At 66.8% G+C, this 115,343-nt stretch carries 96 protein-coding genes, 1 other RNA gene and 1 pseudogene (1 of these 98 running past the window's edge); 70 read left to right on the forward strand and 28 right to left on the reverse strand.

The window, feature by feature from the left end:
* The 5 genes and pseudogenes from M8A51_RS15305 to M8A51_RS15325 form a co-directional block, all read left to right on the forward strand.
* Positions 1-127: pseudogene (locus tag M8A51_RS15305) on the forward strand (ABC transporter ATP-binding protein); the annotation flags it as partial.
* Positions 127-1,890 (forward strand): acyl-CoA dehydrogenase family protein, encoded by a 1,764-nt coding sequence (locus tag M8A51_RS15310; RefSeq protein ID WP_251779344.1) that lies wholly within the window; start codon positions 127-129, stop codon positions 1,888-1,890. The pseudogene M8A51_RS15305 and the gene M8A51_RS15310, both read left to right, overlap by 1 nt.
* Positions 1,887-2,423 carry a MarR family winged helix-turn-helix transcriptional regulator gene (locus M8A51_RS15315; protein ID WP_251779345.1) on the forward strand — a complete coding sequence of 179 codons (537 nt, stop codon included), beginning with the start codon at positions 1,887-1,889 and terminating at the stop codon, positions 2,421-2,423. Before M8A51_RS15310 ends, M8A51_RS15315 begins: the two co-directional genes overlap by 4 nt.
* Positions 2,424-2,689: 266 nt before the next feature.
* Complete coding sequence (locus M8A51_RS15320; RefSeq protein WP_251779346.1) at positions 2,690-3,820, forward strand: ABC transporter substrate-binding protein; 1,131 nt, start codon at positions 2,690-2,692, stop codon at positions 3,818-3,820.
* Between the two features lie 402 nt (positions 3,821-4,222).
* The gene (locus M8A51_RS15325; RefSeq protein ID WP_251779347.1) at positions 4,223-4,429 is read left to right on the forward strand and encodes a hypothetical protein; all 207 of its coding nucleotides are present in this window, start codon (positions 4,223-4,225) and stop codon (positions 4,427-4,429) included.
* A gap of 8 nt (positions 4,430-4,437) precedes the next feature.
* Here the strand turns inward: M8A51_RS15325 and tagF are convergent, their stop codons facing one another.
* The 5 genes from tagF to tssJ form a co-directional block, all read right to left on the reverse strand.
* A complete protein-coding gene (tagF, locus tag M8A51_RS15330; protein ID WP_251779348.1) occupies positions 4,438-5,163 on the reverse strand; it encodes a type VI secretion system-associated protein TagF in 726 nt (241 codons plus the stop codon).
* A complete protein-coding gene (tssM, locus tag M8A51_RS15335; RefSeq protein ID WP_251779349.1) occupies positions 5,160-8,780 on the reverse strand; it encodes a type VI secretion system membrane subunit TssM in 3,621 nt (1,206 codons plus the stop codon). The genes tagF and tssM overlap by 4 nt, the downstream gene beginning before the upstream one ends.
* Before the next feature lie 23 nt (positions 8,781-8,803).
* Complete coding sequence (locus M8A51_RS15340) at positions 8,804-10,096, reverse strand: DotU family type VI secretion system protein (RefSeq protein ID WP_251779350.1); 1,293 nt, start codon at positions 10,094-10,096, stop codon at positions 8,804-8,806.
* A gap of 62 nt (positions 10,097-10,158) precedes the next feature.
* The gene (tssK, locus tag M8A51_RS15345) at positions 10,159-11,499 is read right to left on the reverse strand and encodes a type VI secretion system baseplate subunit TssK (RefSeq protein WP_259372020.1); all 1,341 of its coding nucleotides are present in this window, start codon (positions 11,497-11,499) and stop codon (positions 10,159-10,161) included.
* Between the two features lie 47 nt (positions 11,500-11,546).
* The gene (gene tssJ / locus M8A51_RS15350; protein WP_251779352.1) at positions 11,547-11,999 is read right to left on the reverse strand and encodes a type VI secretion system lipoprotein TssJ; all 453 of its coding nucleotides are present in this window, start codon (positions 11,997-11,999) and stop codon (positions 11,547-11,549) included.
* A 389-nt stretch (positions 12,000-12,388) separates the two neighbouring features.
* Here tssJ and tssA point away from each other — a divergent pair, with 389 nt between their 5' ends.
* The 21 genes from tssA (at position 12,389) to M8A51_RS15455 (ending at position 37,584) form a co-directional block, all read left to right on the forward strand.
* The gene (tssA, locus tag M8A51_RS15355; RefSeq protein WP_251779353.1) at positions 12,389-13,399 is read left to right on the forward strand and encodes a type VI secretion system protein TssA; all 1,011 of its coding nucleotides are present in this window, start codon (positions 12,389-12,391) and stop codon (positions 13,397-13,399) included.
* A gap of 81 nt (positions 13,400-13,480) precedes the next feature.
* Entirely contained in the window at positions 13,481-13,990 is a 510-nt protein-coding gene (gene tssB, locus M8A51_RS15360) for a type VI secretion system contractile sheath small subunit (protein ID WP_251779354.1), read from the forward strand.
* A gap of 30 nt (positions 13,991-14,020) precedes the next feature.
* Complete coding sequence (tssC, locus tag M8A51_RS15365; RefSeq protein WP_251779355.1) at positions 14,021-15,511, forward strand: type VI secretion system contractile sheath large subunit; 1,491 nt, start codon at positions 14,021-14,023, stop codon at positions 15,509-15,511.
* Positions 15,512-15,617: 106 nt separating this feature from the next.
* A complete protein-coding gene (locus M8A51_RS15370; protein ID WP_251779356.1) occupies positions 15,618-16,100 on the forward strand; it encodes an Hcp family type VI secretion system effector in 483 nt (160 codons plus the stop codon).
* Positions 16,101-16,259: 159 nt separating this feature from the next.
* A complete protein-coding gene (locus tag M8A51_RS15375) occupies positions 16,260-16,742 on the forward strand; it encodes an Hcp family type VI secretion system effector (protein WP_251779357.1) in 483 nt (160 codons plus the stop codon).
* Between the two features lie 147 nt (positions 16,743-16,889).
* A complete protein-coding gene (locus M8A51_RS15380; RefSeq protein WP_251779358.1) occupies positions 16,890-17,735 on the forward strand; it encodes a type VI secretion system accessory protein TagJ in 846 nt (281 codons plus the stop codon).
* A gap of 3 nt (positions 17,736-17,738) precedes the next feature.
* Positions 17,739-18,245, forward strand: coding sequence for a type VI secretion system baseplate subunit TssE (gene tssE, locus M8A51_RS15385; RefSeq protein WP_251779359.1), 507 nt, complete (start codon positions 17,739-17,741; stop codon positions 18,243-18,245).
* An 8-nt stretch (positions 18,246-18,253) separates the two neighbouring features.
* On the forward strand, positions 18,254-20,128 hold the full coding sequence (gene tssF, locus M8A51_RS15390; protein WP_251779360.1) for a type VI secretion system baseplate subunit TssF: 1,875 nt from the start codon (positions 18,254-18,256) through the stop codon (positions 20,126-20,128).
* Entirely contained in the window at positions 20,125-21,195 is a 1,071-nt protein-coding gene (gene tssG / locus M8A51_RS15395) for a type VI secretion system baseplate subunit TssG (RefSeq protein ID WP_251779361.1), read from the forward strand. Before tssF ends, tssG begins: the two co-directional genes overlap by 4 nt.
* Positions 21,196-21,215: 20 nt before the next feature.
* Complete coding sequence (gene tssH, locus M8A51_RS15400; RefSeq protein WP_251779362.1) at positions 21,216-23,930, forward strand: type VI secretion system ATPase TssH; 2,715 nt, start codon at positions 21,216-21,218, stop codon at positions 23,928-23,930.
* Between the two features lie 90 nt (positions 23,931-24,020).
* Complete coding sequence (locus M8A51_RS15405) at positions 24,021-25,031, forward strand: hypothetical protein (protein WP_251779363.1); 1,011 nt, start codon at positions 24,021-24,023, stop codon at positions 25,029-25,031.
* 12 nt (positions 25,032-25,043) lie between these two features.
* A complete protein-coding gene (locus M8A51_RS15410) occupies positions 25,044-26,375 on the forward strand; it encodes a tetratricopeptide repeat protein (RefSeq protein WP_251779364.1) in 1,332 nt (443 codons plus the stop codon).
* A gap of 71 nt (positions 26,376-26,446) precedes the next feature.
* Positions 26,447-28,690 (forward strand): type VI secretion system Vgr family protein, encoded by a 2,244-nt coding sequence (locus tag M8A51_RS15415; RefSeq protein ID WP_251779365.1) that lies wholly within the window; start codon positions 26,447-26,449, stop codon positions 28,688-28,690.
* Between the two features lie 10 nt (positions 28,691-28,700).
* On the forward strand, positions 28,701-29,060 hold the full coding sequence (locus M8A51_RS15420; protein ID WP_251779366.1) for a hypothetical protein: 360 nt from the start codon (positions 28,701-28,703) through the stop codon (positions 29,058-29,060).
* A gap of 4 nt (positions 29,061-29,064) precedes the next feature.
* Positions 29,065-31,746, forward strand: a complete 2,682-nt coding sequence (locus tag M8A51_RS15425) for a DUF2169 domain-containing protein (RefSeq protein ID WP_251779367.1) — start codon at positions 29,065-29,067, stop codon at positions 31,744-31,746.
* Positions 31,743-32,792, forward strand: coding sequence for a pentapeptide repeat-containing protein (locus tag M8A51_RS15430; RefSeq protein WP_251779368.1), 1,050 nt, complete (start codon positions 31,743-31,745; stop codon positions 32,790-32,792). Before M8A51_RS15425 ends, M8A51_RS15430 begins: the two co-directional genes overlap by 4 nt.
* A gap of 29 nt (positions 32,793-32,821) precedes the next feature.
* Complete coding sequence (locus tag M8A51_RS15435; RefSeq protein ID WP_251779369.1) at positions 32,822-33,454, forward strand: DUF3540 domain-containing protein; 633 nt, start codon at positions 32,822-32,824, stop codon at positions 33,452-33,454.
* 6 nt (positions 33,455-33,460) lie between these two features.
* Positions 33,461-33,856 carry a DUF4150 domain-containing protein gene (locus tag M8A51_RS15440; protein WP_251779370.1) on the forward strand — a complete coding sequence of 132 codons (396 nt, stop codon included), beginning with the start codon at positions 33,461-33,463 and terminating at the stop codon, positions 33,854-33,856.
* 155 nt (positions 33,857-34,011) lie between these two features.
* On the forward strand, positions 34,012-35,799 hold the full coding sequence (gene tagH / locus M8A51_RS15445) for a type VI secretion system-associated FHA domain protein TagH (protein ID WP_251779371.1): 1,788 nt from the start codon (positions 34,012-34,014) through the stop codon (positions 35,797-35,799).
* Positions 35,799-36,620: a PP2C family protein-serine/threonine phosphatase gene (locus tag M8A51_RS15450; RefSeq protein ID WP_251779372.1), complete on the forward strand. Its 822-nt coding sequence runs from the start codon at positions 35,799-35,801 to the stop codon at positions 36,618-36,620. Before tagH ends, M8A51_RS15450 begins: the two co-directional genes overlap by 1 nt.
* Before the next feature lie 52 nt (positions 36,621-36,672).
* Positions 36,673-37,584 carry an OmpA family protein gene (locus tag M8A51_RS15455; RefSeq protein WP_251779373.1) on the forward strand — a complete coding sequence of 304 codons (912 nt, stop codon included), beginning with the start codon at positions 36,673-36,675 and terminating at the stop codon, positions 37,582-37,584.
* A gap of 47 nt (positions 37,585-37,631) precedes the next feature.
* Here M8A51_RS15455 and M8A51_RS15460 read toward each other — a convergent pair whose 3' ends face one another.
* From M8A51_RS15460 to M8A51_RS15470, 3 genes are all read right to left on the reverse strand, one after another.
* Positions 37,632-39,914: a sensor histidine kinase gene (locus tag M8A51_RS15460; protein WP_251779374.1), complete on the reverse strand. Its 2,283-nt coding sequence runs from the start codon at positions 39,912-39,914 to the stop codon at positions 37,632-37,634.
* Positions 39,915-39,971: 57 nt separating this feature from the next.
* Positions 39,972-40,721, reverse strand: a complete 750-nt coding sequence (locus M8A51_RS15465) for a LuxR C-terminal-related transcriptional regulator (protein ID WP_251779375.1) — start codon at positions 40,719-40,721, stop codon at positions 39,972-39,974.
* 102 nt (positions 40,722-40,823) lie between these two features.
* A complete protein-coding gene (locus M8A51_RS15470) occupies positions 40,824-41,798 on the reverse strand; it encodes an NADPH:quinone oxidoreductase family protein (RefSeq protein WP_251779376.1) in 975 nt (324 codons plus the stop codon).
* Positions 41,799-41,882: 84 nt separating this feature from the next.
* Here M8A51_RS15470 and surE point away from each other — a divergent pair, with 84 nt between their 5' ends.
* The 5 genes from surE to rlmD are packed head-to-tail and all read left to right on the forward strand — an operon-like array spanning position 41,883 to position 46,887.
* Positions 41,883-42,641, forward strand: a complete 759-nt coding sequence (surE, locus tag M8A51_RS15475) for a 5'/3'-nucleotidase SurE (RefSeq protein ID WP_251779377.1) — start codon at positions 41,883-41,885, stop codon at positions 42,639-42,641.
* Positions 42,638-43,513, forward strand: a complete 876-nt coding sequence (locus M8A51_RS15480; protein ID WP_407062240.1) for a protein-L-isoaspartate(D-aspartate) O-methyltransferase — start codon at positions 42,638-42,640, stop codon at positions 43,511-43,513. The genes surE and M8A51_RS15480 overlap by 4 nt, the downstream gene beginning before the upstream one ends.
* Before the next feature lie 18 nt (positions 43,514-43,531).
* Positions 43,532-44,443: a peptidoglycan DD-metalloendopeptidase family protein gene (locus M8A51_RS15485; RefSeq protein ID WP_407062241.1), complete on the forward strand. Its 912-nt coding sequence runs from the start codon at positions 43,532-43,534 to the stop codon at positions 44,441-44,443.
* Positions 44,444-44,470: 27 nt separating this feature from the next.
* Complete coding sequence (gene rpoS, locus M8A51_RS15490) at positions 44,471-45,493, forward strand: RNA polymerase sigma factor RpoS (RefSeq protein WP_251779379.1); 1,023 nt, start codon at positions 44,471-44,473, stop codon at positions 45,491-45,493.
* A gap of 41 nt (positions 45,494-45,534) precedes the next feature.
* Positions 45,535-46,887 (forward strand): 23S rRNA (uracil(1939)-C(5))-methyltransferase RlmD, encoded by a 1,353-nt coding sequence (rlmD, locus tag M8A51_RS15495; RefSeq protein ID WP_251779380.1) that lies wholly within the window; start codon positions 45,535-45,537, stop codon positions 46,885-46,887.
* A gap of 84 nt (positions 46,888-46,971) precedes the next feature.
* On the opposite strand, the gene M8A51_RS15500 is transcribed toward rlmD, so the two are convergent.
* The gene (locus M8A51_RS15500; RefSeq protein WP_251779381.1) at positions 46,972-47,661 is read right to left on the reverse strand and encodes a Bax inhibitor-1/YccA family protein; all 690 of its coding nucleotides are present in this window, start codon (positions 47,659-47,661) and stop codon (positions 46,972-46,974) included.
* Between the two features lie 178 nt (positions 47,662-47,839).
* On the opposite strand from M8A51_RS15500, the gene M8A51_RS15505 reads away from it, so the two are divergent.
* Positions 47,840-48,247, forward strand: coding sequence for a GlcG/HbpS family heme-binding protein (locus M8A51_RS15505; RefSeq protein WP_251779382.1), 408 nt, complete (start codon positions 47,840-47,842; stop codon positions 48,245-48,247).
* A 106-nt stretch (positions 48,248-48,353) separates the two neighbouring features.
* On the opposite strand, the gene hemP is transcribed toward M8A51_RS15505, so the two are convergent.
* Positions 48,354-48,578, reverse strand: a complete 225-nt coding sequence (hemP, locus tag M8A51_RS15510; protein ID WP_251779383.1) for a hemin uptake protein HemP — start codon at positions 48,576-48,578, stop codon at positions 48,354-48,356.
* Between the two features lie 127 nt (positions 48,579-48,705).
* Positions 48,706-48,942, reverse strand: coding sequence for a (2Fe-2S)-binding protein (locus M8A51_RS26710; protein WP_407062242.1), 237 nt, complete (start codon positions 48,940-48,942; stop codon positions 48,706-48,708).
* A 283-nt stretch (positions 48,943-49,225) separates the two neighbouring features.
* Here M8A51_RS26710 and M8A51_RS15520 point away from each other — a divergent pair, with 283 nt between their 5' ends.
* Positions 49,226-49,939 carry a protein-S-isoprenylcysteine O-methyltransferase gene (locus tag M8A51_RS15520; protein ID WP_251779384.1) on the forward strand — a complete coding sequence of 238 codons (714 nt, stop codon included), beginning with the start codon at positions 49,226-49,228 and terminating at the stop codon, positions 49,937-49,939.
* Between the two features lie 20 nt (positions 49,940-49,959).
* Here the strand turns inward: M8A51_RS15520 and bfr are convergent, their stop codons facing one another.
* A complete protein-coding gene (bfr, locus tag M8A51_RS15525) occupies positions 49,960-50,439 on the reverse strand; it encodes a bacterioferritin (RefSeq protein ID WP_251779385.1) in 480 nt (159 codons plus the stop codon).
* Between the two features lie 302 nt (positions 50,440-50,741).
* On the opposite strand from bfr, the gene carA reads away from it, so the two are divergent.
* The 4 genes from carA (at position 50,742) to M8A51_RS15545 (ending at position 56,164) form a co-directional block, all read left to right on the forward strand.
* Entirely contained in the window at positions 50,742-51,899 is a 1,158-nt protein-coding gene (gene carA / locus M8A51_RS15530) for a glutamine-hydrolyzing carbamoyl-phosphate synthase small subunit (RefSeq protein WP_251779386.1), read from the forward strand.
* Positions 51,892-55,146, forward strand: coding sequence for a carbamoyl-phosphate synthase large subunit (gene carB, locus M8A51_RS15535; RefSeq protein ID WP_251779387.1), 3,255 nt, complete (start codon positions 51,892-51,894; stop codon positions 55,144-55,146). The genes carA and carB overlap by 8 nt, the downstream gene beginning before the upstream one ends.
* 85 nt (positions 55,147-55,231) lie before the next feature.
* Positions 55,232-55,708: a transcription elongation factor GreA gene (gene greA / locus M8A51_RS15540; protein ID WP_251779388.1), complete on the forward strand. Its 477-nt coding sequence runs from the start codon at positions 55,232-55,234 to the stop codon at positions 55,706-55,708.
* 15 nt (positions 55,709-55,723) lie between these two features.
* A complete protein-coding gene (locus M8A51_RS15545) occupies positions 55,724-56,164 on the forward strand; it encodes a DUF4149 domain-containing protein (RefSeq protein ID WP_251779389.1) in 441 nt (146 codons plus the stop codon).
* Between the two features lie 2 nt (positions 56,165-56,166).
* Here M8A51_RS15545 and yhbY read toward each other — a convergent pair whose 3' ends face one another.
* Positions 56,167-56,643, reverse strand: coding sequence for a ribosome assembly RNA-binding protein YhbY (yhbY, locus tag M8A51_RS15550; protein WP_251779390.1), 477 nt, complete (start codon positions 56,641-56,643; stop codon positions 56,167-56,169).
* 20 nt (positions 56,644-56,663) lie between these two features.
* Between yhbY and M8A51_RS15555 the strand changes: the two genes are divergently transcribed.
* The 4 genes from M8A51_RS15555 to glmM all read left to right on the forward strand — a co-directional run bounded on the left by M8A51_RS15555 (position 56,664) and on the right by glmM (position 61,720).
* Positions 56,664-57,341, forward strand: coding sequence for an RlmE family RNA methyltransferase (locus M8A51_RS15555; RefSeq protein WP_251779391.1), 678 nt, complete (start codon positions 56,664-56,666; stop codon positions 57,339-57,341).
* Between the two features lie 181 nt (positions 57,342-57,522).
* Entirely contained in the window at positions 57,523-59,430 is a 1,908-nt protein-coding gene (gene ftsH / locus M8A51_RS15560; protein WP_251779392.1) for an ATP-dependent zinc metalloprotease FtsH, read from the forward strand.
* Positions 59,431-59,494: 64 nt separating this feature from the next.
* A complete protein-coding gene (gene folP / locus M8A51_RS15565; RefSeq protein ID WP_251779393.1) occupies positions 59,495-60,334 on the forward strand; it encodes a dihydropteroate synthase in 840 nt (279 codons plus the stop codon).
* A gap of 51 nt (positions 60,335-60,385) precedes the next feature.
* Entirely contained in the window at positions 60,386-61,720 is a 1,335-nt protein-coding gene (gene glmM / locus M8A51_RS15570; RefSeq protein ID WP_251779394.1) for a phosphoglucosamine mutase, read from the forward strand.
* 18 nt (positions 61,721-61,738) lie between these two features.
* On the opposite strand, the gene M8A51_RS15575 is transcribed toward glmM, so the two are convergent.
* The gene (locus tag M8A51_RS15575) at positions 61,739-62,902 is read right to left on the reverse strand and encodes an ABC transporter substrate-binding protein (RefSeq protein ID WP_251779395.1); all 1,164 of its coding nucleotides are present in this window, start codon (positions 62,900-62,902) and stop codon (positions 61,739-61,741) included.
* Positions 62,903-63,050: 148 nt separating this feature from the next.
* A complete protein-coding gene (locus M8A51_RS15580) occupies positions 63,051-63,539 on the reverse strand; it encodes a fasciclin domain-containing protein (RefSeq protein ID WP_251779396.1) in 489 nt (162 codons plus the stop codon).
* A 266-nt stretch (positions 63,540-63,805) separates the two neighbouring features.
* On the opposite strand from M8A51_RS15580, the gene pstS reads away from it, so the two are divergent.
* The 7 genes from pstS (at position 63,806) to phoR (ending at position 70,370) form a co-directional block, all read left to right on the forward strand.
* Positions 63,806-64,843: a phosphate ABC transporter substrate-binding protein PstS gene (pstS, locus tag M8A51_RS15585; protein WP_251779397.1), complete on the forward strand. Its 1,038-nt coding sequence runs from the start codon at positions 63,806-63,808 to the stop codon at positions 64,841-64,843.
* 110 nt (positions 64,844-64,953) lie between these two features.
* Positions 64,954-65,931, forward strand: a complete 978-nt coding sequence (pstC, locus tag M8A51_RS15590) for a phosphate ABC transporter permease PstC (protein ID WP_251779398.1) — start codon at positions 64,954-64,956, stop codon at positions 65,929-65,931.
* Entirely contained in the window at positions 65,928-66,794 is an 867-nt protein-coding gene (gene pstA / locus M8A51_RS15595; RefSeq protein ID WP_251779399.1) for a phosphate ABC transporter permease PstA, read from the forward strand. Before pstC ends, pstA begins: the two co-directional genes overlap by 4 nt.
* Before the next feature lie 15 nt (positions 66,795-66,809).
* Positions 66,810-67,595, forward strand: a complete 786-nt coding sequence (gene pstB / locus M8A51_RS15600) for a phosphate ABC transporter ATP-binding protein PstB (RefSeq protein WP_251779400.1) — start codon at positions 66,810-66,812, stop codon at positions 67,593-67,595.
* A 25-nt stretch (positions 67,596-67,620) separates the two neighbouring features.
* Positions 67,621-68,328, forward strand: a complete 708-nt coding sequence (gene phoU, locus M8A51_RS15605; RefSeq protein WP_251779401.1) for a phosphate signaling complex protein PhoU — start codon at positions 67,621-67,623, stop codon at positions 68,326-68,328.
* 15 nt (positions 68,329-68,343) lie between these two features.
* On the forward strand, positions 68,344-69,042 hold the full coding sequence (phoB, locus tag M8A51_RS15610; protein ID WP_251779402.1) for a phosphate regulon transcriptional regulator PhoB: 699 nt from the start codon (positions 68,344-68,346) through the stop codon (positions 69,040-69,042).
* Positions 69,042-70,370: a phosphate regulon sensor histidine kinase PhoR gene (phoR, locus tag M8A51_RS15615; RefSeq protein ID WP_251779403.1), complete on the forward strand. Its 1,329-nt coding sequence runs from the start codon at positions 69,042-69,044 to the stop codon at positions 70,368-70,370. The genes phoB and phoR overlap by 1 nt, the downstream gene beginning before the upstream one ends.
* On the opposite strand, the gene M8A51_RS15620 is transcribed toward phoR, so the two are convergent.
* The 5 genes from M8A51_RS15620 to trxA form a co-directional block, all read right to left on the reverse strand.
* Positions 70,352-71,707, reverse strand: coding sequence for an MATE family efflux transporter (locus M8A51_RS15620; RefSeq protein ID WP_251779404.1), 1,356 nt, complete (start codon positions 71,705-71,707; stop codon positions 70,352-70,354). The two genes, phoR and M8A51_RS15620, sit on opposite strands and share 19 nt — an antisense overlap.
* Positions 71,707-73,356 carry a hypothetical protein gene (locus M8A51_RS15625; protein WP_251779405.1) on the reverse strand — a complete coding sequence of 550 codons (1,650 nt, stop codon included), beginning with the start codon at positions 73,354-73,356 and terminating at the stop codon, positions 71,707-71,709. The genes M8A51_RS15620 and M8A51_RS15625 overlap by 1 nt, the downstream gene beginning before the upstream one ends.
* 113 nt (positions 73,357-73,469) lie before the next feature.
* Complete coding sequence (locus M8A51_RS15630) at positions 73,470-73,730, reverse strand: type B 50S ribosomal protein L31 (protein WP_251779406.1); 261 nt, start codon at positions 73,728-73,730, stop codon at positions 73,470-73,472.
* Positions 73,731-73,892: 162 nt separating this feature from the next.
* Positions 73,893-75,155 carry a transcription termination factor Rho gene (gene rho / locus M8A51_RS15635; RefSeq protein ID WP_251779407.1) on the reverse strand — a complete coding sequence of 421 codons (1,263 nt, stop codon included), beginning with the start codon at positions 75,153-75,155 and terminating at the stop codon, positions 73,893-73,895.
* 251 nt (positions 75,156-75,406) lie between these two features.
* On the reverse strand, positions 75,407-75,736 hold the full coding sequence (gene trxA, locus M8A51_RS15640) for a thioredoxin TrxA (RefSeq protein WP_251779408.1): 330 nt from the start codon (positions 75,734-75,736) through the stop codon (positions 75,407-75,409).
* Positions 75,737-75,868: 132 nt separating this feature from the next.
* Here trxA and M8A51_RS15645 point away from each other — a divergent pair, with 132 nt between their 5' ends.
* From M8A51_RS15645 to M8A51_RS15665, 5 genes are all read left to right on the forward strand, one after another.
* Positions 75,869-78,520 (forward strand): PD-(D/E)XK nuclease family protein, encoded by a 2,652-nt coding sequence (locus M8A51_RS15645; RefSeq protein ID WP_251779409.1) that lies wholly within the window; start codon positions 75,869-75,871, stop codon positions 78,518-78,520.
* A complete protein-coding gene (locus M8A51_RS26570; RefSeq protein ID WP_251779410.1) occupies positions 78,517-81,807 on the forward strand; it encodes a UvrD-helicase domain-containing protein in 3,291 nt (1,096 codons plus the stop codon). The genes M8A51_RS15645 and M8A51_RS26570 overlap by 4 nt, the downstream gene beginning before the upstream one ends.
* A gap of 126 nt (positions 81,808-81,933) precedes the next feature.
* Complete coding sequence (locus tag M8A51_RS15655) at positions 81,934-84,348, forward strand: serine/threonine protein kinase (RefSeq protein WP_251779411.1); 2,415 nt, start codon at positions 81,934-81,936, stop codon at positions 84,346-84,348.
* Between the two features lie 165 nt (positions 84,349-84,513).
* On the forward strand, positions 84,514-86,796 hold the full coding sequence (locus tag M8A51_RS15660) for an HDOD domain-containing protein (RefSeq protein WP_251779412.1): 2,283 nt from the start codon (positions 84,514-84,516) through the stop codon (positions 86,794-86,796).
* A 145-nt stretch (positions 86,797-86,941) separates the two neighbouring features.
* Positions 86,942-87,772, forward strand: coding sequence for a PEP-CTERM sorting domain-containing protein (locus tag M8A51_RS15665; RefSeq protein WP_251779413.1), 831 nt, complete (start codon positions 86,942-86,944; stop codon positions 87,770-87,772).
* Between the two features lie 5 nt (positions 87,773-87,777).
* Here M8A51_RS15665 and ffs read toward each other — a convergent pair.
* An RNA gene (gene ffs, locus M8A51_RS15670) (signal recognition particle sRNA small type) lies at positions 87,778-87,875 on the reverse strand.
* Positions 87,876-87,992: 117 nt separating this feature from the next.
* Here ffs and dnaX point away from each other — a divergent pair.
* The 4 genes from dnaX (at position 87,993) to M8A51_RS15690 (ending at position 92,018) form a co-directional block, all read left to right on the forward strand.
* The gene (gene dnaX, locus M8A51_RS15675) at positions 87,993-89,795 is read left to right on the forward strand and encodes a DNA polymerase III subunit gamma/tau (protein ID WP_251779414.1); all 1,803 of its coding nucleotides are present in this window, start codon (positions 87,993-87,995) and stop codon (positions 89,793-89,795) included.
* Positions 89,796-89,867: 72 nt separating this feature from the next.
* Entirely contained in the window at positions 89,868-90,194 is a 327-nt protein-coding gene (locus M8A51_RS15680; RefSeq protein WP_251779415.1) for a YbaB/EbfC family nucleoid-associated protein, read from the forward strand.
* A 24-nt stretch (positions 90,195-90,218) separates the two neighbouring features.
* Entirely contained in the window at positions 90,219-90,806 is a 588-nt protein-coding gene (gene recR, locus M8A51_RS15685) for a recombination mediator RecR (RefSeq protein WP_251779416.1), read from the forward strand.
* A 141-nt stretch (positions 90,807-90,947) separates the two neighbouring features.
* The gene (locus M8A51_RS15690; protein ID WP_251779417.1) at positions 90,948-92,018 is read left to right on the forward strand and encodes an ABC transporter substrate-binding protein; all 1,071 of its coding nucleotides are present in this window, start codon (positions 90,948-90,950) and stop codon (positions 92,016-92,018) included.
* 15 nt (positions 92,019-92,033) lie between these two features.
* On the opposite strand, the gene M8A51_RS15695 is transcribed toward M8A51_RS15690, so the two are convergent.
* A complete protein-coding gene (locus M8A51_RS15695) occupies positions 92,034-93,701 on the reverse strand; it encodes a transglycosylase SLT domain-containing protein (RefSeq protein ID WP_407062245.1) in 1,668 nt (555 codons plus the stop codon).
* An 11-nt stretch (positions 93,702-93,712) separates the two neighbouring features.
* A complete protein-coding gene (gene gloB / locus M8A51_RS15700; protein WP_251779419.1) occupies positions 93,713-94,483 on the reverse strand; it encodes a hydroxyacylglutathione hydrolase in 771 nt (256 codons plus the stop codon).
* On the opposite strand from gloB, the gene M8A51_RS15705 reads away from it, so the two are divergent.
* From M8A51_RS15705 to M8A51_RS15725, 5 genes are all read left to right on the forward strand, one after another.
* Complete coding sequence (locus tag M8A51_RS15705) at positions 94,482-95,312, forward strand: class I SAM-dependent methyltransferase (protein ID WP_251779420.1); 831 nt, start codon at positions 94,482-94,484, stop codon at positions 95,310-95,312. The genes gloB and M8A51_RS15705 overlap by 2 nt on opposite strands.
* A 51-nt stretch (positions 95,313-95,363) precedes the next feature.
* Positions 95,364-95,816: a ribonuclease HI gene (gene rnhA / locus M8A51_RS15710; protein ID WP_251779421.1), complete on the forward strand. Its 453-nt coding sequence runs from the start codon at positions 95,364-95,366 to the stop codon at positions 95,814-95,816.
* Between the two features lie 105 nt (positions 95,817-95,921).
* A complete protein-coding gene (locus M8A51_RS15715) occupies positions 95,922-97,166 on the forward strand; it encodes an efflux RND transporter periplasmic adaptor subunit (RefSeq protein ID WP_251779422.1) in 1,245 nt (414 codons plus the stop codon).
* Positions 97,167-97,189: 23 nt separating this feature from the next.
* Positions 97,190-100,279: an efflux RND transporter permease subunit gene (locus M8A51_RS15720; protein WP_251779423.1), complete on the forward strand. Its 3,090-nt coding sequence runs from the start codon at positions 97,190-97,192 to the stop codon at positions 100,277-100,279.
* A 175-nt stretch (positions 100,280-100,454) separates the two neighbouring features.
* Entirely contained in the window at positions 100,455-101,363 is a 909-nt protein-coding gene (locus M8A51_RS15725) for a 2OG-Fe(II) oxygenase (RefSeq protein WP_251779424.1), read from the forward strand.
* A 3-nt stretch (positions 101,364-101,366) separates the two neighbouring features.
* Here the strand turns inward: M8A51_RS15725 and moeA are convergent, their stop codons facing one another.
* The 5 genes from moeA to M8A51_RS15750 form a co-directional block, all read right to left on the reverse strand.
* Positions 101,367-102,668 (reverse strand): molybdopterin molybdotransferase MoeA, encoded by a 1,302-nt coding sequence (gene moeA / locus M8A51_RS15730; protein ID WP_251779425.1) that lies wholly within the window; start codon positions 102,666-102,668, stop codon positions 101,367-101,369.
* Positions 102,665-103,204 (reverse strand): GNAT family N-acetyltransferase, encoded by a 540-nt coding sequence (locus M8A51_RS15735; protein ID WP_251779426.1) that lies wholly within the window; start codon positions 103,202-103,204, stop codon positions 102,665-102,667. The genes moeA and M8A51_RS15735 overlap by 4 nt, the downstream gene beginning before the upstream one ends.
* A complete protein-coding gene (gene mobA, locus M8A51_RS15740) occupies positions 103,197-103,790 on the reverse strand; it encodes a molybdenum cofactor guanylyltransferase MobA (protein ID WP_251779427.1) in 594 nt (197 codons plus the stop codon). Before mobA ends, M8A51_RS15735 begins: the two co-directional genes overlap by 8 nt.
* Positions 103,791-103,823: 33 nt before the next feature.
* Entirely contained in the window at positions 103,824-104,939 is a 1,116-nt protein-coding gene (gene moaA / locus M8A51_RS15745) for a GTP 3',8-cyclase MoaA (RefSeq protein WP_251779428.1), read from the reverse strand.
* A gap of 89 nt (positions 104,940-105,028) precedes the next feature.
* Positions 105,029-105,673 (reverse strand): C40 family peptidase, encoded by a 645-nt coding sequence (locus M8A51_RS15750; RefSeq protein WP_251779429.1) that lies wholly within the window; start codon positions 105,671-105,673, stop codon positions 105,029-105,031.
* Positions 105,674-105,947: 274 nt separating this feature from the next.
* Here M8A51_RS15750 and M8A51_RS15755 point away from each other — a divergent pair, with 274 nt between their 5' ends.
* The 8 genes from M8A51_RS15755 to soxZ form a co-directional block, all read left to right on the forward strand.
* On the forward strand, positions 105,948-107,843 hold the full coding sequence (locus M8A51_RS15755; RefSeq protein ID WP_251779430.1) for a propionate--CoA ligase: 1,896 nt from the start codon (positions 105,948-105,950) through the stop codon (positions 107,841-107,843).
* A gap of 115 nt (positions 107,844-107,958) precedes the next feature.
* A complete protein-coding gene (locus tag M8A51_RS15760) occupies positions 107,959-109,245 on the forward strand; it encodes an HD-GYP domain-containing protein (protein ID WP_251779431.1) in 1,287 nt (428 codons plus the stop codon).
* Entirely contained in the window at positions 109,242-111,686 is a 2,445-nt protein-coding gene (locus M8A51_RS15765; protein WP_251779432.1) for a sensor domain-containing protein, read from the forward strand. Before M8A51_RS15760 ends, M8A51_RS15765 begins: the two co-directional genes overlap by 4 nt.
* Before the next feature lie 119 nt (positions 111,687-111,805).
* Complete coding sequence (locus M8A51_RS15770) at positions 111,806-112,177, forward strand: ArsR/SmtB family transcription factor (RefSeq protein ID WP_251779433.1); 372 nt, start codon at positions 111,806-111,808, stop codon at positions 112,175-112,177.
* Complete coding sequence (gene soxC / locus M8A51_RS15775) at positions 112,177-113,511, forward strand: sulfite dehydrogenase (protein WP_251779434.1); 1,335 nt, start codon at positions 112,177-112,179, stop codon at positions 113,509-113,511. The genes M8A51_RS15770 and soxC overlap by 1 nt, the downstream gene beginning before the upstream one ends.
* Positions 113,495-114,535 (forward strand): c-type cytochrome, encoded by a 1,041-nt coding sequence (locus M8A51_RS15780; protein ID WP_251779435.1) that lies wholly within the window; start codon positions 113,495-113,497, stop codon positions 114,533-114,535. The genes soxC and M8A51_RS15780 overlap by 17 nt, the downstream gene beginning before the upstream one ends.
* 84 nt (positions 114,536-114,619) lie before the next feature.
* Positions 114,620-115,081, forward strand: a complete 462-nt coding sequence (gene soxY, locus M8A51_RS15785) for a thiosulfate oxidation carrier protein SoxY (protein WP_251779436.1) — start codon at positions 114,620-114,622, stop codon at positions 115,079-115,081.
* Between the two features lie 49 nt (positions 115,082-115,130).
* Positions 115,131-115,343: the 5' portion of a thiosulfate oxidation carrier complex protein SoxZ gene (soxZ, locus tag M8A51_RS15790; RefSeq protein WP_251779437.1), read on the forward strand. The gene runs 99 nt beyond the window's last position; the window shows 213 of its 312 coding nt (coding positions 1-213); its start codon is at positions 115,131-115,133; its stop codon lies off the right edge, out of view.

Consider the following 115,343-nt stretch of genomic DNA (forward strand, 5'->3'; position numbering starts at 1 on the left):
TGCAGCGCTGCAGGTGGCCGACCACGCCTATGTGCTGGAAACCGGCCAGATCGCCCTGCACGGGCCCGCCGCCCAACTCGCCACCGACCCTCGCGTCGTCGAGACGTATCTGGGAGCCAGGCGCTGATGGGCTTGTCCTACCGTGCGCCGCTGCGCGACATGCGCTTCGTGATCGACGAAGTGCTGCAGGCCCCGGCGGGCTGGAGCCAACTGCCCGGGCTGACCGACCTCGATGCCAACACGGCTGCCCAGGTGCTCGAACAGGCCGCGGTGTTTGCGAGCGAGGTGCTGGCACCGACCAATGCCGACGGCGACCTGCACGGCTGCACCTGGAGCGACGGCCAGGTCGACACGCCGCCGGGATTTCGCGCCGCGTGGCGCGCCTTCGTCGACGCCGGATGGCCGGCGCTCGGCTGCGACCCGGACTGGGGCGGGCAGGGCCTGCCGCAGTTGCTCAACGTGGCGCTGTACGAGATGCTCAACGCCGCCAATCACGCATGGACGATGTACCCTGGCCTGGCGCACGGTGCCTACGAATGCCTGAAAGCCCATGCCAACGCCGAGCTGCAGCAGCGCTACCTGCCGAAGATCGTCAGCGGCGAGTGGCTGGCGACGATGTGCCTGACCGAATCGCATGCCGGCAGTGACCTCGGCCTGTTGCGCACGCGTGCACTGCCGCAGGCCGACGGCACGCTGCAGGTGAGCGGTACCAAGATCTTCATCTCCGGCGGCGCGCACGACCTGACCGACAACATCGTGCACCTGGTGCTGTGCCGCTTGCCCGATGCGCCCGCCGGCACCAAGGGGCTGTCGCTGGTGCTGGTACCCAGACTTCTGCCCGACGGCACGCCGAACAGGGTGCGCTGCAACGGCATCGAAAAGAAGATGGGCATCAAGGGCAGCGCGACCTGCACGATGAGCTTCGATGCCGCGACCGGCTGGTTGATCGGCGAACCGCACCGCGGCTTGGCGGCGATGTTCGTGATGATGAACGCTGCCAGGCTGCAGGTGGCCCTGCAAGGCCTGGGGCACCTGGAGATCGCCACGCAGAATGCGTTGCTGTACGCTCGCGAGCGGCGCCAGATGCGTGCGCCGCAACGCGCAAGCAGCGCGCACAACGAGCCGGCCGACCCGATCGCTGCGCATCCCGCGATGCGCCGCACGCTGTGGACGCTGCAAGCCTGGACCGAAGGCCAGCGCGTGCTGGCGTACTGGACGGCGCAATTGCTCGACGAGAGCGAGCGCCAGCCCGACCTTGCGCGCCGCGAGCGCGCCGCTGCGCTGCTGCCGTTGCTGACCCCCATCGTCAAGGCGATGTTCACCGAGCACGGCCACACCGGCGCCAGCATGGCGCTGCAAGTCTGGGGCGGGCACGGCTACATCCACGAGGTAGGCATCGAGCAACACGTGCGCGATGCGCGCATCGCCATGGTCTACGAGGGCACCAACGAGATCCAGGCGATCGACCTGCTGGTGCGCAAGCTGCTCCCGGCCGGCGGGCGGCCGCTCGACCTGCTGTGCGAGGCGCTCGACAGCGAAGCGGAGGCATCGGAGCAGGTGCCGGGCCTTGCCGCAGCTGCTGCCGTGCTGCAGACCGCCAGCGCGGGGTTGCGCGACGCCACCCGGGCGTTGGCCGTCGATGCGGCCGTCGAACCTGAACTGCCGTGGCGTCTGGCGGACGACTACCTGCGGGCGGCCGGCCTGGTGCTGCTCGGCTGGGCCTGGCTGCGCAGTGCCCGCGTCGCGACACCGCACCAGGACGACCCGTGGTACGCCCGCAAGCTGCAGTGCGCTCTCTTCGGTCTCGAATGGCTGCTGCCCGATGTCGACGCGCTGTTGCGGCGCATCATCTCGCGCCGTGCGGCATTGCCGCCGCTGCCGGACGCATGAGCATGCATGCGTATCCAGCGGTCTCGCTGCCGCCGGCAGACGCCGACTACACTGGCGACGCCATGTCGAACGCCAAACCCGACCCTGCCGCCCACGGGCTCGACCAGTCCAGCCTCAGCCACGTGCTGGGCTACCAGCTGGCCCAGGCCGATGTGCCGGTCAAGAAGATTTTTTTCAAGTACATCGGCCAGCCACTGCAGTTGCGCCCCGTCGAGTTCACGATCCTGATGCTGATCGCGAACAACGAGAACGTCACGCAGAAGCAGCTTTCACAGGCCTTGGCGGTGTCCGCTCCCAACATCACGATCCTGCTCGACCGGCTGGCCGAACGCGAACTCGTGACACGCGTGCGCAACGAAACCGATCGCCGCTCGCAACACGTGCTGCTGACCCGCAAGGGCGCGACGCTGGCACGCAAGGCACACGAAGTGTCGCTGACGATGGAGCAGGAGGTGCTCAAGCACCTGAGCGACGCAGAGCGCGGGATGCTGATCGAGCTGCTGCAGAAGGTGGCGCGTCACCGGCGCATCTGAAGCGACCAACGCCTGCTTGAGGGTGTGCGGTTTGCCCCCGCTTCCTTCGCGTATGCGTCCTGATAATGTTTTGATCAATAACTGATTTGGCCGCACGCCTCTTCGGTCCGGTCTTCTCGCGTCCGTGCCGGAAGTCGAAAAAGTACGGCTCCTATCGGGGAAAAATACCTCGCCACAGGGTCCCGGCACGGGTTAATCCGGAAGCCAGGCCTTGCTCCTCTGTTTGACACTTGATTAGTTGAAAGCACTAAATGAGTGAGACAAAGATGCAGCGACGTGTTTTTCTGGCGGGGGCCGCCGCCGCGGCGGTCGCGGCGTCGGCGGTTCGAGCGGCCGAGCCGGGTGTCACCGACGGCGAGATCCGCCTTGGTCACACGGGCGTTCTGAGTGGGCCGCTCGGCGTGCCGGTCAAGGTTTTCCTGTCAGGGGCGCAACTGGCCTTCGACGAGTTGAACGACCAGGGTGGCGTGGCCGGGCGCAAACTGCGCGTCATGTCGCTCGATGACGAACTGAAACCCGACAAGGCCGTCGCGAACTACCGCGCCCTGCTCGACGAACACCAGGTGTTTGCCTTCTTCGGCTGTGTCGGCTCGGGCACCACCGCGGCGGCGTCGACCGTGCTGCGCGAGAGCGGCGCGCCGCTGGTGTCGCCGTATGCCGTGGCCGACTCGGCGCGCGCGAAGACCGAGGGCGCGGCGTACTACACGCGCGCCACGCTGCGCCGGGAGGCCGAGGTGCTGGTGCAGCATCTGACGACGATCGGTTTGACGCGCATCGCAGTGGCCCACCTCGACAACCCGGGGGGTGCCGAGGTGCTGGCGTTGGTCAATGAAGCGCTGGGCCAGCACGGGCTGCGTACGCGCGCGTCTGCGGCCATTGCCGGCGATGGTCGCAATGCGGCCACCGCCGCCCGCACGCTGCTGGACGGCCAGCCGCAGGCGGTGATCATGTATCTCGGCGGCGCGCTCGGCGCTGAACTGATGAAGGCGGTCTGGACTGCCGGTGGCGTGACAAGCTTCTACGGCATGTCGATCGTGCCGGGCGAGGTGACCGCCAAGGTGCTCGGCGACAAGACCCGTGGCCTGGCGATTTCGCAGGTCACGCCGTACCCGTGGGGCGAGGTAGAGCCGCTGCTGCGCCGCTACCAGCGCACCGCGGCTGCATCGAAGGTGCCGGTCGGCTACCTGAGCCTCGAGGGCTATCTGGGAGGACAGGTGATGGTCGAAGCACTGAAGCGTTGCGGGCGCGACCTGACGCGCACGCGTCTGCATGGCGTGCTACGCAACCTCAAGTTGCGGCTGGCCGGGATGGACGTCGATTTCACGAGCGGACAAAGCAATGGCTCGCGCTTCGTCGAACTGGTGCAGGTGAGTTACGACGGGCGTTTCGTACGCTGATCTCGCCGGCCGCGGCGGCCTGACGTAGGAAATGCGCTGACAACCGGTCGGCTCGGGCGCTGACAGGATCGAACAGCCGATCCCCGTACGATGAGGATGTATCGCGCCGAACGCGAACAACGCGGAGGGCCACCGATACGCAACGCAGCAAAGCCGATCTTGCACCCGTGTTCCGGCCGCCGCATGCAGTTCAGCCCGTCACGGGCGGCCGCGGCCGGATACCGCAAGCTCATGGCATCTGATGTCTTTGCGTGTCGCGTGCTCCGCCTTCCTCCGGGGGACCCACCCACGGCTGCGCACTGTCGCTTCACGGCAGCGGTGCTCCGTGAAATCAACCGGTCTCCCGCGCCCCGCGGCGGCGTTCGGCGCGGTGCGCCTTTCATCGAGCCCGCAGGCCACATCATGTTCGATTCCGCACAAGACCGCATCCTCTACAGCCAGGCCGTCGACTACATCGAGCAAGGGCGCAGCGAGCTGGTGCCCCGAGAGTCGTTGGACGCCTATCTGCAATGCGGGCTGCTGCAACGCAGCGGCACGAAGCTGGAGCTGACCGAGACGGGCCGGCGCGAATACATGGTAGCCAAGAACGAGCGTTCGACCGACGGCTGATACCGGGCTCAGGTGCCCGCGGTCAGCAGCTCGGTGTAGACCTCGGCGCCGGGCATGCCTTTGAACGCCCGCAGCACGGTACCGCCAGAAGGCAGCGGCGCCCACCACAGGGCGGCGCCTCGCAGGTAATGCGACATCAGGTCGAGCGACAGCGTGTCGATGGCCGCACCGAGACTGGGCAACGCCAGCGCGCGGCTCTGCTGAAAGACATCGTTCCATTGCACGCTCAGCGTGTCGTCGAGCGATTGGCTCATGCCGGGCGCCGCCGGGGCTGCGGCGAGCAGCGATTCGAACTGCTCGTGCGTGAATTGCGTGTTGAGCACCTGCGGCAGGGCCTGCTGCACGTAGCCGTACCACGGCGCACCGGTCTGAAGTTCGCGCAGCAGGCCGCGGGCGTAGGGCACCTGCGTGTAGACGGTGAGCGGGAAGTAGCGGCCGACGCGGTCGACGCTCGACATCAGCACGCCGGCATAGGGTTCCTCGCCGCACACGCCTGGGAAAAAGGCGAAGTTCCACAACGGTGCACCGAGGTAGGCGTGCGCCCAGCCGTCCTGCAGCTGCGCCCGGCTGGCGGTCAGCGCGCGCTGCAGCCAGGCGTCGAGCATGCCGTTGAAGCGGTCGTTGCCGCGTCGGTGGGCAAAGTCACCGAAGGCCGGCAGCTTGCCGAACCAGGCGGGCGACGTGGCGCTTCCTGCGGTACCGCCGGGCGCCAGCCAATCGTCGAGGCCGCTCATAGCTTGCCGGGGCAGTTGAAGTTGGCCAGCTCGCCCATGCGGAACGGGTTCAGCACGCTGCTGGTTGTGACGTCGAACACCGCGCGGCGGCCGTCGACGCTGAAAATTGCGCGGAAGCGTTCGGGCTGTCCCGTGCTTTCGATCTGCACCTTGTCGAACATGCGGAACAGGGCCCAGGGCCCCTCGAACACGGCCCCGGAGCTGCCGGAGGCCGAAGGCGGCGACAGCTGGATGCGCACCTGACCGCGCCCGCCGGTGCCGGGCCACTGCACGGTCATCGGCACCGAGGGCCCATGGCCGTAGCGAACGATCTGGCCGTCGACGTCGAGAATGAACTGCGTGATGGTGGCATCCATCTCGACCGGTTTGAACTCCAGCCTCAGCCCGGCTGCATTGCCGCCCGCGCGGAAGAAGGTGTCGCGGATCGCCTGTGCGCGCTGGAACTGCACCAGCGCGGCCGAGTCGCGCGAACTGCCCATCTGGCCGCCGCCGACCTCGCGGAAGGACCACGGCCGCGTGGTCGTGTCGACGAAGGCGAGCAGATTGCGCTGGAAGAAGTCGTCCATCAGCCCGCCCGGCGAGAACAGGCGAGCGAAGTCGTCCTGTGTCACGTCGCGTCCGCTGGTGCGCGAGAACGGGTAGCGACCGTCGATGGCCTGACGGCAGAAGTCGGCGATGCCGACCTGCAGCTGGCTGCTGAGGTTGTCACGTGTCGCGCCCAGCGCCTGGCTGACGCCGGCGGTGACGACCTGGCTCATCAGTCCACGCGCCGGTTCCGGCACGCGGCCGGCCTCGGCACGCACCTTGTTCGGCACGTCGCTCTGCGGTGGAGCCCCACCGCCGCGCACCGCGGTCTCGGTCGCGGTCATCAGCGTGTAGAGTTCGTTGAGCAGTTGCAGCGAACCGTCGATCGGCGCTGGCTGGCCCTGCGCCGGGGCCAGCACGTAGCGGCGCAGCGGCTCGAAGCGGTCGTCGACGATGCTCTCGATCTTCTGCGGCTGCGCCGACGCACCGGGCTCGGGCCGATCGTTGCCGAGCAGGCGGGCCAGGCTTTCGCGGGTGTCCGAGACGCGGTCGCGCACCGTGCCGCCGGCCCGCTCGAGCGTGTTGCCGTCGATCTTTTCGCCCAGCGTCGTTTCCTTGACGATGCCACGCAGCAGCGGCGGCAGTGGCGAGTCGGGCGCCGACAGTGTGCGCACGAGCTGGATGGTGTCCTGCAGCGTGCCGCGATTGACCAGCTTGATGTCGTTGATGAAGAACTCCCAGACACGGGCGTAGTCCTCCAGGTACAGCCGGCGCACGTCGTTGATCAGGCGCGCAAGGCTCTGCTGGTCGCGCAGGTTGAACGTGCGTTGCTGTTCGGCAAGGCCCAGTACCCAGCCTTCTTCGTCGAACAACTGCCGCGCCACCTTGTCGGCCTGGCCCAGGAAGGCCTTGTGGTAGCCGTCGTAGGTGTACAGCCCAGGCACACCCTTGGTCAGCGGTGCGCCGCTGGCGCGCGTGAACACCAGGCCCGCCGCCGGCCCGGCGGCCTTGGTGATCTTGAACTCCTGGATGTCGGCGCCGACGCCGACGCGCTTCAGGCGGCTGTAGACGCGCTGGGCCAGCGACATGCGTTGCAGCGCCGCGCGCGACTGCTCGACCAGCGCCTTGTCCTGCGGCACGGGGGAGAGCACAACGCCGCGGTCGAGCAGCACATTGAGGTGCTGCTCCAGTTCGGCGCGCTGCTCGTTGTTGACCTCGCGCGGCAGGTTGGCCTCCCAGTCGGCCAGCACCAGGTCCTTCAGGTCGCCGGCAGAGTAGTGCTCGCTGTCGTAGAGCATCACGTAGGCCTTCAGCGCCTCGTACATCAGCTCGGGGTTGCGGCTTTGCGCGGAGCGCAGCAGGTCCTCGATGCGCCGGGCCACCTTGGGCAGCATGGCGTCGTCGAGCAGCCGCTGGTAGGCTGCGCGCGCCGCTGCGTCGATCTTCTCGCCCTGGAACAGGCCGAACTGCCAGCTGGTCGGTGCATCGAGTTCGGCAGTGACCGGATCGACCACTGCCAAGCGGCGCAGCTCGTTGAGCGCAGGCAGCAGTTGCACGACGTCGGCGCCCGTGCCGGGGTCGATCGCCTGCACGGTCTGCGCTGCAGGGGGGATGCGTTCCTCGACCTTGGCCAGGTATTGGCGATTGTTGATGTAGCTGAGACTCCAGGCGGCCAGCAGACCGACGCCGAGCAGCGCGATGGCGGCATATGCGGCGCGGTGCGCCCACGCGCGGCGGCGTTCCCATTTCAGGTTGGTGCCGGCGAGCTCGGACTCCTGGAAGATCACGTCTTTCAGCGTGCGCGTCAGGAAATAGCTGCGGCCGGTGGACTTCTGCGCGGGCAGCGCGCGCCGCTCGACCTTGAAGCTGCGCGCCAGGACGCCCATGATGCGGTCGATCGGCGAGTCTTCCTGAGTGCCGCTGGTGAAGTAGACGCCGCGCAGGATCATCGCCTCGTCGAACTTCGAGCCGGCGAAGGCGTTGACGAGGAACTCGCCGAGCACTTCGCGCACCGCCGTGAACTGTTGCGGGAAGCTGTAGACCAGGGCGCGGCGCTGCGGGTCGCGCTCGGCCTCGAGCCGTTCGAGCGAGCCTTCGAACAGGCGCTTGGACAGCGCCTCGAACTCGGTGCCGAAGGTCTTCGCCAGGCTTTCCTTCTCCAGTGCGGGTGCGTTGTCCAGGTAGGGCAGGGTGAAGCCCAGCACCTGCTCGCGCTCCTCCTTGCTCAGGTGATCGAAGTATTCGGTGAAGCCGGGCAGCAGGTCGGTCTTGGTCACCAGCAGGTAGATCGGAATGCGCACGCCGAGCTGCTTGTACAGTTCCTGGACGCGCTGGCGCACCGTTTGCGCATAGCGCTCGCGCTCGGGTGCGGGGTGCGACAGCATGTCCGAGACGCTGACGGTCACCAGCACGCCGTTGATCGGGCGGCGCGGGCGGTTGCGGCGCAGCAATTGCAGGAAGCCGCTCCAGGCGGTGGCATCATCTTGCTGGTTGCTGTCTTGGGTCGTGTAGCGGCCGGCGGTGTCGAGCAGGATGGCCTCGTTGGTGAACCACCAGTCGCAGTTGCGCGTGCCGCCGACGCCGCGGATGGCTTCCTTGCCGAATTTCTCGGCCAATGGGAACTCGAGCCCCGAATTGATCAACGCCGTGGTCTTGCCGGAGCCCGGGGCACCGATGATGATGTACCACGGCAGGTGGTAGAGGTAGCCGCGACCGAGCTTGTGGCCCAGGCCGGCCTTGCCGCCGAGCTGGGATTTCTTCAGCGTGTCGAGCGCTTCCTTGAACCTGCCTTCGATGACGGCCACTTCCTGCGCCCCGGCATTCGGTGCGGGAGTTTCGGCGGCCTGTTGCGCGAAGCCTTGCACCAGCTTCTCGCTGGCCTTGCGGGCGCGCCATGCCGACCAGATCTGCCTGCCGATCACGATCAAAGCGATGGCGAGGATCAGCCCCCCACGTGCCAGCGCACTGTCGAGCGGATGCCACTCGCCGATCGCGATCAGCGGGCCGACGATCCAGATGACGATGGCGAGCGCCATCAGGCCCAACGCCAGCATCACCCAGCGGTTGAAGATCAAGCCGAACAGCTTCTTCATGGTCTTTCCTCGACAGGCCAGTCTCAGCTGGCCTGGCTGACGAACACGGTGATCTCGACGCGCCGGTTCTTCGCGCGATTGGCGGGGGTGTCGTTCGGCGCGACCGGTTCGCTCTCGGCGCGGCCTTCGGCCAGCAGCCGATTGGTCTGCGTGACCTTGCGGGCCAACAGCGCGGCGACCGACTTGGCACGGTCCTGCGACAGGTGCCAGTTCGACGGGAAGCGCGGCGACCGGATCGGGACGTTGTCGGTGTGCCCGGTGATCAGCACGCGGCCCTGCACCGAGTTGACGGCATCGGCGATGCGCAGCATCAGCGGCTCACGCGCAGCGGCCAGGGCCGCGCTGCCCGGGTCGAACAGGCCGTCGCCGCGGATCGTCACGATGCTGCGATCGTCGAAATCGCGCACCTCGACCAGCCCTTGCTGGATCTCGGGGGCGAGGAACTGCGCCAGGCGTGGGCGTTGCGCCGGCGCCGGAGCGGGGACCTGGATCGGGCGGGCCTTGATGCCGGTGATCGCCGAGAAGAGCGGGTCGGAGTCGCGGTTCAGCGCGTAGCTGAAACCGGTGTAGCCGCCCACCAGCACGACAGCGACCACCGCGGTGAAGATCCACAGCGGCATCGCGGTCGACCATCTGCGCTTGGGCAGCACCGCAGGTGCCCAATGCTTGGCCAGCGCCGGCTCGAACACGCCGCGCTGACGGCGGATCAATTGCGCCAGGCGCTCGCGCAACACCTGCAGTTCGGTGCGGCCGTTCTCGACGACGCGATAGCGGCCTTCGAAACCGAGCGCGATGCACGTGTAGAGCAGTTCCAGCAGGTCGATGTTGTCGGCCGGGTTCTGTGCCAGGCGGGTCAGCAGCTGGAAGACCTTTTCGCCGCCCCATGCTTCGTTGTGGAACATCACCAGCAGGCTGTGACGGCCCCAGACACCTGAGCCGCCCCACGGCGTGCTGGCCGCGGTTTCGTCGAGCACCGTGCACAGGATGTAGCGTGCAGCGATGACCTTCTCGTTGGCGATACCGGCGCCGCGCGCGGTGTTCTCGAACTGGCGGATGCCCTGCGCGAGGTTGTCGCGCAGCCCGGCCACGTCGTGGTGGACGGTGATCGAGCGCATCTGCGCGATCATGTTCAACAGCGGGTTGGCGGCCGCAATCAGCGGGTTGAAGCCGCTCGGGTGATAGGCGATGTCCTGTGCTGCGTCGCGCGTGAAGCCGGTACCGGCCTGCGGCGCAGCCGCGGGCCGCGCGCCGGGCGTCGGCATCACGAAGGTCTGGCCGGAGTCAAAGCCTGCAAAGGGGTCGTTGGATGGGCTCATGTCGAGGCACCTCGGGTGGCAGCGGGCGGGGGCGGGAGGGCGGTGCGTTCAGCCGGGCGGCGTCAGCGCTCCCGGATGGCCCAGAACTCAAGTTGCAGACCGGGGAACTCGCCGCCGATGTGCATCGCCATCGCGCCGGACTTCTTCAGCTGTTCCCACAGGTCGCCGTGGCGTTCAAGTTCGAAGTAGTGGAAGCCCGCGTGATAGGGAATCTCGCGCGGCGCCACCGGCAGCCCGCGCAGGCTGATGCCGGGCAGTTGCAGATTAACGAGGTCGCGGATCTTGTCGACCGGGCCGAGCTTGACCTGGGTCGGGAAGCGCGTGCGCAACTGCTCCCCCGGCAACTGCGCGTTGACGGCGAGCACCAGGTTCGCCGTGGCCAGCAGGTCGAGATCGGCGAAGGCCGCCGTGCGCACGCCGTACTTGCGGTCGATCAGCTCGATGGGGATCGCGCGCTGCTCGAGCACGGTGCCGAGCAGCGCGCGCAACTCGGCGACGACTTCGCCGAAGCAGCGTTCGAGGTCCTCGTGCACGTAGTCGGGCATCGGTCGGGGGCGACGCGTCGGGCTGCCGAACACCGCCAGGTCGCCGGCGGCCTCGAGGCAGGTTCGGTACAGCAGTTCCGGATGCACCAGATACAGGCGCGACAGGTGTGCGAACAGCGGCTCGTAGCGGTTGACGCTCTGCAGCATCAGGAAGTCGGCGATCTCGGCGACGCCGCCTGCGCCGGGCTTGCCCATGCGCGATGCGAGTGCTTCGCTGCGCTGTGACATCAGCGCCAGGATCTCGCGGGCATAGCCGGCCAGCTTGGGCTGCCCCGCGATCGACAGCATCGGCGGGATGTAGTTGCGGTCGACCATCAACTGGTGGTCGGCCTTGCGTTCGACGATGCGCACCACGCCGGCGGCCTGATAGGCTTGTGTCGCGTCGCGCTGCAGCATCAACCGCGCGTTGAGGTCGCCGACCTGGATGTCGGCCGGGCTGTCGGCATCGCTGGAGCTGTCGGGCGCCTGCAGGTCGCGCGCGTGATAGCGCAGCAGCGCTGCGTCGCCTTCGCTGTCGTAGCCGGATTCCTGCACGCCCGGGCGGCGGCTCGGCACCGCGAGTACGATCACCGCGTCCTTGGCGTCGGCGGGGACGTCGAAGGCGGGGGGCAGGGGGTCGAGCGCCGGTGCATCGATAGGGGTGCCGTCAGGCAGCACGCCGCGCACCTTGAGCAATTGCACCCGACCGAGCATCAGGCTCGCGTCGTCGAGTTCCAGTTCGACCCAGCCCCAGCGGTAGGCGGCGCTGCTGGACACGCGCTGCTCGACCCAGCGTTCGATGTGGCGGTCCTGCTGTTGAAAGTGCTGGGGCTGGAGGAACATGCCCTCCGTCCACACGACACGACGAAAGCTCGACATGTATCCGGTCCCGGTGTTGGTTGAACTGCGGTGTAGACCCGTGGCCTTTACTTCGGGGTCGTCGAGGCCTCGACGGCGCGTGCCCCGGCGGTGATCTTCACGACCTGGGACTTACCCGGACTCAGGGCGGTGACCGCACGCCAGCGCGAGCGTTCGAGGTCGCGGTACGCGGCCAGCACGGCGATGAAGCGCGTATCGGGTTTCGCTTCTCGTTTCAGCGACAGCGTCTGGCCCGGCTGCAGCACGAACTCGTCGCGCGTGTTCATGTCGGCGGCCAGTGTCTCGCGGTCCTTGTCGAACAGCGAGAAGAAGTCGGCTGACTCGAAGGTTGCCGGCGTCTTCAATTCATAAATGCGCACCATCACCGGCGACGGGCGGTTGCGGCTGTCAGGGTTCACAGTGGCGTCGCCGGTCAACTGGATATCCACTGACGTGGGTTTCGGGCCGCTTGCGCAGCCCCACAGCACGGCGGCGCACGCCACGAAAAGGATCCAGTTCAAAGGGCCCGGTCGTTGTCGCATGTTGAGGTGTCCCGTTCAGGCAGCTGGTGGTTGTGTATCGGCATCGGGCGGCTGGAAGTCATCGGGTCGACCCGGGCACCGCTCTTGGCCGCACGATTATGGGTCGCGCAGGAGGCGGAAGAAAGCTTTGGGTGGAGCGAACACCAAGAACTAGGGGGACGCGCGCCGCGCAGTGCCGTGCCATGGGGCGCCATGACGTGGCAGGGTGCAGGGGCGTCTGCAACGCGGGAGGCTTCCGTGCTGCGGGCACTTCGACATAGGGGCAGACCCCGATCCCTAACCCTTGGGGTGGCGGCATCATCAGCGCGCTCCTAGACTGCCCGCAATTCAACGAATGGCGCGTCCATGCGCCTTGCCGAGGTTTCTTCGTGATCGATGTCGATGCCCTGCTGGCTCCCGTGTCCGAGACCGCACCCTGCGGTGAAGATCTCGAATACGACGCCCAATTCATGGCGCTGGAGCAAGCTGCGCGCGGCAAGGCCGAGCAGCAGTTCGGCGACACCGTGGTGGCCGCCGAAGAGCCCGACTGGGGCCGCGTGGTCGATGCGGCGACCGAGTTGATGGGTCGCACCAAGGATTTGCGCGTCGCCACCTACCTGGCGCGCGGCCTGGCCCGCACTGCGGGGCCCGCAGGTCTCGGGCGCGGCCTTCAGTTGCTGCTCGGCCTGTGCGAAGCCTACTGGGACTCGGTCTATCCGCAACTCGATCCCGACGACAACTTCGATCCCGTGATGCGCATGAACGCGCTGGCGCCGCTGGCCCACCCTGAGGCAGGGTTGAGGGAGCTGCGCGAGGCGCCCTGCGTGCGCACCCGCGGCGGCAGCATCGCCGTCAAGCAGATCGAATACGCGTTGTCGATGGCCGAGGCGCCGGCCGGACAGACCGTGCCGTCCGAAACCGAAATCCTGGCAGCCTTCCGCGAGGCGGCCGACACCGACCCGGGCTTCGTCGAGGGCATCCGCCTGGCGAGCCAGCAGGCCAACGCGCTGCAGAGCTGGCTGAACGAACGTGTCGGCTCTGACCAGGCGGTCGACCTGCGCCCCTTGCGCGTCATCCTGACGGCGATCACCAAGCTGGTCGACCAGGTGGCGGCCGTGGCCGACGCGGCCGTCGCGTCGGGCGAAGGTGAGGCTGTCGAAGGCGGGGGGGCAGGCGCGGTGCGCGTCGTCACGGCCGGCGAGCTGCGCTCGCGTGAAGACGTGGTGCGTGCGCTCGACCGCATGATCGAGTTCCTCGAGCGCAACGAGCCGACCAATCCTGCGCCTTTGCTGTTGCGCCGCGCGCAGCGGCTGATGACGATGAGCTTCCTCGAGATCATCGAGGACATGACGCCCGACGGCGTCGGCACGGTGCGCAACCTGGCCGGCATCCGCGAGTAACCCTCAACCGACCCTAAGCGATTTCCAGAAACGGACCGCGCGGCTGCGCTCGGTACCGCCCGCCAACCCAAGGAGAACACCATGGCCACCAGCAGCCAGAAATTCATTGCCAGGAACCGTGCGCCGCGCGTCCAGATTGAGTACGACGTGGAGCTGTATGGCGCCGAAAAGAAGGTGCAACTGCCTTTCGTGATGGGCGTGCTGTCCGACCTGACCGGCAAGCCGAGCGAGCCGCTGCCGCCGGTGGCCGATCGCAAGTTCCTCGAGGTCGACGTCGACAACTTCGACTCGCGCATGAAGTCGATGAAGCCGCGCGTGGCTTTCCAGGTGCCGAACACGCTGACGGGCGAGGGCAACATCAGCGTCGACATCACCTTCGAGAGCATGGACGACTTCTCCCCGGCGGCTGTCGCCAAGAAGGTCGACGCGCTGAGCAAGCTGCTCGAAGCGCGCCAGCAGCTCGCCAACCTGGTGACCTACATGGACGGCAAGACCGGTGCCGAAGAGCTGATCGCCAAGGTGCTGAACGACCCGGCCCTGCTGCAGTCGCTCGCGGCGAACAAGAAACCCGAAGAAGGCGGCGCTGCCTGAAGCGGCGGCTGATTGACTCAGGAGAACTCCATGGCCGAGACCCAACAGCAAACCCAACTCGAGGGCGTCACCCTCGAAGGCAACGAACTCGCGTCGCTGCTGCAAAAGGAATTCAAGCCCAAGACCGATGAAGCGAAGTCCGCCGTCGAGCAGGCGGTGCAGACGCTGGCCGCACAGGCGCTGTCGCAGACCAAGCTGATCGGCAGTGATGTCGTCAAGTCGATCGAAGCGATGGTCGCCGAGATCGACAAGAAGCTGTCCGAGCAGATCAACCTGATCCTGCACAACGAAGACTTCCAGAAGCTGGAAGGTGCGTGGCGTGGCCTGCACTACATGGTCAACAACACCGAGACTGACGAGCACCTGAAGATCCGGGTGATGAACATCTCCAAGCAGGATCTCGGCAAGACGCTCAAGCGCTACAAGGGCACTTCCTGGGACCAGAGCCCGGTGTTCAAGCGCGTCTATGAAGAGGAATACGGCCAGTTCGGCGGCGAGCCGTTCGGCTGCATGGTCGGCGACTACTACTTCGACCACAGCCCGCCCGACGTGGAGCTGCTCGGCGAGATGGCGAAGGTCTGCGCTGCCGCGCACATGCCGTTCATCAGCGGCGCGTCACCGACGACGATGCAGATGGGCACCTGGCAGGAACTGGCCAACCCGCGCGACCTGACCAAGATCTTCACGACGCCCGAGTACGCCGCCTGGCGTTCGCTGCGCGAGTCCGACGACGCGCGCTACATCGGGCTGGCGATGCCGCGCTTCCTGTCGCGCCTGCCGTATGGTTCGCGTACCAACCCGGTCGAGGAGTTCGACTTCGAGGAAGACACCGGGTCGGCCGACCACAACAAGTACACCTGGGCCAACGCGGCGTATGCGATGGCCACGAACATCAATCGCTCGTTCAAGGAATTCGGCTGGTGCTCGCGCATCCGCGGCATCGAGTCCGGCGGCGCGGTCGAGGGCCTGCCTGCGCACACCTTCCCGACCGACGACGGCGGCGTGGACATGAAGTGCCCGACCGAGATCGCGATCTCCGACCGGCGCGAAGCCGAGCTCGCCAAGAACGGCTTCATGCCGCTGGTGCACCGCAAGAACAGCGACTTCGCGGCCTTCATCGGCGCGCAATCGCTGCAGAAGCCGGCCGAGTACGACGACCCGGACGCAACCGCGAACGCCAACCTGGCCGCGCGGCTGCCCTATCTGTTCGCCACCTGCCGTTTCGCGCACTACCTGAAGTGCATCGTGCGCGACAAGATCGGCTCCTTCAAGGAGCGCGACGACATGCAGGTCTGGCTGCAGAACTGGATCATGCAATACGTGGATGGTGACCCGGCGCACTCGTCCGAGTCGACCAAGGCCCGCAAGCCGCTCGCAGCGGCCGAGGTGGTGGTCGAAGAGGTCGAGGGCAACCCGGGTTACTACACCTCGAAGTTCTTCCTGCGACCGCACTACCAGCTTGAAGGCCTGACCGTGTCCCTGCGGCTGGTGTCCAAGCTGCCGTCAGTCAAGGGGGCGTAAGCCCGAACCGCGGCTTATCAACGAAACGGCCGGCTCTTCATCATCTTCATGAGCCGGCCGAGGCGCAGTAGTAGTTTTTTCAACGTCAACGCAAAAGGAGCGCGACATGGCTGTAGATATGTTTCTGAAACTGGACGACGTCAAGGGCGAGTCCGTCGATTCCAAGCACAAGGGCGAGGTCGACGTGCTGGCCTGGAGCTGGGGCATGTCCCAGTCCGGCACCACGCACGTGGGCGGTGGGGGCGGCGCCGGCAAGGTGTCGGTGCAGGACATCTCCCTGACCAAGTACGTCGACAAGTCGTCGCCGGTGCTGATGCTGTCGTGCTGCAACGGCAAGCACTTCAAGGAAGCGGTGCTGGTCGTGCGCAAGGCCGGCGAGAAGCCGCTGGAATACATCAAGATCACGATGAAGGAAGTGATCGTCTCCAACATCAGCACGGGCGGCTCGGGTGGCGAAGACCGTCTGACCGAAAACGTGACGCTGAACTTCGCCGAGTTCAAGATCGAGTACGTGCCGCAGAAGCCGGACGGCTCGGGCGACGCGGCCGTCGAAGCGGCCTGGAACATCGCCGAGAACGTCAAGGTCTGACGTTTCATCCGCGAATGGCGCTGTGGGCCCTGCGGGGCCTGTAGCGCTTTCGGCCCTCACCGCTCCTTGGCCCGGTGGTCCCGTGCGGGACCACCGAGTCGGTGAGGCACTCCACGTCCGGGGCATTGCGCTCCGAACCTTCCTGACGGAAAGCCAGCCATGTCTCACGGTGACATGTTTCTCAAGGTCGAGGGCACACGCTCCGGCAGCATCAAGGGCGAGGCCAACGACCAGTCGCACCGCGAAGAAATCGACGTCGCCGGCTGGTCCTGGGGCATGCGGTCGGCCAGCGCGATGGGCGGCGCCGGGGCGGCTGCGAAAACGACGGTCGAGTCACTGCTGCTGACCAAGGAAGTGGATTCCGCGTCCACCGCGCTGATGTCGGTGATGCGGAACAACGAACTGCTCAAAAAGGCCGTTTTGTCGGTGCGCAAGGCCGGCGGCCTGCCGATCGACTTTCTCATCATCACGCTCGAGAACGCCCGCATCACGTCCTATGACGTCGGCACGCAGGCGGACGGCAGCGAGAAGCTGCTCGAAAGACTCACGTTCTCGTTCCAGAAGATCAACGTCGAATACGTCGCCCAGGACGAGAAGGGCCTGAAGAAGGGCGGCATGAACTTCGCTGCCGAGGTGAATTGATGACGGTCGGCTCACCCCGTACCGCCTTCGGCGGTGCCCTTCAAAGGGGCCACACCGGTGGCCCGGCGAAGCCGGTTCCACGGTGTTCACTTGGTTCTGTACGTTGCCTGCATGGCGGGTTGCGCATCTTTCGCAGGAGCCTTTGACATGTCTGCCGCTTTGCCCTCCGAAGACCATCTGCGCATGGGCGATCCCGTGCAGGCGCTGAAAGCCCTGCAGGACGAAGTGCGCGCCAAGCCCGCCGATGCCAAGAAGCGCATCTTCCTGTTCCAGCTGCTGTGCGTGCTGGGGCAATGGGAGCGGGCCCTCAACCAATTGAATGTGGCCGCGACGCTCGACGTTGCGGCGCTGGCGATGGCGCAGACCTATCGCGAGGCGATCCAGTGCGAACTGTTGCGCGCCGAGGTATTTGCCGGGCGCAAGGTGCCGATGCTGTTCGGCCAGCCCGAGCCGTGGATCGCGCTGCTGATCGAGGCCCTGCTGCGCGAAGGCCAGGGTGCGGCTTCGGAAGCGCGCAGCTTGCGCGACCAGGCGTTCGAGCAGGCGCCGGCCGGCACCGGCCGACTCGGCGGCCAGCCTTTCGAATGGATCGCCGATGCCGACATGCGCCTGGGGCCGGTGCTCGAGGTCATCATCAACGGCAAGTATTACTGGGTGCCGTTCGCACGCCTGGCCAAGCTGACCGTCGAGGAACCGGAAGACCTGCGTGACGCCGTGTGGATGCCGGCGCACCTGCAGTTCGAGAACGGCGGTGAAACCGTCGGCCTGATCCCGACGCGTTATCCCGGCAGCGAGGCCAGCGGCGACGGCCTGGTGGCCCTGTCGCGCAAGACCACGTGGAGCGAGCCTTCACAAGGTTTTTATGTCGGCCTGGGTCAGCGGGTGCTGACCATCGACACCGGTGACGTCTCGCTGATGGATGTGCGCACCATCGAATGGGACCCCGCGCCGCCGTCGGAAGACGACGCCGGCGACGATGCGAGCGCCGGGTAAAGCGTGGCCGAACTGACGCCCCAGGAGCGCCTGCAGCCGGCCCTGCTCGACCGGCTGATGGACGACGACCCGTCGAAGACCGCCGAGACGCGCGAGCAGCGCGTGCTCAGCAAGAACAAGCTGCGCGAGGCGGTGCTGCGTGACCTGGCCTGGCTGTTCAACACCACCAAGCTGTCCGGCCACGTCGAATGGGACAGCCTGCCGTACGCGAGCCGGTCCGTCATTAACTTCGGCCTGCCAGCGCTGTCCGGGGAGACCGCCTCCACGCTCGACGTCGTCAATCTCGAGGCTGAGGTCAAGCGTGCGATTCTCGACTTCGAGCCGCGCATCATGGCCTCGACGCTGAAGGTCGAGGCGATCGTCTCCGAACTGCAGATGGACCACCACAACGTCGTGAGCCTGCGCATCTCGGGCAACCTGTGGGCACAACCGGTGCCGTTCGAGCTGCTGCTGCGCACCGAGGTCGATCTGGAAACCGGGCAGGTCGAGATCCAGGAACTGAAGGGCTGAGCTCACCGATGGATCCCCGCCTGCTTCGCTACTACAACCAGGAACTCCAGCATCTGCGCGAAATGGGCGCCGAGTTCGGGAAGTCCTTCCCGAAGATCGCTGCGCGACTCGGCATCGACGGCATCGAGGTCGCCGACCCCTATGTCGAGCGCCTGCTCGAAGGCTTCGCCTTCCTCGCGTCGCGGGTGCAGTTGAAGATCGACGCCGAGTTTCCGCGCTTCACGCAGCGCTTGCTCGAGATCGTCTACCCGAATTACCTGGCGCCGATGCCGGCCATGCTGATGGCGCAGTTCCGGCCCGACCTGAACGACGGCAACCTGGCGCGCGGCTTCAAGATCGCACGCAGCAGCATGATGCGCAGCCAGCTCGGCAAGGGCGACGAAACGCCGTGCCAGTTCCGTACCGCGCAGGACGTCACGCTGTGGCCCATCGAGGTCGTCTCGGCGTCGTACTTCTCGTACGCGCCCGACCTGCCGCTCAACCAGCTGCCGATCGGCCGCCGCGTGAAAGGCGGCGTGCGGTTGAAGCTGCGCTCCACGGCCGGACTCAACTTCCACCAGCTCGCACTCGACAAGCTGCGCGTCCACCTTGCAGGCGGCGACGAGGTGGCCTACAAGCTCTACGAGCTGTTGCTCGGCAGTGCGCTCGGTGTGCTGGTGGTGCCGCCGCAGCGACCGATTCCGTGGCAGCAGTTCCTGGGGCCCGACAGCGTCGCACCCGTGGGCTTCAGCGACGAAGAGGCCCTGCTGCCGGTCGGCCTGCGCAACTTCCAGGGCTATCGGCTGCTGCAGGAGTACTACGCTTTCCCGCAGCGCTTCCTGATGTTCGATGTCGACGGGCTGCGCCCCGCGCTACAGCGCCACACGGGCAACGAGATCGAGATCGTGGTGCTGCTGGAACGCGGTGACGCGACGCTGGAGAACGTCGTCGACGCCGGCAACTTCGCGTTGAACTGCTCACCGGCCATCAACCTGTTCGAGCGCCGCTGCGACCGCATTCACATCAGCGACAACCATCACGACTATCACGTGGTGCCCGACCGCACCAAGCCGATGGATTTCGAGGTCTACGACGTCACGGCGGTCACCGGCTACGGTGTGGGCGCCGACAGCGAGCACCGCTTCCTGCCGTTTTATGCCGCCTTCCATCAGGAAGGGCACGGCCATGGGGCCTACTACAGCCTGCAGCGCGAGCCGCGGCTGCTGTCGGCCGAGCAGAAGCGCCGCGGCGCACGTTCCAGCTACGTCGGCAGCGAGGTCTACGTCTCACTGGTCGACCCCAAGGAGGCGCCTTTCAGCGAAGACCTGCGCCAGCTCGCCGTGACCGCGTTGTGCACCAACCGCGACCTGCCGCTGCACATGCCGCTGGGCCTGGGCAAGACCGACTTCGTGCTCGATATGGCGGCGCCGGTCGAATCGGTGCGTGTGGTCAAGGGGCCCTCGAGGCCGTACTCGGCGATCCGCGACGGCTCGGCCAGCTGGAAGTTCATCAACCAGCTGTCGCTGAACTACCTCTCGCTGCTGGACACCGACGAGCGTGAGGGCGCCGCTGCCTTGCGCGACCTGCTGGTGCTGTACGCGCAAAGCGCCGACGCCAGCCTCGTGAAGCAGATCGACGGGCTGCGCTCGGTGCGCACCCAACCGACCGTGCGCCGCTTTCCGGTGCCGGGGCCGATAGCGTTCGCCCGCGGCATCGAAATCGAACTCGAAGTCGACGAGTTCGCCTTCCAGGGCGCCAGTGCCTTCCTGTTCGGTGCGGTGCTCGCGAGCTTCTTCTCGCGCTACGTGTCGATCAATTCCTTCGTCGAAACCTCGTTGCGCTCCAGTGGTCGCGGCGAGTTGATGCGCTGGGTGCCGAGATGCGGAAGCCGGGCGATCCTGTGAAGCTCTGGCAGTCGCTCGCGCACGAGCCGTATCGCCACGACTTCTTCTGGGCGATGCGGCGCATCGAGTGCCACTTCCGCGACAAGCCGCGACTCGGCACGGCATTGCGGCCGATCGACGAGCCACTGCGCCTGGGCCAGGAACCGGCACTCGATTTCGCCCCGGCGTCGCTGTCCGGCTTCAAGCTGCCGACGGCCCAATCGCCGGCACGCATGGAAGTGCGCTTTTTCGGGCTGTTCGGGCCCAACGGGCCGCTACCGCTGCACCTGACCGACCATGCGCGCGAACGCATCCTGCACCATGGCGACCGCAGCTTCGCGCGCTTTGCCGACGTGTTTCATCACCGCTTGCTGCTGCTGTTCTACCGGGCGTGGGCCCAGGCGCAGCCGACCGTGGGGCTGGACCGCCCGGAAGACGATCGTTTCTCCAGCTACGTCGGCTCGCTGTTCGGCCTGGGCACGTCCCCGTTGCGCCGTCGCGATGCGCTGCCTGACAACGCCAAGCTGCACCATGCCGGTCTGCTGGTGCGGCAGACGCGCAATGCGGATGGCCTGGAGGCGCTGCTGCAGGGCTACTTCGGCATCCGCGCCCGCGTTGAACCCTTCGTCGGCCACTGGATGGCATTGCCGACCCGACAGCGCACGCGGTTGCAACGCGAACCCCATGCCGGCAAACAGCTCGGCGTGGGCGCCGTGTTGGGCAAGCGCGTGTGGGACCGCCAGCACAAGTTCCGCATCCACTTCGGCCCGCTGACGTTCGAGCAGTATCTCGACTTTCTGCCGCAGGGCCGCGCCCTCGAGCCGCTGACCGCGGCGGTGCGCCAGTACATCGGCTTCGAACTCGACTGGGACGTGCGCCTCGTGTTGCGCGCCGTCGAGGTGCCTCGCGCGCGGCTCGGTCGCCACAGTCGCCTGGGCTGGACGTCCTGGGCCGGCAAGCGGCGCGACGACAGCGACGCGCAAGCGCTGACGATCAACCCTGAACACATGCGGCGCATGTGCCGCACGGCGGCCCCCGCGGCCGCCGCAAACGACGTGGGTGCCGCGGCTGCCGCCGTGGCGGCCTGAAAGACCGCAAGGAGAGAACCATGAGTGAAATCAGCCGCGTGGCTTTGTTCGGCAAGCTCAACAGCGTGGCCTACAAGGCCGTCGAGGGTGCCACTGTCTTCTGCAAACTGCGGGGCAACCCGTACGTCGAGCTGGAGCATTGGGTCGCGCAGATCGTGCAGGCGCAGGACAGCGACTGGCACCGCATCATCCAGCACTACGCACTCGACGTGTCGGTGCTGGCCAAGGACATCACCGCGGCGCTCGATCGCCTGCCGCGCGGCGCGACGTCCATCTCAGACCTGTCGGACCACATCACGAACGCGGTGGAGCGCGGCTGGGTATACGGCTCGCTCAAATACGGCGAGTCCCAGGTGCGCACCGGCCACATCCTGGTCGGCCTGCTGAAGACCTCCTTCCTGCGCAACGCGTTGCTGGCGATCTCGCGCCAGTTCGAGCGCATCCGCCCGGACGACCTGACCGAGGACTTCGAGAAGATCGTCGCCGGCTCGCCGGAAGACGGCCTCGCGCCGACCGACGGATCGTCGATGGCCGGCGCGACGCCGGGTGAGGCCAGCGGTGCGATGCCCGCTGCGCAGATGGGCAAGCAGGAGGCCCTGAAACGCTACACGGTCGACCTGACCGAGCAGGCCCGCTCGGGCAAGATGGACCCGATCGTCGGCCGCGACGACGAGATCCGCCAGGTGGTCGACATCCTGATGCGTCGCCGCCAGAACAATCCCATCCTGGTCGGCGAGGCCGGCGTCGGCAAGACGGCCGTGGTCGAGGGCTTTGCGCAGCGCATCGTGCGCGGTGACGTGCCGCCGGCCCTGAAGGACGTGGAGCTGCGCGCGCTCGACGTCGGCCTGCTGCAGGCCGGTGCCAGCATGAAGGGCGAGTTCGAGCAGCGCCTGCGCTCGGTGATCGAGGAGGTGCAGGCCAGCCCCAAGCCCATCATCCTGTTCGTCGACGAAACCCATACGCTGGTCGGTGCTGGCGGCCAGGCCGGCACCGGCGACGCAGCCAACCTGCTGAAGCCGGCACTCGCGCGCGGCACGCTGCGCACCGTGGGTGCCACCACCTGGGCCGAATACAAGAAGTACATCGAGAAAGACCCGGCGCTGACCCGTCGTTTCCAGAACGTGCAAGTCGACGAGCCGGACGAGCGGCGCGCGATCCTGATGATGCGCGGTGTCGCCTCGACCATGGAAAAGCACCACAAGGTGCAGATCCTCGACGAAGCGCTCGAAGCTTCGGTGAAGCTGTCGCACCGCTACATCCCAGCGCGTCAGTTGCCGGACAAGTCGGTCAGCCTGCTGGACACCGCCTGTGCCCGCGTCGCCGTCAGCCTGCACGCGACGCCGGCCGAGGTGGACGACAGCCAACGGCGCATCGAGTCGCTGGAAACCGAGCTCGGCATCATCTCGCGTGAACAGACCATCGGCATCGACACCGCAGCGCGCCAGGCCGAATGCCAGGCCGCGCTGGCGGCGGAGCGCGAGCGCCTCGCGGGCCTGACGCAGCGCTGGGAAGCCGAGAAAGGGCTGGTCGATCGGCTGCTGTCGCTGCGTGCCAAGCTGCGTGCCGGTGCCCAGCCGGTCGAAGGCACCGGCAGTGCACTCGAAGCCTCGGCCGAACCCGCCGCCGTCTCGCCGCTGAGCGACGCCGAGCGGGCCGGCCTGCTCGAGGAGCTGAAGTCGGTGCAGACGCAGCTGACCGAGCTGCAGGGCGAGAGCCCGCTGATCCTGCCCACGGTGGACTACCAGGCGGTCGCGAGCGTCGTCGCCGACTGGACCGGCATCCCGGTCGGCCGCATGGCGCGCAACGAAATCGAGACGGTGCTGAACCTGCCGAAGATGCTCGGCCAGCGCGTGATCGGGCAGGACCACGCGATGGAGATGATCGCCAAGCGCATCCAGACCACCCGCGCCGGCCTCGACAATCCGAACAAGCCGATCGGCGTGTTCATGCTGGCCGGCACGTCCGGCGTCGGCAAGACCGAGACCGCGCTGGCGTTGGCCGAGGCGCTGTATGGCGGTGAGCAGAACCTGGTCACGATCAACATGAGCGAGTTCCAGGAGGCGCACACCGTCTCGACGCTGAAGGGCGCCCCTCCGGGCTACGTCGGCTACGGCGAGGGCGGCGTGCTGACCGAAGCGGTGCGGCGCAAGCCCTACAGCGTGGTGTTGCTCGACGAGGTCGAGAAGGCCCACCCTGATGTGCACGAGATGTTCTTCCAGGTGTTCGACAAGGGCTTCATGGAAGACGGTGAAGGCCGCTTCATCGACTTCAAGAACACGCTGATCCTGCTGACCACCAATGCCGGCACCGACCTGATTGCGGGCATGTGCAAGGACCCTGACCTGATGCCTGAACCCGAAGGGCTGGCGAAGGCGTTGCGCGAGCCGTTGCTGAAGATCTTCCCACCTGCGTTGCTGGGCCGGCTGGTGACGATTCCGTACTACCCGTTGTCCGACGAGATGCTGGGCCGCATCGTCAAGCTGCAGCTCGGGCGCATCAAGAAGCGCATCGAGGAACGCCACAAGGTGCCGTTCGACTACAGCGACGACGTGATCGAGCTGGTGGTCTCGCGTTGCACCGAAAGCGAATCCGGCGGCCGCATGATCGACGCCATTCTGACCAACACCATGCTGCCCGACCTGTCGCGCGAGTTCCTGAACGCGATGATGGAAGGCCGGCAGATGTCGCAGGTCAAGGTGTCGGTCCAAGACGGCCAGTTCGCCTACAGCTTCTGAGGGGAGCCAATGATCGTCGGCGACAGGGGCACACCCTGTTCGCCTGACGTCGCAGGTCCGCGCTAGAGACCAACGTACCGAGGAGGGGCGATGCCCGCATTGAGCCGAGAGGAATTCATCGCTTTGGGTGAGATCGCCAAGGCGCGCAGGTCGTTGCTGGTGAACATGTTCACCGGCACGCAGCTGAAGTTCGGCGTGGTGTCGTCGCTGGAATCGGGCAAGAGCCTGCTGTCGACCGGCAAGAAGCTGCGCAGCAATGCCGGCAAGCTGGCGTCCGGCGGCAAGGAGGCAGCCAAAGGGCTGCCGTCGCTGCCGGGCATGCACAAGCTGGTCGAGGACTTTATCCTCGAGTGCGCGGACGTCAACAACATCAGCGATATCGTCGCCGCGGTCACCTCCGAGGCGCTCAAGGACCTGATCGCCGAGGTGACACCGGTGCTGGGCGTGGTCGCCAGCGGCGTCAAGCTGGCGAAGGCGAGCAAGGCGGTGGCGGAAGACGGCTACCACCTCTACAAGTGCAATGACTACAAGAAGGGTTTCCTGCGCGGTGACCCGCTGGCAGCCGCCGAGGCGGTGCAGAGCATCATCCGGCGCGACCTCGGCAAACACTCGGTGCAACTGGCACAGCAGGCGACTGCGACCGGTGCGAAGATCGCCGGGCTGTTCGCCGACCTGGGCACGGGAACGACGGCCGGCATCGGCATCGCGAACGCGCTTGCGAGCCTGGGCCTGCAACTCTACGGCCTGGGCCTGGACATCAAGGACATGCGTGCCGGCAACAAGCGCTTGCTGACTCCCGACACGCTCGACCTCACCGTGTTCGAGGAGTCGCCCATCCTCGGTTGCTACCTCATCACCTGCGCAGACACGTCGTCGGTTGCCAATTTCTTTGTCGCCGACATCGGCCTGCCGGGCTGGATGGACAAGGTCGAGCAACTGAAGAAAAAGCAGATGGACCCGCTGCTGAAGATCGCGACGAAGGACATCAACGCATCGCGCCTGCAGCTCGAAGGGCTGTCGTCGAACAAGGGCACCCATGCGAAGAAGGACTTCTTCGCACGTATCAAGAGCAAGGCCGTGAAGCGGCTCGGCCTGGCCTGAAGGTGGATGCAGATGGGCAAGCGCAGTTCGCCGGCCACGTCGGCGCATCTCAGCCTCCATGACGCCCTGCGGCTGGCGGTCGAACTGCACCGCCGCGGTGCACTCGACGACGCACACACGCTGTACCGCCGGGTGCTGAAGCTTGCGCCGCGCAATGCGGACGCCAATCACTTTCTCGGTGTGCTGCTGCACCAGAAGGGCCGCAGCGAAGAGGCCTGGCCGCTGATCGAGCGCTCGCTGGCGCTCAACGGCAAGCTGGCCGACTGGCACAGCAACGCCGGCAACGTGCTGCTCGAGATGGGGCGGCTCGACGATGCCGCGCGGGCCTACGAGCACAGTGCCGAACTCGCACCGGAGCGGGCCGACATCCACAACAACATCGGCGTGCTGCAGCGTGCCCGCAAGTGCAGCGGCGAGGCCGAGGCCGCCTACCGGCGTGCGATCGAGCTGAATCCGCAGTTCGCCGACGCTTACAACAACCTCGGCAACCTGCTGTCCGACCGGGGCCAGGTGCCCGAGGCGCTGGACCTCTACCGCGAAGCACTGAAGCTCAAGCCCGGCCACCCGGGCGCGCGCAAGATGCTCGGCATCGGCTACTACGCGCAAGGGCTGATCGACAAGGCCGCCGAGGTCTATCGCGAATGGCTCGAAGAGGAGCCCGACAACCCGGTCGCGCAACACTACCTGGCTGCCTGTTCGGGCGAGCAGGTGCCCGAGCGGGCGTCCGACGCGTATGTGGAGGACACCTTCGACCGCTTTGCCAACAGCTTCGACGCCAAGCTGGCGCGCCTGAGCTACCGCGCGCCGCAACTGATCGGCGAGGCGGTCGCACGCGTCTGTGGCGAGCCTGCGAAGTCGCTGGCTGTGCTCGATGCCGGCTGCGGCACCGGCCTGTGCGGGCCGCTGCTGGCGCCCTATGCCTCACGGCTCGAAGGCGTCGACCTGTCGGCTCAAATGCTCGCCAAGGCCGAGCCACGCGGTGTCTACGACCGCTTGGTGAAAGCGGAACTGACCGCCTTCATCGAGCAGGCGCCGTCAGCCTACGACCTGATCGTCTCGGCCGACACCCTGTGCTATTTCGGCGACCTGGCGGCCGTGAGCGCCGCGGCGCACGCGGCGCTGCGTCCTCACGGCACGCTGGTGTTCACCGTCGAGGCGCTCGCCGGCGAAAAAGTCAGCGAGGGCTTTCACCTGAACCCGCACGGCCGCTACAGTCATGCGCGGGATTACGTGCGCCGGGTGCTGCAGCAGGCCGGCTTCGAGGTGCTGGCGATCGAGGCCGAGCCGCTGCGCAATGAGAACGGCAAGCCGGTCGACGGCTGGGTGGTGGCCGCTCGTAGTTAGGGATGGAGGCGCGCAGCCCGGATCGGGACAATGCAGCGCACCAAGGTTGCCGCAAGATGGAGAGGTAGGCTATGGCCCGCGTCATGGAGATCAGCACGCCCCTGGGCGACGACGTGCTCCTGTTTCGCTCGATGAGCGCAAACGAGGAACTCGGCCGGTTGTTCGAGTACCGCATCGAAGTGCTGTCCGAGCGCGACGATGTCGATCCGGACGACGTCCTCGGCAAGAATGTCACTGTCAAGCTCGAACTGCCCGAAGGCGACCCGCGTGCCTTCGACGGCTTCGTGACGCGGTTTGCCAGCGCCGGCGTGGTCGGCCGCTACCACCGCTACCTGATCACCGCGCGCCCCTGGCTCTGGCTGCTGACGCGCGCGAGCGACTGCCGCATCTTCCAGCAGAAGAGCGTGCCGGACATCATCAAGGAAATCTTCGACAAGTACCCGGTCGCGGCCTTCGAGAACCGGCTCACCGGCAGCTACGGTCCGCAGGAGTATTGCGTCCAGTACCGCGAGACGGACTTCAACTTTGTCAGCCGCCTGATGGAGCAGGAGGGCATCTACTACTTCTTCGAGCACGAGGACGGCAAGCACACGCTGGTGCTGGCCGACGGGCCGAGCGCTCATACGCCCTACGACGGTTACGCCAGCCTGCCCTTCGTTCCGCACGACCGCGGCGGCCGGCTCGAACAGGAGTACGTGGCGGAGTGGTCGTTCTCGCGCGAGATCCAGCCGGGCGCCTATGTGCTCGACGACTTCGACTTCACGAAGCCGAGCACCGAGCTGCGGGTCACGACCAAGCGCGAGCGCCAGCACGCCGAGGCGGCCCACGAGGTCTACGACTACCCCGGCAGGTACGAGCAGTCGGGCGACGGCGAGCACTACGTGCGCACGCGGCTCGAAGAACAGCAGGCGCGCCACGAACTCGTGCATGCCGCCGGCAATGCACGCGGTGTCGCGGCGGGCAGTCTGCTCAAGCTGACCGGCCACACGCGAGCCGACCAGAACCGTGAATACCTGATCGTGTCGACGCACATCGTGCTCGAGTACACCGAGTACGAGGCGATGGAGTCGAGCGGCTCGCGCTTTCACTGCAGCTTCGGTGCCTTGCCCAGCGCCGAGGTCTTCCGCAGCGAGCGCCTGACCCGCAAGCCGTTTGTCCAGGGCCCTCAGACCGCCATCGTCGTGGGGCCTGGCGGCGACGAGATCTACACCGACAAGTACGGTCGCGTGAAGGTGCAGTTCCACTGGGACCGCCTCGGTGCACAGGACGAGAACAGCTCGTGCTGGGTGCGCGTGTCGCAGCCCTGGGCAGGCAAGAACTTCGGCATGATCGCGATCCCGCGCATCGGCCAGGAAGTGGTGGTTGACTTCCTCGAAGGCGACCCCGACCGGCCGATGATCACCGGCCGCGTCTACAACGCCGAGCAGATGCCGCCGTGGGAGCTGCCGGGGAACATGACGCGCACCGGCATCGTCACGCGCAGTTCCAAAGGCGGCTCGGCGAGCAACGCCAACGAGCTGCGGTTCGAGGACAAGAAGGGCGAAGAAGAGGTTTTCCTGCACGCCGAGCGCAATCTGCGCACGACGGTCGAAGTCGACGAGCTGCGCGATGTCGGCAACGACCGCACGACCGACATCCACGGCATCGACCGGCTCACCGTGGACAAGAGCCGCTACGAGCACGTCAAGGGCGACTTCCGCGACCTGCTGATCGACAACCTCAGCCTGCGCCGCATCGGCGCCGGCGAGATCGAGGAAATCACCGACGGCCTGCAGACCACGATCAAGACCGGTGGTCATCAACACACGGTGAGCTCCGGCGGGCAGACCATCAACATCACCGGAGGCATCGAGGAAACGGTCACCGGTGCGGTGACGCAGAACGTCAACGGGGGGGACTACTCGCAGACCGTGTCGACCGGGTCGTCCACACAGACCATCTCGGTCGGCAGCTGGACCGTGAACGCGACAGCCGGTCTGGAGATGATCACGACGCAAAAGCTCAACATCACGGCGCCGATGGGCGTGTTCCTGCTGGGCGGCACCAAACTGAACGGCTATGCGACCGAGGAATCCTGGTTCAGCGCGTTCAAGTACGGCGTGACCGGCATGTCGACCGAATCCAAGGGCGTGAACATGGAAACCAAGGGCGTGGACATCGGCTCGGTGGGCTTCAAGGGCGAAAGCGTCGCGTTCAAGAACTCCGAGGCGGCGCTCAACAAGGTTGCCAACGTGCTGCAGATCGCCAACCCCGTGACGCTGATCGCGCAGGGCGCGATCGCGTTGCACAAGAAGGCCATGACCATCATCGGCTGAAAGCGAGCGCATGACATCCCAATCCTGGTGGTGGGTCGCGGTGGCCCTGGTCGTGGTGCTCGGCGTCGCGTTCTATAGCGCGCACGTCGGGTATCGCGACGAACAGCTGCGACGCAACGGTGTTGCCGCGACCGCGCGGGTGGTGGCGATCAAGCAGACCGGGACCTGGAGCGGCAACAACCCGGAAGTGGAGCTTGCGCTCGAGATCACCCGCCCCGGCGAGCCGGCGTATGCCCACACGCTGCGACGCGTGGTGCCGGTCGTCAATGCACCTGCGGTGCAGCCCGGCGCGGTGATCCGGCTCAAGATCGACCCGCAGCGGCCCGACCGCATCGTGATCGACGAGCCCTGGGCGAGCGAGGGGGCCTGAAGCGATGCGCGTCATCAAGCCCCAGCACCTGTCCGTTCTGCATCGCTGCTTCGAGCGGCAGCAACGGGCGTACCTTGGCATCGCGGTGCTCGGCTATGTGCCGTTGCAGATGGAGCCGGCCCTGCTGCCCGAGCAGGAGCTGTGGCAGGAAGTCCCGCCGCTGCTCGATCCGCAGGTGCCGCTGGATGCCGCATTGCCGAAGACCGGCGGCGAGTTCGTGCTGGTCGGTGAAGCCTGCGCGCCACAGGGGCAACCCGTGCCGGGCCTGAAGGTCGAGGCACGGGTGGGCGGGCTGCACAAGGCGCTGCACGTTTTCGGGCCGCGCTACTGGGTGTCGGGCCGGGCCACCGCACCGATGCCTTTCGAGTCGTTGCCCCTCGGCTGGGGACTAGCCTACGGTGGCGCCGAAGTGCCCGAGAATCCCTTGGGCAAGGGCACGCAGCTCGAGGAAACGGCACATGGCCGGCTGCAGCCGCTGCCGCAGGTGGAGTACCCGCATGCACCGAGCCAGGGGCCGGGCAAGGCGGTGCCGCCCGCCAGCTTTGCCCCCATTCCGGGGCAGTGGCCGCAACGAAAGCGCTTTGACGGCACCTACGACGACGCCTGGCTGAAGACGCAGTACCCGGCGCCGCCGCAGGATTTCAATTGGCGCTACCACGGCATCGCGAGCGAAGACCAGTGGCAGCCCGAGCCCTTTCAGGGCGACGAACGCATCGAGCTGATCCACATGCACCCGGATCATCCGCGCATCGAAGGCCGGCTGCCCGGCATCAAGCCGGTGATCGCGGTGCGCACACGCACGCAGGGGGCAGGGCAGGCGCGTTTCGTCGACGGCCGGCTCACGACGTTGTGGCTGTTTCCGCGGCTGCAGCGCATGGTGATGATCTGGCACGCGCTGCTCGAAGTGGACAACGAGTTCGCTGACGAAGTCGACCTGCTGATGGCCGCCGCCGAGTGGAGCGATCGGCCTCGTCCGCGTGAGGCCTACGTGCAGGCGATCGATGCGCGGCTCGACGAGAACACCGGCGCCCTGAAGATGCTCGATGACCACGAGCTGCTCCCCGAAGGGCTGGCGACGCCGAACGAAGCGATCCTGCGTCACAAGCGATTGCTCGGACCGAGCGGCGCCGCGCTCGACGAGCTCGGGTCCCGGCTGCAGGCGGCGCAGAACGAACTCCAGGCGCAGCTCGCCAAGGCCGTACCGGCGCAGTCGCTGGCACACGCCGGCACGAAGGCGGCAGAGGTGCGCAAGGCCATGGGCGTTCCCGAGCTTCCGGCCCGGCTGCCGCAGGACCCCAAAGGCCTGATCGACGCCATGCAGGCCATCGAGAAGCAACTGCTGCCCAAAGCGCAGTGGAAGGCGGCGATCGAAGCCCGTACGCAGGCGGCTGTGCAAGCTGCTCAACGCGAGATGGCCGCCCAAGGCACGCCGCTCGCCAGTCTCGAAGCGATGCTCAAGCCCAAGCCGTCGCTCGCTAGCTTTTCCCCGACGCAGGCAATCGCGCAGCTGGAGCAGGCGCTGGCCAGGTCCGGTGGTGGGGCGCCCGTCGACCCGCGGCTCAAGGCGCTGGCCGCGCAGGCAGAGAAGGTGCAGGGGCCGATGCTGCGAGCCTCCGCACATCTCCAACCTGCGCCGGCCATGCTGGAAGGTGAGACCGCATTGCGCTGGCGCGAAGGTGCCGCGCGGGCACAGGCTCAGGGACGCAGTTTCGCCGGCATGAAGTTGAAGGGGGCCGACTTCTCCGGCCTCGATCTCGCTCACGCTGATTTTTCGGGGGCCGAACTCGAAGGCGTGAACTTCAAGGGCGCCACGCTGACGGGCGCCAACTTCGGCCAGGCCAGTCTGGCGCACGCCGTGCTGGAAGAAGCGAAGCTCGATGGCGCCAACTTCGCGCAGGCGAACCTGGGTCGGGCCAAGCTCAACAAGGCCTCCTGCGTCGGCTGCAACTTCGAAGGCGCAACGCTCCAGCACACCGTGCTCGAGGACACGATCCTGTTCGGCAGCAAGCTGGCGGGCGCCACGGTGCTGGAAGTACGCGCGTCGCGCTCGCATTGGGTGCAGGTCGATCTGACGCAAGCGGTGATCCTCAAGTCGATGTTCATCGACGCCGTGTTCTCGCAAGCGACGTTGACGCGCGCCTCGTTCATCGAGGTGCAGCTGCGCGGCTGCGACTTCACCGGGGCGCGACTCGAGTCCGCCGACTTCGTGACTTGCCCGGCGGACGGCAGCCGCTTCGATGCCTGTCATGCGCACAACGCTCGCTTCGTGCACGGCACGTCACTGCGCCGCACATCGTTCAAGGACGCGCAGGTCGATCAGGCGTGCTTGCGAGGCATGCCGCTGGACGCGGCCAATTTCATGAACGCGCAGATGGCCGGCAGCGATCTCAGCGAGGCTCAGTGCCCGGGCGCCAACTTCTACCGCAGCCACCTGAAGGGTGCGCTGCTGATGAAGGGAAACTTCCAGAAGGCGGTGCTGCGGGGCGCCAATCTGATGCAGGCGGTGATGCAGCATGCGCAATTGCAGGGGGCCGACCTGCAGGGAGCCAACCTGTTCGCCGCCGACCTGATGCGCATCGATGTCGATGAGCACACGCGATTCGACGCCGCCTTCATGGCCAAGGCGCGCATGCATCCGCAGCGCAAGGCCGGCCGCGGAGCGGGCAACACCGGAGGGGCCGCGTGAACCTGCAAGACATCCAGGCCCGCGTGCGTGCGGGCGAACCCCTCCATGAGGTGCAACTGGCGGGGCACAGCTTCGCCGGTGGGGCCTTGCGTAAGGCCGTTTTCTACCGTGCCGACCTCACCGGCTGCGATTTCACCGGGGCCATGCTGGAGGAGAGTTCCTTCGTGGAGTGCCGCCTCGACCATGCCCGGTTCGGCGGCGCCGCATTGCGGCTGGCGGCCTTCCACCGCTGCGCGATGACCTCGGCCTCGCTGGTGCAGGCCGGGGCCGTGAGCGCGACCTTCAACGAGTGCAAGCTCAAGTCGGCCGACCTGGCTCGATGCGACCTCGAGTTCGCCACGCTGGCCAAATGTCTGCTGACAGAAGCATCGCTGCGCGACGCCCGGCTGGTGCAGGCGAACTTCATGGAGTGCGAGTTCGGCGTCGTCGAGCTGGCCGGCGCAGAGTGGTTCAAGACGGTGTTCTACAAGGCTGATCTGCGCCAGGCCAGGTTCGGGGTGCCGCGCGGCGAGCAATGCGTGTTCACCGAGTGCAATCTGGCCGGGCAGCAGTTCGCGCAAGCGCGGTGGCTGCGCACCCAGTTCATGGAGGCGGACCTGCGTGGTGCCGATCTGACGCAGGCCTTGCTCACCGGCAGCAACTTCAAGGGGGCCCGGTTGCAGCAGGCACGCATTGCCGGTGCCCAGGCGATGCACACGCTGTGGATGGACGCATGCCTGGACGGCGCCTGGCTCGACGCGGCGGAACTGACGCAATCCATCTGGCTGGGAGCAAAAGCGCGTGGCGCCAGCTTCCGGCAAGCACGGCTGCCCGAGGCGGTGCTGCAGCAGGCCCAGCTGGCCGAATGCGATTTCGAAGGCGCCGCGTTGACATACGCCGATCTTTCGAACAGCGATCTGCAAGGCAGCCGATTCAACGGCGCAGATGTGTTCCGCGCCAACCTGCGAGGCGTGCGCATGCAGCAAGTACAGATGCCCCAACGCGCCCAGGCGGCGCCCGACGACGCCGACCAACTGGCTGCCGAGCAATGGCAGCCGCAAGTATGAGCAGCCACGAGATGAAGCAGGAGATCGACATGCTGAAGCCAAGCGTAGGCCCCGCAGCGGGCGTGCAGCGCGAACCCGAATCGGTCGTGACGCAGGCGATCGTCCAGGCCATGGGCGAAGTCGAGCGCAACCGCGAGGGGCACGTCGCCGTGTCCACCGGGCAAGGATTGCTGCAGGCCCGTCTTGCGGTGTCGTGCCTGGTCCAGCCGGAGTGCGGCGACACGGTGCTGGTGGCTCTGCGGGGGCGGCAGGCGTTCGTGCTGGCGGTACTCGAGCGCGCGAGTGATGTACCGATCGCGATGCAACTGCCTCGCAGCGCCAGCCTGTCGGTGCAGGGAGACCTGCGCCTGGAGGCCACCGGCACGGTTTCGTTGCATGGCGAAGCCGTGGAAGCCGTGGCGCAGCGCATCAGCCTTGTTGGCAAGGCGGTGCACTGGCTGGCCGATACGCTGGAGAGCACGGCCTGTCGCATGAAGCAGATCGCAGAACTGTGGACGGTGCAGACGAAGTCGCACCATCGGCATGTGGAAGACATGGAAATGGTGCGTGCGGGGCACATCGACATGCGGGCCGAACAGGTGATGCACCTGAACGCCGAGCACACCGTGATGAAGTCGCGCGAGCTGGTCAAGATCGACGGCAAGCAGATCCAGGTGGGGTGACGAGCGATGTTTGCGAACACACAGATGGGCGGCGTGGACTTCGCCTTTCCCGACGTCTGCCTGACACCTACGCCCGCCGGTCCGGTGCCAATTCCTTACCCCAACATCGCGGCCGGGCCCATGGGCGTGCCGCCCGCGGTGAACGTCCTGTTCAGCTGCGCGCCTGCGCACAACATGGGCACCGTGGTGCCGCTGACCAACGGCGACAACGCGGGCGTGGCGACGGGGGTGGCCTCGGGCATGGTAATGGGGCCCGGGCGGCACCTGACCGCTGCTTTCACCGTGTTGGTGGGCGGCATGCCGGCCACCCGGATGACCAGCATGTCGCTGCAGAACAGCACCAACGCACCGGGCATGCGTATCGCACCCAGCCAGGTGCAGGTGCTGCTGCTCGCACCCTGAATCAGCGGCCGGCAGACCGCGAACGGATCGACCTCAAATTAGGGGGGCCGCCTTGCGCCTGTCTGAGGGCTTCGCTAGCCTCGGTTCGACCGGCGCCTGATCCAGGGCCCCGGACGAACACGCGGCGAGCCGCTCCAGAACCTACCCATCTCAAGATGCTTCAGATCCGAGTCGTGAGCGTAGCGGGGCAAGCGCCCGCAACACCCATTGCCGCCCAGTTCGGGCCGGCGGGTGGCACCATCGGCCGCAACGAGGGCAACACGCTCGTGCTGCCCGACGATGCGAAGACCATCTCGCGGCAACATGCAGCGATCCAGATGCAGGGCCAACGCTACGTGCTGATGGACAAGGGCGCCAACCCCACCATACGCAACAACGCGCCGGTGGGGGCGGGGCAGGTGGCGATCCTCGCAGCAGGAGACGAGTTGCGGATAGGCCCCTACGTGCTGACGGTCGAGTTGCCGGCTGCTGCGCGGGCGTTCGACCCCAACAGCACCCAGGTGAGTGCGCCGGCGGCACCACCGGGCCCGGCTTTCGATCCGTTTGCGTTGCCGCCCGCCCCCGCACCTGCGGCGGCACAACCGGCTGCGTCCTCGCACGACCCTTTCGCAGACCTGTTCGGCGGGTCGCCGGCGGCACCGGCAGGGGCGGCTCCGGTCGATCCATTCGCCGGGCTCGGTGCGCCGGTTCCGCCGGCGCCCGCTCGCCCGTCGGCGGCGGCCATCCCGGACGACTTCGATCCGTTCGCAAGCCTTGCGAAGCCGGCTGCGCCCACCCCGGCGCAGGCCCCGGGCTTCAACCCGCTGGCATCGGCTGCGCGCCGTGTGCCGCCGCCGATCTCGTTCGACCCGAAGGCCGGGCATGACGACCTGATATCCCCGGTCGGAGAGAAATCCGCGTCCATCGACGAGTTGTTCGGCCTTGGCAATGCACCGGCCAATCCGCTGGACGTGCTGGGTGCGGTCGAACCCGTCCAGCCCGGCGGGCGACAACCGGTCGACGACCCCCTGGCGTTGTTCGGTGGCCCCCCCGCCACACAGGGGGCCGGTGCGGCGCAAGCCGACCACACGCCGGCGGAGAAAGCCGTGATCCCGCTGCCCGCCGCCGTCGCACCTGTCTCCCCACCGGCCCGTCCGGCGCCGTTGCCGCCGGCTGCCGCCCAGCCGGCTCCCGCGCCGGCCCGAGGCGTGAGCGCTCAACAGATCGACGACCTGCTCGCCTCGGTGGGCCCGATCGACCCGAACAAGGCCACCACCGGGTCGTTCAAGGCCGCGAAGCCCGTCCAAGTGGCACCCACGCCGCCTCCTGCGGCCCCTGCTGCGCCGGCTGACGCGGCCTCGGTCGATGCGCTGATGGCCGCGTTCTGCGAAGGTCTCGGCAGCCCCTTGAATTTGCCCGACGGCGTGACCGAGGAGTTCATGTACCGCATGGGTGGTCTCGTGCGCGAGGCGGTGCAGGGCACGGTCGACCTGCTCAACGCACGTGCCGTGACCAAGCGCGAGGTGAAGGCGAGCGCCACCATGATCATGGAGCGCAACAACAACCCGCTGAAGTTTTCGCCCGATGCGAAAACGGCGATGCTCTATCTCGTCTCCGGCCGGCTCAACCCCGCGTTCATGCCGCCGATCACCGCAATGCGTGACGCCTACTACGACCTGCGTTCGCACCAGTTCGGCTTCATGGCCGGCACCAAGGCTGCGCTCGAAGGTGTGCTCGAGCGCTTCGAGCCGCAGCGCCTCGAGGGCCGGCTTGCGGGCAAAGGGCTGGTCGAGTCGCTGATTCCCGCCGCTCGCAAGGCGCGCCTGTGGGACTTGTTCAACGAGCTTTACAAGGAGATCGCCCGCGAGGCGGAGGACGACTTCCATGCGCTGTTCGGCCAGGCCTTCCTGAAGGCCTACGAAGAGCACGTCGAGGCCCTGCGGCGCGACATGCCGGAAGAGTGATGCTCGCACTGACCGCGCACCTGTTGCACAGCCAAGGCGGCCGTTCCTACCAGGAAGACGCCTACGGCTACCGCGTGATGCAGGACATCGCCTGCCTGGTCGTTGCCGACGGTGCCGGTGGGCATGGCGGCGGCGATCTCGCGTCGAAGCTGGTGGTGCGCGCCATCCTCGAGCAGCACGCGATCCAGCCGCATTGCTCGATCGAGGCCGCTGCAGCACTGATGCAGCACGCCCAGCAGGTGGTGCTGGCGGGCCAGCGCAAATTTTCGCAGTACCCCGACATGCGTTCGACCGTCGTGATGGCGCTCATCGACCTGCAGTCGGGCCGTGCAGTGTTCGGCAATGTCGGCGACTCGCGTGCCTATTGGTTCCACGACGCTGCCTTGCTGCTGCAGACGCGCGACCACAGCCTGGTGCAACAGATGGTCGAGGCGGGCATGATCGCGCGCGAACAGATGCGTACCCGCAAGGAGCGCAGCGTGCTGACCAGCTCGCTCGGCAGCCCCGGCGAACTCGAGCCCTACGTCTATGAACTGGAGAACGCCGCAGCGCATGGCGATGTGCTGCTGCTGTGCACCGACGGTCTGTGGGAGTACGTGCAGGAGGATGAAATGCAAGACGTGCTGCGCCTGAACCAGGACGGCGACCGCTATCTCGCGTACTTCGAGCACTGGGTGCAGCAGCGCGCGCCACAGAACTGCGACAACTTCACGGGGCTGATGGCCGTCTTCGGCCGCGGAGCATCCGAACCCGACAGCACCATCGACCCCGAAACCACCGTCATCGCCCGGTTGGACCCGTTCGGCGGCAGCCCCGCGTGAGTGCGGCACCGGCTCCAACGCACGTTATCTCGAACACAGAGGAGAGAACACCATGAACGCACGCGTACCCTTCGTCCTTCGAGCCGTCGCCGCCGCCTGCCTGTTCGGCAGCCTGGCCGCCTGCGGTGACAAGCCGTCCGAGGCGCCGACGTCTCAGCAGGTCGGCGCCGATGCGGCGGCGCCGGCCGGCAACGCCGTGCTGTTCGAGGCCAACCAGACCGTCGCGGTCACCGGGCCCGCCTTCGTCGAATGGCGCGACCAGATGATCGCGCAAGGTGGCGACGGCAAGCTGCTGGAGGTGACCGGCCGCGTCTACGCGAACGAGAAGAGCGAGACTGGCGAAGACCTCGGCCAGGCACGCGCCGAGGCCGCGAGCATTCTTTTCATGGAAAAGCTGGATCCAGGGCGCATCGTGTTGAAGTCTGTACCTGCCGGGACCGAGGCGCCCACGGGCCGCTTCGAGGCGGTCAGTTTCCAATGGGTCGACGCCCCGGCGGCTGCCGTGGCCGCTGCGCCTGCACCGGCCGAAGCCAGCGCTGCGGCAACCACCACGGTCGCCGCCGCCCCGGTTGCGGCCCCCGCGGCAGAGCCCGCACCCGCTCCCGCGCCGGCTCCGGCGCCCGCGGCGGCCGACTTGGTGCGCTCGCTGGTGCTCTACTTCAACACCGGCAGCACCAGCCCCCGCCTGAGCGCCGCCGAACGCAAGCAATTGCAGGCGCTGGTCGCGACGGCCGGCAGCGGCAACATCGTCGTGGTGGGTCACGCCGACAATCGCGGTGTGCCCGAACTCAACCAATCGCTGAGCGCTGCCCGCGCCGATGCCGTCAAACGCCTGCTCGTGGGCCTGGGTGCGAAGACCGATGTCGTGCAGGCCAGTGCGCAAGGCGACGGGCAACCGGCCGCCAGCAACGACGACGCCGAAGGGCGGGCAAAGAACCGCCGGGTCGAAGTGTCGGTGATGTAAGTCGAAGCGGAGAGCCGGCGCGATGCCGGCCGCACGGCACATGCGCTTCAGTCGATCGGCTTGAAATGCTGGATCAGCACACGGCATTCGATGCCCTGCGGCGCCACTTCCTTCCACTCCACGTCGCCGCCCAGCTGCTTCACGCGTTTGCGGATGCCGCCGAGCCCGAGGCCGTGCGACCAGGACGCGGGGTTCTTGCCGACGCCGTTGTCGCGCACCACCAGTTCCAGCCGGTCCTGCTGTAGCGTGAGAGTCACGTCGACCCGGGTAGCGCGCGAATGGGCGATCGCGTTGTTGGCCAGCTCGCGCAGTACGCGCGTCAGCGCCGACCATTGCACGACGCCGAGCGGCACGTTGCGGTCGAAGCTGGCGTTCCAGCCCAGCTCGCATTCGGCCATGTCCAGCCGGTGCACGAGGTCGGTCTTCCACTCGGCAGCGGCGTCGGCGAGGTGATGGTTCTGCGCCGCCAGCCCGCGCGTCAGCGTCTTCAGGTCCTGCAAGGTGTGGCGGATGTAGTCTTCCATCTCGGGCGAGGGCGACTTGTACATCAGCGTCAACAGCCGGGCGCCGATGTCGTCGTGCAGGTCCTGCGCGAGCCGGGTTCGCTCCTCGGTCCGACCTTGCTCGACGGCCTTGTCGAATGCGACGGCGCGGCGCAGTTGCTCGAAGATCCTGTCGGTCAACCGCGCGTCTTCCGCCGTGAAGACCTTGCGGCCCCGGTGCGCGAAACGGATCACGATGGATCCCATGGTCGGTGCCGCTGCGTGCGGGTTCACCATGTTGGGGATCGGCACGACCAGCGTCGAGCCGTCGGTGACCACGCGCGAACTCGTGGTGAGCTTGTCGACGACGTGTATCTCGAGCGGCTCGAACAACTCGCGCAGCAGACGTGTCAGCAACGGCGCCGTGCGCTCAGGCCGGGCTTCGACCTCGCGCGCAATCTTGTACAGCTGCTCGAACATCCGTTCCGTCGTGACGACGCTGCTGCCCATCAAACGGTCGAGCAGCCACTGTCGCGCACCGACATACAGGCCCAGCGAGACGAACAGCGCCAGCGTCACCGAGGTGACCTGCCCGAGCGAGAAGGCCGCCACGAACAGCAGGTCCAGCGAGGTCGCGACCGTCGTGATCGCTGCGAGCAGCGAGAACTCGCGCATCACCTGCTGCGACTTGGACAGGAAGGGAATCAGCAGCAGCAGGGATGCGAAGAACACGTACCAGATCATCGAGCCGATGATCGAGATGTTCTGCTGGATGCCGGGTTGCCCGTCGGCCACGGCGACCGCCACGCTCAACAGCACCCAGGTGGCGACCGCAATCGAGCCGAAGCGGCGCAGCACCAGCGCGAACGGGTTCGGCTCCAAACGGTGCGACCAGGTCAGTACGACCATCGACGATGCCCCGAGCAGCGCGCCCACCGATTGCACCCACCACCACACTCCAGGCAGCCAGCCGGCCGCAGCGAGCGCGATCAGCAGCGTCACGAGGGTCCAGACGGTCACGATCGCTGCCGCCGCATGCGGAATCCGCCGCGGATAGACCGAGGTCGCGTGGACAATGGCCGCGCCGGTGATCAGATCGAAAGCCAGCCGGCAATAGAGGTCCCAACCCACGAGGCTCGACGACCAGGCCAGGTTCAGTGTCGATTCGATCGCGATGAAGATCAGGTTGCCCGCCTGGCACAGCGCCATGGCGGCGTAGACACCGTTGCGGCGCCCTGGACGCGACAGCACGACCGCCATCGCAACGCTGTACACCACCAGCGCCAGCGCGCACAGCAGCCAGAACAGCAGGCCGAGCCCCGCCAGGCCACGGGGCTTGGGGCGCAACTCCAGCATCGTGCCGTCGTCGAAATGCAGGTGCAATGCAGGTTCGCCCAGCAGTCGCGCGAGCTGCTTCTGGGTTGCGAGGTACTCGCGGCTGCTCTCATCGTCGATGATCCAGCGTGCGGAGCGCTGCAGCGTCAATGCATCGACCGGCACCATGGGCCGATCCTCGGTCGACAAGCCGACGAGCGTCTTGCCCTGTGCGGACTTCAGCAGGCTGTCATGCGCGAGATGCAATTCCACCTTGCCGTTGCCGGTGGTGCGCCAGGTGGCGCCCATCTGCGCCTGACCCGCCAGCCAGTAGGCCAGCGTGAAAACGCCCAGGCATCCGAGCAGGGCCGCACCGACCAGCAGGCGCAGCCGCCAGCCGAGCCAGCGGCTGGGCGGCGAGCGGTGGCCCAGGCTGCGGTCGAAGGCATTCCATTGCCCGGTACTCAGCAGCGCGTCCTGACCCGGCAGGGGCGAAGCGTCTGTGTCGGGCGGCAAAGTGGAGGGCGAGGTCATCGAAGCCTTCGGCGGGGACCGGTTGCGCCGAACCTCAGCGCGCGACCGTCGGAGCGGTTACACCAGCCCCTGCTTGCTCGCCAGCACGGCTGCTTCGGCGCGGCTGGACACGTTCAGCTTCTTGTAGATCGACTTGATGTGGTCGTTGACGGTGAACCACTTGATGCCCATCAGGCTCGCGATCTCCTTGATCGTGAAGCCCTTGCTGAGGTACGTGAGCACCTCGTTCTCGCGTGGCGTCAGCCGCTCATAGTCGAGCTTGTCGGCCGGGTCCATCGGTATCGGCGGGTGCGCCGCCTGCGCGGGCGGGGTTTCGGGGTTGAAGCCGGAGTCGCCGTAGCGCCCGCCGCCGTAGTCGCCGTGCCGGAAGTGCGACAGCAGCCGGCGCGCAATGGCCGGGGACAGCGGAGGCTGTCCACGCACGATCTTCTGCAACTCCTCCACCAGCACCTCGAAGCGATCTTCCTTCAGCAGGTAACCGTCGGCGCCGCACTGCAGCGCCGGGAACAGGTGATCGTCGTCGGAATAGAGCGTCGTGATGACCTTGGTGGCGGGGTACTGTGTCAGTTGCGCCAACAACTCCAGCCCGTTGCCGTCGGGCAGTTCCAGGTCGAGCAGCATCAGCTTGAACGGGTCCGGCCCAGGATGGGCCGCGCGGCCCGGCTGCAGGCCGATATGACGGCGCGCGGTTTCCAGGTCACCGGCTTCGGTGATGGCAATGGCGTCGCTGAAGCTGTCCCGCACGACGCGGCACAGAAAGGCCCGGGCCACCGGGTTGTCTTCGACGATCAGTACCTTGACGGCCATGGTGTGTGCGCGCTTCCCTTGATTCATGCAATGGTAGCGCAGGCCTCCATGCCGCCGACGGCGCGTCACCTGTTTGGGGGACCGGGGCCCCCCGAAGCGAGGTCAGGTGGTCAGGACGACCTTGCCGCGCACCTGACGTGCGGCCATCAGGTCGAAGGCATGTTTCAGTTCGCTCATCGGCAACTGGTGTTCGATGACCGGCTTGATCTTGCCCTGCGCATACCAGCCCGCCAGCTGCGCCAGCGCCGCCGAATTCTTCTTCGGCTCGCGTCTGGCGAACTCGCCCCAGAACACCCCGACCAGCGAGGCGCCCTTGAGCAGCGGCAAGTTCAGCGGCAGCGCGGGGATGCTGCCTTGCGCGAAGCCGATCACCAGGTAGCGGCCTCGCCAGGCGATGGACCGGAACACCGGCTCGGCCAGGTCGCCGCCCACCGGGTCGTAGACCACGTCCGGACCTTTGCCGTCGGTCAGCGTCTTGATCTGTTCGCGCAGGTCGCCGTGGCTGTAGTTGATCGTCGCATCGGCACCCAGCTCGCGGCACAGCGCGCATTTTTCGTCGGTCGATGCCGCAGCGATCACGCGTGCGCCCGCGGCCTTGGCAATCTGGATGGCTGCCGTGCCGACACCGCCCGCAGCACCCAGCACCAGCACCGTCTCGCCCGGCTGCAGCGCCGCGCGGTCGATCAGACCGTGGTACGTGGTGCCATAGGTGCAAAGGAAGGCCGCCGCGTCGGGAAACGAGAACCCGCCCGGCAGCGGCATCAGCAGCGCTGCCGACACCACTGCGTGCGTACCGAAGCCGCCGAGCCCGGCGAAAGCCGCCACCGCGTCGCCCGGCTGGAGATGGGTCACGCCTTCACCGACCACCTCGACGACGCCTGCGAATTCGGCGCCGGGCACGAAGGGCGTCGGCGGCTTCATCTGGTACTTGTTCTGCACGATCAGCAGGTCGGGAAAGTTCAGGCTTGCCGCCTTGATCGCCACCAGCACCTCGCCCGCCTTCGGCGTCGGCGTGGGGGCGTCTTTCCAGCTGAGGGCTTGCGGCCCGACAGGGTTGTCGCAGATCCAGGCTTGCATACGGGTCTCCTGAGTGTTGATCGATGATAGGCAGCCGGCGCGCCACCGGGCGTCACCGAGGTGACGAGTCAATACAATCGCCCCATGCGGATTCTTGTTGCCAATGACGACGGCTACCTCGCCCCCGGGTTGCAGGCGCTGGTGGAAGCATGCGCGGGCCTGGGCGACCTCGACGTCGTGGCGCCGGAACAGAACGCCAGCGGCACCTCCAACTCCCTGACGCTGCACCGGCCGCTGAGTGCATTCCGTGCACCAAACGGCTACACCTTCGTCAACGGCACGCCATCGGATTGCGTGCACGTCGCACTGACCGGGTTGCTGGAGCATCGGCCCGATCTGGTCGTCTCAGGCATCAACAACGGCGCCAACATGGGCGAGGACACGTTGTACTCCGGCACCGTCGCCGCCGCCATGGAAGGCTACCTGTTCGGCATCCCCGCGATCGCTTTCTCGCTGGTCGACAAGGGGTGGACGCATCTCGACAGCGCGGCCCGGGTGGCGCGCGACATCATCGAGCGTACGCTCGCGCAGCCGCCTTCACTCGGAGCCTACCTGCTCAACGTCAACATTCCGAACCTGCCACAGGCAGAACTGCACGAGCCGCTGCTCACGCGCCTGGGTCGGCGCCACGCCAGCGAAGGGGTGATCCGTCAGCTCAATCCACGTGGTGAACCGATCTACTGGATCGGCCCGTCCGGAGGGGCCCGGGAGGCCGGGCCCGGCACTGACTTCCACGCCGCGATGCAGGGCCACGTCTCCATCACGCCGCTGCAGGTCGACCTGACCGACCACGCGCGCATGCCGGCCTGGCAGACCTGGCTGGACGAAGGGGCGGTACGGTGAGCGACGCCGGCAAGCCGCGTGCAGGCCGCAATTTTCCGTTGAGCCTCGACCAACTGACGCCGGTCGCGAAGACGATCGCCAGTCGCAAAACCGACGTCGCGGCAAGTGCCGCCGCGAATCTGTCGCGCGCGGCGGTGCCGGAGCGCAAGCCGGTCGTGCTCCGGCCCCAGCGCCCGTTGCACCAGGCCGCGCAGGACCGAGAGCGCCGCGTGAGCCCGGCGGGACTGGGCCTCGACTCCGAGCTCGTACGCTCGCGCATGGTCGGCAAGCTGCGCACGCAAGGTGTGCGGGATGAAAAGGTGCTGGCCGCCATGCTTGCGGTGCCGCGCCATCTGTTCGTAGACACCGCGCTTGCAAACCAGGCCTACGAGGATACGAGTCTGCCGATCGGCCTGCAGCAGACGATCTCGAAGCCGTCTGTGGTCGCGCGTATGATCGAGTTGATGCGCGGCGGGCGGGGTGACGCCCTGTTGCCGCGTGTGCTCGAGATCGGCACCGGGTGCGGCTACCAGGCTGCGGTGCTGGCGCATGTGGCGCGGCTGGTGATTTCGGTCGAGCGGCTGAAACCGCTGCACGACAAGGCGCGCGACCTGCTCGCGCCCTGGCGCATGGGCAACGTTCGGCTGGTCTATGGCGACGGCATGCGCGGTCACCCGCCCAACGCGCCGTACGACGGCATCATCGCGGCCGCAGGAGGTGGGGCGATACCCCCTGCGTGGCTCGAGCAACTCGCTGTCGGTGGGCGTCTGGTCGCGCCGGTGGCACGCGGCACAGGACAGGTGCTGGTGCTCGTCGAGCGGAACGAACGAGGCTTCGTGCATTCAGAGCATGAGGCCGTTCATTTTGTCCCCTTAAAATCCGGCACGACCTGAGTTCGTGCGTAGTTGCTCATGGTGTCCACTTCAGGAGTTTTGATGAGTTTCAAGACGGGCGCTTGCATTGCAGCCGCCTTGCTGCTGGCAGCTTGCGCGTCCCCGACGCACCGCGCTCCGGTCGAAGACCGCAACGTGGCAGGTGGGCGCGTGCCTGCCGCAGTCGCCAATGGCGTGACGGCGCCGGCCGATCCGGCCAAGCCGCCGCCGCCCGGCATCGAGAACGCCGGCAAGCCCGGCTACTACTCGGTGAAGCCCGGCGATACGCTGATCCGCGTAGGCCTCGAAACGGGCCAGAACTGGCGCGACATCATGCGCTGGAACAATCTCGACAACCCGAACGTGCTTGAAGTCGGTCAGGTGCTGCGCGTGGTGCCGCTTGCAGCCGATCCGGCCGGCGTGTCGACGCGCCCCGTGGCGGTAGCGCGTGTCGAATCCCGGCCGCTGGACATCAAACCCGGCACGGCGGCGAGTGCACCGGCCGCCGCTGCGTCCGAGCCCGCTGTCACGCCGACCCCGGCGGCTCCTCCGCCGCCACCCGTGCAAGGCAAGGAAAGCGACGAGGACGTCAACTGGATGTGGCCGGCCGCCGGCAGCGTCATTGCCGGTTTCGACGAAGCGCGTAACAAGGGTTTGGGCATCAGTGGCAAGGCGGGCGATCCGGTGTACGCTGCGGCTGATGGGCGCGTGGTGTACGCTGGTTCCGGGCTGCGGGGTTACGGCAACCTGGTGATTGTCAAGCACAACAACAACTATCTGACGGCCTACGCGCACAACCAGACTCTCTTGGTCAAGGAGGATCAAACCGTGCGTCGCGGGCAAAAGATCGCCGAAATGGGCTCCACCGACACCGATCGGGTGAAGCTGCACTTCGAGATCCGTCGGCAAGGCAAGCCGGTCGACCCGGCCAAGTACCTGCCGCCGCGCTGAGGCGCGCAACCGCGGGAGTCGATCGTGATGACCAGGAAGCACGCTGAACCCAACGGGCATGCGCTTCCTGAGTCGGCGCTTGAGCCACTGCTCGATTCGGACGCGGTGGTTGCCTCCGAGCCGGCTGCTCTGCCGGACGGGGCCGAAGCAGTGGCCCCGGCGAACGGCCGAAACGGCATCGAATTCGAGGCCGGCGAGTCGGACATCGGCAACACGCTGCAGACTTATCTGCGAGAAATCCGCCGCACGCCGCTGCTGACACCCGAACAGGAATACGCCACCGCCACGCTTGCACGCGGGGGTGACTTCGGCGCGCGTCAGGCGATGATCGAGCACAACCTGCGGCTCGTCGTCAGCATCGCAAAGAACTACCTCGGGCGTGGCTTGCCGCTGACCGACCTGATCGAAGAGGGCAATCTCGGCCTGATGCATGCGATCGGCAAGTTCGAGCCCGAGCGCGGCTTCCGCTTCTCGACCTACGCGTCATGGTGGATCCGTCAGAGCATCGAGCGGGCGATCATGCACCAGGCGCGTCTGGTGCGGCTGCCGGTGCACGTGGTACGCGAACTCAATCAGGTGCTGAAGGCTCGCCGCCAGCTCGAAGCCGAAGTAGCGCGACGGCAGGACGGCGAGAGGGCGGTGCGTGTCGAGGACGTGGCTGCCGTGCTAGGACGCCCCGTGCAGGAGGTGGCGGAACTGCTGAAGTTCGCGGAGACGCCGACGTCGCTCGATGCGCCGCTGGAGCGCGACAACTCCGAATCGATGATCGACATGGTGGCCGACGAGCAGGCGACTGACCCGATGGGCACGACGTTGTCGCACGAGGTCGAGCAGTTGCTCAACACCTGGCTCGGTGAACTGAGCGACCGTGAACGCGAGGTGCTGTCGGGCCGCTACGGACTGCACGATCGCGAGCCCGAAACGCTGGAAGTGCTCGCCGAGCGGCTGGGGCTCACGCGTGAGCGCATCCGGCAGATCCAGCAAGAGGCGCTGCTCAAGCTCAAGCGCCGCATGATCCGTCACGGGGTCGACCGCGATTCGATCTTCTGACCCACCGACCGTCCCTTGTCCCCGACGGATAATCCGTCCCCATGACTCAAGCGAATGAATGGCTCCGGATCGAGTCGCTCGATCTGGAGGCGCAAGGCGTGGCTCACAACGCCGAGGGAAAAGTGGTGTTCGTCGACGGCGCGCTGCCCGGCGAGGAAGTGCAGGTTGCGACGACGCGGCGCAAGAACAACTGGGAGCAGGCTCACGTGACCGCGCTGCGGCGTGAAAGCTCTCAGCGCGTCACGCCCCGCTGTGCCCACTTCGGCACCTGTGGCGGTTGCAAGATGCAGCACTTTCACGTGGCGGCGCAACTGGCGGTCAAGCAACGGGTCCTGGAAGACAACCTGTGGCATCTGGGCAAGGTGCGCCCGGAAACCGTGCTGCGTCCGATCGAGGGCCCCACCTGGGGCTACCGCTACCGTGCACGACTGTCGGTGCGCTACGTGCCCAAGAAGGGCGGCGTGCTCGTGGGCTTTCACGAGCGAAAGTCCAGCTATGTTGCCGACATGACGCGCTGCGAGGTGCTGCCGCCGCATGTCAGTGCGATGCTGCTGCCGTTGCGAGAGTTGATCGGGGGCATGGACGCGCGCGACCGCTTGCCGCAGATCGAAGTCGCGATCGGTGACCGCGACGGGCGACCCGTCACAGCGTTGGTGCTGCGTCACCTAGAACCGCTCAGCGCGGCGGATCTCGGACGGCTGCGCGGTTTTGCTGGGGAACACGACGTGCAGTGGTGGCTGCAGCCCAAGGGGCCCGACACCGCGCATCTGTTGGATCCGGTCGATACGCCGCTGGCCTATACGCTGCCGGAATTCGGCATCACGATGCCGTTCAAGCCGACTGACTTCACCCAGGTCAACCACCAGATCAATCGCACACTTGTCAGTCGTGCACTGCGCCTGCTGGCGCCCCAACCGGCCGACACGGTCATCGACTGGTTCTGCGGCCTCGGCAATTTCACGCTGCCGATCGCGCGTGGGGCGCGCAAGGTGCGGGGTGTAGAGGGGAGCGAGGCACTGGTCAGCCGTTCGCGCGAGAACGCCGCATGCAACGGCATCACCAACGCCTGCTTCGACGCGCGCAACCTGTTCGAACTGGAGCCCGCCGATCTGGTTGCCTACGGTGCCGCGGACAAGTGGCTCGTGGATCCGCCGCGCGAAGGCGCATTCGCGCTGGTGAAGGCGCTGGCCGACGTTCGGCAGCAGGCTGACGCTGTGCCCGGCTGGGCGCCGCCGCGGCGTATTGTCTACGTCTCCTGCAACCCGGCGACACTGGCGCGCGATGCGGGCTTGCTGGTGCACCAGGCCGGGTACCGGTGTGTGGCGGCTGGCGCCGTGAACATGTTTCCGCACACGGCGCACGTCGAGAGCATGGCGGTGTTCGAACTCGATTGACGGCTGCTGCCGCAACCGCGCGAAGTCCCGCGCAAAACAAAGGCCCGCCGAAGCGGGCCTTTTTCATGGAGCGCGGGTGTTCGCTTATTCGTCGCCGCCGAAGATGCCGAGCAGGGCGAGCAGGTTCTGGAACACGAGGTAGACGTCCAGGTAGATCGCCAGCGTGGCAGTAACGTAGTTGGTTTCACCGCCGTCGATCACCCGCTTGATGTCGTACAACATGTAGGCCGAGAAGATCACGATCGCCAGCGAGGAGATCGTCAGCATCAGCGCCGGCATCTGCAGCCAGATGTTGGCCAACGAGGCCACGATCAGCATGATCACGCCGACCATCAACCACTTGCCCATGCCGGACAGATCGCGCTTGATCGTGGTGGCCATCGTCGCCATGCCGAAGAACACCAGCGCGGTGCCGCCGAAGGCCATCATGATGAGCTGCGCACCGTTCGAGAAGCCGAGCACCGCCCCGATCAGGCGCGAGAGCATCAGGCCCATGAAGAAGGTGAAGCCGAGCAGCAGTGCAACGCCGATGCCGGAATTCTTGAACTTCTCGATCGCGAAGAAGAAGCCGAAGGCAATGCCCATGAAAGCCACGAAGCCGATCAATGGGCTGCCGGCAAAGAAGGTGAAGCCCATCGCCACGCCGATCCAGGCGCCGAGGACGGTGGGTACGAGCGACAGCGCCAGCAGCCAGTAAGTGTTACGCAGCACCCGGTTGCGCTGCTGCGTCAGAATGCCGGAACCGGAGTAGGCTGCCTGCAAGCTTTCGTTCATCGTTGCTCTCCTCTGTCAAAAAGTGGCCGAGGTTCGACCTTTGCGGCGGATTCTAGTTCCCGGCGCACACGGCGTTCGATTTTCCTGAGCTTCAGCCGGGTTTGCGGTGCTTTACCCCCGCAAGCGGGGTTCCTGGCACCATCTGCTTTCTCGAACCCTGATCCGAAAGGAGTTACCGATGAAGAACAAGCCGCAGCTGACGCTGGAAGACGTCAAGAAGATTGCGGTGGGCGCCGAAGCCGAGGCGCTGCGCAATGGCTGGGCGGTGGCGATTGCCATCGTCGACGACGGCGGGCATCTGCTGTGGTTCCAGCGCCTGGACGGGGCTTCGCCCGCTTCGGCGCAGATCGCACCGGCCAAGGCGCACACGGCCGCCCTGGGGCGCCGCGAAAGCAAGATCTATGAAGACATGATCAACCAGGGGCGGGCTTCCTTTCTCAGCGCGCCCGGGTTGCAGGGGTTGCTGGAGGGCGGCGTGCCGATCATGGTTGAGGGGCAGTGTGTCGGGGCCGTCGGCGTCAGCGGCGTGAAGTCCGTCGAGGACGCCCAGATCGCCAAGGCCGGCATTGCCGCGCTAGGCTTGTAGCCCAAGGGGGAAAAAAGCGCTTGGCTGGGGGCCGGCAAGCCGGCTCGTGGCTGAGCTCAAACACGACCCGGCGGCCCCTTGGCCGTCCGTGTCGCCCCACGATGAACTATTTGGTCAGGATCAGCTTGCCGAACTTGGTGGCGCGCAACTGGTAAAGCGCGCCGTTGTGCTCGATGTGGATCGACTTGCGGCCGCGCAGCAGGGCGCTGCTTGCGACTGCAGGTTCCGCTTCCACGGCGGGCAAACCGCTGCCGGGGGCACCGGAAGGCAGACGTGCCGATGCCGGGATGGACGATGGCACGAGGCCGGCGACGAGAGCGGAAGATTTCATCTGTCGGTTCCTGTGTCTTGAGAGAGGCGGAAGAACGAGTCGGCGGGGCTGCTTCAGGGGCGGGACAACGCCCACCAGGCACCCAGCAACACCACGAGCAGGCTCAGCAGCCAGAAGATGGCGCCCATCACGCCAGGGCCATCTCAACCGACTCCATGTGGTGGGCGGTAGAGGGTTCGTGCCGCAGGGACGCGGTCAGCGTCTTACGTGCGCAATCAGCGCACTGCCCGCAGCAGGTGGCCACGCCCAGTTCCATCTGGAGTTCGTCGAAAGACGCGCATCCCGAGCGCGCCAGGCGCTCGATGTCCCGGTCGGAAACCCTTCGGCACACGCAGACGATCATTTGGCGAATCCCTTCTTCCATCGACGCCGCGAGTATAAATGAGAATGATTCGTAATAGAAGGGCCCGATTGGCGTAGGGTCAAGAAGGGCACCGCGAGCTTTGTTACCGAGACCCCACCTTTGGGGGGAGCCCGCGGCGGTCTTGCCACCCCGATACTCGCCTGGACCGCATTCAGTATTTATGGCAAGCCAAGTGCCTTGCCCGGTCGGCCGCGAAAGGACGAGACATGCCCCGACAAGACCCGCTCCTTGCGCACGCTAGCATCCGGCAAAGCCCTTCGTGCAGCTTTGGGATGCGGCGCTCATGAAACCGCTGCACGCCTCTTCCGACAGCAGCCGTGCCAATGCGACCGCGGGCGTCTACGGCGCGCGGCTCAGGTTGTGGTTCCCGGTGTTGCTGTTCATGCTCGCGCTCGGCGCCTACGTTTGGCGCCGCGGCGATGGGGTGCTCTGGTACGAGCTGTGCTGGGCTTTAGGCGCGTTCGCGCAGGCAGCGATACGCTGGCCCCATGTCGAGGCCAACCGCGCCAATCAGGTGCAACGCAGCCGCGTCGGCCGGCTGGAGCAATGGTTGATGTTCGTTGTCTTCATGACCTTGCTGTGCCTGCCGATGCTGTTCGTCGCAACGCCGTGGCTCGACCGCTTCAACTACGTGCTGCCTGGTCAGGCCACCTGGGCGGGGGCTGCACTGATGGTGGCTTCGTTGTGGCTGTTCCACCGCTCGCATGCCGATCTCGGCCGGCAATGGTCACCCTCGCTGGAAGTGCACAGTGAGCACGCATTGATCACGCATGGGGTCTATCGTCGCTTGCGCCACCCGATGTATGCGTCGATCTGGCTGTTTGCGTTGGCGCAGCCGCTGCTCGTGCACAACTGGGCAGCCGGGGCTCTGGCGATTCCCGGCTTTGCGCTGTTGTATTTCCTGCGCGTGCCGCAGGAGGAAAGGCTGATGCTCGAGACTTTCGGCGACGCCTATCGCGAGTACATGGGGCGCAGCGGTCGCATCTGGCCGCGCTGAAGGCGAGGGCTTCCCGAGCGTCAGGAGGAGGCTGCGCCCATCTGCGACTGCAAATAGTTCTGCAACCCCACCCTGTCGACGAGGTCGAGTTGCGTTTCGAGGAAGTCGATGTGCTCCTCGGTGTCGTCCAGGATGTCCTGCAGCAAGTCGCGAGAGACGTAGTCGCGCACCGATTCGCAGTAGGCGATGCCGTCCTTGATCGTGGTCTGCGCGCCTTGCTCCAGCTGCAGGTCGCAGCGCAGGATCTCCACCGTGTCTTCGCCGACCAGCAGCTTGCCGAGGTCCTGCAGATTCGGCAGGCCGTCGAGCATCAGGACGCGCTCCATCAGCTTGTCCGCATGTTTCATCTCGCCGATCGATTCTTCGTATTCCTTGCGGGCCAGCTTGTCGAGGCCCCAGTGCTTCAGGATGCGATAGTGCAGGAAGTACTGGTTCGTGGCGGTCAACTCGTTCTTGAGCTGCGCATTCAAATGCTCGATGACCTTTGGGTCGCCCTTCATCGCTGTTCCTTCTCTTTGCTGGCAGTTTCAGGGCGATTGTGTCTCCGTTGGACGGCTTCTCCAAACAGGTGCATCGATGACCTTCGGTCGCGTTTCATGTTGTGCCCGAGACGCAGAAGCGTTCTCGTTTGCCGCCGCTGGCCAGACCTTGCGCGGCTGCCTCGCGAAACGGTGCGGCGCCCCAGGCTATAATCCCGCGGTTTACCCGCAACCACCCCCGCCTAGCGAAACTCCCTGGCCGTTTCCTCCGGACTCATGCTGTCGAGCAGAGCTGGGCGCGCACACCCAACGGAGAGTTTCCCGTGCTGCCGCAACTGCCCCAAGCACTCCTCGCACTCGCAGACGGCACGGTCTTTCGTGGCACCTCGATCGGCGCTGCCGGTCATACAGTCGGTGAAGTCGTCTTCAACACGGCGCTCACCGGTTACCAGGAAATCCTCACCGACCCGAGCTACTGCCAGCAGATCGTGACGCTCACGTATCCGCACATCGGCAACGTCGGCGTGAATCCTGAAGACATCGAGGCGACGAAAGTCCATGCCGCCGGCTTGATCATCAAGGACCTGCCGGTTCTCGAGTCCAACTTCCGCATGACCCAGACGCTGCCCGAGTACCTGCGCGAGCAGGGCACGGTGGCGATCGCCGGCATCGACACGCGCCGCCTCACCCGCATCCTGCGCACCAGCGGGGCGCAGAACGGTTGCATCCTCGCGTTGCCCGCTGGCGAGGGTGTCACCCAGCGCCACATCGACGATGCCGTCGCAAAGGCGAAGGCCGCGCCCAACATGGCGGGGCAGGACCTTGCCAGGGTCGTCACGACCGGCCAGTGCTACGACTGGACCGAAAGCGAATGGAAGCTCGGTGAGGGCTACGGCCACGTCGAGTCGCCGCGCTTCCACGTGGTGGCCTACGATTTCGGTGTCAAGCGCAACATTCTTCGCATGCTGGCCGAGCGCGGCTGCAAGGTGACCGTATTGCCGGCAACGACGCCAGCAGCCGAGGCGCTGCAATACCACCCCGACGGCATCTTCCTGAGCAATGGCCCCGGCGACCCGGAGCCGTGCGATTACGCCATACAGGCGTCGCGCGAGCTGATCGAGCAGGGCATCCCGACTTTCGGCATCTGCCTGGGCCACCAGATCATGGCACTGGCCTCCGGTGCCAAGACCTTCAAGATGAAGTTCGGCCATCACGGCGCCAACCACCCGGTGAAGGACCTCGATTCCGGCCGCGTCAGCATCACAAGTCAGAACCACGGCTTTGCGGTCGACGAAAAGACGCTGCCTGCCAACCTGCGGCCCACACACGTGAGCCTGTTCGACGGCACGCTGCAGGGACTAGCCCGCACCGACAAGCCTGCCTTCTGCTTCCAGGGGCACCCTGAGGCGTCGCCCGGCCCCGGCGACATCGGCTATCTCTTCGACCGCTTCGTGGCGCTGATGGAGAACAAGAATGCCTAAGCGGCAAGACCTGAAATCGATCCTCATCATCGGCGCCGGCCCCATCATCATCGGCCAGGCGTGCGAATTCGACTACTCCGGTGCGCAGGCCTGCAAGGCGCTGCGGCAGGAGGGCTACAAGGTCGTTTTGGTCAACAGCAACCCGGCGACCATCATGACCGACCCGGAGATGGCTGACGTCACCTACATCGAGCCCATCACCTGGCAGGTGGTCGAGCGCATCATCGCCAAGGAGCGCCCGGACGCGATCCTGCCGACGATGGGTGGCCAGACTGCACTGAACTGCGCACTGGACCTGCACCGCAACGGCGTGCTCGACAAGTACGGCGTCGAGATGATCGGCGCCAACGAGCGCGCCATCGAGAAGGCCGAGGACCGGCTGAAGTTCAAGGAGGCGATGACCAAGATCGGTCTCGACTCCGCAAAGTCCGGCATCGCACATTCGATGGACGAAGCCTGGAGCGTGCAAAAGCGCATCGCTGCCGATACCGGCGGCACCGGGTTCCCGACCGTGATCCGCCCCAGCTTCACGCTCGGCGGGACCGGCGGCGGCATCGCCTACAACCCGGAAGAGTTCGAAGAGATCTGCAAGCGCGGCCTCGACCTGTCGCCGACCAAGGAACTGCTGATCGAGGAGTCGCTGATCGGTTGGAAGGAGTTCGAGATGGAGGTGGTCCGCGACAGGGCGGACAACTGCATCATCGTCTGCTCGATCGAGAACCTCGACCCGATGGGTATCCACACCGGCGACTCCATCACCGTGGCGCCGGCGCAGACGCTGACCGACAAGGAATACCAGCTGATGCGCAACGCCTCGGTGGCGATCCTGCGCGAGATCGGCGTGGACACCGGCGGCTCCAACGTGCAGTTCTCGATCAACCCCGACAACGGCCGCATGATCGTCATCGAGATGAACCCGCGCGTGTCGCGTTCGTCGGCACTGGCGTCCAAGGCCACAGGCTTCCCGATCGCGAAGGTGGCCGCGAAGCTGGCGGTCGGCTACACGCTGGACGAACTGCGCAACGAGATCACGGGCGGTGCCACGCCAGCCAGCTTCGAGCCGAGCATCGACTACGTTGTCACGAAGATCCCGCGCTTCGCGTTCGAGAAATTCCGCGAAGCCGACCCGCACCTGACGACGCAGATGAAGTCCGTCGGCGAGGTGATGGCGATGGGCCGCACCTTCCAGGAGAGTTTCCAGAAGGCGCTGCGCGGGCTGGAGACGGGCATCGACGGCCTGACCGAACGCAGCACCGATCGCGAAGAGATCGTGCAGGAGATCGGCGAACCTGGCCCCGAGCGCATCCTGTTCGTCGGCGACGCCTTCCGCATCGGCATGAGCCTCGAGGAGGTGTTCGAGGAAACGGCGATCGACCCGTGGTTCCTCGCGCAGATCCAGCAGATCGTGCGGACCGAGCAGCAGCTGGCCGGCCGTGCGCTGACCAGCCTGTCGACCGATGAGCTGCGCTATCTCAAGCAAAAGGGCTTCTCGGACAAGCGCCTCGCGAAACTGCTGGGAACCAACCAGCACGACGTCCGCCGCGCCCGCCACGCGCAGGGCATTCGCCCGGTCTACAAGCGCGTGGACACGTGTGCGGCCGAGTTTGCGACCCAGACGGCCTACATGTACTCCAGCTACGACGAGGAGTGCGAAGCCGATCCGACCTCGGCCAAGAAGATCATGGTGCTGGGCGGCGGTCCGAACCGCATCGGGCAGGGCATCGAGTTCGACTACTGCTGTGTCCATGCGGCGCTCGCGATGCGGGAAGACGGCTACGAGACCATCATGGTCAACTGCAACCCCGAAACCGTCTCGACCGACTACGACACTTCGGACCGTCTGTACTTCGAGCCGGTGACGCTCGAGGACGTGCTGGAGATTGTCGACAAGGAAAAACCGGTTGGCGTGATCGTGCAATATGGCGGACAGACGCCGCTGAAGCTCGCACTTGATCTCGAGGCCAACGGCGTGCCCATCATCGGCACCACGCCCGACAGCATCGACATCGCCGAGGACCGCGAGCGGTTCCAGAAGCTGCTGCATGAACTGGGCCTGAGGCAGCCGCCCAACCGCACGGCGCGCACCGAAGAGGCCGCGCTGCAGTTGGCCCAGGAGATCGGCTATCCGCTGGTGGTACGCCCGAGCTATGTGCTCGGCGGACGCGCGATGGAGATCGTGCACGGCGACAAGGACCTGGAGCGCTACATGCGCGAAGCCGTGAAGGTGTCCGAGAAGTCGCCGGTGCTGCTGGACCGCTTCCTCGACGACGCGATCGAGGTCGACGTCGACTGCATCAGTGACGGCGAAGAGGTCATGATCGGCGGCATCATGGAGCACATCGAGCAGGCCGGCGTTCATTCCGGCGACTCGGCGTGCTCGCTGCCGCCCTATACGCTGCCGAAGTCGTTGCAGGACGAATTGCGCCGTCAGACCACCGCGATGGCGAAAGCCTTGAAGGTCGTCGGTCTGATGAATGTCCAGTTCGCGATCCAGGGCGAAGGCGAGCAGGCGGTCGTCTACGTGCTCGAAGTGAACCCGCGTGCCTCGCGTACCGTGCCGTTCGTTTCCAAGGCCACCGGCCAGCCGCTGGCCAAGATCGCGGCGCGCTGCATGGCTGGGCAGAGGCTCAAGGACCAGAAGGGCTTCAGAGGCCGCACCCCGGGTGAAGTGATCCCGCCGTACTTCAGCGTCAAGGAAGCGGTGTTCCCGTTCAACAAGTTTCCCGGTGTCGACCCGATCCTGGGCCCCGAGATGCGCTCTACCGGCGAGGTGATGGGCGTCGGCAAGACCTTCGGCGAAGCCATGCTGAAGAGCCAGCTCGCTGCCGGCTCGCGGCTGCCCACCAAGGGCACCGTCTGCATCACCGTCAAGGACAACGACAAGCACCGCGCGGTGGCCGTCGCACGCGAGCTGCACCAACTGGGCTTCCAACTCGTCGCCACCCGGGGCACGGCGGCGGCCATCACCGAAGCCGGCGTGCCGGTGCGTACCGTCAACAAGATCAAGGACGGCCGTCCGCACATCGCGGACATGGTCAAGGCGGGTGACATCCAGCTGGTGTTCACGACGGTGGACGAAACCCGTACTGCGATCGCCGACTCCCGCTATATCCGCACGGCTGCGTTGGCCAACCGCATCACGTATTACACGACGATGGCCGGTTGCGAAGCGACGGTCGAAGCGCTGAAGCACCAGGACGACCTGGTGGTCTATTCGGTGCAAGAGCTGCACAAAGAGCTAAACTAACCTCAAATCGAACCTAAGCGGCCGCCGCCGCCCTCCTGCAAGGGAGTGTGGCGGCGGCTGATTTTTTGCTGGCGGAGAGAAACTGATGGCCACCATCCCATTGACCAAGCGCGGTGCCGAAAAGCTCAAGGAAGAGCTGCACCGCCTGAAGACGATCGAGCGCCCGGCCGTGATCAACGCGATTGCCGAGGCTCGCGCCCAGGGCGACCTGTCCGAGAACGCCGAATACGACGCCGCCAAGGACAAGCAGGGCTTCATCGAAGGCCGCATCCTCGAGATCGAAGGCAAGCTCGCTGCCGCGCAGGTGATCGATCCTTCGGCACTGGATGCCGGCGGTCGGGCGGTCTTCGGCGCCACGGTCGACCTGGAGGAGGAGGAGTCGGGCGATGCCGTGACGTACCAGATCGTCGGCGACGACGAGGCCGACCTGAAGCACGGGCTGATCTCGGTCAGTTCACCGATTGCGCGTGCACTGATCGGCAAGGAAGCGGGAGATGTGGCCGAAGTGCAGGCGCCGGGCGGCGTCAAGCGCTACGAGATCGTCGAGGTCCGTTACGTCTGATCGTTTTCGCCACGCATGTCATTGATCCGCTTGCGCAGCTGGCTGTCGGGCCTGTGGGCCGGCACCGTGTTGTGCATCGGTGGCATTGCGGCACCCTCGTTGTTCGCGGTGCTGGAGCGTGCCCAGGCCGGCCTGGCGGCGGGGCGGCTGTTCCGCGTCGACGCGTCGCTGAGCCTGGTGCTGTCCGTCCTGCTGCTGCTCGTCGAGCGCCGGGTGGCCGGCGCTCGGGCAGAGCAAGGGCAGGGCGGTTCCCGCATGAGTACCGAACTGGTGCTCGTGCTGACCGCGCTGTTCTGCACAGTGGCCGGGTATTTCGCGATCCAGCCGCTGATGGAGCAGGCGCGTGCCGGCCACGGCAACTGGTCGTTCGGGGTGCTGCACGGTACTTCGAGCGCCTTCTTCGCCGCCAAGGCGGTCGTGCTGACCGTCCTGGCGTGGCGCTGCACCGCGCGTTGACTTCAGTCGGCCGACTGCTTTTTCTTGACGCTGGTGGTATGGGCCTTGGCGCGCTTGACGCTGCCGCCCGGAGTGAGGCGCTGGTTGCCCAGCACTGTCAGTTTCTTGACCTGCGGGCGCTGACCGCCTCGCTTCGAATACTTGATGACCTTCACCGTCTTCGGGCCCGGCTTGCGGTCTTCGTCTTCCGCCCTTTCCTTCAGCGGAATCGGCCGCCACAGCACCAGCAGCTTGCCGATATGCTGAATCGGCGCCGCACCCAGCGCGTCGCTCAAGGCCTCAAGCATGTTCTCGCGTTCCTCTCGATCGTCCGAGAAGACGCGGACCTTGATCAGGCCATGAGCCTTCAGTGCGGCGTCGGCTTCCTTCACGACGGCGGGCGTCAGGCCGTCACCGCCGACGTGGACGACGGGATCAAGGTGGTGGGCCGCAGCGCGATGTTCCTTGCGCTGGGCGGGTGTCAATTGGATGGCAGGCATCTGCGTATTATCGTTGCGCAATGAAGATCAAGACAAAAAGCAAGAAGGTCAACAAGGCGTGGTTGAACGACCACCTCACCGACCCGTATGTAAAGCTCGCGCAGAAAGAGGGCTATCGGGCCCGGGCTGCCTACAAGCTCAAGGAGATCGACGAGGAGCTTCGCCTGTTGAGGCCGGGGCAGCTGGTGGTCGACCTCGGCGCCGCCCCAGGGGCTTGGAGTCAATACGTTCGGCGCAAATTCGCGCCACGCGAGGCCGGTGGGGGCGGTGCGGCCGCCGGTGAGCTGAACGGCACCATCATTGCGCTCGATCTGCTGGACTTCGAGCCGATCGAAGGCGTGAGCTTCATCCAGGGCGACTTCCGGGACGACGCCGTACTGGGCCAGTTGCAGGAGGCGGTGGCGGGCCGGCCGGTCGACGTGGTGGTTTCCGACATGGCGCCCAATCTGTCGGGGATCGAGGTGTCCGACGCAGCGCGAATTTCCCATCTGGTGGAGCTGGCGGTGGAATTTGCCCAAAACCACCTGCGACCCGAAGGCGCGCTGGTGTGCAAGGTTTTTCACGGCAGCGGCTACAGCCAACTGGTGAAGCTGTTCAAACAGACGTTTCGCGTCGTCAAACCGATCAAACCCAAGGCCTCCAGAGACAAATCCTCAGAAACCTTTTTGGTCGGTGTGGGTCTCAAGCGGAGCGATTGAGTGCCGATTCAAGCGGAAGACGTGAACGCAGCAACATTGCGATGGCCGCGTGCCGATAGGAAACACCTGTCACAAGCGTGGGAAACATCAAAGATGACGGTGTCTTGACTGATCTAGAATCGCCCCAATCTTTGCGGCATTCAAGCATTTTTTTCGTTCTGAGTTCGGAGAAGGAACCGCGGTGAACAATCAATGGTTCTCTAAAGTGGCTGTTTGGCTGGTGATCGCCCTGGTGCTGTTCACCGTTTTCAAACAGTTCGACCGCGGGGTGACGACCGCCGGGCAGATCGGTTATTCCGATTTCCTCGAAGAGGTGCGCAACAAGCGTGTCAAGCAAGTCACGCTGCAGGAAGGGCCGGGCGGCGGCGAGATCATCGCAATCACGAATGACGACAAGCGCATCCGCACCACGGCGACCCACTTCGATCGCGGCTTGATCGGCGACCTGATCGACAACAACGTCAAGTTCGACGTGAAGCCGCGCGACGAACCGTCGCTGTTGATGAGCATCCTCATTTCCTGGGGGCCGATGCTGCTGCTGATCGGCGTGTGGATCTACTTCATGCGCCAGATGCAGGGTGGCGGCAAGGGCGGGGCGTTCAGCTTCGGCAAGAGCCGCGCACGCATGCTCGACGAATCGAACAACACCGTCACCTTCGCAGACGTGGCCGGTTGCGACGAAGCGAAGGAAGAAGTCAAGGAACTGGTCGACTTCCTGAAAGACCCGCAGAAGTTCCAGAAGCTCGGCGGCCGCATTCCGCGCGGCGTGCTGATGGTCGGCCCCCCGGGCACCGGCAAGACGCTGCTGGCCAAGAGCATCGCCGGTGAGGCCAAGGTGCCGTTCTTCTCGATCTCGGGCTCAGACTTCGTCGAAATGTTCGTCGGCGTAGGCGCGGCCCGTGTGCGCGACATGTTCGAGCAAGCCAAGAAGAACGCGCCTTGCATCATCTTCGTCGACGAGATCGACGCCGTCGGCCGCCATCGTGGTGCCGGCTTGGGCGGCGGCAACGACGAGCGCGAGCAGACGCTGAACCAGATGCTGGTCGAGATGGACGGCTTCGAGACCAACCTCGGCGTTATCGTGATCGCCGCGACCAACCGGCCGGACATCCTCGACCCTGCGCTGCTGCGCCCCGGGCGCTTCGACCGGCAGGTCTACGTGACATTGCCCGACGTGCGCGGCCGCGAACAGATCCTGAGCGTGCACATGCGCAAGGTGCCGATCGGCACCGATGTGCGCCCCGATATTCTCGCGCGCGGCACACCGGGATTCTCGGGCGCCGATCTCGCGAACCTGGTCAACGAGTCGGCACTGTTCGCCGCACGACGCAACGGTCGTGTCGTCGAAATGCAGGACTTCGAGAAGGCCAAGGACAAGATCCTGATGGGCCCCGAGCGCAAGTCGATGGTCATGCCCGAGGAAGAGCGCCGCAACACGGCGTACCACGAGGCAGGTCACGCGTTGGTCGCGCGGATGCTGCCGAAGACCGACCCGGTGCACAAGGTGACGATCATCCCGCGCGGTCGTGCGCTGGGCGTGACGATGCAGTTGCCCGAGGGCGACCGCTACAGCATGGACAAGGAGCGGATGCTCAACACCATCTCGGTGCTGTTCGGCGGTCGCATCGCTGAAGAAGTGTTCATGCATCAGATGACCACCGGTGCCAGTAACGACTTCGAGCGTGCGACGCAGATTGCTCGCGACATGGTCACTCGCTACGGCATGACCGACGAACTGGGTCCGATGGTCTATGCCGAAAACGAAGGCGAGGTGTTCCTCGGCCGGTCGATCACCAAGCAGGTGAACGTGTCCGAGCAGACGATGCAGAAGGTGGACCACGAGATCCGCAAGATCATCGACGACCAGTACACGACCGCCCGCAAGCTGATCGAGGACAACCAGGACAAGATGCACGCGATGGCCAAGGCCTTGCTCGAGTGGGAAACCATCGATGCCGAGCAGATCGAGGACATCATGTCTGGCAAGCCGCCGCGCCCCCCCAAGGACTGGACGCCGTCGAACAACAAGTCCGGTGGCGGTGGCAGCGCGCCGTCGGTCAACACCGACGGCGCGCCGGCGACGGCCTGAACGCCGCGCCTGGCATCGAACAACGGGGCTACGGCCCCGTTTTCCGTTCTATTGCGTCGATCCCATGCACCCTTACTGGCAGACCACCCGCTTTCGCATCGACCTGTCGCGGCCACAGGTGATGGGCATCGTGAATGCGACGCCCGATTCCTTTTCGGACGGTGGAGAGCATGCCGGGACGACAGCCGCGCTTCGGCACTGCGAACAACTGCTGAGCGAGGGCGCCGACATCCTCGACATCGGCGGCGAATCGAGCCGGCCCGGTGCCGATGCGGTGCCGCTCGACCTGGAACTGGCCCGGGTGCTGCCCGTCGTGAAGGAGGCCGTCGCGCTCGGCGTACCGGTTTCGGTCGACACCTACAAGACCGAGGTCATGCGTGCGGCCCTCGACCTTGGCGCCGACGTCGTCAACGACATCAATGCGCTGCGTGCGCCGGGAGCGGTCGAGGCCGTCGCGACCCACCCGACGTGCGGGGTGTGTTTGATGCACATGCGTGGTGAGCCGAAGTCGATGCAGGCGGACCCGCGCTACGGCGACGTCGTGCGCGACGTGACGCGCTACCTCTCTGAGCGGGCGGCGATACTGGCTGCGGCGGGCGTGTCAGGCGAGCGCATCGTGCTGGACCCGGGCATTGGCTTCGGCAAGAGCGTCGACCACAACTTCGAGCTGCTGGCGCGCCAACCCGAATTGCTGACGTTGGGCTATCCGGTGCTGGCCGGGTGGTCGCGCAAGTCGTCGCTGGGCACGGTGACCGGGCGCCCGGTGCACGAGCGGCTTGCTGCCAGCGTGGCGGCTGCCCTTGCGGCCGTTCTGCGGGGCGCGCGCATCGTGCGTGTACACGATGTCGCGGCGACTGTCGATGCCCTGAAAGTGTGGCGCCGGGCGGGCCTACCGGGTGCATGAAGCGGCGAAAATACAAGCGGTAACACGCACACGACACGAGGAGGAGGCGGCATGAGCAGAAACTATTTCGGGACAGACGGCATACGAGGCACCGTGGGGCAGGCGCCGATCACGCCGGATTTCGTCTTGCGGCTCGGCCACGCAGTCGGTCGGGTGTTGCGCAAGACGCAATCCCGCCCCACCGTGCTGATCGGCAAGGACACCCGGATCTCCGGTTACATGCTCGAGTCCGCACTGGAAGCGGGCTTTGCCTCCGCGGGCGTCGACGTGCTGCTCAGCGGGCCGCTGCCGACCCCGGGCGTCGCCTACCTCACCCGCGCGCTGCGGCTGGATCTGGGTGTCGTGATCAGCGCGTCGCACAATCCTTTTCCCGACAACGGCATCAAGTTCTTCTCGGCGCGCGGCGAAAAGCTGCCAGACGAATGGGAGCGACAGGTCGAAGCCGCGCTCGAGGAGTCGGCGCAGTGGGTCGATTCGGCGAACCTGGGCAAGGCGCGTCGTCTGGACGATGCACAGGGACGCTACATCGAGTTCTGCAAGAGCACCTTCGGCGGCGAGTTGTCGCTGAAGGGGCTCAAGGTGGTCGTGGATGGTGCGCACGGTGCGGCCTACCATGTGGCGCCGAGGGTGTTCCATGAACTGGGGGCCGACGTCGTCTCGATCGGTTGTGCGCCGGACGGCTACAACATCAACGACGGCTTTGGGGCCACGGCACCCGATGCGTTGGTGGCTGCCGTCAAGGAGCGTGGAGCCGACTACGGTATCGCGCTCGACGGCGATGCCGACCGCCTGCAGTTGGTCGACGGCGATGGCCGCCTTTACAACGGCGACGAACTGCTCTACGTGATGGTGGCCGACCGGCTCGCCAACGAGCAGCACGTGCCAGGCGCAGTCGGCACGCTGATGACCAACATGGCGGTCGAACTGGCACTGCAGCGCCGCGGGATCAGCTTCGTGCGCACCAAAGTCGGCGACCGCTACGTGCTGGAGGAACTGGTCGCGCGCGGCTGGCAGCTCGGCGGCGAGGGCTCGGGCCACCTGCTCGCGCTCGACAAGCACACCACCGGTGACGGCATCGTCAGCGCGTTGCAGGTGTTGCAGGCGGTGATCCGCTCCGGGCGTCCGTTGTCGGATCAGCTGGACGGCGTTGCGTTGTTCCCGCAGACACTGATCAATGTGCGCTTGCAGCCTGGCCAGGACTGGAAGGGCAACACGCGGTTGGCCGCCGAGCAGGAGGCTGTCGACGCTGAACTTTCCGGCCGCGGGCGGGTGCTGATTCGCCCGTCGGGAACCGAGCCGCTGTTGCGCGTGATGGTGGAGGCAGAGGAAGCCGCGCTCGCGCGGCGTTGCGCAGAGCGGCTTGCCGAAGCCGTGCGCGCGGGCTGAGGCGGGCGCGCTTCACGCTCAGCCGATCAGCTTGCCTTCACGCGTCAGCAGCGTTTGTGTCACATAGGCGCTGCCCCTGTTCTTCACGGCGAAGTTGAAACGATAGCCGTCCAGATCGACCGCCGGCCGGCGTCTGAACTCTGCCAGCACGCTGTCACGTGCATATCCCCCGCGCATGCGCTGCAGCACCTGCGCGGCATAGCGCCCGGCCAGGTAGCCTGCCAAGCTGATGTGGGACGGCGCTTCCTCGAACAATTGCCGCAGCAGGTGCCGGTAGTGCCGTACCACGGGAATGCTGCTGGTTTGGGGGTTGGGGACCACTTGCGTCAGGATGAGCGGCACCGAGGGCCCGGAGCCGACCTGCATCAAGGTCGGCACATCGACGTCGGAGAGGCTCACCACGTAGCGCTGCAGGCCGCGGCGCGCCAATGCCTGGCTGAAGCGGGCCAGTTCCAGCGTTCCACCGAGGAACAGCAGTACGGCCGGCGCGGAGCCCGGCAACTGCTCAGCCAGCGCGGCCCAGTCATCTCCGACCCGCGGCACGAAGGCCTTCGCGCGCAGCTTCAATTTCTGCAGCAGCACCTGCAACTCGTTCTGGTACGCCGCCTGTTCGGACGCACGGGGATACACGATGCCCAGTTCGGCCAGGCCCATGCCCTCCAGGCTCTGCAGTGCATGCCGCATCTGCTGTTCGCGCGACGCGAACAGACAGAACACTTCGTCGTGGCCGTCGTGCCGTGAATCGGCCATCCACGGGCCGACGTGGGCAATCGAAAGCCGCAGCTTGCGAGCCATCGTGACGCTTTGCACCGCGAGGCGGTCGCCAACGCTGCCGATCAGCACGCATGTGGCCGCATCGTCTCGCAGCTCCGCGAGGGCTTGTTCAAGGCCGGCAGGCGAGCCGTCTGTCTGTACCGTGGCGAGCGAAATGCCAGCTGCCGACGTATCGCTGCGCGCAAGTTCCGTCCATGCCAGCCGGACGCCGGTGGAGTAGTCGCGCGACAGCTCCTGCTGCTCGGTGGACATGTCGAGGATCTGGACGGCCCGTGCCGAAACACCTGCCGCCTGTGACCGCGCCGCGGCAGGGGTCCCGCTCAAGGCACTCAGGGGCGCCAGCGCGGCGGCGTGCAGCAGACGGCGGCGCGGGCGATCGAGAGGGGAAGGGTCGAGGGGATAGGGCATGGCGGTGCGACCGAAGGGCAAAAAAATGGCCGCGCCGCTATGGGCGTGGCCGGTGTGCAAGACGCTCTCCCTGGAATTCGCTCTTCTTCGAGCACGGCGGCGTTCTGGTGGCCGCTCGTCATGCCTGGCAGGCCGCGGCCTGCCAGGATCACTTCTTCTTGGGCGGCATCAGGACGCGGTCGATCACGTGGACAACGCCATTGGTGGCGACGGCATCGCCACGGGTCACCATCGCGTCTTCGACCGTGACGAAAGAGCCGGCCTTCGCCAGCGCGATGTTCTCGCCCAGTACGGTCTTCACGCTGCCGTTCTTGACGTCGGCAGCGGCCATCTTGCCCGGCACGACGTGGTAGCTGAGGACGGCCCTGAGCTGCTGCTTGTCCTTGGCCAGCGCTGCCAGCGTGGCAGGCGGGACGGCCTTGAAGGCGTCGTCGGACGGCGCGAACACTGTGTAAGGGCCGGCAGTCCGCAGCGTCTCGTCGAGCCCCGCTTCCCGGATGAGCCGGTTCAGCGTCGAGAGTTGGGGGTCCGCGGCGGCGGTGTCGGCCACCGTGCGGGTGCCGGAGGTCGAGGCGCAGCCGGCGAAGGCGGTGAGCAGCGCAGCGCCGGATGCGAGCAACCAGGTCCGTTTGTTCATGTGAGCTCCAGTGGAAATGGTTTCTAGCTGTATCGGTCGATGGCCACACGCAGGCCTTCAACCAAGAGGATTCAGCGCCGCGGAGCTTAGAAGTGACGCATGACAAAACAGTGAATCCCGTGTGACACCGGCGTGTCGCCTCGGGGCAGCCCTTCAGGAATGCAGGTTGCGGCGATGGATGTCACGGACTTGTCACACGCGGCTCTTACAGTCCGCCCCGTCAGAAGCGTTTCCTTCTGTGTCCATTCCTGCTGAAAGGTGCATACATGAACTTCACTTTGATCCGTTCCGGGCTGGCCGCCGCGGCGCTGGCCGGCGTCACCGGCGTTGCCCTGGCCCAGGATGTGACCGGCGCCGGCGCGTCGTTCCCTGCCCCGGTGTACGCAAAGTGGGCCGATGCCTATAACAAGGCGACCGGCGCGCGCATCAACTACCAATCGGTCGGCTCCGGTGCCGGCATTCGCCAGATCAAGGCCAAGACAGTCGACTTCGGCGCCTCGGACGCTCCGCTGAAGGATGAGGAACTGGCCAAAGAAGGCCTGATGCAGTTCCCGACCGTCATCGGCGGTGTGGTGCCGGTGGTCAACATCAAGGGCATCGCCCCCGGTCAAATCAAGATGACGGGCCAGTTGCTGGGTGACATCTACCTGGGCAAGGTCACCAAGTGGAGCGATCCGGCCATTGCGTCGTTGAATCCCGGTGTGTCGCTGCCGGACGCGCAGATCTCGGTCGTGCGCCGGGCCGACGGCTCGGGCACCAGCTTCCTGTTCACCAACTATCTTTCGAAGGTGAACGCCGAATGGAAGACCAAAGTCGGCGAGGGCACGGCCGTCAACTGGCCGACCGGCGCCGGCGGCAAGGGCAATGAAGGCGTGTCGGCGTTCGTGCAGCGCCTGCCGAACTCGATCGGGTATGTCGAGTACGCCTATGCCAAGCAAAACAAGATGTCGCATGTCCAGCTGCGCAACAAGGACGGCAACTACGTGTCGCCGGACGAAGCCAATTTCAAGGCGGCCGCTGCCGGCGCCGAGTGGGCGAAGAGCTTCTACCAGGTGCTGACGGAGCAGCCGGGCAAGGACGCCTGGCCGATCACCGGTGCGACCTTCATCCTGATGCACAAGGTGCCGGAGAAGCCCCAGCAGTCTGCCAATGCTCTGAAGTTCTTCGACTGGGCCTACAAGAGCGGCGACAAGATGGCTTCCGACCTGGAATACGTGCCGCTGCCCGACGCTGTCAAGGACCTGATCCGCAAGCAGTGGGCCGAGATGAAAGACGGTGCCGGCAAGACCGTCGCCTACAAGTGAGCGCAACGTCCGATTGACGCTCGACGCGGGGTGGCTTGCCACCCCGCCCGCACATCGAAGAGGGCATCGTGGCCGCTACACTCCCCGCATCCGATTACAAGCCTGGACAGATGGAACGAACGGACCCGACGGGGGAACCGCCGATCGCGAGGCGCGCCTCGCCCTGGGCGGACACGCTGTTTTCTGCGCTGGCCCATGGCGCTGCGCTGCTGACGCTGGCGCTGCTGGCCGGCATCATCGTCTCTCTCGTCATCGGCGCTGCGCCGGCGATCGAGGAATTCGGACTCGGCTTTCTATGGAGCTCCGACTGGGACCCGGTACAGGACAAGTACGGCGGCCTGGTGATGATCTACGGCACGCTGATGACCTCGTTCATTGCGCTGCTGATCGCCGTGCCGGTGAGCTTCGGCATCGCGCTGTTCCTCACCGAGCTGTCGCCAAAGTGGCTGCGCCGGCCGCTCGGCATCGCGATCGAGCTGCTGGCGGCCGTGCCGTCCATCGTCTACGGCATGTGGGGCCTGCTGGTGTTCGGGCCCATCCTGGCGACCTTCGTGCAGCAGCCGCTGCAGGCGGCGTTCAACGACGTGCCCTATCTCGGCGCGCTGTTCTCCGGCCCGCCGGTCGGCATCGGCATTCTGGCGGCCGGCATCATCCTGGCGATCATGATCATTCCCTTCATCGCTTCGGTGATGCGCGACGTGTTCGAAGTCACGCCGCCGATGCTCAAGGAATCGGCCTACGGGCTCGGATCGACCACCTGGGAGGTCGTCTGGAAGGTCGTGCTGCCGTACACCAAGACGGGTGTCATCGGCGGCATCATGCTGGGTCTCGGCCGGGCCCTGGGCGAGACGATGGCAGTGACCTTCATCATCGGCAACATGAACCAGCTCAGTTCGCTGTCGCTGTTCGAGCCGGCCAACAGCATCACATCGGCGCTCGCGAACGAGTTCGCGGAAGCCGCCGAAGGGCTGCACCAATCCTCGCTGATCTATCTCGGCCTGGTGCTGTTCTTCATCACCTTCGTCGTGCTCGCGCTGTCGAAAGTTCTGCTGATGCAGCTCAAGAAGCGTGAGGGAGTGCGCACATGAACGCCCAGACGCTCGATGCCGGCCACGTCGCGATGCACCGCCGGCGCAAACGGGTCAACGCAATCGCGCTGACGCTGTCGCTGCTGGCGATGGCTTTCGGCGTGTTCTGGTTGCTGTGGATCCTGTTCGAGACCGTGCGCCTGGGAGCCGGCGGCATGGCGCTGTCGCTGTTCACCGAGATGACGCCGCCCCCACAGGAGGAAATCGGCGGCCTTGCCAACGCGATCTTCGGCTCGCTGATGATGGTGGGGTTGGCCACGCTGATCGGTACGCCGGTCGGCATCCTGGCCGGCGTCTACCTGGCCGAATACGGCCAGCGCAGCTGGCTCGGCAGTACGACCCGCTTCATCAACGACATCCTGCTGTCGGCACCGTCGATCGTCATCGGCCTGTTCATCTATGCGGTGGTGGTCGCGCAGGTCAAGAGCTTTTCCGGCGGGGCCGGGGTGTTGGCGCTGGCGCTGATCGTGATCCCGGTGGTGATCCGTACCACCGAGAACATGCTGTCGCTGATCCCCAATGCACTGCGCGAGGCGGCCTATGCGCTCGGCACGCCCAAGTGGAAGGTGATCTCGTCGATCACGTTGAAGGCTGCGCGCGCCGGCGTGCTGACCGGTGTGCTGCTGGCGCTGGCGCGCATCTCGGGTGAAACCGCTCCGCTGCTGTTCACGGCGCTGTCGAACCAGTTCTGGACCGCCAGCCTCAGCGAGCCGATGGCGAGCCTGCCGGTGACGATCTTCAAGTTCGCGATGAGTCCGTACGAGAACTGGCAGAAGCTGGCCTGGGCCGGCGTGTTCCTGATCACCATCGGCGTGCTGCTGCTCAACATCCTGGCGCGCGTGCTGTTCCGCAACAAACATTGATCGAAGGCTCTCCTGATGGACGCAAAAGTCGAACTGCCGGTCACCGAGAAGGCGAAGCTTTCGGTCCGTGCCTTGAACTTCTACTACGGCAGCTTCCACGCGCTGAAGAACATCAACCTGGACATTCCCGAGAAGAAGGTCACGGCCTTCATCGGGCCGTCAGGTTGCGGCAAGTCGACGCTGCTGCGCACCTTCAACCGGATGTTCGAGCTGTATCCCGAGCAGCGCGCCGAGGGCGAGATCCTGCTCGACGGCGAGAACATCCTGCGCTCGCGGCTCGACGTCTCGCTGATCCGCGCGAAGGTCGGCATGGTGTTCCAGAAGCCCACGCCATTCCCGATGTCGATCTACGACAACATCGCCTTCGGCGTGCGTCTGTTCGAGACGTTGCCGCGTGCCGAGATGGACGAGCGCGTGGAGTGGGCGCTGAAAAAGGCGGCACTGTGGAACGAGGTCAAGGACAAGCTGACGCAAAGCGGCTCCGGCCTGTCCGGCGGCCAGCAGCAGCGCCTGTGCATCGCGCGCGGCATCGCCATCAAGCCCGAGGTGCTGCTGCTCGACGAACCGTGCTCGGCGCTCGATCCGATCTCCACCGGCAAGATCGAGGAACTGATCCACGAGCTGAAGAACGACTACACGGTCGTCATCGTCACCCACAACATGCAGCAGGCGGCGCGCTGCTCGGACTACACCGCCTACATGTACCTGGGCGACCTGATCGAGTTCGGGCCCACGTCCGACCTGTTCATGAAGCCCAGGAAGAAGGACACTGAGGACTACATCACCGGCCGCTTCGGCTGAGCGGTGCCCTCCAGGAGAACCCGCCATGACGGACAAGCATCTCTCGACCCAATTCGATGCCGAACTGAGCGGCATTTCCACTCGCGTGCTCGAAATGGGCGGCCTGGTGGAGTCGCAGGTCGCGCAGGCGATCTACGCACTGACCAACTTCAGCGGCGAAGTGGCCAGCCAGGTGATCGCGACCGAAGAGCGCGTCAACCACATGGAAGTCGACATCGACAGGGACCTGTCGACCATCATCGCGCGGCGCCAGCCGACCGCGCGCGATCTGCGCCTGCTGATCGCGATCTCGAAGACCATCGGCAACCTCGAGCGCGTCGGCGACGAGGCAGCGCGCATTGCCCGCACCGTGCAGCGACTGATCAACACCGGCGTCTTCAGCCGGTTGCGGCTCCCGGTGTCCGACGTGTCCTTCGAAGCCAGCCTGGCGACCGACCAGTTGCGCAAGACACTCGACGCGTTCGCGCGGCTGGACGTCAACAAGGCGCTCGAAGTCCTGAAGCAGGACAACCAGATCGACCAGGAGTTCGACGGCCTGATGCGCAAGCTCATCACCTACATGATGGAAGACCCGCGCACCATTTCCGCGAGCATCGACCTGGTCTTCGTCGCCAAGGCGATCGAGCGCGTCGGCGACCATGCAAAAAACCTCGCCGAGCAGATCATCTACATCGTCAAGGGCACCGACGTTCGCCACATCCCGATGGAAAGCGTCGAGTCGGTGGTGAACTGACACAGGAGCGTTTGCATGAGCCGAGTTCTGGTGGTTGAGGACGAAAGCGCGATCGCCGAGCTGATCTCGATCAACCTCCGTCATGCGGGCTACGAGGTGACCGTCGCGTCGGACGCGATTCGCGCCTCGGGCGAGGTCGACCGCGTGCTTCCCGACCTGGTCATCCTCGACTGGATGCTGCCCGGGCAGACCGGGCTGTCGCTCGCCAAGCGGTGGCGCACCGAGGCCCGCACGAAAGACATGCCGATCATCATGCTGACGGCGCGCAGCGACGAACCGGACAAGATCGCCGGGCTCGATGCCGGGGCCGACGACTACCTCACCAAGCCGTTCTCGACCAATGAACTGATGGCCCGCATCCGTGCGGTGCTGCGGCGCAAGGCGCCTGAAGCGCTCGACTCGGCGGTCGAGGTCGGCGGCCTGCGGCTCGACCCGGCAACGCGGCGTGTGTCCCGCGGCGATCAGGAGGTCAAGGTCGGCCCGACCGAGTTCAAGTTGCTGCACTTCTTCATGACCCATCCCGAGCGCGTGCACAGCCGGGCGCAACTGCTCGACCGGGTCTGGGGTGATCATGTCTTCATCGAGGAGCGCACCGTCGACGTGCACGTCAAGCGCCTGCGTGAGGCACTGGCGCCGGTGCGCTGCTCGCAGATGATCGAGACCGTCCGCGGGGCGGGTTATCGCCTGACGCAGCAGGTTCCGGCCGCCGCCTGATGAGCTGGCTTTTCCCCCGGATCTTCGCCGGTATCGTGACGATGCTGATGGGCGGAGCGGCGGGCTATCTCGCGGGCAAGCCGCTCGGCTCGCCGCTGTTCGCGATGATGCTCGGCGCGGTGGGTGGCGTCAGTCTGGCGCTGTTTCTCGACACGCTGCGCGGCTATCGGCTGCTCAACTGGCTGCGTGGGCCGCAGCACGGTATCGCGCCGCGCGATGCAGGGCTGTGGGGCGAACTGGCCTATCGAATCGAGCGCGCGATCCGCAATCGAGAGCTGTCTGCTGCGCAGGAGCGCACCCGGCTGGCGCAATTCCTGTCGGCGATCGAAGCCTCGCCGAACGGCGTGATGATGCTCGACGCCGACGACCAGATTGTCTGGTGCAACCGCATCTCTGCCGAGCATTTCGGGCTCGACCCCCAACGCGACGTGCGCCAGCACATCACCAACCTGGTGCGCACGCCCGCCTTCGTGCGCTACCTTCAGGCCAGCGATTTCGACCAACCGGTCGTGCTGCCCTACGTGCGAGGCAAGGTGACGTTGTCGGTGAGCATGCGCGTCTATGGCGAGGGCATGAAGCTGGTGCTGTCGCAGGACATCACGGAACGCGAACGTGCCGACACGATGCGGCGCGACTTCGTCGCCAACGTGTCGCACGAACTTCGCACGCCGCTCACGGTGCTGTCCGGTTTCATCGAGACGCTGGCCAATCTGCCGCTGACTGACGTCGAGCGCCGCAGGGTACTCGACCTGATGGGACAGCAGACGCAGCGCATGCAGACGCTGGTGAGCGATCTGCTGACGCTGGCGCAGCTCGAAGGCAGCCCGCGCCCGGCACCGGACCAGTGGGTGTCGGTGGGCAAGCTGCTGCAGATGGCCGAGAGCGATGCTCGCACGCTGTCGCAGGGCAAACACGAGCTGAGTTTCTCGAGCGACGGGCCGGCCGAGGTGGCCGGGGCGGAAAGCGAGCTGCTCAGCGCGTTGACGAACCTGGTGACCAATGCCGTGCGCTATACGCCGCAGGGCGGGCGTATCGACGTGAGCTGGAAGATGCGGCCGAACGGCTCCGGGGAGTTCCTGATCAGGGACACCGGCATCGGTATCGAGAAGGAGCACATCCCCCGTTTGACCGAGCGGTTCTACCGCGTCGACGGCAGCCGCTCGCGCGAGACCGGCGGCACCGGGCTGGGCCTGTCCATCGTCAAGCACGTTGTGCAACGTCATAGCGGCGAACTCGACGTACAAAGCGAGCCCGGCAAGGGCTCGCAGTTCCGTTTCGTCCTGCCGCCGCTGCGAGTGCGTGCCGCTGCTCAACGCGACGCAGGCTGAAGCCCGTGCCTCGACACCATGCCGTAGAGCCAGGTGAGCAAGACAGCGACCAGCGCCAGCGCGGCGGCGTTGCCGAACCAGAAGCCGCTTGCGCCGTGCAGCCAGTCGGGCGCGTCGCCGGTAACGTCGAAGGCCAGCGCGTAGCCGCCGGCCAGACCGAAACCCCACAACCCGACGGCGTAGCCGAGGGCGGGCACCAGCGCCACCCGATAGGAGCGCAGCGCAAAGGCCGCGGCCACCTGGGCGGCGTCGAACACCTGGTACAGCGCGATGTACGCGAACAGCGCGGAAGCGGCCGTTCGTACCGCCGGGTCTTCGGTATACAGGCCCAGCAAGATCGTCCGCGACAGGTACAGCAGCAACCCGAGCCCGACGGCCAGCCCCACCGACAGCGCAATGCCCTGCCAGCCGGCGCGGCGCGCGAGCCATGCGTTGCCTGCTCCGCGCAGCTGCGCCACGCGCGCGCCGGTCGCAATGGCGACCGACAGCGGCAGCATGTACATCACGCTGGCCAGATTGGCGACGATCTGGTGCCCGGCCAACGCGGTGGTGCCGAAATGCGAGATGAAGACCGCCATCAGCGTGAAGGCCGTCACTTCGAAGAAGTAAGACGCGCCGGTGGGTAGCCCCAACCGCAGCAGCTCGCGCTGCGACGCCCAGCTCGGGCCCCGCCAACACTGCCATAGCCGGAACGGCCGGTAGATCGGATGCAGCCGCAGCATCACTGCGGCGAACAGCAGCAGCGCCGCGTGGATCAGCACGGTGGCATACGCACAGCCGACCACACCGAGGGCCGGCACGCCGGCACCGCCGAAAATGAACCATGCGTTCAGCGGCAGCTTCATGGCGAGCGCGCCGAGCTGCAGCGTGGTGACCAGCAGCGGACGCGAGATGCCCTGGTTCAGCCCGCTGTAGCAGCGAAACAGCAGCGACAACGGCAAGCCCCACGCGAGCACGCCCAGGTAGTCCCGGACCTGCGCCGCCATCTCCGGGGTGCTGCGAGCCAGCCCGAGCAGCAGGTCGGGCTGCGACAGCAGCAAGCTGCCGGGTAGCGAGACCATCAATGCGAGCCACAGACCCTGGCGGAAGGCTTGGCCGACCTGTTCCGGTTCACGTGCACCGTGGTGCTGGCCAACCATGGGGATCAGCGCCTGCACCACGCCGGCCAACCCGACATGCAGGCTGACGTAGATCGCCATGCCGATCGACAAGGCGGCCAGGTCAGTGCTGGCATAGCGGCCCGCCATGATGGTGTCCGCCACGCCGAAGCCGATCGTGGCCAGTTGCCCGAGCAGGATCGCGCCCGCGTCGCGGGCGATGCGCTGCCACGGCGCCATCAGCGGGACGCCGGGCTGCGGCGGTAGACGTAGGTGAACTCGCTGCGGTCGGTCGGCCGGCGCTCGCGTGCGACGAAATGCCAGCCGTCGGGTGTTGCGCGCGCACGGCGGCCCTGCGTCAGGAGAAATTCGCAGCGAGTCGCCGGAGCCACGCCTTCCTCGTACACGCGGTAGCCCCCCAGGGCCTCCAGGCCGGCGATCTGGTGGCGTGGCAGATCGCGCGCCGCGATGCAGGCCGCAGGGGGCAGGTGGCGACTCAGCTTTTCGAGCAGCGGCCGGTCGCTGCGCGCGTAGTCAAGCACCGGCAGGCCGAGTGTCATCAGCAGCAACCAGCACAGCGCCACGCCGCTGGCCGGCAGCACCAGGCTGCGCCACAACGCCTCGCGATTGCGGCCGGCGCGCCAGCGCACCAGCCACACCCAGGCCAGCGTGCCCAGCGCGGCGGCAGTGAGTGCAAGCAACGAGAAGTGCGGCTCGAAGCCAGGCGCGAGCTTTTGTATGTTGGCCGCCGGCTTGGCCGGCACGCCAAGCTGCATCGACGCGTAGATGACCCACAGCGCGAGCGCGCAGATGCTGAAGAAGAACACCGAAAACCAGTCCACCGCCGACGCGACCCCGCGTCGCAGCGTGGGCAGCGAGAAGGCCGCGAGCACGGCCATGGACGGCAGCGCGAGCAGCAGCGTGCGGTCAGAGCCGTTCATCAGCACACACGCGACCACCATGGGGAGAGCGGTGAACAAGGGCACGGCGATATGGCGCTTCAGCAGGTGCCCGCGCCAGCGCCACAGCGTCCATGCCACCAGCGGCCAGGCTGGCCAGGTGAACCAGGCCAGCAGCCGGGTCACTTGCCGGATCGACGGTGTCGATACCCGCCAAAGCCAGGCATCGAAAGCGGTGGCCGTCAGCACGGCAATCAGCAGCGAGCCGCCGACCCAGAACGTGAAGCGCCGCGTCTGCTCGAACTCCGAGCGCAGGCAGATCGCCAGCCCTACGGCGCCCAGTACGACAGCGACGCTGGGTGCGCCGCTACCGGCCATCAGCGGCAGCGCGGCCAGCATGGCCAGCCGCGCCTGGATGCCGCGGTGGTGGCTGGCGGCAAGCCCGTAGGTGAACAGCGCCACGCCGGTCAGCTGCAACAGCTCCGGCGTGGTCTCGTGCCCAAGTTGCAGCAGTCCGAGTGTCGCGACCAGGGCCAGCAGCGCGCCATCGGCGATCGCACGGGCGTAGTCGACCGGGTGGGCTTCGCCGCCGAAGGCGAAAGCCACGGGTTGTGCGGCCTCGGAGCGGGCGAGGTGGTAGCTGGTGTACCAGGTGAGCATCAGCACGGCGACCAGCAGCAGTGCAAACGGGATGCGTGCCGCCGGGGCCGGGGCGAGCAGGCCGTCGAACAGCTCGATGAAGCCCGCGCCGAGCCAGTAGGGGAAGAGCCCGACTTCCGGCGGAACGCCGCCTACCACCGGATGCCACAGGTCGGTGTCACCGCGCGTGAGGCTGTGCATGAAGCCGAAGGCCGTCACGTCGGCGCTGCGCCACGGGTCGCGGCCGAACAGGCCCGGGAGCACATAGGCAGCGCAAAAAAGCAGCAGTGCCATGCGTGGCAGCCGCTGTGCGGCCCGCTGCGTAACGATGGCGGGGGTGAGGTGATTCACGTGGGAGAGATCGGCCAAACGCTGAACCCGCGATCATGCAGGAAAAACGCCGAGGCCCAGCAAAAAGGGCAGCCGGTTGCCCAGGCTGCCCTTCGGTGGCGTCGGCCGACGAATTATTTCTTCAGGCCCACGCGAGCGAACTTGTTGCGGAACTTCTCGACGCGGCCGCCCAGCGAGTCCACACTCTTTTGCGTACCGGTGTAGAACGGATGCGATTCGCTGGTGGTCTCCAACTTGAACAGCGGCAGTTCGCGGCCGTCGTCCATCTTCACGGTTTCCTTGGTCTGGGCGCAGGAACGGGTGACGAACTTGAAGCCGTTGGACAGATCCACGAAGCACACTTCGCGGTAGTTGGGGTGGATGCCTTCTTTCATGGTCGAGCCTATCGCTGGTCTATGCGCCGGGAGCCACCTCGAACCCTTCGAGACACTTTCCGGAAGCGGAAAAACCGCGGATTATGCCATGGATTCAAGTGCTTAGGGCCGGCAAAGCCGGCCCTAACGGTGGGGCCGAGGCCCCGATGACGCGCGGAGGTCTCAGCCGCCGCGGCGCATCATGTCGAAGAAGTCGTGGTTGTTCTTCGTCGACTTCATCTTGTCGAGGATGAACTCCATCGCCTCGATTTCGTCCATCGGGTAGAGCAGCTTGCGCAGGATCCAGGTCTTCTGGAGGATCTCGGGCTTCAGCAGCAGCTCTTCGCGGCGGGTGCCGGACTTGTTCAGCAGGATGGACGGGTAGACGCGCTTTTCGGCCATGCGGCGATCCATGTGGATCTCGCAGTTGCCGGTGCCCTTGAACTCTTCGTAGATCACCTCGTCCATCCGGCTGCCGGTGTCGACCAGTGCCGTGCCGATGATGGTCAGCGAGCCGCCTTCCTCGATGTTGCGGGCCGCGCCGAAGAAGCGCTTGGGCCGCTGCAGCGCGTTGGCATCCACGCCCCCGGTCAGCACCTTGCCGGAAGAGGGCAGCACGTTGTTGTAGGCACGGGCCAGCCGGGTGATCGAGTCGAGCAGGATCACAACGTCCTTTTTCAGCTCGACCAGCCGCTTGGCACGCTCGATCACCATCTCGGCCACCTGCACATGGCGCGCCGCCGGTTCGTCGAAGGTCGAACTGATCACCTCGCCGCGCACGGTCCGCTGCATCTCGGTCACTTCCTCCGGGCGCTCGTCAACAAGCAGCACGATGAGGTAGACGTCGGGGTGGTTGGCGACGATGGCATGCGCCAGGTGCTGCATCATCACCGTCTTGCCGCTCTTGGGCGGCGCCACCAGCAGCGCGCGCTGGCCTTTGCCGATGGGGGCGATCAGGTCGATGATGCGGCTGGTGATGTTCTCTTCGGCGCGGAGTTCGCGTTCGAGCTTGAACTGCTCTTTCGGGAAGAGCGGCGTCAAGTTCTCGAACATGATCTTGTGCTTGTTCTCCTCGGGGGTCAGGCCGTTGACGCGGTCGACCTTCACCAGCGCGAAGTAGCGCTCGCCGTCCTTGGGTACGCGGACCTCACCTTCGATCGCATCGCCGGTGTGCAGGTTGAAACGGCGGATCTGGCTCGGCGACAGATAGATGTCGTCGGTGCTTGCCAGGTAGCTGGTCTCCGGCGAGCGCAGGAAGCCGAAGCCGTCGGGCAGCACCTCGAGCACGCCATCGCCGAAGATCTGCTCGCCCTGTTTGGCGCGGCGCTTCATGATCGCGAACATCAGCTCCTGCTTGCGCATACGGCTGGTGTTTTCGATCTCCAACGACTCGGCCATCTGAATGAGTTCCGAGACGTGAAGGACTTTGAGTTCGGAGAGATGCATGGGCGAATACCCTTGTCGGTTCCCGTTGTGCCGCTGTGGTGGCGCCGGGCTGGATGGACTTCGGCAAAGCTCGCTGCCTGGCTCAGACCTGACGCGAGAACTTGCGCATGAACCGCGACAAACGCGTGTTCGGAAGAACGCTGGAGTTTTTGGGGGCCGAAACTACGCGGCGAAAAAAATGCGTAGTGGCGAAACTTGTGCTGCCCGGAATCTTGGCTTGTGGCTCAGGATTCCGGACGCATTGAAGCGGATTATAGATGACCGTCGAGGAAGGCCGTCAACTGGGCTTTCGACAGTGCGCCGACTTTCGTCGCGGCGAGCTGCCCGCCTTTGAAGAGCATCAGCGTCGGAATGCCGCGGATGCCGAACTTCGCGGGCACCTCGCGGTTCTCGTCGACGTTCATCTTCGCGATGTTCAGGCGCCCGTCGTAGTCCTTCGCGACTTCGTCGAGGATCGGGGCGATCATCTTGCAGGGACCGCACCATTCAGCCCAGTAGTCCACCAGCACAGGCTTGTCGGCCTGCAACACGTCGGTGTCGAAGGATGCGTCGGAGATGTGTTTGATCAGCTCGCTGCTCATTGTTGGATCCTCTGAGGCGTCGGGGTCGCCGCCCGACAAAAGGCACAATGATTCTGACACAAAGCCCCGCGGGCCCTGATGGAGGCACCCACAAGCTTTTCTATCGCAGGGATATCCACTTCCTTACACCGCATGACCCGACGAGAGCGCTGGACGCCACGCCCGACCCCCGATCCCTGGCTGCCGATCGTGCAGCGAGTGCAGCAGTTTGCGCACGACCACGGCCTGGCGTTGCAGGGGGTGCTGGTGCTGCTGCCTTTCGCGCAACACCTTCCGCTGGCTCGCGAGGCGTGGGCGCGGGCATGCCCGCCGGGATGGATGCCGCGTTTCGAGACCACCCAGACACTGCGCGAGGCCTTGCCTGCGGTGCCGGCCGACCCTGAAGGTCCCTCTGGCGACGCAGCGACCGATCGGCTTGCTGCTGCGCAGTTGCTGGCCCGGCTGTCGTGGGCCGACCCGATGCGCCGGCGAGACCCGGCGGCGTTTCAGCATTGGGTGCGAGGGGTGGTCGAGATGGCGCACGAGTTCATGCATGCCGCGCAGGCTGTGCCGCCCGCGGGCCGGGAGCCGTGGTGGGACCGCGCCCGCGGCGTGCTGGCCGCGCTGTCCGGACCAGGCGTGGTCGAGGCAGCGTTGGCGCGTGTCGCGCTCGAATGGAGCGCGGTGTATGAGGCCGGCACCGCCGATGCGCTGTTCGGACTGCGGCCCGCAGGCTGGGTCGCGGTGCATGCGGGCGGACCGGATGCCCTGGTGCGGTCCCTGCTCGATGAGGCCGACGCACCGGTGCTGGAGATCGACACCGACCCCCAGGAGGCGAGCCTGTTCGACGCGGCCTCGCCCGACGCTCAGGTGCTGGTGTGCCAGGATTTCGAGGACGAAGCCCAGGCGGCTGCGGCGCAGGTGCTGCACCACCTGGCGGCAGGACAGGTGCCGGTTGCGCTGATCGCGCAGGACCGGGTGCTGGTGCGCAGGGTGCGGGCCCTGCTCGAACGGCAGCATGTGGCCTTGCGCGACGAGACCGGCTGGCGTCTGTCCACCACCCGTGCCGGCGCCTGCGTCGCCGGACTGCTGCGGCTTGCGCGCGCGCGCGCAAGCACCGACGACCTGCTGGATTGGCTGAAGTCCGGTTTCGCTGGGTGGCATGGCGCCTCGTATGCCGACGGTGCCGAGTCGCTCGAGCAGGCCTTCCGGCAGCATCAATGGGTGGCCCTGCACGAGGTCGATGAGCGCCGGCTGCCGCCGTCTGCACGCCTCTTGTGGCAGGCGGTCGGGAAAACGGGCGATGCACTCGGAGCGTCTCCGCGACGCACCTCGGTGGCGAACTGGAACGAGCGGCTGCGTGCGGCCTTGCAGGGCTGCGGCGCCTGGGCCGAACTGGACGCGGACGAGGCGGGGCAGCAGGTGCTGCAGGCACTGCGCCTGCCGGAGTCGACCGCGGATGACGGCAGTTTCATGCGGCAGGCGCACGCTGCAACGATGGACTTGGTGGACTACGTCGCATGGGTCGACAGCCTGCTCGAGGGCGGTGCCTTTGCGCCGGCTGCCGCGACTGATGCCGAAGTGATCATCACGCCGCTGTCGCGGGCGATGTTGCGGCCGTTTGCGGCGGTCGTGATGCCGGGCTGCGACGACCAGCGGCTCGGGCCGGTCCCGATGCCGGCTTGGCTGGGCGATGGGGAACGCGCCGCCTTGTCGCTGACGACACGTGCCCGGATGTTGCGGCAGCAGTCGCTGGCCTTTGCGCACCTGCTACGCCATCCGCGCATCAGCCTGCTGTGGCGTCGCTCGCACGATGGCGAACCGCTGAACCCGAGCGTGCTGATCGAGCGGCTGCAGCTCGTGCGCTCGCGTCAGGGCGCGTTGCAGGTGCCAGCAGAGGACCCGCGCATCCTGACACCGATCGCCGTGAACCCGGAAGGAGCAAAGGCTCCGCGAGCCCCTCAACTGCTGCCCGGCTTGCTGAGCGCGACCAGTTACGAGGCCTTGCGCGACTGCCCCTATCGCTTTTTCGCGCTGCGCATGCTCGATCTGGCCGAAGCGCCGGAGCTGGACGACGAGATCGAGCGGCGCGACTACGGCACGTGGCTGCATGCAGTGCTGCAGCGCTTCCATGCCGAACGGAGCGAGCGCCCGCTCGGCATGCTCGAGGAGGTCGAGCGCCTGATCGCGATCGGCGCACAGGAGCAGGCGGCGATGAAGCTCGACGAGGCGGCGTTTCTGCCCTACGCGTTGCGCTTCCGGCAGGTGGCTCAAATGTATGTCGGCTGGATGCTCGAACATGAGCGCAGCGGCGCGCAAGTGCTGGCCAGCGAGGTCAAGCTCAGCGCCGCGCTGCCGGGGCAACCCGGCGTCCTGCTGCAGGGCAAGGTCGATCGCATCGATACCGTGCAGGCGGGCGACGGCGCCGAGACGCTGGTGATCGACTACAAGACGGGCAACATCGAGAATCTGAAACGCAAGCAGCGCCAGCCGCTCGAAGACACTCAGCTTGCCTTCTATGCCGCGTTGCTGCAGCTGGCCGATGGAGCGCCGGGCGGCGGCCGTCCGCTGCGTGCAATCTACCTGGCGCTCGATGGCCGCGAGATCGACACCACCGAGCATCCGGCGGTCGAGGCGAGCGCGCAGCAACTGCTCACCGGCATGGCGGACGATCTGCGGCGCATCGCGCAGGGCGCGGCGCTGCCGCCGCTCGGCGAAGGGGCGGTCTGCGAGCACTGCGAAGCGCGCGGCTTGTGCCGCAAGGACCACTGGGTGCTGACGCCCGTCGAGGGAGCTGAGTCGTGAACGGGCCGGCCTACCGCGTCGACGGCGAACTCGTCGCACGCGAGCAGTTCTACCGCGTCGCCTGCGACCCGGCTCGCAGCGTCGTCGTCGAGGCCTGCGCCGGCGCGGGAAAGACCTGGATGCTGGTCTCGCGCATCCTGCGCGCCTTGCTCGACGGCGTGCAGCCGCAACAGATCCTCGCGATCACTTTCACCAAAAAGGCGGCGGCCGAGATGCGCCACCGGCTGATGCAGTGGCTGGCCGAGTTCGCCGATTGCGACGACGAGCTGCGCACGCAAGGGCTGATCGACCGCGGCCTCGACGCGGCCGAGGCGCGCCGGCTCGCACCTGCGCTCGGCATGCTCTACGAGACGTTGCTGGCCGGGACGCACGTGGTCGAGATCCGGACCTTCCACGCGTGGTTTTCGCAGCTGATGCGCGCGGCACCGCTGGAGGTGCTCGACGAGCTGGGTCTGCCCCCGCAGGCTGAGTTGGTCGAAGACATCGAGGAGCTGAAGCCCCAGGCGTGGCGCCAGTTCCTCGCCGCCGTGTCGGCCGACGCGGCGCTGCGCGAGGATTTCGAGGCCCTGGTGCGCCGGCGGCGCCGGTACATCGCGCAAACGTGGCTGATGAGCGTGTTGGACAAGCGCATCGAGTTCGAACTCGCGGCGGCTGCCGGCGTGCTCGACAGCAGCGTGCCCGCGCCTGCCACGCTGGACCCGGCCTTCGCCGGGTTCGACCACCCGGTGCAGCGCGTGCGCGCGGCGGTCGTTCATGGCCTGCTGCAACGCGTGGCGCGAGCACTGGGTCAGCAGTCGAAGGCCATTGCGCAGAAGCAGGCGGCCGCGCTGCAACTGGCGCTGGACGCGACGGACGATCAGCACTGCCTCGATGCCGCGTTCGCCGCGCTGTGCACCAAGGAGGGCGAGCCCCGCAAGCACCTGCAGGCTCCCGAACTGGACGAGGCGATTGCCTTCCTGCGCGACATTCGTGCCGCGGCGGCGCAGCACGAGGCGCACCTCGAACACCAGTGCGTGGTACGCCTCGCGCGGGTGCTGCTGGTCCAGTACGCCCAGGTCAAGCGCTCGCGCGGTTTGGCCGACATGGCCGATCTCGAGCGTTGTGCGCTGCGACTGCTGCGCGATGCGCAGCTTGCCGGCTGGCTGCAGGAGCGACTCGACGCACGCATCCGCCAGGTACTGATCGACGAATTCCAGGACACCAACCCGCTGCAGTGGCAGGCCCTGTCGAGCTGGCTCGGGTCGTATGCCGGCGCTGGCGGCGGCGCGAGCGGGCAGCGGCCGCCGGGCATCTTCGTGGTCGGCGACCCGAAGCAAAGCATCTACCGCTTCCGCCGCGCGGAGCCGCGCGTGTTCGAGGCGGCCAAGGACCTGCTGCGCACGCTCGGCGGCGCCGTACTGGCATGCGACCATACGCGGCGCAACGCGCCGGCGGTGCTGCAGGCCGTGAACGCGGTGTTCACGTCGGCGCAGGCAGAAGGCTGCTACGACAATTTTCGGCCGCACACCACCGAAGCGGTTGCCGGTGTCGGTGGCCGCGTGGCGGCGATCGAGCGTGTCGAGCGCCCGCCGAAGGCCGGCAAGGACGACGCTGCCGAACCCTGGCGTGACAGCCTGACCATGCCGCGCCACGAACCGGACGTGCTGCTGCGGCTGCAGGAGGCACGCCGCGTGGCCGATCGTATTGCCATGCTGTTGCGGGAGGGCCGCGCCCCGTCCGACATCTACGTGCTGAGCCGCCGGCGTGCCAGCCTGCGCGTGCTGGCGGATGCGCTGCGCGAACGGCACCTGCCATTCGCGACCCCAGAAGACAGCGTGTTGATGGACGCCCTGGAGGTGCGTGACCTGGTCGCGCTGCTCGATGCGCTGGTCTCGCCGCAGCACGACCTTTCGCTGGCGCATGCCTTGCGCTCGCCGATCTTCGGCGGCGACGACGACGACCTGGTGGCGCTGGCAGGCGTCGCGCGCGAGCGACGCTGCAGCTGGATGCAGGCGCTGCAGGTCAGCCAGGCGCTGAGCCCGGCCTTGCTGCGTGCGCGGGCGCTGCTTGCCACCTGGGCTGCCGATGCCCGGCGACTGCCGCCGCATGATCTGCTTGACCGCATCGTGGCGCAGGGCGGACTGCGCGCGCGCTATGCCGCCGCGGTGCCGCCGGAGCTGCGTGCCGCTGCGCTTGGGCACCTCGACGCGTTGCTCGCGCTGTCGCTCGAACTCGACGGCGGCCGCTATGCAACGCCTTACAAGCTGGTGCGTGCGCTGCGTCGGCGGCCCTTGTGCGTGAAGGCGCGCACCGACGCCCAGGCCGTGCAGTTGCTGACGATCCATGGCGCCAAGGGCCTGGAGGCGCCGATCGTGTTCGTGATGGACGCGGACAGCGTCAACGAGCGTGGCGAGAACGCGACCGCCCTGATCGACTGGCCGGCCGAACAGGATCACCCGACCTGCTTCGCTTTCGTCGCGTCGGAGGCTCAGGTGCCGCCCAGCCTGGCAGAGGCGATGGAGCGTGAGCGCTTCGCCCGTGCTCGTGAGGAACTGAACGGTCTGTACGTCGCGATGACGCGTGCGCGCGAGCAGCTCGTCTTCAGTGCGACCAGCCCTCACCGCCGCGGCAGCGAGCGGTCCTGGTGGCAGCGTCTGGGCGACGATGTGCCCGACGTCGAGTCGTGGGCCGAGGACGCGCTGCCGGCGCACATGTCGGCGGCCCGCATCGGAACCGAACCAGTCCTGCTACCCGAACTGCCTGTTTTGCCTCGCCCCGGCGGCGCGCCCGCCGAGGCGGAAGTCCCGAGCCCGTCGCGGGACCGCGCAGCCGGCACGGCCCGCGTCGGCGAGGCCGTGCACCGTGCGCTGGAGTGGCTCACCGCACGCGCCGATCCGATCACCGGCTGGCGCGACGCAGTGGCTGCTGCCGCGCTGGCCTTCAAGCTCGATGGGGCGCAGCGCGCCCACGCCGAACTCGTCGTCGGCCAGGTGCTGTCCAGCCCCGCCTTCCGCCCCTTTCTTCCCGGCGACCACCTGCGCTGGGCCGGCAACGAGGTGCCCATGGCCCATGCAGGGCAGGTGCTGCGCATCGATCGACTGGTGCAACTGGCGGGCGAGCGGGGCAGCCTGTGGTGGGTGCTGGACTACAAGCTCGATCATGCGCCGCACGAGCTGGCCGCCTACCGTGAGCAATTGGCACGCTATCGCGAGGCCGTACGGCAAGCGGTGGCAGGCGCCGAGCCGCAGGCTCAGGTGCGCGCGGCTTTTGTCACGGGCCGGGGCGAGGTGATCGAGCCGGACCTTTGATGACCAAGCCGTGACGGGCTTTGCACGCAAGCCCGAATTGCGAGGAATTTGCCCGCCAGATTGCGGCATCCAGTGCCCGCGGGCGGTGTCCAATTACCGCAAGTTACCGCCACTGGCGCCGTCTTCATGCCTGCATCTTCCTCGACCCACAAGCCGCCTGCCCGCACACTCGGCCGCTACGAGTTGCGCCAAGCGCTGGGGCAGGGCGCGCAGAGTTCGGTCTGGCGGGCTTTCGACCCGCGTCTGGACCGCGAGGTCGCGTTGAAGCTGCACCGCGCACAGGCGTCCGACCCGCAGGCGCTGGGACAGTGGTTGCGCGAGGCGCGCGCGGTGAGCCGGCTGAGTCACCCGCACATCGTGCCGATCTTCGAGGCCGACGTCCACGAGCAGCACCCTTACCTGGTGTTCGAGCTGGTCGAGGGCCCCACGCTCGCGCAGCGCTTGCGCAACCAGGGCGCCATGCAGGCGGCCGACGCGGTCAAGCTGCTGCTCGGTGTGCTGGAGGCGCTGATGCATGCGCACGAGGGCGGCGTGATCCATCGCGACCTGAAACCTTCGAACATTCTGATCGACGGTGCCGGCCGAGCTCGCGTGATGGATTTCGGCATTGCCGCCAGCCAGCGCCATGGCGGCGCCGATGGCGGGCTGGTCGGCACGCCGGGCTACCTCGCGCCGGAAGCGACGCATGGGCGTCCGCCTTCACCGCAGGTCGATGTCTACGCGGCCGGCCTGGTGCTCTACGAAATGCTGATGGGTCAGGCGGCGGTGTCCGAGCGCGACCCGTATCGCGCGATCTACCGTAATGCACACGAGGACGTGACCTTGCCGATGCAGACGCCGCACCCGGTCGACGACGGACTGCGCGCGATCGTGCACAGGGCCACGGCGCGCGACACCTCGGTGCGCTACACGGGCGCGAAGGATATGCACGGGGCCTTGCAGGTGTGGATGCGACCGAACGAGGACGCCGAGGCCGGCGAAGGCGGTCGCAACGGGACACTGGAGTTCCTGCTGCGTCGCATGCGGCACAAGAGCGACTTCCCGGCGATGTCGGATTCGGTCGGCCGCATCCAGCGTATCGCGGCGTCCGAGAACGAAAGCCTGCACAGCCTGAGCAACGAAATATTGAAAGACGTTGCGCTGACCAACAAGCTGCTGCGCATGGTCAACTCGGCCCACTTCCGCAACGCAGGCGGCGGCACCATCAGCACCGTCTCGCGAGCAGCGGCCGTGATCGGCTTTGCCGGCATTCGCAATCTGGCGCTGTCGCTGATCCTGCTCGAGCACATGCAGGACAAGTCGCATGCCAACGTACTGAAGGAAGAGTTCCTGCGGTCGCTGATGGCGGGCACCTTGGCCGCTCAGCTGTCGACCACGGCGCGAGATTCCGAGGAGTCCTTCATTGCCGCGCTGTTCCAGAATCTCGGCCGGATGCTGACTCAGTTCTATTTTCCCGAAGAGGCCGAGCAGATCCGGCGCGCGATGGAACCGCGCAACGGCGACGGTGCCGGTGAGAACAGCGCCGCGCTGTCGGTCCTGGGTATCAGCTTCGAGGACCTGGGCGTCGGCGTCGCTCGCACCTGGGGCCTGCCGGACAGCTTGCAAAAAGCCATGCGTCGGCTGCCGGCCGACGCTGCGTTGAAGAAGCCCGACCAGCCAGGCGAGCGCATCCGCATGCTGGCGTCCGCTGCCAACGACGTGGCCGATGCGCTGCTCAACAGTCCGGTGGCCGAGCACGGGAAGCGGCTGCAAGAGATCACGCAGCGCTTCGGCGCCCACCTGAACCTCAGCCTCAAGGACCTGCAATCGGCCGTGCAGCAGTCGCGCGAGCAGATGGCCGACCTGGCGCCCGCGTTGCAGCTGAGCCCCAAGCCCGGCACGCCGGCCGCGCGCATGCTCCAGGGCGCCAGTGCGGGCGCGCACGACGCGGATGCCGATACGCTCACACCGCACCAGCTCGACACGCTGGTGCAGACGCAGCCGGCACCGCTGGAGATGGCGGCCGGCGGCGGCATCGTTCCTGCCGACGACCCGGCCAAGGCATTGGCTGCCGGCATTCAGGACATCAGCAACACGCTCGTCGAGAACTTCAAGCTCAACGAAGTGCTGCGCATGATCCTGGAGACGATGTACCGCGCCCATGGTTTCCAGCGCGTCATCTTCTGCCTGCGCGACGCGCGCACCGGCGTGCTGACCGGACGCTTCGGCCTGGGCGCCGATGCCGAACGGGTGGCGGCCGCTTTCAAGTTGCAGCTGACCGGTGCCACCGACCTGTTCGCCGCCGTTTGTGCCAAGGGGGCCGACACGCTGATTCATGACGCTACGACCGGCAACATCGCGACGCGCCTGCCGCCGTGGTTCAAGACCGGCATCGATGCGCCGACCTTTCTGCTGTTGCCGTTGACGCTGCGCAATGCGCCGCTGGGCCTCATCTACGCCGACAAGGCGCAGCCGAACGCGATCGTCGTCAACGAGCGCGAACTGTCGCTGCTGCGCACGTTGCGCAACCAGGCGGTGATGGCCTTCAAGCAGGTGGCGTGAATGGCCTCGGCGTGTGTTCCGATGCCGAAATGGCGCGCCCGGGGCGCCGCGTCTGGCTTCCCGCGGCCCCTCGCGGCGATAACGTCGGTGGCGCCGGCCGTCTTGCCCGTTGCGGTCGCAAGGCCCAGGATGGCGGTGCCGACCCAGACCAGGACATGAGCTGACGTGGCCACCGAGGACGACCGGATTACCGACGATGTGCAGACGCTGGGGCGGTTTCGACTGCTGCGGCCGCTGTGGCGTTCGCCGGCGAGCAGCTGGTGGGTGGCGCAGGACCCGAGCCTGCGCGAGGTGCACCTGCAGATGCGGCACCGTGCGCCTTGGCCCGGGCTGAACACGGCGGTATGGCGCAAGGCCGCGGAGCCCGTGATGGCGCTGCGGCACCCGAACCTCGTGACCCTGCTCGACGCCAGTGTCGAACAGGGCCAGCCGGTGGCGATCGTCGAGCCGGTGCAGGGCTTGAACCTGGCGCAGTGGATCGCCGAGCACGAGTCGATGGCGCCACGCCAGGCGGTGCTCACGGTGATCGGCGTGCTGGACGGCCTGGCGCATGCGCACGCCGCCGGTGTCGTACACGGCCGCATCGAACCGTCCAGCCTGGTGCTCGACGTGGTGGGACGGCCCCGGTTGACCGAGTTCGCGCTGCTGTCCGGCCCCGTCGACGTGCCGAGCCTGCCCACGGCGGGCGGGCTGTATGTGGCGCCCGAGGTGTTGCAGGGGGCGGCCCCCGACGTGCGCTCCGACCTGCATGCGGTGGGCCTGGTGCTGTACGAACTGCTCACCGGACGTGCCGCTGTGCAGGACGGCCACCCGCAGCGTGCGGCCGCCCGGATGCTGCAGGAAGAGCTCGATCTGTCGCCCGGCTTTGCGGCCGCGACCGAGCACGGCGAGGCGCAACTGCGCGCGCTGGTCGCACGTTGCCTGGCACTCGATCCGGCGCATCGCTTTGCCAGCGCCATCGAACTGCGGGATGCGTTGCAGCAATGGCTCACGCCTTCGCTGCTCGAAGGCTCCGCCGACAGCCGTGCCACGCAGACCCTCAACAACCTGATGCGGCGTGCAGCCAACCAGCCGGACATGCCTGTGCAGACCGAGGTGGTGCGTCGTGTGCGACGCTTGGCTGCGGCCGAGAAGGTCAATCTCGACGAGATTTCGCGCGCCGTGCTTGATGACATGGCACTGACCCAGAAGCTGCTGCGCATGACCAACGCGGCGTATTTCAGCTCGGTGGGGGGCGGCACCATCACGACCGTATCGCGCGCCGTCGCACTGATGGGCTTCATGGCCGTGCGCGACCTGGCCGGTTCTCTGCCGACGCTCGAAGACATGCGGGACCGGACCCACGCCGCAGCGCTGCGCGAGGAATACCTGCGCAGTCGCAACGCCGGGCGATTCGCCGCACGGCTGTGCCCGACCCAGGCCGAGGAGGAGGAGTCCTTCATCACCGCGGTGTTGCAGAACCTCGGCCGCACGCTGGTGCAGTTCTATCTGCCCGAGCAGGCCGCCCAGGTGCGCCAGCTCTCGCACAGCCAGGGCGGCAGCGAGGCCGCCGCGGCGCTGTCGGTGCTCGGCATGAGCTTCGAAGAGCTCGGCGTCAGTGTGGCGCGCACCTGGGGCTTGCCCGACGGCCTCGTCGTTGCGATGCGCCGGCCCGCGGACGACGCGCCGCTGCGCCCGCCGGAACGCCGTGGTGACTGGTTCCGCCTGCTGGCGGGGCTGGGCAACGAGCTCACCGAGATGCAGTTGCGCCCGGACCGCCGCGAGCGCGCGGCACGCAATCACGCCTTGGTCGAGCGCTATGCGAAGGCGCTGGGCGTCACCGGCAACCAGATCTGGCAGGCGGCCGACGCAGCACCGCCGGCGACGCTGGAGACCGAGGACGTGAAAGCCGCAACGGCTTCCGCCCAGCCGCCCGCGGCACCTGCCGGTGCCGACCTGCTGGCGCGCACCGTGTACCAGCTGCGCGCTGCGCTGGCCTTGCCCTACGACCTGAACGCGCTGCTGCTTTCGGCCGGCGACGCGGTGTTCAACGCGCTGCAGTGCCGCCACGTCGTCATCGTGCTGCGCGAGCCTGACAGCGACCATTTCGCCACCCGGCACGCCTGGGGGGCCGACGCAGCGGCGCTGCGGCAGCATTTCCGATTCAGCCTGCGCGACGAGCGCGACCTGTTCAGCGCGCTGTGCAGCAAAGGCGCCGACACGCTGATCCGCGACGCCACCGTGCCGACCTTCGAATCGCGCCTGCCGCATTGGTACCGGCGTCATGTCGCGGCTTCCACCTTCATGCTGCTGCCGTTGATGAACGGTGGGCAGGCCGTCGGTTTGCTCTATGCCGACAAGCCGACGCCCGATGGTTTCAAGGTGCAGGAGCGCGAGCTGTCGCTGCTGCGCGCGTTGCGAGACGAGCTGCAACGGGCGATCGCGCCCACGCTGCCTGCACCGGCGTAAGCCGGGCAACAACCCTTGCCGAAACCCGGCGCAACGCCGATGCGTTTCTTTTCATCTTGCTCCGACATGGCCATCGGCGTGCACTAGCGTGTCGAGATGGGCGTGGGTCGATCTGCACCCGTGGCGGCTTGAACAGGAGGACGCCATGTTCAGGTTTTTTGTGTCCGCGGCGTTCGCCGCGCTCCTCGGCTCGGTCGTTCCAGCGGCTGCTCAGACCAGCATCGCCCAGCTCGACAGGCTGCGACTCGAGTGGGCTGATCTCGACGCGAACGATCCATGGACGCCCCGTGGCGCTCAGCACTGGGGCAAATCGCCGTGGCCGGAGGACTGGATCCACTTCACACCAGGATGCTCCGGGCACGATCTCGGGTGCGAAGGCGAGAGCCTGCTGAACGGCGGCGGCATGGTGAGAACCGACGAGAGGGAGGACTACGTCTTGCGAAGGGAAGGCCGCTTCAACCCGGACGGGACAGTCGACATGCGCCTGCGGACGGACGGCAACAGTCGGGCCCCATTCGATCTCGCGCTGGAGCGTACCAACGCGAACCACAGTCCCAGCCAGCTCGAGGTGGCCCCTCGGTCGTCGGTCACGGTGACGGGAGACAGCTTCTTCGACCTGGCGCAAGGCGTCAGTGCTGTCATCAGGATGGTTTTCACGGTGGACTACAAGATGGATCCCGACCCCAACGCCCCCGGATGGGACGAAACGCTGGCCGTCTTCGACGGCAGCAGGTCCGCGGTCTTCCTCTTCGCGCCGGAGGAGAAACCCAGCGTGACTTTCACCAACTACACGACGGACACGCACTGGCTGACGCTGGGAGTCGGCATCAACATGTACGGCAGCCACCGTCCTCCGATTCCGGAGCCTGGCTCGTACGTGCTGATGTTGGCAGGGCTTGCCGTGCTGGCGGCTGTGAGCACTGAAAAGCGTCGGCGCTTGAAGCAGACGCCTCACGTGCCGCCGGGGCTCATGTGAGGAGGGTTGACGAGCCTTAACCCCGGCACTGGTCGCAACGGTTGGGGCTGCTTCGTTCCCGACCTGACCCGGTTGGCCGCGCTTCCATGCGGGGAGGCCCGTCAGCGCCGGATTGTAGGCCACTGCGCGCATGGCCCTGGGCGGGGTGCTGACTCTCGGTGTTTTTTCTCGTGCGCGCTGCGGCCGCGGAAGGCCCGGCCCGGCCCGTAGAATCGCACCGATGAGTTACCTCGTTCTTGCCCGCAAGTACCGGCCGCGCACCTTCGAAGAGATGGTGGGGCAAGAGCACGTCGTGCAGGCGCTGTCGAACGCGTTGACGCAGCAGCGGCTGCACCATGCCTATCTGTTCACCGGCACGCGCGGAGTCGGCAAGACCACCGTGTCCCGCATCCTCGCGAAGTCGCTGAACTGCCAGGGCGAGGACGGGCAGGGCGGTATCACCGCCACACCGTGCGGGGTGTGCCAGGCCTGCCGTGACATCGACGCCGGGCGCTTCGTCGACTATGTCGAACTCGACGCGGCCTCCAACCGTGGTGTCGAGGAAATCTCTCAACTGCTCGACCAGGCGGTCTACAAGCCGGTCGTCGGCCGCTTCAAGGTCTACATGATCGACGAGGTGCACATGCTCTCCAACACCGCGTTCAACGCGATGTTGAAGACGCTGGAAGAGCCGCCCGAGTACCTCAAGTTCGTGCTCGCGACCACTGACCCGCAGAAGGTGCCGGTCACGGTACTGTCGCGTTGCTTGCAGTTCAACCTGAGGCCGATGGCGCCTGAGACCGTGCTCGAGCACCTGCAGCGCGTGCTGGAGGCCGAGCGCATCGAGGCCGAGACCGGTGCGCTGCGCCTGCTCTCGCGTGCGGCACGCGGCTCGATGCGCGACGCCTTGTCGCTCGCCGACCAGGCCATCGCCTTCGGCTCCGGCGTGCTGCAGGAAGCCGGCGTGCGGCAGATGCTCGGTGCCGTCGACCGCGGGCACGTCTACCGCCTGATCGAAAGCCTGGCGGCCGGCGACGGCGCCGCGGTGGTGGGCACTGTGCATGAATTGCGCGCGCAGGGCCTCTCGGCGCCCGGTGCGTTGGAGGAGATGGCGACCGTGCTGCAGCAGATGGCGGTGCTGCAGGTGGTGCCCGACGCCGCCGACGAAAGCGACCCCGAGAACGAGACGCTGCAGCGGCTGGCCGGGCTGCTGCTGCCGGAAGAAACGCAACTGCTCTACAGCATCGCGCTGCACGGCCGCAACGAGCTCGGCCTGGCGCCCGACGAGTACAGCGGCATGACGATGGCGCTGCTGCGGATGCTGGCCTTCAAGCCGGTGCAGGGCGGCGCGGCCAAGCAGGCCTCCGCTGCGCTGCAGCGCACGCCCCATGCCGCGACGCGTGTGGCGGCGCGTCCTGCGATCCCGGTGCCCGCCCGAGCGGCTGCGCCTCAACCCGCCGCGCGCGAGGCGGTCCGACCTGTCGCAGCCGCCCCGACCGCCGTGCGTGCACCGGCGCGTGCTGCTGCATCGCAAGAGCCTCCCCCTAGGGAGGACGAGCCGCCGCAGGCGCCAGCCTCGGCGCCGCGGGCCCAGCCTCCCGTGCCGCAGCCGATCACGCCGGCGCCCGTCAGCATGCCGGCATCCGAGCTGGGCGACCGCTGGCAAGCGCTGGTGCGGCAGATGTGCGAGCGCGAGCTGGTCGCCGCCTTGGTGCGAGAGCTGGCGATGCAGTCTCAACTGCTGACCGCCGACGAACCCGGCGACACGACACCGTGGCGTTTGCGTGTGGAACGCGAGACCCTTGCGTCCGACTCGGCCCGCACCAAGCTCGAGGCGGCGCTGTCCGAAGTGCTGGGCCGGCCGCTGAAACTGGCACTCGAGGTCGGCGCCACCGAGGACACGCCGGCGCGGCGTGACGCGGTGCTGCGCGCTCTGCGGCAGCGCGAAGCCGAGCAGGCGATCCAGAACGACCCGTTGGTGGTGTCGCTGATGCAGCAGTTCAGCACGGCTCGCATCGTGCCCGGTTCGATCCGGCCCGTTTGATCTGCACGAAAGACTTTCAAACAGCGGGCCGCAATGCCCGCTTCCATCCCGATCACGAGAAAGGACGACGCAATGATGAAAGGTCAACTGGCTGGCCTGATGAAGCAGGCGCAGCAGATGCAGGAAAACCTCAAGCGCGCGCAGGACGAGCTGGCGCTGCTGGAGGTGGAAGGCCAGTCCGGCGCCGGGCTGGTCAAGGTGCAGATGACCTGCAAGCACGACGTGAAGCGCGTGACGATCGACCCGAGCCTGCTGGCCGACGACAAGGACATGCTCGAGGACCTGGTGGCGGCCGCTTTCAATGACGCCGTGCGCCGCGCTGAAGAGGTGAGCCAGGAAAAGATGGGCAAGCTGACGGCCGGCATGCCGCTGCCGGCGGGCATGAAGTTCCCGTTCTGAAGTGGTTGCGTCAGGGGGCCGGCCGTGAGCAGATCGTCGCTCGACGCTCTGGTGGAGGCGCTGCGCCGGCTGCCCGGCGTGGGGCCGAAGTCGGCTTCGCGCATGGCCTTTCACCTGCTCCAGCACGACCAGGAGGGCGCGCGCCTCATTGCGCGGGCGCTGGAGTCGGCGGTGCAGCAAGTGCATCACTGTCGGCGTTGCAACACCTTTACCGAGAACGAGATCTGCGAGACCTGTCTCGACCCGCAACGCGATGCGTCCCAGCTGTGCGTCATCGAGACGCCGGCGGACCAGGCCGCGGTCGAGCGCACCGGCAGTTACAAGGGCCTGTATTTCGTGCTGATGGGCCGACTCAGCCCGCTGGACGGCGTCGGGCCGCGCGACATCGGCATGCAGCGGCTGTTCGAGCGCGCCACCGACGGCCACGTGCGCGAGGTGATCGTCGCGACGAATTTCACGGCCGAAGGCGAGGCGACTGCCCATGTGCTCAGTGAAGGCCTGAAGGCCCGCGACCTGAAAGTGACACGGTTGGCGCGTGGCGTGCCGGTCGGCAGCGAGCTCGAATACGTCGATCTCGGCACCATTGCGCACGCCTTGGTGGACCGTCGCTGAGTTTCGTCCGAGGCGGCATCATGCCCCTGCGAACGTCGGGTTCTTCGGCCTGGTTACCGAGAGTTTCTTCGGGCTGAGGAGTTTCCCTGCCCGGAACGCCCCCGATTGGAGGGCGTCCTGCGGCGCACTACGCTCCAACCCATGGCGCGTTCCTTTCTGCCTTCCGTCACACCTCCGCTACGCCGCCGCACCGTGCTGCGGGCGCTGGGGGCGGCTGCCTGGGTGGGCGGTGCGCCGCTGGCACTGCGTGCGCAGCCCGAACTCGCGCGGGTGCGAGTTGCCATGGGGCGCGAAGAGTCGCTGTGCCACCTGCCGCTGGTCGTCGCCCAGCAGCTGGGCTACTTTCGCGGCGAAGGGCTGGACGTGCAACTGGTCGAGCTGGCGGGGGGCGAACAAGCGCTGGACGCCGTGAAGGCTGCGCAGGTAGAGGCGGTATCGGGTTCCTATCTCTCGGTGTTGCACCAGCAGTTGCGGGGGCAGGCGTTGCAGCTGATCGTGCTGCAGGGGCGTGCGCCGCAGGTGTCGCTCGGTGTGTCGCTGCGGCAGTTGCCGGGCTATCGCGAGTTGCCAGACCTGCGCGGCAAGCGCATCGGCATGTCGTCGACCGGCGCCATGAGCGACGTGTTGGCAAGGGTGATGCTGTCGAAGGCGGCGATCCGGCCCGCCGACGTGCACTGGGTCCCGCTCGGCTCGGTGCGGCGTGCGGTGCTGGCCTTGCGCTCCGGCGAGGTGGATGCGCTGAGCCATGTCGACCCCGGCATGACGCAGCTGGAGCAGAAGGGGGAGTTACGCACGATCGCCGATCCGCGCACGCTGAAGGGCTCGCAGGAAGTGTTCGGCGGCCCGCTACCCGGTACCTGCCTGTTCGCGCCGCAGCGCTTTGTCGCGCGCCATCCGCAGACCTGCCAGGCGCTGGTGAACGGCATCGCGCGCGGCCTCAAGTGGCTGCAGACGGCGCAACCGCAGGACATCATCATGACGGTGCCCGAAACCCACATGATGGGCGACAGGGCACTGTATCTGGCCTCGTTCTACCGGCTGCGCGAGTCCTATTCTCCTGATGGCCTGCTCGGCGAAGACGCGGTGCAAACAGCCTGGAGTGTCGCGAGCCGCCTGGGGGACGTTCGCGAGGCCGACGCGCAAGCGGTGCTCGAGCGCAGCTACACCAACGAGTTCGCGCAAAAGGCGCGCCTCAAGCTCAGCAAGGCCTGATGCGCCGCGCTGGCTTCAATTCTGGGTCTTCGCGACGTTGACCCGTGTCTTCGCCGCTGCGCGCTTGGTCGAGTCCTTGCCGTTGTGACGCGAGGCTGTGCGGGTGCCGGCTTTCTTCTTCGATGCGGTGCGTGTCGACCCCTTGGCGTTCTTGCCGCCCGATTTCGCGACCGCGGTCGAGCGTTTGCCCTTGACGGCACGGTAGACCACGACCCGCTGTCCGGACGCGAAGCGCGCTGACGGGCTCACGCCGTTCCACAGGGCCAGGTCGGCAGCGCGCACGCCTATACGTCGCGCCAGCGAGGTGACGCTCTCGCGTGAACGCGCACGCACGACGACACGGCGCCCGGCCGAGGCTTCTGGCGCAAGCGACATGACCGCGTTGTCCGCCACCTCGGCGGAGACGTCCTGCGCATGCTGGGTCTCGCTGCGCGGCACGAGCAACGTCGAGCCGGCGCGGATCAGCATGCGCGGCGGAATCTTGTTGACCTCGCGCAGTTCGCTCTCGGTCATGCCCACACGCTCGGCCGCATCGGCTGCCTTCATCGTCGACGGCACGACCCAGGCCGTCCAACTCGCCAGCGGGCCCTGGTGATCGCCCAGATTGCGGATGAAGCGGCGCGCGTTGTCGTAGGGCAGCAGGATCTGCGGCGTGCCGGCTGCGAGGATCACCGGCTTGTTCATCTGCGGATTCAGTGCACGGAATTCGTCCTTGTGCAGCCCGGCAAGCTCGACCGCAACGTCGACGTCCATGTCGCGCTGGATCGCGACCGTCAGGAAGTAGGGGTGGTTCTCGATCGCGCTCAGCGACAGGCCAAAGGATTCGGGATTGCCGACGATGTTCTTGACCGCCTGCAGCTTGGGCACGTAGTAGCGGGTTTCAGCGGGCATGCGCAGGCTGGCGTAGTCGGTCGGCCGGCCGGCTTTCTTGTTGCGCGCGATGGCGCGCTGCACGCTGCCTTCTCCCCAGTTGTAGGCGGCCAGTGCGAGGTGCCAGTCGCCGAACATGCCGTACAGCTTGCCGAGATAGTCGAGCGCGGCACGCGTCGACGCCAGCACGTCGCGGCGCTCGTCGCGGAAGATGTTCTGGGTCAGGTCGAAATGCTTGCCGGTCGACGGAATGAACTGCCACATGCCCGATGCTTTGGCCACCGACATGGCTTGCGGGTTGAAGGCACTCTCGATGAAAGGCAGCAGCGCCAGTTCGGTCGGCATGCCGCGGTACTCGACTTCCTCGACGATGTGGAACAGGTACCGGCTCGCGCGCTCGGTCATGCGCTGCATGTAGTCGGGCCGCGATGCGTAGTACTGCTCACGGTTGCGCACCAGGTCACCTTCGAGATCGGGCATCGCGAAGCCGCGGCGAATGCGGTCCCAGAGGTCGCTTTGCGCGATCTGCTCGGACTCGGGCGTTTGCAGCGGGCTGGTCGCGGACGCGGGCGTCGCCTCCGGGTCGGCCACGATGACCGCCGCATCGGCAGCACCGGCCGGCGCCGATGCGGCGGGTTCGAGCGCCTTCAGCGCAGCTTCGCTGGGCTTGCTGGTGAGTTCGGGCTGGGCGGCGGCCGGTGCAGAGGCCGCCGCGTGGGGGCCGGGCGCCGGGGCGTCAGTGGGGCCGGGGGCGGTGGCGCAGCCGGCGGCGAGGAGGGCGGCTGCAAGGCCGAAGGCCGCGCTCAAGCGCATCAGCGGGTGCTTCATCGGAATTCGTTCTTCCATTGTCTGAGGGCGGCCAGCACCGAAACGGGGTGGTCGACGGGGGCGCCGCGGGAGCGCATCTGTGCGATGACCGCGGGCTGGTCGCACCGCATGAAGGGGTTGATCCGCGACTCGAGGCCGACAGAACTGGGCAGCGTCGGCTCGCCGCGAGTGCGCACGGCCTCGCAATGCGCGACGTGGCGGGCGATGTCGGCATTGCCGGGCTCCACCGCCTGGGCGAAGCGCAGGTTGCTCAGCGTGTATTCGTGGGCGCAGCACACCCGCGTGGCGGGTGGCAGCGACGCGAGCTTGGCGAGCGAGGCATGCATCTGCGCCGGTGTGCCTTCGAACAGGCGGCCGCAGCCGGCCGAGAACAGCGTGTCGCCACAGAACAGCACCGGCACGCCGTCGAGGTCGTCGCACCAGTAGGCGATGTGCCCGGCGGTGTGGCCCGGCACATCGATGACGCGAAAGTGCAGGCCGTTCCAGACGGCTTCGTCGCCTTCGTTCAGCGGCACGCAGGGGCCCGGGATGTTTTCGTGCGCCGGCCCGTAGACACAGCCTTCCAGCAGGCTGTGCAGCTCGACCAGGCCGCCGACATGGTCGCCGTGGTGGTGGGTCACTAGAATGCCCGTCAACCGGAGGCCTTGTGTTCGCAGGGCGTCCGCCACTGGCGTCGCTTCACCCGGATCGACGACGAGGGCCTGGCGGCCGTCGTGAATCATCCAGATGTAGTTGTCGGTAAAGGCGGGCAGGGCAACCAGTTTCATGACGCAAAGCGCGCAAATTATAGGTTTGGATGAGTGGTTGCTCACGCCGACAGGCCGGTACTTGTTGGCGTGGGAGCAACAACAAATCGATCTGGCGGTCGGCGACCTGTTCGGCTTCCATGCGGTGCAGCTCGGCTTGCCGCAGATGGAGGGGCTGGCACAGAACCGCATGCCGCATCGCTGGGTGGCGCTCGACCGGCCGTTTGCGCCTCCTGCTGCCCCCGACAATGCCACACAAGGGCCGCCTGCTGCGGCGGTGATTCCCCGGGCCTTGCTGACGGATTTCGACGCGCTGCCCTTCGAGACGCAGAGCCTGGACCTCGTCGTGCTGCCGCACACGCTGGAACTGGCCCGCGACCCGCACCAGGCGTTGCGTGAGGTCGAGCGGGTGCTGGTGCCTGACGGCCGCGTGGTGGTCGTCGGTCTGAACCCGGCCAGCCTCTGGTGGCTGCAGCAGCGCGTGTCGGGGCTGTGCATGCACTTGGGGTTCGGGCGCGGCGTGTTGCCGGACACCGGCGATCCGATCGGGTACTGGCGTCTGCGCGACTGGTTGCGGTTGCTCAGTTTCGACATCGAGCACGGCCGGTTCGGGTGCTACAGGCCCGCGGCGCGCACCGAGCTGTGGCTGGACCGTTTCCGCTGGATCGAACCGTGGGGTGACCGCTGGTGGCCGGTACTCGGTGCCGTCTACATCCTGGTGGCGGTCAAGCGCGTGCGCGGGATGCGGCTGATCGGCCCCGCCTGGAAGCGCCAGAAGCCCAAGGCAGCGCCGGCCGTCGCGGCGTCGCGCAAGCAGCGGCTGCACAAGCAGGACGGCAACGGCGCCTGAGGGCGTGGCCGCCTCTCGTTTTTCATCTACTTCTTCACATCTTCGACATTCATGGCCACAGGCATTTCACGTCCCAAGGTGGTGATCTATACCGACGGCGCCTGCAAGGGCAATCCGGGACCGGGCGGCTGGGGCGTATGGCTGCGCTCCGGCGAGCACGAGAAGGAATTGTTCGGCGGCGAGGCCACCACCACGAACAACCGAATGGAGCTGACCGCGGTGATCGAGGCCCTGTCCAGCCTGAAACGTACCTGCGACGTCGAGGTCTACACCGACAGCGAATACGTGCGCAAGGGCATCACCGAATGGATCCACGGCTGGAAGACCCGCGGCTGGAAGACGGCCGACAAGAAGCCGGTCAAGAACGCCGAGTTGTGGCAACGGCTGGAGGCGCTGGCCTCGCTGCACCACGTGCGCTGGCACTGGGTGAAGGGCCACGCCGGCGACCCCGGCAACGAACGGGCCGACGCGCTGGCCAACCGCGGGGTTGCAAGCGTCAGCTGAAGCTCCGCGCCATCGGGTCGATGTCGATGGGCGTGTGAAGAAATGTGAATTGCGTGGAAGCGCTTGACGTTACATTGACTGCTGGACTCCACGACCGATACACACATGAAGCAGTTGCATGCCGCGGTGGCCGTTGTCGGTATCGCAGTCGCCAGCCTGGCCGCGTACTGGTACCAGCACAAAGGCGCCGGTTCGTCTCCGCAGGCTGCCTCGACGCCTGCGCCCTCGCGTGCAGCAGCGCCTGCGGGCCGCGCCGGCCCGGCGGGCACGGTCGCGGTGGAAGTCGGCAAGGTCGAGACCACGGCGCTCACCGACGAGGCGCAGGCCGTCGGTACCCTGCGCTCCCGTCAAGGGGTGGTTGTCCGTCCCGAAGTGGCCGGCCGCATCGCGGCGCTCGGTTTCCGGGACGGCCAGCAGGTGCGCAAAGGCCAGTTGCTGGTGCAACTGGACGACACGCTGGTGGCCGCGCAGGTGAAGCAGGCGCAGGCCGAGGTGAGCATTGCGCGGGCCAACGACCAGCGCAACCGCGAGCTGCTGGCCGAAAACTTCGTCAGCCAGGCGGCGGTCGACCAGACCGCCGCCAACCTGCAGGTGGCCGAAGCCCAACTTGCGCTGGCGCGAGCCCAGCTGGAACGCATGAAGATCGTCGCGCCCTTCAATGGCACGGCGGGCATACGCCTCGTCAACGTCGGTGACTATCTGGCCGCTGGTGCCGACATCGTCAACCTCGAGGACCTGAGTCGGGTCTACGTCGACTTCCGGCTGCCCGAGCGCTATCTGCCGCAGCTGCGCATCGGCCAGTCGGTGCAAGTCACGCTCGATGCGCTGCCCCAGCGCCGCTTTCAGGGTCGCATCGAAGCCATGGACCCGCTGGTCGACGCGTCCGGCCGCTCGGTGCTGGTGCGCGCCTCGCTCGACAATCCGGACGGCATGTTGCGGCCTGGCATGTTTGCGCGCGTCGATACCGTGCTGTCGACCCGCGCCAAGGCGCTGGTGGTGCCCGAGGAAGCGGTGCTGCCGGACGCGGGCAAGCAGTACGTGATCAAGGTGGTGCCGGTGCAGGACGCGCAAGGACAGCCAGCGCGGGTGTCCCAGCGCAGCGAGGTGCAGACCGGCGCACGGCGGCAGGGCCGGGTCGAGATCCTGAAAGGGGTCGAGGCCGGCGACGTGGTCGTCACCGCGGGTCACCAGCGGGTAGCCCGTGACGGCACGATGCTGCAAGTCGTCGACCTGGGCGGTGCAAGTGCCGCAAGCGAGGTCACTCCGGCCGCGTCTGGGCCTGCTGCCTCGGCTCCCGCGGGTGCGCCGGCCGATGCTCGCGTCGCGGCTCGCCAGATCGGCACGCGCTGAGCAGGTGCTCGAAGGGAAGCGCAATGCAACTGCCCGAGACCTCCGTCCGCCGCCCGGTCTTCGCGACCGTGTTGTCCTTGCTGCTGGTGCTGATCGGTCTGGTGAGCTTCACGCGGCTGCAAGTGCGCGAGTATCCGCGCATCGACGAGCCGGTGGTGACCGTCAGCACGACGCTGGCGGGCGCGTCCTCCGAGGTGATCGAATCGCAAATCACCAAGCCGCTGGAAGACTCCATCGCTGGCATCGACGGCGTCGACATCATCACGTCGATCTCGCGCCAGGAGCGCAGCCAGATCTCGGTGCGCTTCAAGCTCGAGAAGAACCCCGACGACGCGGCTGCCGACGTGCGCGACCGCGTCTCGCGCGTGCGCGGGCGGCTGCCCGAAGAGGCCGAGGAGCCGGTGATCTCCAAGGTCGAGGCCGACGCCTCGCCGACCATCTGGCTGGCCTTCACGAACACCTCCGCCGACATCACGCCACTGGACATCACCGACATCGCCAACCGCATCATCAAGCCGCGGCTGCAGACGGTGCCAGGCGTGGCCGACGTGCTGGTGCGAGGAGAGCGGGTCTTCGCGATGCGGGTCTGGCTCGACCCGGACCAGCTCGCGGCCTACCAGGTGACGGTACAAGACGTCGAAGACGCGCTGCGCAAGCAGAACCTCGAGATACCGGCGGGGCGCATCGAGGGCCAGGCGCGCGAGTTCAGCGTCACCGCGCAGACCAACCTGTATACGCCGGCGCAGTTTGAAGACGTCGCGCTGCGCCAGGTCAATGGCTACACGGTGCGGCTGCGCGACGTCGCGCGTGTCGAGCAGGCGCCGGCCAGCGAGCGTTCGAGCACGCGGCTCAACGGCACGCGTTCTGTATCGCTCGGAGTGGTCCGTCAGGCCACGGCCAACCCGCTGGAAGTGTCGGCCGGCGTGCAGGCCATGATGCCGCGCATCCAGGAGGAACTGCCGCCCGGCATGAAGGTACAGGTCGCGAACGACAACTCGGTGTTCATCGACCGCTCGGTCAAGTCGGTCTATTCGACGATCACCGAGGCCGTGGTGCTGGTTGCGCTGGTGGTGTTCGTGTTCCTGCGCACGCTGCGCGCGTCCATCATCCCGCTGGTCACGATCCCGGTCAGCCTGATCGGTGCGTTTGCGCTCATGTCGGTGGCCGGCTTCACGATCAACACGCTGACGCTGCTGGCACTGGTGCTGGCGATCGGCCTGGTGGTCGACGACGCGATCGTCGTGCTGGAGAACATCTACCGCCACATCGAAGAGGGCATGACGCCGTTCGCGGCGGCGATACGCGGCTCGCGTGAGATCGGCTTTGCCGTTGTCGCCATGACGCTGACGCTGGTGGCCGTGTACGCGCCGCTGGCCTTCACGCCCGGGCGCACCGGCCGGCTGTTCGTCGAGTTCGCGTTGACCCTGGCCGGCGCCGTGCTGGTGTCGGGCTTCGTCGCGCTGACCTTGTCGCCGATGATGTGCTCCAAGCTGCTGCGCCACAACCCGAAGCCGACTCGCTTCGACCGCGGCATGGAGCGTGCGCTCGACAAACTGGTCGAAGCCTACGAGGCAGCACTCGGCTGGACGCTGGGCCGCCGCTGGTTGATCGTCGTGCTGATGCTGGCCAGCGGCGCGGGCAGCTGGTGGCTGTTCCAGAGCATGCGCAGCGAGCTGGCGCCGATGGAGGACCGCGGGGTCGTGCTGGTCAACGTGCGAGCGCCGGACGGCTCGACGATCGGCTACACCGAGAAGTACATGCAGGAGATCGAGCGCATCGGCCTGCAGGTGCCGGAGTTCGATCGCGTGTTTGTCGTCGCGGGCAACCCGACAGTGACGCAGGGCATCTCCTTCCTGCGCACCCTCGACTGGGACGAGCGCGAACGCTCGACCGTCGAGCTGGCGCGCGATCTGCAGCCGAAGTTGTCGAAGCTGCCGGGTGTCAGCGCCTTCCCGATCACCCCGGCGTCGTTGGGCCAGGGATTCCGCGAGCGGTCGGTCAACTTCGTGATCCTCACCTCCGACAGCTACGCCAATCTCGCCGAGGTGGCCGGGCGCTTCGTCGACGAGATGAATCGCCATGGTGGTTTCGTGCAGCCGGACACCGATCTGGAACTGAACAAGCCCGAGATCTACATCGAGGTCGATCGCGAGCGCGCCGCCGACGCGAGCGTCGCGGTCGACCAGGTCGCGCGCACCATCGAGACCATGCTGGGCGGGCGTAACGTCACGCGTTACAAGCGCGACGCCGAGCAGTACGACGTGATCGTGCAGACCCAGGCGCGTGGACGCAGCCGCCCTGACGACATCGAGCGGTTGTTCGTGCGCGGGCGCGATGAACGGATGATTCCGCTGTCGTCGCTGGTCAAGGTGCGTGAGGCGGTTGCACCCCGCGAGCTGAACCACTTCAACCAGCGGCGTTCGGTGTCGGTCACTGCCAACCTGGCACCCGGCTTCGCGCTCGGCGAGGCGCTCGACTTTCTCGACGCCAAGGCGGCTGAATTGTTGCCGCAGGGATACTCGACCGAACTCAACGGCGTGTCGCGTGAGTTCCGCTCTTCCAGCGGGGCGCTGGGCCTGGTGTTCGTGCTGGCGCTGCTGTTCATCTTCCTGGTGTTGTCGGCCCAGTTCGAGAGCTTCGTCGACCCGTTCGTGATCATGCTGTCGGTGCCGCTGTCCATGGTCGGTGCGTTGCTGGCGCTGAAGCTGGCAGGCGGCACGTTGAACGTCTACTCGCAGATCGGCCTGATCACGCTGGTCGGGCTGATCACCAAACACGGCATCCTGATCGTCGAGTTCGCGAACCAGCAGCGGCAGCAGGGCGAGGCGGTGCTGATCGCGGTGAAGCACGCCGCCGCGCTGCGCCTGCGCCCCATCCTGATGACCACGGGCGCCATGGTGCTGGGCGCGCTGCCGCTGGCGCTGGCCGATGGTGCGGGCGCGGAGAGCCGGCAGCAGATCGGCTGGGTCATCGTCGGCGGCATGACGCTCGGCACGCTGCTGACGATCTTCGTGGTGCCCACGATGTACACGCTGTTCGCGCGCGGCAGTACGCCGGGGCCGATCACGACCCCGGTGCCGGCGCACGGGACGGATGTTTCAGCACCCTCCTGACAACTTTCTCAGGCGGTAGCGGCACGACCGTTGCTTCAAAGGCAATGACCGACGGCGTGCCCATCCCGTGGATGAGGGGGACCGGTGCCAGATACGGCTGAAAGTGACGACTGCCAACTACCGCAGCCGGCGGGAAGCTGTCACGATTGAGACCTTTGCATACGTCCCGATCGCCGTGCTGCGGACCTCCTCTCCCGAACTCGTCACGCCTCCCGAATCGGCTCCCGCGGAGCCGTCGCGGGCGCAGCCGCACGACCCCGACTTTGTCGTCATCCGGGGCCGCCGCCTCGGCCTGCGCGAGTTGTTCGACCCGGGAGCCTTCACCGCAGCGCGTCAGGGCGAGTGGCGGCAGGCGATGGCGGCGGCCAAGCCTTTCCCGCACCTGGTGCTCGACCGGCTCTTCAATCCCGAGCTGCTGCGACTGGTGCACGAAGAGTTCGACCTCTACGGACAGCGCCAGTGGCGTGTCGTTCACAGCCCGCAGGAAACCACTCACCGTTCGCTACCGCAGGCTGCACTGGGGCCGGCGTCCGAGTTGTACTTCGGCCTCGTCAACTCACGCTGGTTCGTGCAACTTCTGTCGGCGGTCTCCGGCGTCGACGACCTGATCACCGACCCGGGCCTCTACGGTGGCGGGCTCCACGAGACCCGCAAGGGCGGGCACTTCGGCATCCATCGCGATTTCGACCGCCATCCCTGTTCCGGTCTGGACAACGAAATGGTGTTCATCACCTATCTCAACGAAAACTGGAATCCGCTGTGGGGCGGCGCGCTGGAGCTGTGGGACGGGCAGGCGAAACGCTGCGTCAGTGCGGTAGAGCCGGTGTTCGGCCGGTCGGTGCTGCTGCGCCACGGAGCGGCGAGCTTTCATGGCCACCCGGCGCCACTGGACGTGCCGGACGGACGCAGCCGGCGCTCGGTGGCGTCTTACTACTATTCGTACAGCCTCGCGCGCCGCGCACGCGAGCATCGCAACACATCGGTGTTCCTGTTCAGCGAACGACACGCCCGCCTGAAGCAGGCGGCGAAACGGGCGACGCCACCCGCGGTGTGGGATGCCCTGCGCCGCCTGGTCGGTGGCTGAGCGTCAGACCAGCCCTTCGAACGGCAGCACTTCGACCCAGTCGCCCGCTGCAACCGAGCCCTGCTCGTGGTGCAGTACCACGAGGCCGTTTGCCTCGGACATGGAGCGCAGAATGCCCGAGCCCTGCGAGCCAGTGATGCGCACGCGCCAGTCGGTGCCGTCGCGCTCGACGACGCCACGCTGGTATTCGGTGCGGCCCGGCTTTTTGCGGATCGCTTCGACCGCGCGGGCACGCAGCAGCGGTAGAGGGGCCGATGCGGCGCCGCTCATCGCCAGTAGCGCATCGCGCACGAATGCATAGAACGTCACCATCACGGCCACCGGGTTGCCTGGCAGGCCGAACAGGACTGCTGATTTCGAGCCCGGCCCGCCGGTCGAGATGCGCCCGAAGGCCATCGGGCGGCCCGGGCGCATCGCGATCTTCCAGAACGCGACCTCGCCGAGCTGCTTCATGACCTGCTTGGTGTAGTCGGCTTCGCCGACCGAGACGCCGCCCGAGGTGATGATCGCGTCTGCACTGTCGGCCGCTTCCCGGAACGCGGCTTCCAGGGCGTGCGCGTCGTCGCGCACGACGCCGAGGTCGAGCAGTTCGACCCCCAGCCGCTGGAGCATGCCGTGCAGGGTGTAGCGGTTGCTGTCGTAGACGCAGCCTGCGTCGAGCGGCTCACCTATGGAGCGCAGTTCGTCGCCGGTGGAGAAGAACGCGACGCGCAGGCGGCGCCACACCGGCACTTCGGCCTGGCCGAGTGATGCGAGCATACCCAGGTCGGCCGGGCGCAGCAGCTTGCCGCGCCGCAGGGCCGGTTGCCCGAGCGCGAGATCCTCGCCGCGCAGGCGACGGTTGTCGCCGGTGCGCACGGCACCCGCCGGGATGACGACCTGGTCGCCTTCGAGCGCGGTGAATTCCTGCGGCACCACGGTATCCAGACCGACGGGCATCACGGCGCCGGTCATGATGCGCACGCATTCGCCAGGGCCGGCCGCACCGGCGAACTGCTGGCCCGCGAGCCCGCTGCCGGCGATCCGCAGGCGCGTCGGGCCATCGCTTGCCAGCTCGGCGCCGCGCAGCGCATAGCCGTCCATGGCCGAGTTGTCGTGGGACGGCACGTCGATCGGTGAGACCACGTCCGCTGCCAGCGAGCGGCCGAGCGCCGCGCGCAGCGCGACCTTCTCGACCGTCCGGACGCGCGGCACGAAACGGGCGATGAACTCCTGCGCCTGCGCCACCGGCAGCGCGCTCGGGTCGTAGCCGCTCAGGCAGGAGGCCACCTGCTGCAGGGATGGCGGAAGCAGTCGCTCGCTCATAGCTCGAGCAGCATGTGCGCCTTGTCGAAGTAGCGCACGCGTGGGCCGGTCTCGATGCGGATCGCGCGCGGCAGCAGGCCGTACATGCGAAAGCCGGCGCGCTCGTACATGCGCACGGTGCGTTCGTTCGAGGCGGTCACCGTCAGCACCAGCATCTCCAGGCCTTCGGCCTGCCGAGCCAGCCCGATGCAGGCGCCCAGCAACTGCCGGCCGATGCCCTGGCGCGTGTGTCGTTCACGCACGTACATCCCGACGATGTTGGCGCGGTGACGCACCTTGGGCATCAGCTCGCGCTCGCAGGCCACGCTGCCGGCGAGTTCATTGCCAGACCAGGCGCCGAGCAGGAAGGTACCGCCCATGGCCTCGGACCAGCCGAGCCGGCCGAGATAGCTTTCCGGCGAGCGAATGCGCTCGGTGCGCGGGTCGGAGGTGAAGGATTCCGGATGGCGTTCCAACGCCTCGTCGCGCAGCGCCTTGTAGGCCGGCAGGTCCTGCGGTTCCAGGCGGCGAATCAGCGCAGGGGCCGTGTCAGTCATGCGAGGCTTCGAGTTGCCGGAGCTCTTCCAGCGTGTTGGCGTTGAAGAAAGCAGACTCATCGTCGAAAGGCACCTCGATGCAACGGTGTTGGGCGGTCCAGTGGTCGATCTTGCGCCCGCCGCCTTGCGTGTAGCGGACCAGGCTTTCCATCAGTGAGCTTTTCATCAGGCAGAACACCGGCTGTACCTGCCCGCCGGTGCATGCCATTGCGATCTCGGCGTCAGCGGTTTCGAGCGCCTGGGCAAGCTGTGCGACCAGCGTGGGCGGAAACAGCGGCGTATCGCACGGCACCGTGACAAGATAGGGCGTCTCGCAGTGCTCGAAGCCGGTCAGGAAGCCGGCCAGTGGCCCGGCGAAGTCGGGCAGGGCGTCGGGCCAGACCGGCGCACCGAAGGATTCATACGCACCGAGGTTGCGGTTGGCGTTGATCATCACGTTGCCGACCTGGGGGCCGAGCCGCAGCATCGCCTGCAGCGCGAGCGGCAGGCCGCGGAAGTTCTGCAGCCCCTTGTCGACGCCGCCCATGCGGCTTCCGCGCCCGCCCGCCAGGACCAGGCCGCTGATTTGTTCGGATGAAATCGTCATGCACGGTCCTTCTGGAACGGGTCGAGGCAGGCGCTAGCCTCCGATGTAGTGCATCTCGACGCGACGCTGCCCTTCGGAGGCATCGGGCTGCATCGCGCCCCGCAACTCGGAATAGCGGTCGTCGCGGCCCTGCCAGATCAGGCCGATGGCGCCGGCGATCTGCTCGTCGGAATAGCTGCCGCGCAGCAGCGCGCGCAGGTCGTGGCCGCGGCTCGCGAACAGGCACAGGAACAGCTTGCCTTCGGTCGACAGTCGCGCGCGGTTGCAGTCGTGGCAGAAGGCCTGCGTGACGCTGGAGATCACTCCGATCTCGCCGGTACCGTCGAGGTAGCGCCAGCGCTCGGCGGTTTCGCCCGGCTGGCTTGCGTCGAGCGGTGCCAGCGGCATCTCGGCATGGATGCGCTCGATCACTGCGGCAGAGGGCAGCACCTCGTCCATGCGCCAGCCGTTGGAGGCACCGACATCCATGTACTCGATGAAACGCAGCACGACCGGGGTGCCGCGAAAGTGGCGCGCCATCGGCAGGATTTCATGGTCGTTGGTGCCGCGCTTGACCACCATGTTGACCTTGATCGGTCCCAGTCCGACACGCGCGGCCTGCTCGATGCCGCGCAGCACGTCGGCGACCGGGAAGTCGACATCGTTCATGCGGCGGAAGATCGCGTCGTCCATTGCGTCCAGGCTGACCGTGACGCGGCGCAGGCCGGCGTCCTTCAACGCCTGCGCCTTGCGCTCGAGCAGCGAGCCGTTGGTGGTGAGTGTCAGGTCGAGCGGCTCGCCATCCGGTGTGCGCAGCGGTGCCAGCATCTCGATCAGGCGCTCGACGTTCTTGCGCAGCAGCGGCTCGCCGCCGGTCAACCGGATCTTGCGCACGCCGTGCGCAACGAACAGCCGCGTGACGCGGGTCAGTTCCTCAAAGCTGAGCAGCGAACTGTGGGGCAGGAAGTGGTAGTCCTTGTCGAACACTTCCTTGGGCATGCAGTAGCTGCAACGGAAGTTGCAGCGGTCGGTCACCGAGATGCGCAGATCGCGCAGCGGCCGGCCCAGGCGGTCGGACAACAGGCCGTTCGGGCGAGCGGGCGAAGCCGGCACCACCGGCACGCTCGCCGCGTACCGGTGGTCCGCCAGGGGGATGACTTTCTCGGCCATCCGGCGATTGTGCCCCGACCGGCGTGCGCATGAACACGGCAGGGCCGTAAAGCCGCGCCGGACAAGGCGGTGCGGCCGGGCCGCGTGGCTCAGGGTTGATGCAGATCAATGGCCGGTGACGCAACCGCTGCCGCCTCGGTGGAGGCCGGCGACTCGGCCAGGGTGGCAGGCCGGCGCGCGCCTGTGTAGCGCTTGGTCCAGTAGGCCATGCGCATGTCTTCGATCCGCACTTCAGCACCGGTGCGCGGCGAGTGGATGAACTTGCCGTCGCCGACGTAGATGCCGACGTGCGAAAAGGTGCGCCGCAGCGTGTTGAAGAACACTAGATCGCCGGGCTGGAGTTCGTCGCGCTTGACCGAGAACAGGCCCGGCGCGTGGGCCTGCTCGTCGACGCGGCGAGGCAGTACCAGGCCGAGGCTCATCTCGAAAATGTGGCGCGTGAAACCGCTGCAGTCGAAGCCTTCCTCGGCGGAGTCGCCGCCGCGGCGATAGGGCACCCCCAGGAAGTTCATCGCCGTCATCACCATCTCGGAGGCGCGGTCGCGCACCTTCGACAACAGGCCCGGCTGGCCCTCGGCGGGTGAGGTCTGCGGGCCGGACACCCACCCGCGCGTTTGCAACAGCTCGGTCACCGGATCGGCCGGCGCGCCGGGCGATGCGCAGGCAGGCACCGACAGCGCGATGAGCAGGCAGAGGAACCAGCGGGGGAGCATCAGGGCGGCGCAGCGCGGCATGGCCGCGACCATAGACGACCGCCCGTGTGGCGTCAATGGAAAAATCCCGCAATGACAAGAGCTTAGGCGGGCTTCGTCGAAACGGCTTGCACATTCCGGGCGAGGGTTGCCCCCCTTGGAGCGGCCAACGTACGGTTCGACCATCAGGCTTTGCAGCAGCGTCGACGTGCAGCGCTTCGTCAGCACGGCGTCAGTTCCCCGGCCTTCAATGCGTGCATTGGCTCTTGTATAAGACATAAGACTGTCCAGCCATGCGCAGCAAGGAGACAACGGCATGCGTTACGAGGATTTCTACCGGCGCTCGATCCACGACCGCGACGGCTTCTGGGCCGAACAGGCCGCGTTGATCGACTGGCAGACGCCGCCGCAGACCATCTGCGACTACAGCAACCCGCCGTTCGCGCGCTGGTTCGTCGGCGGGCGCACCAACCTCTGTCACAACGCGGTCGACCGCCACCTGCACGAACGGGCTGACCAGAACGCGCTGATCTACGTTTCCACCGAAACCGGCGAAGAGTGCACCTACAGTTTCCGGGAACTTCATGCGGAGGTGCAACGCATGGCGGCGGCACTGCAATCGCTCGGCGTGGGGCGCGGCGACCGTGTGCTGATTTACATGCCGATGGTGCCGCAGGCCGTGTTTGCGATGCTGGCCTGCGTGCGCATCGGTGCGATCCACTCGGTCGTGTTCGGCGGTTTTGCCAGCGTCAGCCTGGCCAGCCGCATCGACGACGCGAGGCCTGTCGTGATCGTCAGCGCCGATGCCGGCAGCCGCGGCGGCAAGGTGGTGGCCTACAAGCCGCTGCTCGACGAAGCCATGCGGTTGGCGCAGCACCAGCCGTCGCGCGTGCTGCTGGTCGACCGGGGCCTGGCGCCGATGATTCGCGTCGAAGGTCGCGACATCGACTATGCGACGTTACGCGAGCGGCACCTGGACGCCAGCGTGCCGTGCGAGTGGGTGGAGTCCGGTCACCCGAGCTACACCCTCTACACGAGCGGCACCACCGGCCGGCCCAAGGGCGTGCAGCGCGACACCGGCGGCTACGCGGTGGCGCTCGCCGCCAGCATACGTCACATCTTCTGCGGCAACCCCGGCGAGACGTATTTCTCCACCAGTGACATCGGCTGGGTCGTCGGCCACAGCTACATCGTCTATGGGCCGCTGCTGGCCGGCATGGCCACGCTGCTCTACGAGGGCCTGCCGATCCGGCCCGATGCCGGCATCTGGTGGAGCCTGGTCGAGAAGTACCAGGTGACGGTGATGTTCAGCGCCCCGACCGCGGTGCGGGTGCTGAAGAAGCAGGACCCGGCCTGGCTCTCGAAATACGACCTGTCGTCGCTGCGCGCGCTGTTCCTGGCCGGTGAACCGCTCGATGAGCCGACTGCCAAATGGATTGCCGACGGCCTGGGCCGGCCGATCGTCGACAACTACTGGCAAACCGAGACGGGGTGGCCGATCCTCACCGTCGCCAACGGCGTCGAGCCACGCGGCAGCAAGTTCGGTTCGCCCGGGGTACCGATGTACGGCTACGACGTGAAGCTGCTGCACGAAGGCACCGGCGAGGAACTGACCAGTCCCGGCCAGAAGGGCGTGGTCGCGCTCGAGGGGCCGCTGCCGCCCGGCTGCATGCAGACCGTCTGGGGTGACGACGCCCGCTTCGTCAGCACCTACTGGAACAGCTTCCCCGGTCGCATGGCCTACAGCACTTTCGACTGGGGCGTACGCGACGAGGACGGTTACTACTTCATCCTCGGTCGCACCGACGACGTGATCAACGTGGCCGGCCACCGGCTCGGCACACGCGAGATCGAGGAGAGCATCTCCAGCCACCCCCATGTCGCCGAGGTGGCGGTCGTCGGCGTGGCCGACGCGCTGAAGGGACAGGTTGCAATGGCCTTTGCGGTGCCGAAGGACGCCGCGTCGGTTGCGACACCCGAGCAGCAACTGAAGCTCGAGGGCGAGATCATGAAGGTTGTCGACGCGCAGCTCGGGGCGGTCGGTCGACCGGCGCGCGTGAGATTCGTCACGGTCTTGCCGAAGACGCGTTCGGGGAAGTTGCTGCGCCGCGCCATCCAGGCCGTGTGCGAACACCGCGATCCGGGTGACTTGACCACGATCGAAGACCCCTTGGCGCTGGAGCAGATCAAGGCGTTGGTGAGCCCTGCCTGAGTTCGCCGGCGGCCGCACCTGTGCTTTTTGACGGGGGGTGGTCGCACTTAAGATCATCAGGGACCTGCCGAAGACCTGGGAGGCCGGTTACATCCACGTAACCGGTCGACCAGGGATGAATGAAGGCAAGAACACCCAATTCGTGACGGTTCAGGAGCTTCGGGTCGGCATGCATGTGCATCTCGATCTGGGGTGGCTCGACCATCCGTTCGCGCTGAACAGCTTTCGCATCGGCTCGCCCGACCAGATCGAGACGCTGCGCAGCCTGGGCGTGGTGCGAGTGCGCTGGGATCCGGAGCGCAGCGACACGGCGGTGCTGGCCGCCCTGACCGCCCCGCCGAAGCCCGTGTACCAGATGACGCCGGCTGAAGTGGCCGAGGCCGAGCAGCGCCGCCTGCGGCGTGAGCAGCTGGCGGCTCAGAACGCAAGCCTGGCGCAGTGTGAACGGCAGTATGCCCAGGCGAACCGCACCTTCAAGCAACTGGCCGAGCAGGTGCATGCGCAGCCGCTGGAATCGCGCGAGAAATCGCAGGCACTGATCGACGGGTTTCTCGAAGCTCTGGCCGGCAAGCACGAGACCTGCATCCGCCTGCTGACGGAGGTGGCGGGTGACCGCGCGTCTTTCCACAGCGTCAATGTCACGGTCATCTCGATGCTGCTGGGCCGCGCCGCCGGCCTGTCGGAGCAGGACCTGTCGGATCTGGGCATAGGCGCCCTGCTGCACGATATCGGCAAGGTCGACCTGCCAGATCGCGTGCGCTGGAAGGACGAGCACTTCACGGTGGCCGAGATCCAGTTCTACCAGGAGCATGTGGCGCATGGCGTGAACCTGGCGCGCAAGATGCAACTCGGCGTCGGCGCGGCGCAGGTGATCGCACAGCACCACGAACACGTCGACGGCACCGGCTTCCCGCAGCGCCTGTCGGCAGAACGCATCAGCATGCCGGCGCGCATCGTGGCGCTGGTCAACCGATACGACAACCTGTGCAACCCGCAGAACCCCGCCAAGGCGCTGACACCGCACGAAGCGCTGTCGCTGATGTTTGCGCAGATGAAATCGCGCTTCGACGCGGCGATGCTCAGCGCTTTCATCCGCATGATGGGCGTGTACCCGCCGGGCTCCGTGGTGCAGTTGACCGACGAGCGCTACGCGCTGGTGGTGTCGGTGAATTCGGCGCGTCCGTTGAAACCGCGCGTGGTGGTGCATGACGCGCGTGTGCCGCGCGAGGAGGCGCTGATCGTCGACCTCGAGGACGAACCGCAGCTCGGCATCCGCCGCAGCCTGAAGCCGCTGCAGCTGCCCAAGGCATCCCTCGACTATCTTTCGCCGCGCCAGCGGGTGTGCTACTTCTTCGAACGCGCCCGTGAAAGCGCTGCCGAGGGCGACGGGCTGGCTGCATGATTCCGGCGCAGGTGCAGCCGCTGATCGACGGCATGCTCGAAGCCGTGTGGCTGGTTGACACCATCGACCTGCGTGTCGTCGCGGCCAACCAGGCCGCGGAAATGCTGCTCGGCGTCCCCGCCGGCTCCTTGCACGGCCGCCCGGCGGTCGATCTGATCGCGACGCCCGAAGACCAGGCTTTCTGGGAGGATGCAGCCGCCGGTTTGGGCGACCGCATCCTGTCGGAAACGCTGGTGACGCATGCCGACGGCCGCAGCGTGCCGGTCGAGCGGCGCATCAGCCGGCTGTGGCTGGGGCCTGACTGGTCGGCCTATCTGGTTGCACTGCGTGATCGCAGCGAACAGCAGCAGGCCGAGGACGAGCTGGAAAAGCTCATTGCCGAGCTGCGGGCCACGCTGGAGTCGACCGCTGACGGCATTCTCGCACTCGACATGCACGGCGCCATTCGCGGCTACAACCAGCGCTTCGCCGAGCTGTGGGGGTTGCCGCGCGCGCTGCTGACCCGACGCGACGACCAGGCGGTGTATGCATGGATGCAGCATGGCGTCGTCGACCGCGAGGGCTACGAGCAGAGGCTGGCGCTGATCGCGCAATCGCCGTTGGTGGAGGCCAGCGACACCCTGGTGCTGCGCTCAGGCAAAGTGCTCGAACGCAGCACGCTGCCGCAGTACAGCCGCGGCCAGCCCATTGGCCGGGTGTATTCGTTCAGGGACATCACGCAGCGGCTCGCGAGCGAGTCGCGATTGCAGCTTGCAGCCAAGGTGTTCGAGGCCAGCCTGGACGCGATCATCGTGGCCGATGCCGCAGGCCGCGTGGTGGCGGCCAATCCGAGTTGCGAGCGGCTGATCGGCTGCTCTCGCCAATCGATGACGGGGCGCCACTTGCGCGAGCTGCTGCTGGAGCCGGACAACCGCGATGTGCTCGAGCAAGTGCGCGAGCGACTGAAGGTGCAGGGCTACTGGGAGGGCGAGCTGCGCCATTTCCAGCAGCAGGGCGTGGGCGGGCCGTGCCACGTCGCCATGGTGCGGCTGCCCGACGAGTCGGGGCGCACGTTGCACTACATTGCCTTCGTCAAGGACCTGACCGACAAGATGGCCGCCAAGCGCCGCATCGAGGAGCTGGCCTATACCGACGCGCTGACGGGCTTGCCGAACCGGCTGGTGCTCGGCGAGCGGGTCGAGTTCGCGATCGCGCTGGCCCGGCGCGACAGCCAGCCGTTCGCGGTGCTGTTCGTCGACCTCGACCGCTTCAAGCACATCAACGATTCGCTCGGGCACCTGTTCGGCGACCGTGTGCTGGTCGAGGTGGCGCACCGCATCCGAAGCTGTCTGCGCGAGGTCGACATCGTGTCGCGCCTGGGCGGCGACGAGTTCGTGCTGCTGATCCACCAGGCCGACGCCCGCGGTGCCGAGCAGGCGGCGCGCCGGGTGATCGCCGCGTTGAGCGAACCTCTGACGCTTGACGAGATGAGCTTCACGATGACGTGCAGCATCGGCATCGCGCTGTATCCGAACGACGGTGCGTCACTGAACGACCTGATCAAGAACGCGGACGCGGCCATGTACCGCGTCAAGGAACGGGGCCGGGCGAGCTTCCGCTTCTACCAGCCGCAGATGAATGTCGACCTGCTGTCGCGCATGAAGATCGACCACGCGATGCGCCAAGCGCTTGGCCGCGGCGACTTCCGGCTGCACTACCAGCCGCAGATCGACGTGCACAGTGGCGCCGTCATCGGGGCCGAGGCCTTGCTGCGGTGGCGTGACGAAGAACTCGGCGAGGTGTCTCCCGGCCGTTTCATTCCGGTGGCCGAAGAGAGCGGATTCATCGTCGCCCTCGGCGAATGGGTGCTCGGCGAGGCGGTGCAGCAGGCGGCTGCATGGCATCGCCAAGGCCTGGGACTGGTGGTGTCGATCAACGTCTCGGCGCTGCAGTTCCAGCAGGCTCATTTTGTCGAACAGGTCGCCGCTGTGATCGGGGCGGCTGGCCTGCCGCCGCGCAGCCTCGAGCTGGAGCTGACGGAGTCGATCCTGATCCAGGATGCCGACGAAGCACTGCTGAGACTGAACGCATTGGCGGCGCTCGGCGTGCGGCTTGCGATCGACGATTTCGGCACCGGCTACTCGAGCCTCGGCTACCTGAAGCGTTTCCCGATCGAGAAGCTGAAGATCGACCGCTCTTTCATCCAGGGACTGCCAGGCGACGAAAGCGATGCCGGCATCGTCCATGCGATCGTCAACCTCGCGCGAGCGCTGCACCTGACCGTGATCGCCGAAGGCGTCGAGACCGAGGCGCAGCGAGAGTTCCTGGTACAGGCCGGCTGCGACGAGTTCCAAGGTTTCCTGTTTTCCCCGGCGGTGGCCAGCACCGAACTCGAAGAAGTGCTGTGCCGGGTTTCGATGGCACCGGCACGGGAGCGATCGGAACTGCAGTTGTTGCGGTGACATGCTGCCTGAGCCCGCCGTGTGCTCACCGGGGTGCACGCGGTCCGGGTATTCCCTGGTATCGCAGGTCGCACTCGTGAATCAGCATATAAGCAATTGCTTATTTGCTGATTCAGATCATGTCCGCTGTCCCCCCATCGCTGCAGGAGCCCCAGGCGGCCCGCGTCTTCGAGCTCGCTGCCGAGCTGTTCGGCGTGTTGTCGACCCCCCTGCGGCTGCGGGTGCTGAGCGCGCTGTGCAACGAAGAAAAGACGGTTTCGCAACTGCTGGCCGAAATCGACACGACGCAGCCGAATCTCTCGCAGCACCTCACCGTGCTCTACCGCGCCGGCATTCTCGCGCGCCGCAAGGAGGGTGCTCAGGTCTACTACCGGGTGCAGAGCGAAAAGGCGGCAGCGCTGTGCCGCAGCGTCTGCACGCAGGTCGCGATCGAACTCGACGACCGGGCGCAACTGCCGTTGCAGGAACGGCTGGTCGGGAGGGTCGCGTGATGACGCAACCGGCACCGTTGAAGCGCGCGCCCGAGGGCTTTCTGACGCCCGAGCAGATCGAGGACGTGAAGGCCGGGCGCCGCAGGTTCCTGCGCGGCGCGCTCGCGGCGGCCAGTGCGGCTGCCGCCGGCGCTGCGCTGGCCGAGCCGAAGGGCGGCGACCCCCACATCGTGCAGCTGCCCGAGCACAGCATGGCGCTGGGCCAGGCGGTGGCGGCGCGGGGCTACGGCCAGCCGTCGAAGTACGAAACGAATCTCCAGCGCCGTGAGAGCCCCGGCCTCACGCGGGTGCGCCAGGCGAGCGTCAGCTTCTGCCCGCTGCAGGGACTGTTCGGCATCATCACGCCCAGCGGGTTGCATTTCGAGCGCCACCATCAGGGCTGGTGGGACATCGACCCGTCGAAGCACCGGCTGATGGTCAACGGCTCGGACCCGAAGATGCTCGAGCGCCCGATGGTGTTCACGATGGACGAGCTGATGCGGCTGCCCAGCGTGAGCCGCATCCACTTCATCGAGTGTGGTGCCAACACCGGCATGGAATGGGGCAACGTGGCGGTCCCCACGGTCCAGTACACGCACGGCATGCTCAGTTGCTGCGAGTTCACCGGCGTGCCGCTTCGCACCGTGCTCGAAATGTGCGGCGCCGACTTCAAGCGAGGGAAATTCGTGCTGGCCGAAGGCGGCGATGGCTCCAGCATGACGCGCACCATCCCGATGGAGCTGGTGATGAGTGGCGAGGTGTTGCTGGCCTACGGACAGAACGGCGAGATGCTGCGGCCCGAGAACGGCTACCCGCTGCGGCTGGTGGTGCCCGGCGTCCAGGGCGTCAGCTGGGTCAAGTACCTGCGCCGCATCGAGCTCGGCGATCAGCCTTACGCGACCAAGGACGAAGTCATGCACTACGTCGACTTGATGCCGGACGGCACGCACCGCCAGTACACATCGATCCAGGAATGCAAGAGCGTCGTCACGACGCCCTCGGGCGGACAGGTGTTGCTCGACAAGGGCTACTACAACGTCACCGGGCTGGCATGGAGCGGGCGCGGCAAGATCGTCAAGGTGGACGTCAGCTTCGACGGCGGGCGCAACTGGGCAAGCGCACGGCTGCAGACCCCGGTGTTGAGCAAATGCCTGACGCGCTTCAACATCGACTGGGCCTGGGACGGCAAGCCGGCCATCGTGCAAAGCCGCGCGACCGACGAGACCGGCTACGTGCAACCGACCTACGCGCAGTTGCGTGCCGTGCGCGGGCGCCGCTCGATCTATCACAACAACGCGATCCAGTCATGGCTGGTCGAGGAGAGCGGGGAGGTGAAGAATGTCCAGCTTTCCTAGGTGGGCGGCCTGTGCGCTGGTGTTCGCCGCCGTGGCGGCCTCGGCACAACAGCGCTTTCCCGGCATCGGCCGCAGCGCCACCGAGGCCGAGGTGCGGGCCTGGGACATCGACGTGCGAGCCGACTTCAAGGGCCTGCCGAAGGGGCAGGGCAGCGTCGCCCTCGGCCTGGAAGTATGGGAAGCGAAGTGCGCTTCGTGCCACGGCGTGTTCGGCGAATCGAACGACGTGTTCTTCCCCATCGTGGGCGGCACGACCCGGCAGGACATCGTCAGCGGCCGTGTGGCGCGGCTGGCCGATCCGGCCTACCCGCAGCGCACCACGCTGATGAAGCTGTCGACCGTCTCGTCGCTGTGGGACTACATCAACCGGGCGATGCCATGGACGGCGCCGAAGACGCTGACGACCGAGGAGGTCTACGCGGTCACTGCCTACATCCTGCATCTCGGTGACATCGTCCCGGACGATTTCGTGCTGTCCGACCGCAACATCGCCGAGGTGCAGCAGCGTCTGCCCAACCGCAACGGCATGACCACCGCCCACGCCCTGTGGCCGGGCTCGGGGCTGGGCGGCACGACACGTCCCGACGTGCAGGCCGGGGCCTGCATGAGCGGCTGCGCAGGTGAGCCCAAGCTGGCGTCCTATTTGCCCGAACACGCGCGCGACGCGCACGGCAATTTGGCGGATCAGCAACGCCGGGTCGGCCCGATGCGCGGCGCCGTCACCGTCCGGACGACCGCCGCGGCGCCGGCGGCGAGCACGAACGCCTCGCCGCTGCAACTGCTCCAGAAGAACGCGTGCCTGGCATGCCACGCCAACGACGTGAAACTGGTCGGCCCTGCGTTCAAGGAGGTGGCTGCGCGCTATGCCGGCCGGGCCGACCGGGTCGAGTACCTGGCCGGCAAGATCCGCGGCGGCGCTCAGGGCAGCTGGGGGGCCATCCCCATGCCGGCACAGACACAGCTCAGCGAGGCCGAGGCGCAGGCGCTCGCGAAGTGGATCGCAAACCTGAACAGTGAAAAATAGGCAGTATTGCGGTCCCCGGGTTTCTCGTTTGGCGGTATCGTGCCGCCTTTTCTTGCACATGTTCATCGTTGGAGGTTGATCGCTATGGGTAACCGCAGGCAGTTTCTGCACACGAGCGCCAGCACGGCGGTGCTCGGCTTGGCCGCATCGGCAGGTCTTCTGCCCACGGCTGCCCAGGCAGCGTGGAACAAGGGGGCTTTCGAGGCCAAGGGCATGGCCGAAGTGGTGAAAGCCCTTGGGGGCGCGGCACCGGTCGAGAGCAAGGACGTGCAGCTCAACGCACCCGAGATCGCCGAGAACGGCAGCGTGGTGCGGGTGGGGGCGGTCAGCAACCTGCCGGGGACGACGCAGGTCGCCATCCTGGTGGAAAAGAACCCGAACACGCTCGCCGCGCTGTTCGACGTGCCGGCCGGCACCGACCCGAACGTTGCCACCAATATCAAGATGGGGCAGTCGTCCAACGTCTACGCGCTGGTCAAGGCGGGCGACAAGTACTACTACGCCACCAAGGAAGTGAAGGTCACGCTGGGCGGCTGCGGCGGCTGAAGCCGGCGGCGGACGACGGCAAACGAAACCGAACACGAGGAGTATCGAGATGGCAGATCCCATGCGCATCCGTGCCCAGGCACAGGGCGACAAGACGACGGTGCGCGTTCTGATGGCGCACGAGATGGAAAGCGGCCAGCGCAAGGACGCGGCCGGCAAGACGATCCCTGCCTGGTTCATCCAGGACGTGACCGCTCAGCACAACGGCAAGACGGTGATGTCGGCCCAATGGGGACCGGCGGTGTCGAAGAACCCGTACCTG

The organism is Caldimonas mangrovi, assembly GCF_023721835.1.
Taxonomy (GTDB): Bacteria; Pseudomonadota; Gammaproteobacteria; order Burkholderiales; family Burkholderiaceae_C; genus Caldimonas; species Caldimonas mangrovi.

Excerpts from the sequence above, each read along its gene's own strand:
- M8A51_RS15310 (WP_251779344.1), top strand. The coding sequence starts at position 127 with ATGGGCTTGTCCTACCGTGCGCCGCTGCGCGACATGCGCTTCGTGATC.
- M8A51_RS15315 (WP_251779345.1), top strand. The coding sequence starts at position 1,887 with ATGAGCATGCATGCGTATCCAGCGGTCTCGCTGCCGCCGGCAGACGCC.
- M8A51_RS15320 (WP_251779346.1), top strand. The coding sequence starts at position 2,690 with ATGCAGCGACGTGTTTTTCTGGCGGGGGCCGCCGCCGCGGCGGTCGCG.
- M8A51_RS15325 (WP_251779347.1), top strand. The coding sequence starts at position 4,223 with ATGTTCGATTCCGCACAAGACCGCATCCTCTACAGCCAGGCCGTCGAC.
- tagF (WP_251779348.1), bottom strand. The coding sequence starts at position 5,163 with ATGAGCGGCCTCGACGATTGGCTGGCGCCCGGCGGTACCGCAGGAAGC.
- tssM (WP_251779349.1), bottom strand. The coding sequence starts at position 8,780 with ATGAAGAAGCTGTTCGGCTTGATCTTCAACCGCTGGGTGATGCTGGCG.
- M8A51_RS15340 (WP_251779350.1), bottom strand. The coding sequence starts at position 10,096 with ATGAGCCCATCCAACGACCCCTTTGCAGGCTTTGACTCCGGCCAGACC.
- tssK (WP_259372020.1), bottom strand. The coding sequence starts at position 11,499 with ATGTCGAGCTTTCGTCGTGTCGTGTGGACGGAGGGCATGTTCCTCCAG.
- tssB (WP_251779354.1), top strand. The coding sequence starts at position 13,481 with ATGGCCACCAGCAGCCAGAAATTCATTGCCAGGAACCGTGCGCCGCGC.
- tssC (WP_251779355.1), top strand. The coding sequence starts at position 14,021 with ATGGCCGAGACCCAACAGCAAACCCAACTCGAGGGCGTCACCCTCGAA.
- M8A51_RS15370 (WP_251779356.1), top strand. The coding sequence starts at position 15,618 with ATGGCTGTAGATATGTTTCTGAAACTGGACGACGTCAAGGGCGAGTCC.
- M8A51_RS15375 (WP_251779357.1), top strand. The coding sequence starts at position 16,260 with ATGTCTCACGGTGACATGTTTCTCAAGGTCGAGGGCACACGCTCCGGC.
- M8A51_RS15380 (WP_251779358.1), top strand. The coding sequence starts at position 16,890 with ATGTCTGCCGCTTTGCCCTCCGAAGACCATCTGCGCATGGGCGATCCC.
- tssF (WP_251779360.1), top strand. The coding sequence starts at position 18,254 with ATGGATCCCCGCCTGCTTCGCTACTACAACCAGGAACTCCAGCATCTG.
- tssH (WP_251779362.1), top strand. The coding sequence starts at position 21,216 with ATGAGTGAAATCAGCCGCGTGGCTTTGTTCGGCAAGCTCAACAGCGTG.
- M8A51_RS15405 (WP_251779363.1), top strand. The coding sequence starts at position 24,021 with ATGCCCGCATTGAGCCGAGAGGAATTCATCGCTTTGGGTGAGATCGCC.
- M8A51_RS15410 (WP_251779364.1), top strand. The coding sequence starts at position 25,044 with ATGGGCAAGCGCAGTTCGCCGGCCACGTCGGCGCATCTCAGCCTCCAT.
- M8A51_RS15415 (WP_251779365.1), top strand. The coding sequence starts at position 26,447 with ATGGCCCGCGTCATGGAGATCAGCACGCCCCTGGGCGACGACGTGCTC.
- M8A51_RS15420 (WP_251779366.1), top strand. The coding sequence starts at position 28,701 with ATGACATCCCAATCCTGGTGGTGGGTCGCGGTGGCCCTGGTCGTGGTG.
- M8A51_RS15425 (WP_251779367.1), top strand. The coding sequence starts at position 29,065 with ATGCGCGTCATCAAGCCCCAGCACCTGTCCGTTCTGCATCGCTGCTTC.
- M8A51_RS15435 (WP_251779369.1), top strand. The coding sequence starts at position 32,822 with ATGCTGAAGCCAAGCGTAGGCCCCGCAGCGGGCGTGCAGCGCGAACCC.
- M8A51_RS15440 (WP_251779370.1), top strand. The coding sequence starts at position 33,461 with ATGTTTGCGAACACACAGATGGGCGGCGTGGACTTCGCCTTTCCCGAC.
- tagH (WP_251779371.1), top strand. The coding sequence starts at position 34,012 with ATGCTTCAGATCCGAGTCGTGAGCGTAGCGGGGCAAGCGCCCGCAACA.
- M8A51_RS15450 (WP_251779372.1), top strand. The coding sequence starts at position 35,799 with ATGCTCGCACTGACCGCGCACCTGTTGCACAGCCAAGGCGGCCGTTCC.
- M8A51_RS15455 (WP_251779373.1), top strand. The coding sequence starts at position 36,673 with ATGAACGCACGCGTACCCTTCGTCCTTCGAGCCGTCGCCGCCGCCTGC.
- M8A51_RS15460 (WP_251779374.1), bottom strand. The coding sequence starts at position 39,914 with ATGACCTCGCCCTCCACTTTGCCGCCCGACACAGACGCTTCGCCCCTG.
- M8A51_RS15465 (WP_251779375.1), bottom strand. The coding sequence starts at position 40,721 with ATGGCCGTCAAGGTACTGATCGTCGAAGACAACCCGGTGGCCCGGGCC.
- M8A51_RS15470 (WP_251779376.1), bottom strand. The coding sequence starts at position 41,798 with ATGCAAGCCTGGATCTGCGACAACCCTGTCGGGCCGCAAGCCCTCAGC.
- surE (WP_251779377.1), top strand. The coding sequence starts at position 41,883 with ATGCGGATTCTTGTTGCCAATGACGACGGCTACCTCGCCCCCGGGTTG.
- M8A51_RS15485 (WP_407062241.1), top strand. The coding sequence starts at position 43,532 with ATGGTGTCCACTTCAGGAGTTTTGATGAGTTTCAAGACGGGCGCTTGC.
- rpoS (WP_251779379.1), top strand. The coding sequence starts at position 44,471 with ATGACCAGGAAGCACGCTGAACCCAACGGGCATGCGCTTCCTGAGTCG.
- rlmD (WP_251779380.1), top strand. The coding sequence starts at position 45,535 with ATGACTCAAGCGAATGAATGGCTCCGGATCGAGTCGCTCGATCTGGAG.
- M8A51_RS15500 (WP_251779381.1), bottom strand. The coding sequence starts at position 47,661 with ATGAACGAAAGCTTGCAGGCAGCCTACTCCGGTTCCGGCATTCTGACG.
- M8A51_RS15505 (WP_251779382.1), top strand. The coding sequence starts at position 47,840 with ATGAAGAACAAGCCGCAGCTGACGCTGGAAGACGTCAAGAAGATTGCG.
- hemP (WP_251779383.1), bottom strand. The coding sequence starts at position 48,578 with ATGAAATCTTCCGCTCTCGTCGCCGGCCTCGTGCCATCGTCCATCCCG.
- M8A51_RS26710 (WP_407062242.1), bottom strand. The coding sequence starts at position 48,942 with ATGGAAGAAGGGATTCGCCAAATGATCGTCTGCGTGTGCCGAAGGGTT.
- M8A51_RS15520 (WP_251779384.1), top strand. The coding sequence starts at position 49,226 with ATGAAACCGCTGCACGCCTCTTCCGACAGCAGCCGTGCCAATGCGACC.
- bfr (WP_251779385.1), bottom strand. The coding sequence starts at position 50,439 with ATGAAGGGCGACCCAAAGGTCATCGAGCATTTGAATGCGCAGCTCAAG.
- carB (WP_251779387.1), top strand. The coding sequence starts at position 51,892 with ATGCCTAAGCGGCAAGACCTGAAATCGATCCTCATCATCGGCGCCGGC.
- greA (WP_251779388.1), top strand. The coding sequence starts at position 55,232 with ATGGCCACCATCCCATTGACCAAGCGCGGTGCCGAAAAGCTCAAGGAA.
- M8A51_RS15545 (WP_251779389.1), top strand. The coding sequence starts at position 55,724 with ATGTCATTGATCCGCTTGCGCAGCTGGCTGTCGGGCCTGTGGGCCGGC.
- yhbY (WP_251779390.1), bottom strand. The coding sequence starts at position 56,643 with ATGCCTGCCATCCAATTGACACCCGCCCAGCGCAAGGAACATCGCGCT.
- M8A51_RS15555 (WP_251779391.1), top strand. The coding sequence starts at position 56,664 with ATGAAGATCAAGACAAAAAGCAAGAAGGTCAACAAGGCGTGGTTGAAC.
- folP (WP_251779393.1), top strand. The coding sequence starts at position 59,495 with ATGCACCCTTACTGGCAGACCACCCGCTTTCGCATCGACCTGTCGCGG.
- glmM (WP_251779394.1), top strand. The coding sequence starts at position 60,386 with ATGAGCAGAAACTATTTCGGGACAGACGGCATACGAGGCACCGTGGGG.
- M8A51_RS15575 (WP_251779395.1), bottom strand. The coding sequence starts at position 62,902 with ATGCCCTATCCCCTCGACCCTTCCCCTCTCGATCGCCCGCGCCGCCGT.
- M8A51_RS15580 (WP_251779396.1), bottom strand. The coding sequence starts at position 63,539 with ATGAACAAACGGACCTGGTTGCTCGCATCCGGCGCTGCGCTGCTCACC.
- pstS (WP_251779397.1), top strand. The coding sequence starts at position 63,806 with ATGAACTTCACTTTGATCCGTTCCGGGCTGGCCGCCGCGGCGCTGGCC.
- pstC (WP_251779398.1), top strand. The coding sequence starts at position 64,954 with ATGGAACGAACGGACCCGACGGGGGAACCGCCGATCGCGAGGCGCGCC.
- pstA (WP_251779399.1), top strand. The coding sequence starts at position 65,928 with ATGAACGCCCAGACGCTCGATGCCGGCCACGTCGCGATGCACCGCCGG.
- pstB (WP_251779400.1), top strand. The coding sequence starts at position 66,810 with ATGGACGCAAAAGTCGAACTGCCGGTCACCGAGAAGGCGAAGCTTTCG.
- phoU (WP_251779401.1), top strand. The coding sequence starts at position 67,621 with ATGACGGACAAGCATCTCTCGACCCAATTCGATGCCGAACTGAGCGGC.
- phoB (WP_251779402.1), top strand. The coding sequence starts at position 68,344 with ATGAGCCGAGTTCTGGTGGTTGAGGACGAAAGCGCGATCGCCGAGCTG.
- phoR (WP_251779403.1), top strand. The coding sequence starts at position 69,042 with ATGAGCTGGCTTTTCCCCCGGATCTTCGCCGGTATCGTGACGATGCTG.
- M8A51_RS15620 (WP_251779404.1), bottom strand. The coding sequence starts at position 71,707 with ATGGCGCCGTGGCAGCGCATCGCCCGCGACGCGGGCGCGATCCTGCTC.
- M8A51_RS15630 (WP_251779406.1), bottom strand. The coding sequence starts at position 73,730 with ATGAAAGAAGGCATCCACCCCAACTACCGCGAAGTGTGCTTCGTGGAT.
- rho (WP_251779407.1), bottom strand. The coding sequence starts at position 75,155 with ATGCATCTCTCCGAACTCAAAGTCCTTCACGTCTCGGAACTCATTCAG.
- trxA (WP_251779408.1), bottom strand. The coding sequence starts at position 75,736 with ATGAGCAGCGAGCTGATCAAACACATCTCCGACGCATCCTTCGACACC.
- M8A51_RS15645 (WP_251779409.1), top strand. The coding sequence starts at position 75,869 with ATGACCCGACGAGAGCGCTGGACGCCACGCCCGACCCCCGATCCCTGG.
- M8A51_RS15655 (WP_251779411.1), top strand. The coding sequence starts at position 81,934 with ATGCCTGCATCTTCCTCGACCCACAAGCCGCCTGCCCGCACACTCGGC.
- M8A51_RS15665 (WP_251779413.1), top strand. The coding sequence starts at position 86,942 with ATGTTCAGGTTTTTTGTGTCCGCGGCGTTCGCCGCGCTCCTCGGCTCG.
- dnaX (WP_251779414.1), top strand. The coding sequence starts at position 87,993 with ATGAGTTACCTCGTTCTTGCCCGCAAGTACCGGCCGCGCACCTTCGAA.
- M8A51_RS15680 (WP_251779415.1), top strand. The coding sequence starts at position 89,868 with ATGATGAAAGGTCAACTGGCTGGCCTGATGAAGCAGGCGCAGCAGATG.
- M8A51_RS15690 (WP_251779417.1), top strand. The coding sequence starts at position 90,948 with ATGGCGCGTTCCTTTCTGCCTTCCGTCACACCTCCGCTACGCCGCCGC.
- M8A51_RS15695 (WP_407062245.1), bottom strand. The coding sequence starts at position 93,701 with ATGCGCTTGAGCGCGGCCTTCGGCCTTGCAGCCGCCCTCCTCGCCGCC.
- M8A51_RS15705 (WP_251779420.1), top strand. The coding sequence starts at position 94,482 with ATGACGCAAAGCGCGCAAATTATAGGTTTGGATGAGTGGTTGCTCACG.
- gloB (WP_251779419.1), bottom strand. The coding sequence starts at position 94,483 with ATGAAACTGGTTGCCCTGCCCGCCTTTACCGACAACTACATCTGGATG.
- rnhA (WP_251779421.1), top strand. The coding sequence starts at position 95,364 with ATGGCCACAGGCATTTCACGTCCCAAGGTGGTGATCTATACCGACGGC.
- M8A51_RS15715 (WP_251779422.1), top strand. The coding sequence starts at position 95,922 with ATGAAGCAGTTGCATGCCGCGGTGGCCGTTGTCGGTATCGCAGTCGCC.
- M8A51_RS15720 (WP_251779423.1), top strand. The coding sequence starts at position 97,190 with ATGCAACTGCCCGAGACCTCCGTCCGCCGCCCGGTCTTCGCGACCGTG.
- moeA (WP_251779425.1), bottom strand. The coding sequence starts at position 102,668 with ATGAGCGAGCGACTGCTTCCGCCATCCCTGCAGCAGGTGGCCTCCTGC.
- M8A51_RS15735 (WP_251779426.1), bottom strand. The coding sequence starts at position 103,204 with ATGACTGACACGGCCCCTGCGCTGATTCGCCGCCTGGAACCGCAGGAC.
- mobA (WP_251779427.1), bottom strand. The coding sequence starts at position 103,790 with ATGACGATTTCATCCGAACAAATCAGCGGCCTGGTCCTGGCGGGCGGG.
- moaA (WP_251779428.1), bottom strand. The coding sequence starts at position 104,939 with ATGGCCGAGAAAGTCATCCCCCTGGCGGACCACCGGTACGCGGCGAGC.
- M8A51_RS15750 (WP_251779429.1), bottom strand. The coding sequence starts at position 105,673 with ATGCCGCGCTGCGCCGCCCTGATGCTCCCCCGCTGGTTCCTCTGCCTG.
- M8A51_RS15755 (WP_251779430.1), top strand. The coding sequence starts at position 105,948 with ATGCGTTACGAGGATTTCTACCGGCGCTCGATCCACGACCGCGACGGC.
- M8A51_RS15760 (WP_251779431.1), top strand. The coding sequence starts at position 107,959 with ATGAATGAAGGCAAGAACACCCAATTCGTGACGGTTCAGGAGCTTCGG.
- M8A51_RS15765 (WP_251779432.1), top strand. The coding sequence starts at position 109,242 with ATGATTCCGGCGCAGGTGCAGCCGCTGATCGACGGCATGCTCGAAGCC.
- M8A51_RS15770 (WP_251779433.1), top strand. The coding sequence starts at position 111,806 with ATGTCCGCTGTCCCCCCATCGCTGCAGGAGCCCCAGGCGGCCCGCGTC.
- soxC (WP_251779434.1), top strand. The coding sequence starts at position 112,177 with ATGACGCAACCGGCACCGTTGAAGCGCGCGCCCGAGGGCTTTCTGACG.
- M8A51_RS15780 (WP_251779435.1), top strand. The coding sequence starts at position 113,495 with ATGTCCAGCTTTCCTAGGTGGGCGGCCTGTGCGCTGGTGTTCGCCGCC.
- soxY (WP_251779436.1), top strand. The coding sequence starts at position 114,620 with ATGGGTAACCGCAGGCAGTTTCTGCACACGAGCGCCAGCACGGCGGTG.